The organism is Mesorhizobium sp. 01N446 (assembly GCF_056399285.1).
On the sequence record NZ_JBFTRA010000010.1, the window covers coordinates 119,519 to 232,633 of the forward strand.

The following is a 113,115-nucleotide window of genomic DNA, read 5'->3' on the forward strand; positions in this document are numbered from 1 at the left end:
AACGCCATGCCGATATTGCCGAAGATTTCGGCATTCTCGGCCCAGGTGATGACGGTACGCGGGCTCATCACGGTCGACAGGTCGCCATTTATGAAGGCCGAACGCGTCATGTCGGCGACGCGCACCATCTTGTTGACGATGTCCTTGCCCTTGTTGTCGCGGTAGTGCTTGGCCTTGGCCAGCACGATGTTCACTTCATTGTCGTGCGGCAGATAGTTCAGTGTGGTGACGATCGACCACCGGTCCATCTGCGCCTGATTGATCTGCTGCGTGCCGTGATAGAGGCCGGTCGTGTCGCCGAGGCCGACCGTGTTGGCGGTCGAAAACAGCCGGAACGCCGGATGCGGACGGATGACGCGGCTCTGGTCGAGCAGCGTCAGCCGGCCCGACGATTCCAGCACGCGCTGGATGACGAACATCACGTCCGGACGGCCGGCGTCATATTCGTCGAAGCAGAGCGCGACATTGTGCTGATAGGCCCAGGGCAGGATGCCGTCGCGGAATTCAGTGATCTGCAAGCCGTCCTTGACGACGATCGCGTCCTTGCCGACGAGATCGATACGGCTGACATGGCTGTCGAGATTGACACGCACGCAGGGCCAGTTGAGGCGGGCGGCGACCTGTTCGATATGGGTCGACTTGCCGGTGCCGTGATAGCCCGACACCATGACGCGGCGGTTGTAGGCAAAGCCGGCAAGGATCGCCAGCGTCGTCGCCTTGTCGAACAGATAGTCCGGATCGACGTCAGGCACGTGTTCGCTGGTTACCGAATAGGCCGGCACCACCATCTTGGAGTCGAAGCCGAATTTCTCCTTCACCGACACCGTCGTGTCGGGCAGGTTGGCGATGTCGCGATCGACCTTGTTCATATCTCTCAACGTCTCCACGGGCGAAACGTCCCGTTTCGCCGGCAATCGATTTTGTTCGGGGGCGGTCTTAGAGCCTTTTCCAACCTTATGAAAGTTGGAAAACGACACAAACCGTAGGGTCGCTCAGCACAGGCCCGCCTGTTTGAGCACGCGATAGGCCTGCAGCACATCGCGGAACCGGTCTTCCGAACCTCTGTCGCCACCATTCGCATCCGGATGGTGACGTTTCACCAGTWCCTTATAGCGCGCCTTGATATCCTTGCCAGTCGCCTTTGTATCAAGGCCAAGCGTTTCCAGCGCCTTGGCCTCAAGCGGCTTGGCCTTGCGCTCGCGCGCCTCGCGCGGATCCTTCGGCCCCTTGAACAGGTCGAACGGGTCGCGCATGCGGTTGTAATAGCCGGCGCGGCCGGAGCGCATCTGCGCCATATCGGGTGACGCCATACCGGGAGAGGAGCGCGTCGAGGCGCCGTTGACGCCCATCTTCCAGGTCGGCCGATGGCCGGTCATGGCTTCCTTCTGGAAGCGCGCAACCTCGGTGTCCGGCACGCCGGAAAAATAGTTGAAGCCCTTGTTGTACTCGCGCACGTGGTCGAAGCAGAAGCGGAAATACTCGCCCTCCTTCATGCGCCCGACCGGCGCGCGATGGGTGCCCGGCTCCTTGCAGCCATCCCACTGGCAGATCGGCGAGTGCGACTTCAGCTCCGCATCCTTCTCCGGGCGGATGCGAATCTTCTCGAAATATTTGGGATACGGCTTCATCTCACCCATTTATGGGGCGTTCGCAGATGCGAAACAAGAATTGACATTTTCGCGATCATCGCCCTAACCGCTGAATCGCGGCATAAAGCAGGCGAATGGCGGATTTAGTTGCGCGCTGACGCGGCCCCAGGCTGGCGCGCCAGCCATATGTGGTGAATGGAGACGGCAATGTCCATACAGGCGACCATGGAAGACAAGCTCAACAAGGCATTTTCGCCCGAGCGGCTGGTCATCATCAACGAAAGCCATCTCCACGCCGGCCACCACCACCACGGCTCGGACCATCACGGCGCTTATGACGGCACCGGCGAGACGCATTTTCGCGTCCGCGTCGTCTCGTCCGCCTTTGCCGGCATGAGCCGCATCGACCGCCACCGCGCCGTCAACGACCTGCTCGCCGACGAATTGAAGGCTGGCGTGCATGCGCTGGCGATCGAACCGGCGGCGCCCGGCGAAAAGACGCGCTGGTAGGTCGGATCCGCCCGCCTCGGCTGGGCCGTCAGATCACCGCTTCGATCAGGAACGGCCCGCGCCGCGACAAGGCGCTGTCCAGCAGCGCGTCGAACCGCTGGCAGGTGTCGGCCCGTGCGGCCTCCACACCCATGCCCTTGGCCAGCGACACCCAGTCCAGCGCCGGATGGTCGAGGTCGAGCATGCGCCTGGCATTCTCGCCGATCGCATTGACGCCGACATTCTTCATCTCGCCATGCAGGATCGCGTAGGTTCGATTGGAAAAGACGACCGTCACCACGTCGAGATTTTCCCGCGCCTGCGTCCACAGGCCCTGCACCGTGTACATGCCGCTGCCATCGGCCTCCAGATTGATCACCTTGCGGTCGGGACAGGCGATTGCCGCTCCTGTCGCCATCGGGATGCCGCCGCCGATCGATCCGCCGGTGCCCATCATGTAGTCATGCGGCGCGGCAAAAGCCGACAGGGCGAAGAAACGCCTGGCCGAGGTGACCGCTTCGTCGCAGACGATCGCATTGTCCGGCAGCTTGCGCGCCACCGACAGCGCGATGGCATCCTCCGTCAGCCCGCCGCTCGGCGCAGCCTCGTCAGGAAAAGCGGTTGCGAAGTCAGCCTGTTGCGATGGTTTGACGCCGAGTTCGTCGCGCAGCGCCTCCAGCGCCGCATGGAGGTCCTGCCCATGGGCGGCCAGCGTCAGCACCCGGCAGTCGTCGCGGACGAGCCGTCCCGGTTTTCCCGGATAGGCGAAGAAGGCGACCGGCTCCTTGCCGCCGACCAGTACAAGCACGTCGATATCCGCGAGCAGCGCCGTCGCCGCATCGATCGGATAGGGGACGCGTGTCGGCGCAACGCGCCCGCGCCCGCGTTGCATGCGCGCGATCAGGACCTCGCCGAACAGGCGAACGTCGCAGGCCGTCGAGATCTGGCCGGCGATCTCGAGCGCATCCGCACGTGCCGCCCGGCCACGCACGATCATGCCGACACGGCCCTGAGCGGCACGGATCGCCGCGGCGGTCTCGCGTACCGCATCCATGTCGACCTCGGGCGGCGGTGAAAGCACGACCTTGCCGGGCGACGCCGGGGCAGCATCGCCCCAGGCGGCATCCGCCGGCAGGATCAGCGTGGTGACGCCCGGCGGCGTCAGCGAGGCGCGAAAGGCCGCCTCCGTGGCCGGCTGGACGTCTTCTGGCCCGGCGATGCGGCGAACCCAGTTGCACATCGGCGCCGCCAAACCTTCGATGTCGCTGGTCAGCGGCGCGTCGAGCGGCAAGTGATAGGAGGCGTGGTCGCCGACGATGTTGATCATCGGGCTGAGCGCACGCCGGGCATTGTGCATGTTGGCCAGCCCATTGGCCAGGCCAGGGCCGGTGTGCAGCAGCGTCGCGGCCGGGCGGTCGGTCATGCGCGCATAGCCGTCGGCCGCACCCGTCACCACGCCCTCGAACAGACCGAGCACGCAACGCATCTCGGGCTTGCGGTCGAGCGCGGCGACGAAGTGCATTTCGGAGGTGCCAGGATTGGCAAAGCAGACCTTCACGTCATTGGCCAGCAGCACGTCGCACAGCACATCGGCGCCATTCATGCATTTCTCTCCCATCCGGCGATCAGCGGAATTGCGTCAAAAACCGGCAGATGAAGCAATTGCACTCACGGATGTCCGCACGGCAATATCCCGCCGCTGCTTTTGGCATGAGCCAGTGACAGCGATGGGCGAGTGGAAATCGGCCGCGATCAACCGGCCGTCGATTTCAGGAATGCCAGCGCGGCGGCGGTCAGCGCGTCGCCATCCCTGCCGAAATCGTGATTGATCGACATGTGCGTGTACGCGCTGCCGTCGAACAGGGTGACTTTGGTCCCGGTGGCGCGCAGGCGCTCGGCAAAGGCCTTCGACTCCTCGCCACGGCCTGACGCTCCCGAATAAGCGATGAAGGTCGGCGGATGCTTGCGGCCATCGACATAGCTCGCCGGCGACAGTGCCGCCCATTGCGAGGGGTCGGAAAAGACGCGCGCATAGGCTCGCACCATGCCGCCGTTCTTCTGAAGCGCTACGAGATTATAGGCCCTGGTGTCGTCGAGCAGCAGCCCGGCGACGCCAGGCAGTCCGCCGCGCATACCGGTCAGCGCGATCAGGTGGCAGCCGGCCGAATGGCCCATACCGACAATGCGGTTGGGGTCGCCGCCATGCGCCGCGATGTTGGCCCTGACATAGGCATAGGCCTTTTCCACGTCATTGGCCTGGGTGGCGACATCGGCCTCAGGCAGCATGCGATAGTCGATCGAGACGAAGCAGAAGCCGTTGGCGAGCAGGAAGGCCGGCTTTGCGCCAACCTGGCTGCGTTTGCCGAATTCCCAGGCCCCGCCATGGACGAAGAAGACGACCGGCAGGCCGCTGGCGCCATCGGGCGCATAGATGTCGAGCTTGGCCGGACCGTAGTCGAAAGTTTTGGGTGATGGCGAGGATTGGCGCGCGAACGTCGCGACCGGCAGAAAGGCCGCCATCGAAGCCAGAAGCAGGGTTCGCCGATCGATCATCATCTTCTCCTGACCGCCCGGCGCAAAATGCACCATGGCGCGGCGGAGTTCCAATGAAGGATCGGTAACGTGGCCTGTGACGGCGCTATGCGACCGGCCTGATCCTCAACCGGGCGATGCGGTTCTTGTCGCGCTTCATGACGATGAAGCGCTTGCCGTGGAAGGTAAAGGCCTGCTTTTCCTCGGGGATCGACTGCGCCTCGTGGATGACGAGGCCGGCAATCGTCGTCGCTTCCTCGTCCGGCAGGTTCCAGTCGAGCGCCCGGTTCAGGTCGCGGATCGGCACATTGCCGTCGACCACGACGGAGCCGTCGGCCTCCTGCTTGACGCCCTGGATGTCGACATCGTGCTCGTCGGCGATCTCGCCGACGATCTCCTCGATGATGTCCTCCAGCGTCACCAGACCCTCGACCTCGCCATATTCGTCGACGACGACGGCAAAATGCGCCTTGCGGCGCAGGAAGGCATTGAGCTGTTCCTGCAGCGTCGTGGTGTCGGGCACGAACCAGGGCTTCGAGGCGATCTTCATCACGTCGATCTTGGAAAAGTCGTTGCCGACTTCGTTCAGCGCACGCAGCAGATCCTTGGCGTGCAGTACGCCGACAATGTTGTCGAGCGAGCCCTTCCACAGCGGCATGCGTGTGTGCGGGCTCTGCAGGATCTCGCGCACCACCGCCTCCGGCGCATTGTCGGCATTGACCGAGCGCATATTGGTGCGGTGGACCATGATGTCGGAGACTTCGAGCTCTTCGAGATCGAACAGGCCGCCGATACGGTCGCGGTCCTCGCGCACCACCTGGCCGTCGCGGCGAAAATCGTCGACCGCGCCGCGCAACTCGTCCTGGCTGGAGCGCTGCGGCTCGATGCGCGAAAGCTCGTAGCCGAACATGGCGAGAAGGCGCGTGCGCACGGCAACAACCAGGAGGATGAGGATGGCAAGGACGGCGACGACGACCCAACCCGTCTCGTTGCCCATCTCAGTCGGCTTTCCGGTTGGCTGGATGGTTTTCCCTGAGGAACGACAGCACTTCCGAAGCCGGCACGTCCTTGGCAATGAAAGCCTGGCCGATGCCGCGCGTCAGGATGAAGGTCAGCGCCCCGCGCGACACCTTCTTGTCCTGCGTGATGAATGAAAGCAGCGCTTCGGCATCGGGCAATTCGCCTGGAATATCGGACATCCGCCAGGGCAGGCCGACGGCGCGCAGATGCGCCTCGACGCGCGCCGCGTCGTCGGGGCTGGCCAGATTGAGCCGCGAGGAAAACCGATGCGCCAGCGCCATGCCGATGGCGACCCCTTCGCCATGGACGAGCCGGGCGCCGTCATACTGCGTAGCGGCTTCGAGCGCATGGCCGAATGTGTGGCCGAGATTGAGCAGTGCCCGATCGCCGGTCTCGAACTCGTCGCGTGCGACGACATCGGCCTTGGCGCGGCAGGCTTCGGCAATCGCCTGCGCCCGCTCCGGTCCGCCGGCGAACACCTTTTCCCAGTTCGCCTCCAGCCAGGCGAAGAATTCCGGCCGGTCGATCAGCCCGTATTTGGCAAGTTCAGCATAGCCGGCGCGGAATTCGCGGATCGGCAGCGTGTCGAGCACTTCCGTGTCGGCCAGCACCAGCCTGGGCTGCAGGAAGACACCGACAAGGTTCTTGCCGCGCGGGCTGTTGATGCCGGTCTTGCCGCCGACCGAGGAATCGACCTGCGCCAGCAGCGAGGTCGGGATCTGCACGAAATTCATGCCGCGCCGCACGATGCCGGCGGCAAAGCCGGTGAGATCGCCGATGACGCCGCCGCCCAGCGCGATGACGACATCGCCGCGCTCCAGCCTGGCGGCCAGAATGCCGTCGACGACCTCTTCGAGATGGGCAAAGCTCTTGGTCTTCTCGCCAGGCGGCAACGTGATGACGGTTGGCTGGATCCCGCCCTTCTCGAGCCCTGTCTTCAGCGTATCGAGATGCGCGGCGGCGACATTCTCGTCGGTGACCACAGCGGCGCGCGTACCCGGCAGCCGGCGCGAAATCTCCTCGCCCGCGCGTGACAAAAGGCCTGAACCGATCAATATGTCGTAGGCCCGGTCGCCAAGCCCGACTTCGACGGTGACTGGCTGATCCGCTCTCACGATTCGACCTCTCCCGTCGCTGCAATCTCATCGATGCCGAAATGCCGGCACAGTGCGTCCAGCACCTCCGCCGCGATAACTTCCTTGCGGTCGTCGCGGGTCGGCACGGTAACATCCGATGTCGCGTAGACCGGGTAGCGCTCGCCCATCAGCCGCTCCAGCACGGCGCGGGGGTCAGCACTTTTCAACAGCGGCCGGTTTTGCTTCTTCGAAACCCGCTCCATCAGAAGATCGAGCTCCGCCTTCAGCCACACCGACACGCCATGCGCGGCGATCGCCTCGCGCGTCTGCGCGTTCATGAAGGCGCCGCCGCCGGTCGAAAGCACCTGCGGGCCATTTTCCAGCACGCGCAGGATCACGCGCTGTTCCAGGGCCCTGAACTCGGTCTCACCATAGCGTTCGAACAGCTCCGGCACGGTCATGCGCGAGACGCTTTCGATCTCCTGGTCGCTGTCGATGAAAGGCAGCGAAAGCATCGTCGCCAGCTTGCGCCCGATCGCCGTCTTGCCTGCGCCCATCAGGCCGACAAAGACGATCGACCGGCTGCCCAGTCGGCCAAGCAGCGCTGAGTGGCTCTCGCCTGGAGGATTTGCCTGGGTCATCAGCTGTTTCTTGGGCCCTCTTTGCCGGCGTATCGACATGAAAAGCCGGTTTGCGTCAAGCGTGCCGAGCACGGGCAAGCCTATATCTGCCGGGGGAAACCCGCATCAGAAGTTGCTAACAGGCCTCCGCTTCTTCCTTGAATTGGCCGGATTGGCGTCCCATAAGGGCACAGGGTTTGGAAACGCAGAACAAGAAGACGGGCGAAAATTGATGCCGACACTGTTTCGCTTTGTCGTGACCCTCGCGATTCTGGCCGGCATTGCCTATGGTACGATGTTCGCGCTGGTGATGTTCGTCGAGCCGAAAAAAGCGGAGATGAGCGTGCGCATCCCGCCGGAAAAGCTGAACCCCAAGAAAAACTGACCTGAAGAAAACCGATCCCCAAGGATGAACAGCGCCGCCCGCATCGAGGCCTTCCTGGAAATGATGAGCGCCGAGCGCGGCGCCGCCGAAAACACGCTGTCCTCATACCGACGCGACCTCGAAGACGCTTCCACCGAGATCGATGGCGGACTTGCCGGTGCAGGTGCCGCCGATATCCGCGCCTATCTCGACGACATCGCCGCGCGCGGCTTCGCGCCGACCTCGCAGGCGCGCAAACTGTCGGCGATCCGCCAGTTCTTCAAATTCCTCTACGCCGAAGGCCTGCGCACCGATGACCCGACCGGCACACTGGACAGCCCGAAAAAGGGCCGACCGCTGCCCAAGACGATGAGCGAGGCCGACACCGGCCGGCTGATCGACCGCGCCGCTGTGGAAGCCGGCGATGCCGGGCTCGGCTACAGCGACAGGCTGGCAGCGCTTCGCCTTCACGCGCTGGTCGAGGTGCTTTACGCCACCGGCCTGCGCGTTTCCGAACTGGTCGGTCTGCCGGTGACGGTTGCGCAGCGCGACGACCGTTTCTTCATGGTGCGCGGCAAGGGTGACAAGGAGCGCATGGTGCCGCTGTCGGCCAAGGCGCGCACGGCAATGCGCGCCTGGCTTGCCGCCCGGACCGCAGTGCCCGCTTTCGCCGAAAGCCCGTTTTTGTTTCCGGCTGCCTCCGACAGCGGCTATCTCTCGCGCCAGGTCTTTGCCCGCGACCTGAAAGGGCTGGCGGCACGAGCCGGCATCGCCTCGGCCAAGATATCGCCGCATGTGCTGCGCCATGCTTTCGCCAGCCATCTCCTGCAGAACGGCGCCGATCTCAGGGCGGTGCAGCAGCTGCTTGGCCATGCCGACATATCGACGACACAGATTTACACCCATGTGCTGGAGGAGCGGCTGGTGCGGCTGGTCAACGATCATCATCCGCTTGCCGACTAGGCCTCATATCGCTATGTGAGGACGACATTTCACCGCCGGGAGCCTTGGTTTCAAGGGTTCCGCAGTCCTTGCCTTCCGAAATATCGGTCCGCCCAAGCATGTATAATTACCTCGATTTCGAAAAGCCGGTGCAGGATCTGGAGCTCAAGATCCTCGAGCTCAAGAAGCTTGCCGAGAATGGCGAGGCGGTCGATGTCGCCGATGAGATCGCCAGGCTGGAGAAGCGTTCCCACGACGCGCTGCGCGAACTCTACAAGGCCCTGACACCATGGCAGAAGGTGCAGGTGGCACGCCATTCCGACAGGCCGCACTGCGTCGACTACATCAAGGGCCTGTTCAGCGATTTCACGCCGCTGGCCGGCGACCGCAATTTCGGCGATGACCAGGCGATCGTCGGTGGCTTTGCCCGCTTTCGCGGCGAGCCGATTGCGATCATCGGCCAGGAAAAGGGTTCGGACACGACGAGCCGCCTGAAACACAATTTCGGTTCCGTGCGCCCCGAAGGCTACCGCAAGGCGGTGCGTTTGATGGAGCTTGCCGATCGTTTCAAGATCCCGCTTCTGACGTTGGTCGACACCGCTGGCGCCTATCCCGGCGTCAGTGCGGAGGAACGTGGCCAGGCCGAAGCCATCGCGCGCTCGACCTCAGCCTGCCTTGGCCTGAAAGTGCCGTCGATCTCGGTGGTCATCGGCGAAGGCGGTTCGGGCGGCGCCATCGCCATCGCCACCGCCAACCGCGTCTACATGCTCGAACATGCCATCTATTCGGTGATTTCGCCTGAAGGGGCAGCCTCGATCCTGTGGCGCGACACCACCCGCTTGAAGGATGCGGCGACCAATATGAAGATCACCGCGCAGGATCTTCTGCAATTGAAGATCATCGACGGCATCATTCCCGAGCCGATGGGCGGCGCCCAGCGCGCGCCCGAAACGGTGATTGCCGCGACCGGCGACCTCATCGCCAAGACAATGAAGGAATTTGCCGGCGCCAACACCGACTTCCGCGAACAGCGCCGCGAGAAATATCTGGCGATGGGCCGCAGCCTCTGACGGTCCTCTGACGGCGGAACAAGGCCGTCGGAACCCCTCCCTCGCGGCAATATGGCGGCAATGAGCAATTTCGCCACAAAAATGCCGCCGGATTCGCGTCAATGAAATTGCCGTGAGGGGTTGGTCGAAGCTTGCGGTAAGGAATTTTCAAGGTTAACGGGCTTACGGTCCGTCGGTGTTCAGCATACGGGCTCGGCAGTTTCGAAGCCATTGGCCCGAGGGAAAAGACATAGCCGTATCCATGTTTGCCAAGCTCGCCCGCACCGGAGTCCTCGTCGCCTCGATAGCCGTCGCCGGCTGCAATGATTCGTCGATGAAGGACTTTGCCCCTGAAGCCAACAAGCCGCTGCCGGACAAGATCCTGGCCGACATGAAGGCCAAGGGCATGGTGCGCACCTCCTCGGTGATGGCACGCATCTTCAAGGAAGAGGGCAAGCTCGAGATCTGGAAGGCCAAGACCAATGGCCGCTACGACATGGTCGCGAGCTACGACATCTGCAAATGGTCGGGCAAGCTGGGTCCCAAATACACCGAAGGCGACCGCCAGGCGCCGGAAGGCTTCTACACGGTCCGCCCGTCGCAGATGAATCCGCGCTCCAACTACCACCTGTCCTTCAACATCGGTTTTCCAAACGCCTATGACCGCGCCAATGGCCGCACCGGCCAGAATTTGATGGTGCACGGCGCCTGTTCGTCCTCGGGCTGCTATTCGATGACCGACGCGCAGATCGAGCAGATCTATGCCTTCGGCCGCGACGCCTTCCAGGGTGGGCAGACGGAATTCCAGGTCCAGGCCTTTCCGTTCCGCATGACCGCCGCCAACATGGCGCGCTACCGCAACGACCCGAACTACGAGTTCTGGAAGATGCTGAAGGTCGGCTACGACAATTTCGAGGTCACCAAGGTTCCGCCGAAGGTCGACGTCTGCGAGAAGCGCTACGTCTTCAACCAGGTCGCCGCCGATGGCCAGACCTTCGATCCGACCGGACCGTGCCCGGCAACCACCCAGCCGGATTCGCTGAAGAGCGCCTACAACGCCTATCAGAGCAGCTACGACGCGGCCTTCAACAGCGCGCTCAAGGCAAGTGTGCCGCCGCCGAAGCCGACCATCGCCGGCGTCAAGGAAGCCAGCATCGTCTCCGACTGGTCGAAGCGCCGGGCGCGCGGCGAGCGCGTGCCGATCGATCCGCCTTCGCTCAATTCCGACGGCTCGGTGACCGAGACGGCGCGCATGGGCCGCATCGATTCGCCCGCCGGCCGCAAGATGGCGGCACTGGAGGCCGAAAAAGCCGCCAAGCAGAAGGCCGAGGAACAGAGGCTGGCCACCATAGAGGCCGCCAAGCAGGCCAAGGCGGCCGCAAAGGCACAGGCGCTGGCCGAAAAGGAAGCGGCCAAGGCGCAAGCCGTGGCGGCAAAGGAAGCAGCCAAGGCCGCCAAGGAAGCCCCGGTCGCCACCGCCACCATCGCCGCCCCGGCGGCGGCCGCGCCGGAAGCCGAAACGCAGGCAGCGAGCGCCGATGAGAGCCGGGTGACAAAGCTGAAGAACAAGCTGCTCGGCATGTTCGGCGGCTGAGCTTGGTCTTGGCCAGGGATACCGCTATCTACGACCTGAAAGGGCTGAATTGCCCTTTGCCGGTACTGAAGGCAAAGAAGCGCCTGGCCGGGATGGAGCCGGGCAGCCGGCTCTGGCTCGAGACCACCGATCCGCTCGCCGTCATCGATATTCCCGCCTTCTGCGCGGACGCCGGTCACCAGCTGGTTGAAACGGCCGCGATGTCAGGCGGCCACCGATTCCTGGTCGAGCGCGGCGAGACCGCCTGAATTCGATGTAAACGCTATCTTCCGGCGATCGCCAGCGGATTGTTTTCCAGTGCCGCACGGTCGGGTGTGTCGATCGACGGCCGGTTGGTGAAGGCGGCGAACAGCCGGCGCACATAGTCTTCCGGCATGTCAAGCGTGATCAGCACCAGCCGCGTGCCGCGCTGGCCGTCCGGCCAGGCGGGCAGCCTTGCCGGCGGATGCAGGATCTTCTGCACGCCGTGGATGACCAGCGGGCGTGACGGATCTTCGCTGAGTTCGATCACACCCTTCATGCGCAGCAGTTTCTCGCCATGCGTCGAACGCAACAGGTCGAGGAACATCTCTATTGCCGAAAACGGCACCGGACCGTCATGGACCAGCGAATAGGAACGCACGCGCTGATCGTGGCGATGGCCATGGTCATGACTGTGATCATGACTATGCCCGTGGTCATGACCGTCATGGTGATGGTCGTGATCATGTGCCGCTTCCTCGCCGAGCCAGCGGCGCACGTCTGCGGATTTGGTGGCGGGATTGTAGAGGCCGCAGTCAAACAGCGCCGCCACACCCGTTGTTGAATTGCCGGCACCGAGCAGTTCGGCGCCCGGATTGATCTGCCGCAGGCGCGAGCGCAGCGTATCGAGGTCGCCGGCATCGGTCGCCAGGTCGGCCTTGCTGAGCACGATACGGTCGGCGACGGCGACCTGCTTGACCGCCTCGACATGGCCGTCGAGCGTGGCGTTCCCGTTGACCGCGTCGACCAACGTGATGACGCCGTCGAGCCGAAAAGCCTGGACGAGCGCCGGATGCGCCATGATCGACTGCAGCACCGGCGCCGGGTCGGCCAGTCCCGTGGTCTCGACGATGACGCGGGCAAGCCGGGCGATGCGGCCGGTCTGCAGCCGGTCGACCAGGTCGGCCAGCGTGTCGACCAGTTCGCCGCGCACGGTGCAGCACAGGCAGCCGTCGGAAAGCTGGATGATGCCGTCGGAAGCCTGCTCCACCAGCAGATGGTCGATCGCCACCTCGCCATATTCGTTGATGATGACCGCCGTGTCGGCGAGCGCCGGGTCTTTCAGCAGCCGGTTGAGCAGCGTCGTCTTGCCCGCTCCAAGGAAGCCGGTCAGCACCGAGACGGGGATCGGGAATCCGCTCATCAGGTCAGTTCGCGACCTTGACCGGCTGGTCGCCTTGCGCTGCGGTACCCACCACTTTCGGGCCGGTGCCAGCCGGTACCGGCTTGTCGGGCCGCCAGCTCGGGATCGGCACGTCGGCATATTCCTGGCCGCCCTGGTCGAGCATCGCCTTGGGTGCCGGGCCCGTCGCGCCGCCGAGGCCGACGGCAACCAGCGTCGGCACATGGTCGAGCTTTTCCTGATAGGGCGATTTCGGCGCGTCCTTGACGGCAGCCGCAGGCGGCGCCTCGGACTGCTCCTCCGGCGTCTTCTTCTTGCAAACCTCGTCATGCATGTCGTTGGGCGAGACCGTGTCGCCATAAGGCGCCAGCGTCGCAACGGTGGCCGAGCCGGCGGCTTGCGTGTCGAACCCCTGGTCGAGCAGTTTTGCCGCGGCCTCGGCACGGCTGACCGCCGACTTCTCGCCAAGCACGACCGCGACCAGCGTACGGCCGTTGCGCGTCGCCGAACCGATCATGTTGAAGCCGGAAGGGCAGACGAAGCCCGTCTTCATGCCATCGGCGCCGGGATAGCGGCCGATCAGGAGATTGTAGTTCGGAATGGCCTTCTTGCCGACGGCGAGACCTTCGATCGAGAACCACGACGCATATTGCGGAAACTCGCGGCGGATCGCCATCACCAGGACCGAAAGGTCGCGCGCCGTCGTGTACTGGTCGGGCGAATAAAGGCCGTTCGGGTTGACGAAATGGGTGCCGTTCATGCCGAGCCGGGCCGCCTCGGCATTCATCCTTTCGGCGAAGGCGGCCTGTGAGCCGCCGACATTCTCACCGACCGCCATGGCGATGTCGTTGGCCGATTTGACCAGCATCATCTTCAGCGCATTGTCGAGCCGCATCACCGAGCCCGGCTTGAAACCCATCTTGCTTGGCGGCTCGCCGGCGGAATGCTTGGTCACCTTGATCGGCGAATCGAGCTGGACCTCGCCGGCCGCGATCGCACGGAAGGTCACATAGGCGGTCATCAGCTTGCTGAGCGAGGCCGGATACCAGCGTTTGAAGGCATCCTGATGCTGCAGGATCTGGCCGTTCTTCAGGTCGAAGACAACCACCGGATTGGCCAGCGCCGATCCAGCCAGGACCGACAGCATGATTGCGCCAGCCGAGAATAGTTTGAGGAAATGCCTGTGCCGCATGATCTAATCCGAAATCGCCTCTTGCCCTGATTGCCCCTGGCTCCGTAAGATTTCGTTACGCGACCGCCAGCAGAATAGGTCCGACCCTCAAAAAACGGACCGCATCGGTGCGGTGCTATTTAGCCTATGTGACGCCAACATGGCAAAGTGCCTGACAATCACAATTCCAAAACCCCGGGCACAATTGTAAAACCCGGGCACAATTGCAAAACACCAGGCTGAAGCCGGCTGCTCCAACAACGAATGGAACCATCATGCCAATCCTGAACCGCGCCGCTGAAATGCAGGACGAAGTCGCCGGCTGGCGCCGGCATCTGCACCAGACACCGGAGCTGAATTTCGATGTCTTCAAGACGGCGGCTTTCGTCACCGAAAAGCTGAAGGAGTTCGGTTGCGACGATGTGGTCACCGGCCTCGGCAAGACCGGCGTCGTCGGCATCATTCGCGGCCGCCAGGGTGAAGGCGCCACCATCGGCCTGCGCGCCGACATGGATGCGCTGCCGCTCAACGAGATCACTGGCAAGCCCTATGCCTCGACCGTTCCCGGCAAGATGCACGCCTGCGGCCATGACGGCCACACGGCGATGCTTTTGGGTGCGGCCAAATACCTCGCCGAGACGCGCAATTTCGCTGGCTCCGTGGCGGTCATCTTCCAGCCGGCGGAGGAAGGCGGCGGCGGCGGCAACGAAATGGTCAAGGACGGCATGATGGAGCGATTCGACATCGCAAAAGTGTTCGGCATGCACAACATGCCGGGCCTGCCGGTCGGCCAGTTCGCCATCCGCCCGGGCCCGATCATGGCCGCGACGGCCGAATTCACCATCACCGTGAAAGGCCGGGGCGGCCATGCCGCCATGCCGCACGGCACGATCGATCCGATCGTCATCACCAGCCAACTGGTCGGCGCGCTGCAGACGATCGCCTCGCGCAGCACCGATCCGGTCGAGGCCGTGGTGGTCTCTGTGACCAAGTTCCATGCCGGCGACGCCTACAACATCATTCCGGAATCGGCCGAGATCGCCGGCACCGTGCGCACCTTGCGCAAGGAAATCGCCAAGAAATCGGAAGAGCGCATCCGCACCATCTGCGACGGGCTGGCGACCGCTTTCGGCGCCAAGATCGAGGTCGACTACCAGGCGAACTACCCCGTGACCTTCAACCATGCCGAAGAGACGGTGTTTGCAAGCGATATCGCGGCCAACGTCGCCGGTGACGCCCATGTCCACCGCGGCATCCAGCCGGTGATGGGCGGCGAGGATTTCTCCTACATGCTGGAAGCCCGCCCCGGCGCCTTCATCTTCATCGGCAATGGCGACACCGCCGGTCTTCACAACCCGGCCTACGATTTCAACGACGAGGCCATTCCGCACGGCATGAGCTACTGGGTGAAACTGGCGGAAACCGCGCTGGCCGCCTGAAGTTTATTGCCAGAAGGCCGGCCGATTGCATGCGGTCGGCCTCTTGGCGAAACGGTCCGAAGCGGTTATGTGTCGGACCGCGTGGTCCCGTAGCTCAGTAGGATAGAGCGGCAGATTCCTAATCTGTAGGTCACAGGTTCGATTCCTGTCGGGATCACCACGCATTATCAATAGCTTAGCGAAATTTCTGCCGTACTTTTTTGCTACATTTTCCTCGAAACTAGTACGGCGAATTTGGCAGACCTTTAAACTTTGAGCACGCTGCTTGAGGAAGAAACGATCGCTTCTCCCGGAAAGCGGAACGCTGCAATGCCCGATTGATAGCGGCCAATCGAGTGTTCCCGATCGGCCGTAACCAGCGTGTTTTCGCGAACAGGATCCGTGGCCGCGAACGCCGGCTGCACGGGTTTTGCGACACCAACAAGCACAGCCCAGAGATCATGCGGCAGCCATCATCGCCCGACGCCTGTCCGTCGAACATCGCGGCAAACGCGCGATCCTCGTTGACGGCGCCCGCCACGGCAGGAGCTTGAAATTGCTCAAGGACTTGTCGGACGACGAGATCGACTGCCGCATGCCGGCAGCCCGACGCGAACCCGGCGCAAGCAGCCGCCCGCAGTTGAGACGCTGAGCGCATCGCCTTCGACGAGCGAAGGCGATCGAGGGGCATCTTCGATGCCTGGATGAGGCTCTTGGCCTCAGTCTGAATAACTCTACCTCATGCCGCAGATATCGCCGCAGCAACGAACTGCGGCGGCAGCGGCAGCCTCATCAGTATTCACGTGATTCTTCGCCCTAGAACATTGGATTGTTGTTTGCGCGCGTCTCGGGCATTGGCATCATCGCATCCCAGTGCTCGGCCAGCTTGCCGTTCTCGACGCGATAGATGTCGATAAATCTCCATTCCTTTCCCGCCATCTCGTAGCGAGAATGAATAATGACGATGTCGCCGTCGGCAACCACATGCTTGAACTCGATTTTCTGTTTCTGGACTCCTTGCGAAGCAAGCATTTGTGCAAGTAGCTTTACGCCTTCGGGGCCATCAGCAATTGTCGGGTTGTGCTGGACGAAGTCCTTGCTCAGGCAGTCGTCAACTGCTGAGACGTCCAAATCACCGAAAATTCGCTGGTAGGCGGTAGTGACGATCTGCTTGTTGTTCGCACTCATTGCGACTCCAGGGACCAATGTGGCAGGAGCGGGAACACTTTCCTCCCAGCTGCGGTAGATGCGGTGACTTTACTTGCCCCAGAAGGCGTCTTCCTGTTCTGGGTCCGAGGAGAACAGCCACACTTCGACGATCTTGCCGTCTGCAATGCGCAGCAGATCGATACCGGGCTGGTCGACCTTGGCGCCTTCGCGCTGGCCGGCGAACTCGATCTCGATGGCAACCAGGTTGCCGTTGGCGAGATAGCGATGGGCATGGGTGATCGCGAAACTGCCGCCGGACTTGGTCATCATAGCGGCCATCATGGCGCCAAATTCGGCAATGCCGTTCTTGGTGCCCGAGAACTGGTTGGCGCCGGGCTGATGCCAAATCACCTGCGGGGAAAGCAAACCGCCAAGCGCGGCCTGGTCGCCGGTCTGGACGGCTTTGATGTAGCTCTTTGCGATATTTATATTGGTCATTTTCTGTCTCTCATTGTGGATCTTGGGGCTGCCGCGATATGAACCGCGCCGTTCATAAAGTGATAATAACGAGTACTACACCTTGCTGTCGTGGTTGATGCGAGCCGAAATCTGATACTTAATGGACTTCGGTGCTGACGGGCGAAGACGGTCATGGCGAAGAACAGGACAAAGGTAGATCAACTCGCCTACCGCCCGCGCGCCCGCGACCTCGACGTCGAGATCTTCCGTTTTTCCGACTTGCGCGGTCGGGTCACCCGGGCCGAAATCCTCGCGCTGTACCACTATTCCTTCCACACGCTGATCTGCCTCACAGAAGGTGAAGTGACCCAGTTGGTGGACTTCCAGCCGGTCACCTGCTCGGCCGGCTCGCTCCTCGTGCTCAGGCCGGGCCAGGTTCACAGCTTTGGCAGCGATGAGGGATGGGACGGATGGATGGTGCTGTTCCGGGCGGAGTTCCTGCCGTCGGAGACGCAGACGACCGCCGATCTGCTGCCGGCTCTCGGTCTCGACCGGCTACCAGATCATCTATCGCTGTCGGCTGCGGATTTTCATGCTGTCAGCGAGGTCATCACCAGGATGCAGCTCGATGCGGCGATCGATGCCGTGGCCAAGGATGTGCACGCTCTGCTGCGCTACCAGCTTTGCGCGCTGCTTCTACGCCTCACTATCCTACAGGATCGGGAGGTGGATACTGCCGAGGCACGGAGCCTGGCAGTGCAGCGATTTGCCAAATTTCGCAAGCTGGTCGAACAGAACTATGCCGGCTGGCATCAGGTATCCGCCTATGCAGCGGCCCTGGGTTGCACGCAGAAGAGCCTGACCCGGGCGGCGCTGGAAGCCACCGGCCGGAGCGCCAAGAGTGTCATCACGGCTCGTATCGCCCTCGAGGCAAAACGGCTGCTGGTCCATACCGACAGACCCATTTACCTCATCGCAGAGGGCCTGGGGTTCGAGGAGGCAACCAACTTCGCCAAGTTCTTCAAGCGTGAGACGGACTGCAGCCCGCTCGGTTTTCGTCGGCAATACAAGACCTGATTGCGCTTGAGGGTGGTGGCCTGCGGGACGTAGCGGCCGGTTACGCAGGCAGCTTCGATGCGCTCGGCCACCAGCGCTTGCATCGCCAAAGCCAGGGATCGTGGATACCGATATCTTCCAGATGTCTGACTATTCCCAGCAGGTACTCGGCCATCGACCCGGAATAGCCATTGCGACGATGCTTGGGTTAGCGGCCCAGAGAGTTCGCCAGCCATGTCTGGACACTAACCGGTTCGATCCCCAACAGGGTTTTCGAACTGGTCCTTGTATCGATCGTGTTCGCAGGAGCCTGCCAATGCGTCTGGTAGAACTGAACGACGCCGGCAAATGCCGGGCCAAAGAAAGGCTCGATCAAATCCCCAAACGCTTCGGGCGTTTGCGCTTCAAAAGTCACGTTGCGGCCAAAATGCTTGCTGAAGCCGGCCGCCAGATCCGCACCAAGCAGCCCGGGCAAGTGACCGATGCCGACAACGCCCGTCAATGTCCTGTCCAGCAGCAGGCGTTCTGCCACCTTGGCCACGTCCGCATGGGAGCTCCACGAAACGGCATAGTCAGGCCGAATTGGGTAGCGCAGAACGCCCGCTGAGGTGACTGTCGCAGAGACCATCGGGAGCAGCAGGTTTTCAAGGTACAGCCGGGGCGCAACGATAGCATTTGAAACGCCACTGCCCTTGACGCCGTTGATCAGTGTCATGATGGCGGAATCGGCGGGCGCCTGCAGCGGGCTGTCTGGCGTATCCACAACCGCACCGCTGGTCGAAATTACCACACGCGACGGTCGCCCAGCGCGGACGGCCGCAACGATGTTGTCGGCATAGCTTTGGCGCAGGGCCTCCGGAGCCTGGGGCAGGTGCACGAAAATGCCTTCGGCCTGGTCGTATGCGCTGATCAGAGAGTCCGTGGACGCGGCATCGGCAGTCACCGCATGGTCGCCATTCTCGGCATTGCGCGATGCTGCCTTGACCGATTTTCCTGTCGTTTTGAGGCGCTCGAACAGGGGCGCACCTTGTGCGCCGGTGGCACCGTGGATGATGAAAGACATGGGCATTATCTCGGCAAGCTGTTAGAAAGCGGCATCAGTGCATTCTGTGCATCGGTTACGTCAAATGCACTAATGGACACCACGCAGAATTATTTAGAGCGGAAAGCGAGCATGGCTGATCATTGTCTTCCAGAGTGTGGTGTTGAACGCTGCCTGCTGTTGCTGGACGGACCTTGGGCAACGCTGATCGTTCGAGAACTGCTCGTGGGTCCACGACGGTTCAATGAACTAAAAACAGCATTGGACGGCGTAAGCGCGCACACGCTCACCCATCGGCTCAAACGTTTTGAGCAACATGGCATTGTCACCCGGACCGCTTTTGCCGAGACACCGCCAAGAGTTGTCTATGAATTGACACCTGTGGGCATGACGCTCAGTGGCGTGCTGAATGCCATGAACGCCTGGGGTGTTTCGGTCGCCGACGAGCGGCTTGCGGGCTAGGTGATCTGCTTCGGCACTCCAGGAGGAGCGCTTCGCACGCGAACGGCAACGGCGCTCGGGCGCCATCTCGGATGGAGGCAGATTTCTGGTTCTCCCTGTCTGCACAGAGGTCAACGTGAATCTATTTTCGGCGTCAGGAAGCTCTTCTTGATTTCGCCAAACACGAAATTGGTCTCCCAGGACCCGATGCCCGGCAGCTCTGAGAGTTTGTTGCGCACGAATTCTTCATAACTATCCAATGAGGCGGTGAACACCTGAAGTAGATAATCCTGCCGTCCTGACATGAGATAACAGGCGGTGATCTCGGATGTTCGGCGGATACCCACCTCGAATTCTGCCATGGCGCTTTTGCTCTGCGCCGCGAGCCGGACCAGAATGAAGGCGATGATCGGCATTCCGAGGGCCCTATGGCTGAGCCGCGCACCATAACCTTCTATGAGGCCGGCTTCTTCCAAAAGCCGGACGCGCCTGTGGCATGGAGAGGGTGACAGATTCACGCGCTCGCTTAACTCTTGATTGGTGAGCCGACCGTCTTTTTGCAACTCTATAAGGATCTTGGAATCAATCTCATCCATTTCGTCGTTCCTTAGTGGAATCTGCCAGTGATTGGCTACAGAGGCAAAAACATTAGCAAGAATTATGTCAATTCGCGCAATAAGCTGCTTCAGCGTTACGATGTCAGCGCAATCCACCCACGCTTTCTGGTTAGTGTCCAATGCACCACGATTTCGACCGCCTGATTTCTCGTCTCGATAGCAATGCGTCGGCGGCTGAAGGGTATGAGAAATATCTCTTCCCGCAGAGGACCGCGCCCGTCGTGCTCGATCGGCCGAAAGAGGACATCATCCAGATGTGGGTCGCCGATATGCAGTTCGCCGCCCCACAAGCCGCGCTGGATGCCATGTTGAATCGGCTGAAGCATCCGATATTCGGCTATACGATGAACTACGACGACCAACTCTATGACGTCTTCCACGCCTGGTGCCAGCGCCGGCACGGTTGGAGCTTTCCGCGCGAGCAGCTGGTCTTGTCGCTCGGTGTCATTCCTGCACTGTTCGGCCTTGTCAATTATCTCTGCGGACCGCACGACAAAGTGCTGACTCTCAGCCCTTCCTACGGTTACTTCAAGCACGCTGCGGTGAAGAGCGGCCGAACATTGGTCACATCACCGCTCATCAACAATGATGGCCGCTACGAGGTCGATTTCAAAGATTTCGAAGAGAAGGCGGCGGACATCTCGGTCAAGGTCTTCTTCCTGTGTCACCCACACAATCCAACCGGGCGGCTGTGGAGCGAAGCCGAGTTGCGGCGCCTCGCGGAAATCTGCTTCAAGCACGGCTTGAAGATCATTTCCGACGAAATCCATTGCGACCTGCTTCGCTGCGGGCTCAAACACACGCCCCTCGCCAAGCTTTTCCCGGAAAGCCGCGAGATCGTCACATGCATGGCGGTGAGTAAGACCTTCAATCTCGCCGGCATGATGATTGCTACAATCGTCATCCCCGATGAGGCGCTAAGAGCGGTATGGAACGAACTGCACTATCCGTTCATCAACCCGATTAGCCTTGCGGCCGCGATCGGTTCCTATCGCGGCGGCGAGGCATGGTTGGACGAACTGCGGATCTACCTGGATGGGAACTTTGCACTTGCAGACGAGTTTGTGCGGGGGCATCTCCCGAATGCAAGGTTGCGTATTCCCGAGGCGACCTATCTCGCCTGGATCGACATGCGCGGGTATTTCTCAGGTTCGGTCGACCTGACGCGCTTCTTCCTCGAACGGGCCGGTGTTGTCATCGAGGGTGGCGAAATGTTCGTGGACAGCGGCGAGGGCCACGTCCGGCTGAACCTTGCTTGCCCCCGTTCCGTCTTGCAGGACGGGCTCGACCGGTTCCGAAACGCAATTTTGGCGAATCAATAGTTTGGGGTCAGCTTGGTAGCCGGCTATGCACAGCGGGCAGGTCCTAGCCTTGCGCATCATCCCGTCAGATGCTGCGCGAGCAGGAAGCCGGAACCGCCGCCCACCCCGGATCCTGGATGGGTCGAGGCTCCGATCAAATAAAGCCCTTCGACATCGGTCTTGTGGTTGACACTGCGCTTGAACGGCCGCCACAGCAACGCTTGATCGATGGTGGAAGAGCCGCCGTAAGGATCGCCGCCAACCAGATTGATATTCATGGCTTCGATATCAGCGGGCGAATAGGCTCGACGTGCTACTACGGATTCCTGGAATCCGTCGATATGCGCCGCAAGCATAGCCTCCACCCGATCGGCATAGGCCTCGCGCAGGCTCTCGGTCCACCGTCCGTCTTCTGGCGAGCTCAGCTGGCCAGCCGCATCGCCCTTGACGAAGCGGGGCGCCTCCGGCATTTGCAGCCACAAGATGGCCTTGCCGGGCGGGCAGCGCGACGGGTCAAGCACATGCGGTTGCTGAACGCAGATCGTCGGCAGTTCCGGGAGCATACCGCGTAAGGCTTCGTTGCAAGCCTTGGAAACCCCATCGATGCCGGCGGTGAGATGCACCACCGCGGCCTGGGCCAGTTCAGCGTTCTTCCAGGCCGGCATGCGGTCGAGTGCGTAGTGCATCTGGAAATTGCCCTTGCCGTGGCGATAGTTCGCGACCGCATCTGGCTCGTTCATGACTTGGGCACCGCCAAGCAGCCTTTCATACAGCTGGGTCGGCGTCATCGAGCAGATGACCCCTTTCGCGGCGGAAAATTCCGCGCCCGAGGCAATGCGAACTCCCGTAGCGCGACCTTCCGTCCTGATCACGCTCACCACGTCGGCCTGCGTCTTGATCGTTCCTCTGCGCTCCGCGATCAACGTCGAGAAGGCGGAAAGCAGCTTGCCAGCCCCGCCCTTGACAACCGGCGAGCCACCAGCCTCCAGCGAGAATCCGATAACTTTGCCTATCTGGCCAGAAAAGGCATCCTCAGGACCAAGGCCTGCATGAAGCGACCAAGGGGCCCACAGAGCCCTGGCGACATCGGAGCGGTAGCTCGACTCGAGCCAGGAACGGGCCGGCGTCAGTGCATTGCCAACCACGGCTTTGAGCCCGAGTGGCCCGCGCCGCCAGGCTTCCGTCAGCAGCAGCTTAAGTGTCGCGAAGCTCCACAGGCGCCCGCCCAGCAGGCCGAACAGCAAAGCCGCATCCCTCTCGATTCCTTCCACGTCCCGACGATAATTCGCGCCATCGCCCGAGGCGAGCATGTCCAGCGCCTGGACATTATCATCCCGGTCGCGCCTGATGACCAGATGTCGGCCGTCGGGCAGTACCACCGCATGCGGCACATCAGTATTGCAGAATTCCACGCCAAGGCGCTCGAGATCGGATCCTAGCGCAGAATATGCGGGCCCGGTCACAAACAGGATGAAGGTCGTTGCCATCACGTCGTGGACGAAGCCCGGCGCGGTAATCTCCCCGCTGCGCATGCAGCCGCCGATGCGGTCATTGCGTTCCAAGACCAGTACGCGCTGTCCCTTGCCGCCCAGCATGGCGGCACAGACCAGCGCGTTGATACCGCTACCCACGACGATGTAATCAAAGTTGGTGTTCATGGTCGAACGCTCCCAATGGTGTCGCTTGACCTGCCGCCACTGCGAAAAGCGCATATCAGGCGAGCGACACGTCGCTTTGTCCGCGAAGGTCCAGGTGGACGAGCGTATTGTCCAAGCTTCCGATGCCATCCACCGAAACTACCACGTGGTCGCCCTCGCCCATGAAGATCGGAGGTTCGCGCGCGTTTCCGATGCCGGCCGGCGTACCCGTTAGCAGCACATCGCCGGGATACAGCGTCATGCCGAATGAGAGTTCGGCGATGAGTTCGTCGATAGGGAAGGCCATTTGCTTGGTTGACGCATGTTGAACGCGTTGGCCGTTGAGATAGCACTCGATCCAGAGGTCTTCGAAGCGAATTTCGTCCAGCGTGACGAGGGTCGGCCCGAGCGGCATCGTGCCGTCGACGCTTTTGCCCTTGAACCACTGTCCGCCATGCCGGCGCTGCAAATCACGCTGGCTGACGTCGTTGGCCAAGGTGATGCCGAAGATGTGGTCGAGCGCCTGCGCACGCGCGATGCTGCGCCCGCCCTTGCCTATGACAATGGCTATTTCGGCTTCATAGTCCCATTTGGCGGAGATCCCGGAGTCATAAGCGATTGGATCGTAGGGGCCGATGACCGTCGAAGGGCTCTTGGTGAAGAAGGTCGGCGCTTTGGGACGGTCCACGTCCTGGCCCTCGCGCTTGCCCTTGCTTTCCTCGAAATGGTCCCAGTAGTTCCAGCCGCAGCACAACACGTCACGGCGGAAGCGCGTAATCGGCGCGGCGAAGGTAAAGTCATCAACGCGCGCGCGCGACGCATCGGCCAGCGCCGCCTTCGCGGCCGCCAGCCCTTGCGCGCCCATTTCAATGATGCCAACGACGTCCGGAGCGACATCCTCCAGAAGCACAGCCTTGCCGTGATCGATCAGCGCCGGCAGGACGCGCTCCTTGTGCCGAATGGAAGCAAACCGCATTGAGGATCAACTCCGATTAGTAAAGTACAGCGATGGCGCTGATCTCGATCAGATATTCGGGCTTTACCATCTTGCTGACCTCAACCATTGTCGACGCAGGGGCCTCATTCGGAAAATATTCGCGGCGGACCTTATGGATCGCGTCAAAATGCTCGATGTTGCGGACATAGACGTCTACCCGGCAGATGTCCTCCAGAGTGCCGCCGGCCTCCTCCACGGCCGCCTTGACGTTATCGAGAACCTGGCGCGTCTGGAYCGAAACGTCGCCAATGCCGGCGATTGTGCCGTCTGCCTTGCGGGCGGTCATACCGGAGATGAACAGCAGCTTGCCCTTGGCTTCCGTGATGCTGGCCTGCGAAAAGTGGCCGTTCGGAACGGCCAGTTTACTGGATGTGATGGATTTCTTGGGCATGTCGGCCTCGCTAGGTTGGATTGGAAAACGGAAATGGCACGTTGGCTCGCTGAGCCGCCTGTTCAAGGCTACGCAGCGTCGCCGGATCAACCGGACAGTCCTTTTTGGCGAGCCGCCGCGCATTGCTGGCGGGATCGCCCGGCGCCATGACTGGAGAAGCAGGGTCAACCGGGCGCGAGGTCCGGATGCGCTCTATCACCTCGCCGACCAGTCCCTCGAAAGACGCAGGCGACCGGAACGCATCGACCTGGATTGCAAGGAAGAAATGCGCGCAGTCATAGGGTTGGCCTGGATCGCCATACAAAGGCTTGATCGCGGAGCCGACGCCGCCAGACGAAAGGCCACCAGCAAGCAGATCAATCATCACCGCCAGCCCAAAGCCTTTCGGGCCAGCCGCGGGCAGCAGCATTCCCTCGATGGCGGCGGCGGGATCGGTGGTGGGAACGCCGTTCTTGTCGGTTGCCCAGTCCCCGGGAATGGCGCGGCCGGCAGCGGCGGCGATTCTGATTTTGCCCATCGCGGCGGCACTCAGCGCCATGTCGAGGACCACCGGCTCATCCGGGGCAGGCACCGCGATTGCCAGCGGGTTGTTACCTACGAGTGGCTCGGCCCCGCCAACACCCGGCATCAACGGACGCGTGTTGGAAAGGACGATGCCGACGCAGCCTGCCCGAGCAAGTTCGCTCGCCCAATGCCCGGCTGTGCCGAAGTGGAAGCCACGCCTGACCGCGACCGCACCGAGGCCATGCTCCCGGGCGCCGTCCAGCGCCAGGGCGATAGCCGTTCGAGAAGTCAGTTGCCCTAGCCCGTTTTCCGCGTCGACGACGGCAACACCGCCCTTGCGTGAGACCACCTGGCCTTGTGACCTGGCATCAACCGAGCCCGCCTCTAGCCGCGACAGGTACATCGGCACGAGCATGACGCCATGGGACGGGACACCCTCCTGATCCGCCAACACAAGGCATTGCGATACGTAGCGGGCATCGTCGGGCCGCACGCCCTTCGTGACGAAGAGCGACGCCGCGAACGCGACGAGATCGGCGACAGGCACACGGTGCTTCGTCATCGTGCGTCCTGCTCGTCCGTATACCAGTCCGGCATCTTCGGATAATGAGGGCCGTCATAGATCTCCACGACGACCGTCTCTTCATGAGCGAGCGTCGGGCCGTGAACATTGCCCTTGGGGTTGAGATAGAAGGAGCCGGCCCTCAGCGTCACGCCGGTCGACGTGTATTCGTAATGCCCAGATAGGCAGAACATCATCTGGTTCGAAGCGTGCATATGCGGCGAAGGGATGCTGGCGCCTTTGGCGAATTTGATGAGGGCAACAGAGGCGCCGGTTGCCTCATCGCGCCAGAGCATCTTCTCAAAAACGCCAGGCAACGACTTCGCCCGCCATTCCATCGCGTTGGTGTCCACGAGCAGTTCTTCGAGTGAAGGCATGCCGTTTGGCGTGCCTGGAATGGTTGCGTCAGAACTCGCCATTTGCTGTTTCCGTTATTCGTTTGTTTTGCGGGATCACCTAGATGGCGGCCTTCGGCTGATCGAGCAGCTCGACCAAGACATTTCGATAGTGGAAGGTGCTCGTATTGCGCAGTTGGTGCGGTTCGCCCGGCTGCCTGTAGAGCGCCTGCCCCGGCTGCTCGTGTGTATTCACGATGCGGCCGCTGACGAATTCCATCACGTTCTCGCCTGCGGTGATCGGAATGACGAGATAGGTATGGTGATGTTCGTGCCAGCGCTGTAGTTGGCCCGGCGCCAGTTCCAGGCTCCATACCCGGACTTGGCTGTTTTCAAAAATGATCTTATCTCCGATCGGACCAAGCTCGAGGCCATCCGGCGCTAACGTCATTACAAAAGTCCCAGCGTTGTTACAGGTTGAATGCCACGGCATCGTCGTGTCTTGAATTGGATATACGACAGGCCTGAGCGGCCATTCGATGCCGGCGTCCGGACAATTTGTTGCGCAATGCGCATTCATTCGCATTGCGGCCGGCGCAACCAACAAGACACGTGGCTGCATTGATACCCGGCCTGTTCGATGGCTAAATCGGCCCAAACAAGTGGCAGAGGTCGCGCATGTATCCAAGCCGTTTCGACTACATCAAAGTGGCAAGCTTCTCGGAAGCATCCGCTGCGCTGGTAGACGGAGGGTCCGACGCCAAGTTGATGGCTGGCGGCCAGACTCTGATTCCGATGATGAAGCTCCGGCTTCTCGCGCCGAAACTCCTTATCGATCTCACCGGTATCCAGGGCGCGGACGAGGTGACGCTCGGCGACGACCTGATCGAGATCGGCGCGCTCACGCGGCATGGGGTTGCGGGCAAGTCAGAGGCGGCCAAGACCTATCCCATCATTCAGGACTGCGCGCTTGGCATCGCCGATGCCCAGGTCCGCAACATGGGCACCATCGGCGGAAGCATCGCCGAGGCTGATCCCTGCGCTTGCTGGCCGGCCTTGCTGACGACCCTCGATGCCGTAGCCCTCTGCGAGGGCTCGGAGGGCACCCGTGTGCAGCCGATCCGCACTCTGCTGGCGGACGCCTATACGCCCGCGCTCGCCATGGGCGAGATCATCACGCGCATCGCTATCCCGCGTGAATCGCTCGACGGGATCGGGACCTTCGTTGCCTTCAAGCGCTCGGCGCCGGCCTATCCGACCGCTAGCTGCGCCCTGCAGGTCAATCTGGATGGCGACATCGTCCGTTCACTGAGAATCGGATTCGGCTGCCTGGGCCTCACCGCCCTGCCGTTCGACGCGGCCAACGAGATCGCCGCCGGCAAGGTGTTCAATGAGGCACTTGCAAAGCTGATCGGCGACGCGGCGTCACAATTCGTTGAGCCGCTTTCCGACAACAAGGGCTCGGAAGCCTACAAGCGCAATTTGGCACGCGGTCTTGTCATTCGCGCGTTCGATGTCATCGCTCGCCGGCGAGCCGGCATCGAGGTCAGGGATACTCACCACTATTATGGATAGTCCGCACGCCATGAACACGCACAAGAAGACAATCCGGCTCACGGTGAATGGCAAGGCCATAGAAGCGCAAGTCGAGCCCCGGATGCTGCTGGTCGAATTCCTCCGGCATTCACTCGAACTGACCGGCACCCACATTGGCTGTGACACCAGCTATTGCGGAGCATGCACGATTCTCCTGGACGGGCGCGCGGCCAAATCCTGCACGTTGTTGGCTGTCCAGGCCGACGGTAAGACGATTCGCACCGTGGAGGGACTTGCGGCCAAGGACGGCACACTCAGCGTCCTCCAGAAATGCTTTTCTGAAAATCATGCGCTGCAATGCGGCTTTTGTACGCCCGGCTTCCTGATCTCGGCAACCTCGCTGCTTGCTGAGAATCCCAACCCTGATGAAACGGCGGTTCGCAAGGGTCTCGCCGGCAACACATGCCGCTGCACGGGCTACACGCCAATAGTCGATGCAGTACTCGCTGCATCCCAGATGGGAAAGAACTAGTAATGAACGTCAATCTCAACGGGCAGTTCGAGGCCGCAGCCGAGCCCGAAGCAGTCTATGATTTCATAACCGACCCGGACAAGTTCGCGCCGATCCTCCCCTACTTCAAGGGGCTCACCAAGACGTCCGAAACCGAATTCACAGTGACACTGGAAGTCGGCGTGCCACAAATCCGCGGAAAATCAGATGTCCAGACCAAGCGGATCAGCGCCGAGCGCCCGACATTCGTCAAATATCAATTGAGTGGGCGTCATGCGCTGGGCATAATGGACGCTAAGATGACATTTGAGATCGAGCCGCTGGGGGTCGGCAGTCGCGTCGACTGGACGGTCGAAGCGATCGTTAGCGGCAAACTCGCATCGTTGGCGCAGGGCATCCTCATCCCCCTGGCAAATCGGCAAATCAAATCGCTCGCGCAGGCTGCCCAAAACGCACTCGGCGGACCTCCAGGAGGCGCGGTCGCTGTCCAGCCTGGTTTGGTCGCGAGGGGCGCGGCGTCATTCAAGGATTTCTTCGGCGGCAAAACTGCTAAGTAACAAGGGCACGCCAGCCGGATTGCAGAGTTAGGAGAAAGCACTGAAATCGACGAGGAGAATTGGCGCAACGTCCGACATCTCCCTTGAGAGCAACACGTCGCGGGAGTTCAAGGATGAACGCATCGATTATCTGTATCGAGCCTACAGGCTCGGCACGATGCGCGCGGCAAGCGAATCGTTGGACATTGCCCCTTCCTCGATCAGCCGGCACATAGCCAGCCTCGAGGAAGAGCTCGGCATCGACCTTATCGAGCGAGGGCGTCACGTCGTGCGCCTCACGGCGGCCGGGGCGCGTGTTCTGGAATACTACCGCGATCGAGCTTCACAGCGAGAGACCCTACTCACGGAACTTGACGACCTGAAGGGCTTGCGCAGCGGCCATCTCGACGTGGCGATCGGGACTGGACTGTTGCGGACGATCTTCGCTGAGGCACTGGCAAGTTTTTCGAAACGCTACTCCCAGATCTCGATTTCGGTTCGCAGCCTGTCTTCGCGGGAAATCATCCCGCTGGTGGCCGAGGATGAATGCTATTTTGGTGTCGTCATGGGGCCGACCGGCGATCCAAGGATACGCGTCATCAACTCTTTCTCACAGCCCACCTGCCTGATCTGCCGGCCCGAACACGCACTGGCGGGACGCGCCAGCATTTCGCTGGATGAGCTCGCCGGCCACAGGATTATCCTTCCCGACATTGGGTTCCGCGTTCGTCAACAACTAGCCGAAATTCAGGAACAGACGGGCCGCCGGATACCCGTTGTGATGACAAGCAATTCGATCCAGACGATCCTTGACTGCGTGGTTGCCAATCTCGGCGCGACTGTGCTGTCGGTAACGTCGGTGCCGGAGCATCTGACTAAAAGCGACCTTGTCGCCGTGCCCATCGATGACCCCCTCTTGCAAGCGAGCCGTGTGCAGATCATCAAACGCAACGGTCGCCGTCTGCCGGCGAGCGCGCTCGCCCTGATCGAAACACTCGAACACCTGCTACGCAATGCCACCCCTTGACCTGCAATCCACCCCTGCGTCACATTCTGAGCAAGAGGCTTATGACGATGCGGTCGGTCGTGGCACCGATAGCCCTTCCCTGAGAGTTCAAAGAAGCGTCGCATACGTGGTTTGCGCGCCTCCTTGGCGAAAGTCGAAGTCACTGGATCGGCACGGCCGAAATCCACTGCATCAGTGCATCGAGCACCACGCTCCTACCGAAACCAGCCGTCGCCCCAACGGATCACTAATGCATGTCGCCCAGAAGCAGCGGTTCTGGGACAACGACATGCATAAAAACAAAGACTTAAAGCGTGTCGCCAGAATCCGTTTCAGCGCGACACGCCTTAGTTGCCGCCACTGCCTATGTTTAGCGAAGCTTTTTAGGGCGCTTTTCGAGCAGGTTCTCTTCCCAGATTGGTGGCTTTCCAGGTAGGCCGAGCTTTATGCGCTGGAACTCAGCATAGCCCTCGGCACCGACTTGAGTTTTGAATGAATGCCTAGTTACTTTTCCATTTTCGACGATTTGGACAATCCATTCACCGTCGACATTTTTCAACCGCACGTCATTCGGTTCTCCGGCAACCATACCCGTCACCCGTTTCAGCGATTGTGGCCTGGCTGCTGACCCATCATCTGGACCGCAGATCATTTGATTCCGAAGTGACTGGCCGGTCAGAGGTCCTGATTTCGCGGTAGAGGGCCAGAGCGGATGTTGCGTCCGCGGGCGCGTTTTTCGCGAGTATCAAGAGCTCAGCTCAAGGGGCAAACCTCAAGCCGGACCATATCAACCCATCACTTTGCTGGCTCTTTCGGGCTCCACAGCACAGTCTCGGCGCCTTTTTCATACGCCATGCCGTCGGGATAGCTGATCGCTTCCAACTGCAATCCCCAAGGTGCCTGGAAATAGATAATGGTCTGCCCGGCCGCAGGGCCTTCCTTGACAGGCAGCGGCCCGAGCCGTGTTGCTACGCCTTTGGCCTGCAGATAGGCCTTCACGGCCGCGACGTCGTCGACGTAGAAAGCGATGTGGAAGCCCCCGATATCACTGTTCTTGGCATGAAGGTCCTTCTGGTCGGGTGCGGTGTATTTGAACAGCTCGATGTTCGATCCATAGCCGCAGCGCAGTTGCGTGATCTGTTCGATAACCGCTTTCGGGTCAACGCCGGCCAGATCTTGCATGAAGGTGCCCTTGTCATCGGAAAACGGGCCAAACGACATCGCCTTCTTGCAGCCGACCACTTCGGTGAAGAAGTCGACCGCCTGCTTCATGTCAGGAACCGTGATGCCGGTGTGGTCGTGCCCGCGCATGCCGGGCATTGAACCAGCCGAAGCGGCTGCCATCGAGCCAAACAAGCCGATGGCAAACATCGTGCTGGCGATTGCGATCTTCATATCACCCTCCGTTAGCAGGCTTGCAAGTCATGGCGCACTTCCGAAGCCCGCTGTTCGGCGTGCGGTTGGATTTATTCCAGGGCCTTCGCCGGCGACTGCAGCCAGTCGGGATCGATTTCAGGCAGCGGAATGGCGCCGAGCAGGACGCGCGTGTAGGCTTCCTTCGGGCTTTCGAACAAGGCTTCGGTGGCGCTGGCCTCGACGATCACGCCCTCGCGCATGACGATGACTTGCCGGCACAGCCGCCGAATGACAGACAAATCGTGGCTGATGAAGGCCACGGTCAGGCCCATCTCGGCGGCAAGCTTTTCCAGCAAGGTCAGGATCTGTGCCTGCGTCGACACATCGAGCCCGGAGACGATCTCGTCGGCCAGCACGAATTTCGGCGACAGCGCCAGCGCGCGTGCAATGCCGACGCGCTGCCGCTGGCCGCCCGACAGTTCGTGGCGGTAGCGGCTGGCAAAGCTCTGCGGCAGCCCGACACGTTGCAGCGCCTCAGCGACGCGCCCTTTCAGATTGTCGCCAAGACCGTTCTGCTTGAGCGGTGCTGCGATGATGCTGGCGATGGTGCGGCGCGGGTTGAGCGACGACATCGGATCTTGAAAAATCATCTGCAGATTGCGGCGCAGAGGTCTCAACTCCGCTTCCGGCAGATGGGTGATATCCAGGCCCTCGAAGCTGATGCTGCCGGCGCTGGGCTCCAGCAGACGCACCAAGGCACGGCCGAGCGTCGACTTGCCCGACCCGGATTCGCCGACGATGCCGGTTACCGAGCCCCTGGGCAGGTCGAAATCCAGGCCTTTCAGGATCTGGGCCAATGGCGCGCGGCCAAACAGCGGCTTGCGCGTCATGTCGGGGAGCGCGACCTTCAGCCCACGCACGGAAAACAGCGGCTCAGCCATGCGGGCGCCTCCAGGCCTGGTCCGCGGCTGTGATCTCGGCGGCAAGCCCGGCCAGCACCGCCTCGTCCACGGGTTTTAGCGAAGCATATGGATCGGTGTAGCGTGGCGTCGCCGCCATCAACGCTCGCGTATAGGGGTGTTGCGGGGCGGCGAAGAGAGCTGCCGTCTCGGCCTCTTCCACCACCTTGCCGGCATAGAGCACCGACACCTTCTGGCTGATCTTGGCGACGACGCCGAGATCATGGGTGACGAACAGGATCGCGGTGCCGTGCTCGCGCTGCAATTGTGCGATCAGCCGCAGGATCTGCTTCTGCACGGTGACGTCGAGCGCCGTGGTCGGCTCGTCGGCGACGATCAGCCGTGGCTCGGCGGCGAAGGCGGCGGCGATCAGCACGCGCTGGCGCATGCCGCCGGACAGTTCGTGCGGATAGCTTTTGAGCACGCGGTCGGGGTCGCGGATCTGCACCTCGTCGAGCAACTGGCGAATGCGGGTATCGGCCTTCTCGCCACTCCAGCCGAGGATGCGCACCAGCCGGTCGGTCATCTGCGAGCCGATGCGGCGCGACGGGTTGAGCGCGGTCAGCGGGTCCTGCGGGATTAGCGCCGTGCGTGCCCCAATCAGCGTGCGCCGCGCCTTGGGCGGCAACTTGCCGAGGTCTTCGCCCTCGAGCAACATATCGCCTTCGACGATGCGCACGCTCGACGGCAGCACACCGAGCACAGCCTTGCCGATCATTGTCTTGCCGGCGCCGCTTTCGCCGACCAACGCGCGGACCTCGCCGGGTTGGACGGAGAGCGACACAGAACGCAGCACGCGCTGGCCGTTGGGCAGCACGGCGCTCAGATTGGCGATGTCAAGGCAGACCGCGCTCATCGCAGCACCGGGTCGAAGCGCGTCTTCAACGCCTCGCCGAACTGGCTGAACGACAGCACGGTGAGAATGAGCGTGATCAGCGGGAACACCAGCACCCACCAGGCCTGATGGATCGACAGCCGGCCCTCGGCGATGATGCCGCCCCAGGTCGGGTCGTCGGTCGAGATCGACAGATTGACGAAGGACAGGATCGCCTCGACGATGACGGCTATGCCCATTTCCAGCGACAGCAGCGCCACGATTGACGGCACCACATTGGGCAGCACTTCGCGCAGCATGATGCCGATGCGGCCATAGCCGGCGATGCGGGCATTCTCGACATAGTCCATGCGCGACTGGCCCATCGTCTCGGCACGGATCACCCGGCAGAAGCGCGTCCAGTCGATGATGGCGATGGCGAGGATGACGGAGCTCAAGCCCGTGCCGAGCACCGCAACCAAAAGGATGGCGAACAGCACCGGCGGAAACGCCATCCAGACATCGACGATGCGCGAGATGATGCGGTCGGCCCAGCCGCCGAAATAGCCGGCTATGAGCCCCAGCATCGAGCCGACCAGGCAGGCGGCGATGGCCGCGGCAAAAGCGACGATGAAGGCGATGCGGCCGCCGAAGATCAGTCGCGACAACAGATCGCGGCCGAGGCTGTCGGTGCCGAGCCAATAGCCAGGTTCGGCGCCGGCCATCCAGAACGGCGGCAACCGTTCCAGCATCAAATCCTGCGCCAGCGGATCCTGCGGCGCGACCAGCGGCGCGAAGATTGCCGCCAGAAGCGCCAGCAGCAGCCAACCGCCGGCAAGCCACAGACGCGGCGACACAGCTCGTCTTTGAGCGCGGCCCTCATCCATGGCGCAGCCTTGGATTGAGCAGCGCGTACATCATGTCGACGCTGAGGTTGATCAGCACGAACAGCAGCGCGAAGACCAGCACGATGCCCTGAATCAGCGGCAGGTCGCGGTTGATGACGGCGTCGATCGCCATGTTGCCGAGGCCCTCATAGGAAAACAGCCGCTCGACGATGACGGTGCCGCCGATGAGGAAGGTGAACTGCACGCCGACAAGCGTCAGCGTCGGCAAAGCGGCATTCTTCAGCGCCTCGCGCAGAATGACCTGCGTCTCCGAAAACCCCTTGACCCGGGCGAGCGTCACGTAGTCGAGCGTGACCACCTCCTTGAGCGACATCTTCAGCAGCCGCGAAATGACTGCCGCCAGCGGCAGCGCCAGCGCCAGCGCCGGCAGGACCATGTGGCCCATCAGATCCCGCGTCACGTCGAAGCGCAGCCGCACGATGCTCTCGAGCAGATAGAATTGCGTCGAAAACTGCAGATTGAGATCCGGCGAGACCCGACCGGATATGTAGAAGATGGGGGCCAGAACGCCGAACAGCAGGATCAGCACCAGGCCCCACAGGAAATCGGGAATGGACATAACCGCGCCGTTGGCAACATCGATCGCCCCCTCCGCAGCGGTGCCCTGCTCGCGCGTGCCAAGAACAGCGAGAGGCACGCCGATCAGCAGCGCGATCAGTAGTGCAAACGTCGACAGTTCAAGCGTCGCCGGGAGCCTGGAGAGCACCAGCGTCATGACATCCTGGCGCAAGGAGATCGACGTGCCGAAGTTGCCGTGCAAAACGCCGGACAGCCAGATGAAGAACTGTTGCACAATGGTCTTATCGAGCCCGTAGAGCGCGCGCAGCCGGGCAATGTCGGCATCGGTCGCACCGGGCGGAAGCATCATCGAGATTGGGTCGCCGGGCGCCACGCGGATAATGACGAAGACCACGACGGCGACGCCCAAAAGTGTGGCTGCGATCGTTAGCAGCCGAAGAACCAGTCGGTTCAGGATCATATTGGAAAGTCCAGAGAGGTAATAGGGATATGGCTGCTTCAGAAGCGCCATGCATGGCCGAGCAGGTTGCCCCCCCGATCAGGGAGGGGCTTCAAGCCAGCCGACACGCAAAGCTCATGACACCGGCGGCCTAAGCCGCCGGTGTCATGAGCGCCGGGAGGAGCGCGCCGGAAACATGCGGTACGACATTCACCTTTTTCGAATGCAGGATCGGCTGGGCGTATTGAACAAGCGGCAGCACATAGGCCTGTTCGGCGATGTATTTGTCGACCGCCTTCCAGCCGGCGATGCGTTTGGCCTCGTCCATCTCGCCCCAGAGCGGCCCGATCTTCGCATCGAGATCTGCCGTTTTCCATGACGAGCCCGGGCTCGGGCCGAACATGGCAAAGCCGGTCGAGCTTGATGGATCGCCCATCGAATTGCCCCAGTTATAGAAGGCGGCAGTCGCCAGCTTGTGCGCCTCGCGCAGTTCGAAATGCTTGGCGACTTCGTAGACTTCGATCGTGGCCTCGATGCCGACCTTGCGCCACATGCCAACGATCGCCTGGATCATTTCATAGTCCTTGGGCTTGAAGCCCTTGGTCGTCTGGATGGTGAACTTGACCGGCTTTTCCGGCGAATAGCCTGAAGCGGCGAGCAACTCCTTCGCCTTCTGCGGATTGTGTTCCATCTTGATGGACGGATCGAAGCCCACGTATTCCGGTGTCTGCAACGTATCGATCGGCCGTCCGTAGCCGCGCAGCAGGCGGTCGACCAGTAGCTTCTTGTCAACGGCCATCACGGCTGCCTGACGGACGTTCTTGTCCAGCATGGCGTCCTTGTTGTTGAAGAAAACCATCCCGATGTCGGAGATATTTGTACACGAGCCGGCAAGATTGCCCGCGGCCATTAGCCGGTCATACTCCTCATAGGGAACTTCGAGGGTCACCTGGGACGATCCGGATTCGATCTCAGCTACCCGGCTTGCCGTGTCGGTCACGAATCGAATTGTGACATCCTGGAAAGCCGGCTTGCCGCCCCAGTAATGAGGGTTAGCCTTCAGCCGCATGAAAGCGTTGCGCTCGAATTTGTCGACCATATAGGGTCCGGTTCCGATCGGCTTTGCCTCGAAGCCTTCCGGTCCGACCTTCTGATAGTAAGCCTTCGGCAGCACATAGCCGGTGAGGAACGACATCCATTTGAAGTAGGTTGGGTCAAACGTCACCACGTCGCCAGTGACCTTGTTGCCGTCGGTCTTGAAGTTGGTGGCCGTCTTCCAGATCGACTGAATCGGGTTGCCTGTCTCGGGCTTACCCGCGCGGTCGAGCGACCATGCAAGGTCTTCGGCGGTAAACGGCGACCCGTCGTGCCAGGTCACACCATCGCGGATGTTCATTATGACCTTCTTGCGGTCATCGCTCCAGCCCCATTGCGTGATCAGCCCCTTGTCAAGCGACAGGTCGGGCTTCTGCAGGATGATCTGGTCGAACACAGACTGGTAGAGACCCTGGATGGTCGGGTTGACAGACGACGGGCCGGCTGTCGGATCCCAGGAGGGAAGGTTCACATTATACGCGATCGTGAGATCGCTTGACTGGGCTCGAACAAGGTTCGGCATACCGAGCGTTGCCGCACCGAGCGCACCTGCGCCGTAGCCGAGCACTTTTCGTCTGTTGATTAGCATCTTGGTTCCCCTGTCGCTGTTGCGTACCGAAGCAGCCGTCCGATAACGCGCCCTGTCTGATGAGACCTTGGCCAAAGCCATGCCACACGCTGCTTTTTCGGCAATCTTAGTTGTTCCAAGGGGTCGGACAATGCGGCTGGAAAACTTGGTCTTTGCGTTCAATGCAACAACCGTTGGCCTCGTCGGGAGCGCTCCCGCTCACTTTCCAGCGAGGTTCTGGGCCAGCAGGAAGCCGGATCCGGCGCCAACGCCTGCTCCCGGCCAGACGGACGCGCCGACCAGATGAAGATTGCGAACGGGGGTGCTGCCGTTGGCGCGGCCCGCCGCCGGACGAAAAAGGAAGTTCTGCGCCAGATGGTGGCTGCCGCCCAGTCCATCGCCTCCAACCAGGTTGGCGTTCATTGACTGCAGGTCGAGCGGCGAAAAGACCTCCCGCGCCATTATGCTTTCCGTAAACCCAGGTGCGTGCTTTTCAATGATCGCAACGACGCGGTCCGCGTAGGCCTCCTTGGCCAAACCCCAGTCGGGTGAATCGATAGTGCCGGCTTCGTCGCCTTCGATGATCCTCGGAAGCATGCGCACCTGGATCCAAAGGATGTGATTGCCTTCGGGAGCCCGGCCGGGGTCGATCGCGGTCGTCTGGCCGACCACGAGCACCGGCTCCGCCGGCATGATGCCTGCGACCGCCTGCTGGTAGACGCGCGCCATTTGGTCAAGCGAGGGTGCGATGTGCACGTAGGCAAAACGGCGAAGCTCCTCGCTGGCGCGCCAATTCGGGAGGTCCTTCGTCGCGAGATGGACCATCAGGGTGCCTGGCGCATGTCTGAACTTGCCCATGGCCTGGTCGAAGCCGGCATTGCCCGAACTGCCGCCGAGCAATCCAAGCAGCGCGGAAGGCGTGACGCCGGCGATGACGGCCTTGGAGGCGGTCACCTGCTCGCCTGACGCAAGCACAACGCCGGTCGCACGATTGCCGTTGACGCTAATCGTCGCGACATCTGCATTGGTGCGGATGACGCCTCCCGCCGAGGTGATCAGCGTTTCCATCGCCTTGATCATGGTGTCGGCGCCGCCTTTGCCCAACACCAATCCAAAAGCCTGGCTGGCCATGGATTCCAGATAGGGGAAAATCGCTCCGCCTGGAATGTCTGGAGCAAAATCCAGATGCATGCCCCAGGCGGCCATGGTCGCGCGCACTTCCGGACTTTCGAAGTTTTGATCCAGCCATTCGCGAGAGGAGGAGAGCAGGAACCGCAACATCTCGAGCGAACCTCGCCCCCCCTTGGCACGCCAAATTGCCCACGCCGTTGCCATCAGCCCCCAGGCCGTCATTGGCGATCCAAGCAGACGCAGGAGCGGCCCAGAGTCCTTCGGGAACCGCTCGGCGAGGCGGCGCCATTGTTCGGCATCGCGGTGCGAGAGATTTACGAGCCGTGACAGATTGCGGTTTAGGTCGCTGCTGACGCCGAACCATTTGTCGTTCGGGAAGACACTGGCGAAGCAATCCGATGCCGGCGCGAAGGCAAGACCTGCCGCAACGAGCTTCTCCTGATAGGCGCGGTAGAAGGCAGAACCGGCGAAAAGGTTCAGGTTCATCGCGCCGAGATCGTGCCGATAGCCCGGAAGGGTGAGTTCCTCGGTGCGTACGGCGCCGCCGCAGACTGCGTTGCGCTCGAACACCCCAACCTTCCAGCCGCGTTGCGCGAGATGCGACGCACAGGCCAGCGCGTTGTGGCCGCCGCCTACGAGGATTGCGTCAAAGCTCGTCATTCCTGTCCTCCTTACGGCAAACTCACATTGCCCATACCGCGCTCACGGCCAGCTTTGGCTCGATCCCGTTTTTCCCGCCTTGACTGGAACGCCTGCCGCAAAGGCGTCCATCGACGCAAAATCTTTGGAAGGTCCCGTTCAGGACAGCCGAGATGCGGAGCTGCCAGGCACACGCGAATGCGTTGCTAGCGGTCCAGTCGGTGATCATGACGACAAGGCCCGCAGAAACGCATACGGCCATCGGCTGATTGCGGCGGCCTTCACTGCCCTTCACTCGATATCGGACCGTCCGGTACTAGCCGGTGATTCCGGTCGGCGGCGTCATGAACGCCGAGGCGCGACTGATGCCCGAGCCAGCGTTGTCCCGAAGTTCACCGGCATCTTGTCCGTTTGCGCCACGATCATTCTCCACCGTTTTCGAGGAGATATGCGTTCACCGTGTCTTCGGTGCGTCGGTTGTGGGCGTGAAGAAGATCCAGCGTTTTCGCGAGGTCTCGGTCCAAGGCTGCCTTCATGATGGCTTCATGCTCCATCATGCCGTCGCGGATCGTTCCCTCCAGGGTTACCGAAAGCGCGATGTAGCGTTCGATATGGTCGAACACAGAAGCCGTAAGCTGCAGCAACGTTGGCGATTCGCATCCGGAAACGAGCGCGCTGTGGAATGACCGGTGTGCCGCGCTCCACTCACCCTCCATGGTCGTTTCGGAGGACTTGCGCAGGCTGGCGAGGCGATGAAACGCGCCCACCAGCCTGACCTCCCATTCGATCGAGCCGTGTTCGAGCGCCCAAGTTACTGCGGTCACGTCGAGCGCCGTACGGACGCGCGCGACATCGTCAAAATGACCCTTTGAAAGGGGCGCCACGCGAAATCCCCGGTTGGCCTCGAATACCACCAAACCGTCAGCAACGAGCTGCATCAGGGCTTCCCGAAGCGGGCTCGCTCCGAAGCCAAAGCGTGCCTTTAGTTCATCGAGTACCAGCCGCGAACCAGGCTTCAACACACAGCGCAAAATGTTGCCGCGCAGCAAATCGACCAGTTGGTCGGAGCCAAGATCGTCTCTAAACGCCATCGGCACCGACTTCATTGTAGCTGGTTTTCGTGCTGTTCAACCGCGCAGACCGCGGATGCGCTGCTGCCAACAGCAGCCGTATGCTTGCGCACAACAGCGCTCCCAACGTGGGACGAGATGAGGTCGTAGAGTTCGCTCGGCGAATAATGAGAGCGCTGGACGATGATCCCATTGCCTACAAGGGCATCCTGAAGGGCGGACGACAGTGCATGCAGCGCACAGCCGCCGCCCTCCCCCATGCCCTTGGCGCCGTTGTACGTGAAGGGCGAAGGCGATTCCATATTGCCCAGCTTGACCCGCGGCATGTTCATGATGGTGATAGGCGTGTAATCGCTGAAAGTAGCGGTAAGCAGGTTGCCGTTTTCGTCGTAGCGCAAGCTTTCCATCAGCGCCGCGCCAATGCCGTGGGCTATGGCGCCGTTGACCTGCCCCCTCACGATCGTGTGGTTTATCACTCGTCCGCAATCGTCCATCGCCGCATAGTCCAGGATACGCACGGCCGACGTCAACTCATCGATCTCGACGACCACGACATGCAGTTGTGCGGCATAAGTCAGCGTCAGGTTGCCATATTTTCGATCCAGGTCCGGAATCTCGAAGGGCGGACGGTAGACGTGCTTGCAGGCGAGCGTGAGGTGCCCCGCTTCCTTCGGCAGCGTACCGCCTTCCAGGTAGAGACGCGCCCACAATTGCCCGAAGGTGAGCGCGGTCGACCCGTCTTCGGTCATCACCACCGGCTGGCCATTGACTGTCCCAACCTTGAGTCCGGCGACATCATTGCCCGTCACGATCGAAGCAAGCTCGACCAATTCGGCCCTCAGCTTGTCCACCGCGCCATGCACAGCCGACAGCGAGCTGACCACGAACTGGCTCGCATAGGTGCCCGAAAAAGGCGTGTGAACGTCACGCTGCGTGTCAAATCCGCTTTCGACATGAATGAATTCGAGTGGGATGCCCAGTTCGGCAGCGACCACCTGGGCCGCCACCGTTTCGTGGCTCTGGCCTTGCGGCACCGACCCCATCGCCACGTTTACCATGCCCCCGCCGTCAATACGGACCCCTGCCCCTTCTGAATTGCCAGAGAAGGGAGAATAGGGCGTGATGATCTTGGACTGGCCGAAATTATTGGTGCCGGAATCGAGCGTCGTCCCGATGCCGATGCCGATCAGCTTACCCTCGGCGCGCATCGTCTTCTGCTTCGCACGCCATTCGTCCCATCCGACAAGCGCCTTGGCGGATTCCAGCATTTTCGCATAGTCGCCGCTGTCGTAGACGCAGCCGTTGGGCGTCGTCCAAGGCATTTCAGGAACGTAATTGCGCCGACGAATCTCATCGGCAGGGATACCGAGCTGATGACCGCAGATGTCCACCACGCGCTCAAGGAACCAGATATGCTGCATGCGCGAGTAACCGCGATTGGAGCCGGTGGGACATTTGTTGGTGGACACCTGGCTGAAATCGATACGCAGGTTCTGCAGTCGATAGTTGCCTGGCGCAACCTGGGACCAGATCACGCCGCCCAACGGCTCGTAGCGCGGATAGGCACCACCGTCGTCTATATGCGTCGAGTCGATAGCAAGGATGACGCCGTTTTCGTCGAGCGCAACGCGTGTGTTCAGAAAAGTACGGTCGCTGCCATGAGAGCTGCTGACCAGATGCTCGCTGCGTGTCTCCGCCCACTTCACCGACCGACCGCCAACCTTGCGCGAGGCGATCGCCGCTAAGGTCATGTAAGTGAAGATGCCCTGCCTGACACCGAAGGCCCCGCCGATATCGCGTGTCCTGATGCGGATCTTCTCCGGCGGCAGCCCGAGGACAGGCGCAATGTATTGCTGCGTGATTCCGGGCTGCATCAGGCCGGTCAGAAAATCGACGCCGTCATCCCGATCCCAGCGGGCAATCACGCCGCAGCATTCGAGCGGCGTGCTTGAGAAACGATGAAAATAAAGCTTCTCGATCTCGATGACATGGGCCGCGGAAGCGAAGGCTCCATCGACGTCACCCCAGTCGAATTTGCCGCCCCACACCAGATTCGTACCGGACTCCTGATGTATCACCACTTTGTCAGTAATCGCATCTTCGACGTCGATGACCACTGGCAGCGGCTCGTATTCGATACGCACCAACTCGCCTGCATCGACCCCGATTTCGGGTGAGCGCGCGACAATACAAACCACGGGCTCGCCTTGGAATTTCACCGTTTCGACAGCAATGCCATAGTCGATGATCGGCCCAAGCGGACCTTGAGAAAACTCCTGATACGGAACTGTCAGCGCCTTGACGTCTTCACCCGTGAAGGCGGTGACGACACCTTCCATTGCTAGCGCAGTCGAAAGGTCAATCGAAATAATATTCGCGTGTGCGTAAGGTGATCTTACAAAAACAAGGTGCAGATGGCTTACCGAATGGTCATCGTCAACGAAACGTCCTGTGCCCCTGACCAGCCGTGCATCTTCGCGCCGCTCAAAACTATTCATCAACTACACCATTGCCTTGCGAATTCGGACCATGCCGAAGCCATTTGGGGATCGAGGCCAAGGCCGACGATAGCGTGTCATAGCAAATTATGCGAGTCAACCACGATCTGCGATGTTTTCTCTAATTTTGCAAATCATCGATGATTTTTCATATTGACGTTAAAATGAGGAAATGATCCTGTGCGCGAAAGTGCAAGCTGGAGTATCGGCATGACCGAGTCAGAATTACCTGTCATCGTTGTCGGGGGCGGGCCGGTCGGGCTGCTGACGGCGCTTGGGCTGCGCCATTACGGCGTTCCCGTGCGCGTCTTCGAAGCTAATGCAGGTCCTTCGATCATGACGAAGGCTGGAACGATCCTGCCTCGGACACTCGAAATCATGCGACGCTATGGGGCCGTGAACAATATCGTCGGCGCAGCCATCCGCGTCGAGGAGATAGGCGAGCTCAAGCGCAGCACCGGCGAGTTGACCTTGTCCCTGCGAACGGGGCTAGTCGATGCCGAAACCCGCTTTCCATTCTTCGCAAACCTGCCACAGCACCAATTGGAACCGCTGCTGACAAAGACGCTGACCGAGCGGGCAGGCCCGCAGGTTATCTCATACGACCACAAGCTGATCGAGTATCGCCAGGATGCTGACGGCGTGGTTGCGACCTTCCAAACCGAAGCGGGTTTGATCGAGGTCAGGGGCGCTTACCTCTTGGCCTGCGACGGTGGGCGCAGCTCGGCACGGGCACAAATGGGCGTGGAGGTCGAAGGCACGTCCCTCGACCTGCGATATACGCTCATCGACCTCGACCTGGACCTCGATGTCGCCAATCCACGGGACTACCCCTACCTCACCTATTTCTCCGATCCGAAGGAATGGATGATCCTTGTGCGTCAGCCGCATGGTTGGCGCTTCGTCTTTCCGGCCGTGCAGGACGCCCCCCAGCCAACGCCCGAGGACCTGAAGGCCCGCGTCTTCAAGTTCATCGGCGATGTCGACGGAGCGGTCATTCTGGAAAGCGCGAATTACCGTGTGCATCATCGGGTTGCGACGAACTGGCGTGACGGCCGGGTCTTCCTGATGGGTGATGCTGCCCACCTGCTGACGCCGATGTGGGCACTCGGCCTCAACACTGGCGCCACCGACGCGCACAACCTGCCTTGGCGCCTAGCCTGGGTACACAAGGGTCTTGCGTACGAGTCGCTGCTCGACGGCTACGAGCAGGAGCAGAAGACTATCGCCGTCAAGGGCGCCGGCGAAATGGCGGAAGCGGCGCGGCATCTCATGGATGCCAGGGGCGATGCCACTGACGTGATGTCCGGCTCGGACTGGGCCAATGTATATACGCGTTCATTGCTTGGCATGCGTCTCGACGTCAACGGCACCGGCTCATGGTCGATGGCCTGCACCGAGCTCGCCCCCGCATGCGTCGGCGAGCGGCTCCCCGACTTCCGCCTGCAGGGTCCGGACGGCCAACCGATGCGGGCTCATGACCTGATCGATGGGAACTTCCTCGCGCTTCATTTCTGCGATGCCCGCCGCCGGCTGGACATGCCCGCCGATGACCGTGATCGCCTTCGCCATTTCGCGGTTTCGCGTTGGGACATCCCGGCGTCGGATCCTCTGCGCGCCCGCATGCTGCTTGATATCGGCGACGCATTCCGCGTGCGGCTGGGGGTCGGAGACGGGTCCGTGGTGCTGGTCCGGCCGGACGACCATATCGTCCTGATCTGCAGCGAGGGCACCTTTCGCGACGAAGCTGCGAAGGCCATGCCCGCCCGCCCGCTGCAGAAGGACTAGGACAGCATGGCTATCGTACTGGACACGCATACCCATCTCGTACCGGTGCAATCGCGCCATCTGTCGGGCGTGCGAGGCATCGAATGGGATGCGGCAACCGAAAAACTTCTGATCGACGGCAAGACGATCGGCATGAAGCAGCTTTTCCGACCCTCGGCGCTCATCGACTGGATGGACCGGTTCTCCATCGGTCGCGCTTGGGTCTCGCCGCCGCCGCCGTTGTTCAGGCCGCATCTTGAGGCTGGAGCGGCCGGCGAATGGGCGCGCGCTCTGACGGCAGGCCTTGACGAAATCGTCGAACCCTTGCGGGACCGGCTGTCATCGGTCTGTTTCCTGCCGATCGAGCATCCGCGCGAGGCCGAGCGCATCGCAGCCGAGCGGCTGGCGGCTGGCAACAAGCTCTTCACCGCCTCGACGGGCTCGGGCGTCTTCCTCTCCCGAGCCGAGTATGACGGTTTGTGGCGCGTCCTGTCAGACGGCGGCGCGCTGCTGTTCCTGCATCCGGGCGAGAGCCACGACCAGCGGCTGGAACCCTTCTACCTCACCAACCTGCTCGGCAACCCGCAGGAAACCGGCATCGCGGTCGCCCACATGGTCTTTTCCGATGTGCTTGCACGCTTCGATGGCTTGACGGTGCTCCTGTCACATGGCGGCGGCACGGTGCCAGCGCTTGCAGGACGATGGGAGCAAGGCTTCCGCACCGACCGCCCTGGCGTCAACACGAGCATCGCGCCGCCGAGCGCTCAGTTGAAACGCTTCCACGCCGATTGCGTTACCCACTCCAACGCCACACTGACAGCTGCCAGGGACGTGTTTGGAGGCGGCAACATTGTCTTCGGTTCAGACTGGCCCTTTCCGATGGGCCTGCTCGAACCGGACACGCAACTTGCTGGCAGCGATCCCGCCGATATCTTCGGCGCGAACACCCAGAGATTGCTCGACGCTTTCCACTAGGCAAGCGGCGGCCTCCCACGGCCGCCTTCCGCCATGTTCCGCCAGCCGGAGCAGCACCGGCCAAATGAACAGCTGGAAACCCGAACGGCGCATCGAAATTGATCCGTTCGACGCGGATGCCTTTGATCCAGGCTGCAATGATGCAAGTCGCGCCTTCCCGTTACCCGCCCGCACCGCTGCGAGCGACTGCTACGAAAGATCCAGCGTGGTGGACCGGCCCCTGCCGGCGCTTTTGACCGTAGGCTTCCCGCGGGCGCCCTTCTGGGCAGCCGGTCCGAACAGCTGGGTCACGAGCTTCTCGAGCGTGCGCATGTGATGCTGGCGTAGCAACTCGACCGCTTCCTCGGTCTGCCGGTCGAGCGCGGCCTGCACCAAACCCTCATGCTCGGAGATGTCGTCGCGCGGCTGGTCGGTGATACCAACCGAAATGGCAATATAGCGCTCGACCTGGTCGAACAGCCCCGAGTGAAACGATTTTAGAAGTTCTGAGCCGCACGCCGAGATCAGCGCGGAATGGAAGGCCCGGTGCGCAGTGCGCCAGTCGTCGGACGAACTTGCCGAAGGGACCGCCGTCTTCGAGAAGCGCTTGAGCCGATGCAAGGCGCCAACGAGTGAGGACTCCCACTCCACGCCGCCCTGGTCGATTGACCATCCCAAACAGAGGACCTCGATCTCGGTTCGAACGTGCATCACGTCCATCAGATGATCCTTGGAGATAGGCACGACTCGGAAACCCTTGTTGGGCTCCAGGAGGACGAGCCCTTCGGACTCCAGGCGCATCAGCGCCTCCCGCAGGGGACTAGGCCCCACGCCGTAGCGAAGACGCAATTCATCCAGACGCAATCGAGCGTTGGGCTCAAACTGGGAGGTAACGATATCCTTGCGCAGGCTCTCGTAAGCTTGGAATGCGAGGGAGACATCACTCGATCCTTTTTTTGGCGGCATCTTGCGGTTCTCCATCAGCGCGATCGAATGGCGCTCACCTGCGATCGCTTAGGTCCGCTTTAGCATCACAATTAGGTAAAATGCGAGCAGGCAACGGCGGCGTTGGATTTTGTCCATGATTGCAACATCCCGACGAAAGCAGCCCCGAAGACAGTCCCACTTCTGCCAAAGGCAGCGTCGCGTGGAGCAACATCTACGTGTGCGATGCGCCTGCCTGGCATTTGTGACTGCTGTACGGCTCGCAGCGAAGCCGCCCAGCTCCGCGTGGCGGATGACAGGACGGAGTTCTGGCACGTTTGCTGAGCCTAGGCGGTGGGGCGTGCCGGTCGGCTGCGGTTCTTCATCTGCCGTTCCAGCAGATCCAGCAATGCGACGGCGGCCGATGATAGGCGGCGGCCGACGCGTGTGACGATGTTCACTCGTCCAGTGTTCAATTCCGGATTCGAGATCGGCAGCGCAAGCAGTCGGCCCGCCTCCACATAGTCGGAAACGCAGCCAAGCGGCATGATGGTTGCGACCGTGCCCGCCGAGGTCACATCTGCTATGAACTGGACGGATGATGCGGTGATCCGCGTGTCCAGAAACAAACCATGATTAGCCTCGAATTCGGACAGCACATCGCGAATGCGGAACCCACCTTCAGGCAGGATCAGGGGCTGATTGACGAGATCGCGAATGTCGATTTTGGACGCAGACGCCAGCGAATGGTGCGGCGCGACAATCAGATAGTTTGGCTCGGGGAAATTCGACCGCGACCAGACGCGCGGATCGATCGGTGCATCCATGACCACGCCGAAATGCGCCATGTCGTCGCGGACCATCGATATGACGGCGCGCGAGGGGGCCGAGACGACATCGATCCGAACGCCGGGCAGCTTTGCCGTGTACTCAGCCACCGCCCGTGCGATAACCACACGCATCAGCCCGGTGCCTACGGCAATCCTCAAATGACCGGTGCGAAGTCCCTTGAGGTCGTCCAGGTCTGTGACCAAGGCTTCCTGCTGCGCCAGGCGGTCGCGGTAGTATTCGATCAGGCGCTCGCCGGCTGGGGTCAGGAGCACGCGATGCCGGTTCTTCTCGATCAGTTCGATGCCGATTTCTTTCTCCAGCGCGGTGATCTGCCGGCTGATGGAGGACGGTGCCATGTCGAGGAAATCGCTTGCCGCCCGCATCGTGCCGAGGCGCACGGATTCGTAGAGATATCTCAGCCTTTCGGCCGGAAAGTCGCGGTAGGTGCCCGATGGCGTCATCTAGGTTCCGTTCGCACGGCCGCACATCGGCCAACGTAGTCGCCCTCCCTCACGCCGGCAACGGCTCGCGTGATGGCGTACGCACCGTCATTGACACCTTAGCACCCCGTCTTTCGGCAAGGCCTGAGAGCAACGCGTGGATATCGCTGGGCGAGTAGTGCGACTGGTCGAGCCGCATCCCGGTGGTCGCCACAGCATCCTGTAGAGCAGACGAGATCGCGAAGATCGGACCGCCTCCGCCTTCGCCCATGCCTTTGGCGCCATTATAGGTGAAGGGCGACGGCGATTCACGGTTGCCGTAGTGCAGGTTGGGCATGTTCATGATCGTCAAGGGACAGTAGTCGCTGAAGGTGGCGGTCAGAAGGTTGCCGGCCTCGTCATATTTCAAGCACTCCATCAGCGCGGCGCCAAAGCCATGAGCGGCCGCGCCGATAACCTGGCCCTTGACGATCTGATGGTTGATGACCTTGCCGCAGTCGTCAACGATCGAATAGTCGTGGACATGAATGTTATAGGTGAGCGGATCCAGTTCGATAACGGCGACATGCACCTGCGCAGCATAGGTGAGCGTCAGGTTACCGAACTTCTTCTCGATGTCCGGCACCTGGAACGGTGCGCGATAGACATGGCGGCAATTCAGCGAGACATCCATAAGCTCAGGTGGGAGCTCGGCGCTCTGGGCGTTGACGAGGTTCGAGATCCGCGCCAGCGAAACCGACCGCCCATCGGGCGCGGCCACCGAGGCGACGCCATCGAAGGTGCCTACCCTCAGCGTTTCGACAGGCTGGCCTAGGAAATAGCTGCCAACGCGCAGCAGTTCCTGCCTCAACTTCTCCACGGCGCCATGGATGGCGCCGAGGCTCGTCACCGCGAATTGCGAGGCATAGGTACCCGAATGGTTGTTGTGCGACATGCGCTCTGAATCGAAGCCGATGGCGACCAGAACCAGATCGGAGGATATGCCCAACTCCTGACCGACAACCTGCGCGGCGATCGTTTCGTGGCTCTGCCCCTGCGGCACTGAGCCGACGGAAACGGTGACTGTGCCGTCCACGCCCAGGCGCACATTGGCCACCTCCGAATTGCCGGAGAGTGGCGAGTTCGGATTGACGATGCGCGACTGGCCGAAATTGTTGGTGCCGGAATCCAGCGCCGTGCCGATCCCGATGCCAACGATCCGGCCCTCGGCGCGCCAGGCGTCGCGCTTGGCGATCCAATCGTCCCAGCCGATCAGATCCTTCGCCATGTCCAGCATGGCGCCGTAGTCGCCGGAATCGTAGACGCAGCCGTTGGGCGTGGTCCATGGCATTTCGGAGACATAGTTGCGCTTGCGCATGACATCGGGTGCGATGCCCATCTCATGGGCGCAGATGTCGATCACCCGCTCCAGGAACCAGACATTCTGCATTCGCGAAAAGCCGCGGTTGGGCCCCACGGGGCATTTGTTGGTCATTGCCTGACGGAAATCGATACGCAGGTTCTGCAACCGGTAAGAGGCCGGAGCGACCTGGCTCCAGATGACCGCGCCGAGTGGCTCGTAGCGCGGATAGGCGCCGCAATCGTCGACGTGCCGCGCGTCCACTGCGGTGATCTCGCCATCGGCCGTCAGCGCTACACGGATGTCCAGGAAGGTGCGCTCGTTGCCATGTGCGCTGCCTTGTAGATGCTCGCGTCGCTCCTCGATCCACTTCACCGGGCGATAACCCACCTTGCGCGAGCACAGCGCCGCGATCATCAGATAAGGATAGAGGTTCTGCTTGATGCCGAAGCCGCCGCCTATGTCTTGCGTGCGGATGCGCAGCTGCTCGGGCGAGATTCGCAGCGCGGGTGCGATAAACTTCATCGCCACGCCCGGCTGGATCAGGTTGCACAGCATGTCCACCCGCCCGGTCGGCTCCCAGGTGACGAGACCGGCAAATCCTTCGAGGGGCGTGCTCGAGAAACGATGGAACTTCAGCCGGTCGATCTCGACGACGACATCGGCGCTGTCAAAAGCGCCGTCCACGTCTCCCCAGTCGAACAGCGAGCCCCAGGTTTGATTGGTCCCCGATTCATCGTGCAGGATTGGCGCATCGACCCCCAGCGAGGCAACTGCATCAACGACGACCGGCAAGGGGTCGTAGTCGACGCGCACGAGTTCAACGCCGTCACTGGCGATGGCGGCCCTCGTCGCGACGACAGCCGCGACGGGCTCTCCTTGAAAGCGCACTCGTTCGGTTGCCATGCAATAGTCGCTGATGCGGCTGGTCGGCTCCGGTGCCATCTGTGGGAAGCGGTTGGTTAGCTCGCGTACTTCAGCGCCGGTTAGGACGCAGACCACCCCCGGCAGCGACTCGGCGCGGCGGGTGTCCACCCCCAGTATACGCGCATGCGCATAGGGCGAGCGCACCAGCTTGCAATGAAGTGCGCGTGATCCTTCGTCGTCGACGAAGCGGCCATGCCCGCGGATTAGGCGGCCGTCCTCGCGCCGCACGATGGGCTTGTCGTTGCTCATGATGACAGATCCTCGTTCGGGCTTTTCGCCCTTGCGGCGCCGAACAGCCCCTTCATCGAGGCGACCGAGCGCTTCATCAGGCCGGTGGAGGCAGCCGGCTCGGGCTGCACGACGCCGAGCTCCTTTTGCACCGCCACGACCAGTGATTTCACCTGACGTCGCGCCAACGGCAGCAGGATGCCCTGTGCCAGGGAAGCAAGCGTACCGCTGACGGTGCCCACGCTGGTCCAGTTCACGCGCGAGCCAGCCTCGATTGGCTCGATGACGAAGGTCATGCGCGCATCGATCATGCCCAGCGCATGGCGGCCATTGATTGTGTAGACCACGCGCTCGTTCGGCAATGACTCGACACGGCGCGCTGCGACGTCGGCACGCCCCCGGACCTGCGGGACGCCCACTTCGAGGAGCACGACGAAGCCGTCGCTTTCGACTGAATGCAGTTCCTTGAAATAGGGAAGGATCGGAGCAAAGGTCCGCGGCTCGGTGATGAAGACGAAGGTTTCGGCAGGCGACGCAGTCACCTCGAAATTGCCGTCCATGTCAACTTTCATTGTACGGTTTCCTTGAGCTTGACGGCGGCGGCCTTAACCGCCGCGATGATCGGGAGATAGCCGGTGCAGCGACAGGTATTGCCGCTAAAGGCTTTGCGGATGGCGGCCTCGTCGGGATCGGCATTGACGCTGAGCAGCGCCAGCGCCGACATCAGGAAGCCGGGTGTGCAGAAGCCGCACTGCAACGCATGATTTTCCGCAAAGGACTGCTGCAGGACATGCAGGCCTTCAGGCGTTTCAAGTCCCTCCACCGTGGTGACTTCTGCGCCATCGGCCTGCAGCGCGAGCACCGTGCAGGACTTGGCCGAGCGGCCGTCGACGACCACCGTACAGGCGCCGCAATAGCTGGTATCGCAGCCCACATGCGTGCCGGTCAGACCGGCGTTCTCGCGGATTAGCTCCACCAGGAGAGTCCGCGGCTCGACTTCAAATTGCAGTTGGTGGCCGTTCAGCTTCAGGGCCATGCGCACAGTCGGATACTCAGCCATAATATTGATGTGTCTCCATTGCCGGGCGCCCGAGACGGCGTGCCTCGATGATGCCAAATGCGCGTTTGACCAGGCCGCGCGCGAGTTCCCGCTTGTATTCCTCCGTACCCTTAGCGTCGGCGAAGGGCTCGACGAAGATCGATGCGGCTTCGGCTACATCTTCGACCAGGTTCTCAGTCACCTGTCTGCCGCCGGCGATGTCGTTTCCCTCGTCGAAGGCGAACGCGGTCAGGCCGAGGCAACCGAAGCCCATACGCAGGCTGGCGATCCGATCTCCGTCATAGGCGATCTGCATGGCACAGCTCGCCGTCGGATAGGCAGGCGCGCAACGCTTGAAGGCGACGAATGTGCCGTAGCCCTCCAACGCCGGGCGGGCTATGGCGACGCGCGTGATCAGTTCGCCCGGCTCCAGGGCCGGTGTGTAAGCGTCCTCCAACAGTTCGCGCACGCCTTGGACACGCTGGCTGTCGGGGCCTTCGCACAGAACCTGTGCATCGAGCGCAACCAGCAGCGCCGGCCAGCAGCTGCACGGATCCGCCTCGGCTAATGATCCGCCGATCGTGCCCATGTTGCGAACCTGCGTGTCGGCGATGCCCTGTCCGCAGTCGCGCAGAATGCTGAAGCGTTCAGCGACGTCCGAACCTGCAATGTCCACATGCGTCGCCAGGGCACCGATCTCGACGGCGTCGTCGCCGAGTGCGATGTCGCGCGCCCCGGAAATTCCGCGCAGGTCGACGAGCAGAGCCGGCTTCAGCAGACGCAGCTTCATCATTGGGATCAGGGTTTGCCCACCAGCAATCGCCTTGGCGTTCGGGTCGGCCGCCAGAACCGCGGAAGCTTCCGAGAAGCTCCCCACCCTGATGAAATTGAATGGCGCGGGATACATGGATTTCCTTTCGGAGAAAGCCTCTGGAAAGCTAGAGCGCGTGAAGTACAGGATCCTGGAGGTGCCTGAGACGAAGGCGTTATATCCGCCGTCTTCGCCGTCAGGATCAAACCGACACCTCGGTTGTGTCTCGGGAGGCCGCCATCCCCGGGCCGGGAATAAGCGATGGGTCATCTGGCAATTCCAGCGTCGAAATCTCCTCGTCGCGGTAAGCGAGCAGGGACGCGAAATGCCTGTCCTGATCTTCCCTGAACAAATCTCCGACGACGCCCCGCACCAAGCGCGGGATGCCGTAGCGCATGCCGCTGATGGAGGCCGCCGACAACCCCATGCTGAGTGTCGCGCCATAGCTGAAATTATGAATGCGACGCAGATAAGGTGCCGCCCCGGGCTCGCGCTCCTGAAACTCAAAGCCCGCGCCCAGATAAGGCGCCCGGCCCAGGTAGGTGTCCGCCTCGTCTGCCGGCGGCGTGAAGACGTCGTTCCAGGTGGCGATGTCATTGGCAATGCCGGCAAGCTCAGGACGTAGATGCAACGCATGGGATATTCCGGTGCCAACGATCAGAAAATCGAAGCCCATCCGCCCTTTGGGCGTGTCGACGACGATCTCATCACCATCCAAAGCCACACCAGTCCAGGCTGCGCCGGTATGCAGCGAGAAGTTCGCATGGCGCTTGCAGCGCCAGAACGTGTCCTGTGGTGGCGGCTGACTCACCGAAGTGACCTGACGCAGGAAGCGCCAGCGGGCCAGGTCGGGCAGAGACGCGAAGTGACCGAGAAAACCCGGAGTCTCCATCCATTTATGGACATTGACGCGTGGAAAACTCTCCTTGCGAAGGCAGAGCGATACCTGTGCAGCCCCCTGCTCAAGCGCCATCGCCGCATTGTCGAACGCCGACGCCCCGTTTCCCAGGACCCCGACTCGGCGCCTGGCAAGAGCGCCGAAATCGATCGTGTCAGCGGTGTGGGCGTAGCGATCACGTGGCAGCGCTTCGCTCACCACCGATGGAACTTCCCATCGGCCGCTGCCGTCGAGACCCGTACAAAGGATGAGCTTGCGCGCCAGATATTCGTTGCCGTCCGCGGTGCGCAGAGAGAGCCCCGCCGCAGGCGCGGGCACGATGTCGATTATGCGGCTGTCGTTGCGCACCGGAATGCCCAGCAGGCGCCGGTACCAGATCAGATAATCCTGCCACATACCTCGCGGAATCTTTGTGAGTTCGTCCCAAGCTGACCTGCCCCACTGCGCTTCGAACCAGGCGCGCGGCGACAGCGACGGATTGCCGAAGTCCAACCCACTAAGCATCTTCGGCGTTCGCAGGGTGATCATCCGCGCGAACGTCGTCCACGGACCCTCCTCCCCCTCGCGAGCCGCATCAAGCACGATGATGTTCGTCACCTGCTCGCGCATGAGCCCATAGGCGGCCGCAAGCCCGCTCTGCCCGGCCCCGACGATCACGACATCATAGACATGCCCCCTCGGGGACGTCGTCTCGGGCATCCACGGCCGGTTCGGGAAGTCTATGAAGGCATTCTGGCGCTTGACCAGGCTTTCGAGCTCCGCCAGACTCATGAGCTGCGCCCCCAGACCAAGCTGCCCCTCGCGCCATTTGCCGAAAAGACGGTCAGCGCTATCGTGTCGAGATCAAAGGCGGATGGCTGTCTCATCGGCTCTCCAGGTGACCCGCGGTCGCCTCAGCGCGCCGCGATCACTCTTCAGAAGCCGAAATTAACGTGGCCGCCATGCGCTCGGCGATAGCATCGCGCGCACGACTTGTTGCGTCTCGGGGCTCGATGGATGCAGCCATCCAGCATGCTCGAATCGAGTTTTTCAAGGCTGGATCGCCATAAGCGCTGGGCATTCTAATCTGGCATCTGAGATCCAAAATGTGCGCGATGCTGGCCGGGGCTGGTGCCAAACGATTTGCCAAATCGCCGCAAGAACGTTGCCTCATTCCCAAAACCACATCGGGCGGCGATATCTTTCATGGGGTGATCGGTATTGAGAAGCAAATGCCGCGCCGCCTCCAGGCGCAGCGCTTCAACCACCTTGCTCGGTGTGCGTCTCGTATGACTGCGATAGTGCCGCAGGAAACTGCGCTCGCTCATGTTCATACGTGTTGCGAGCACAGGGATCGACAAGTCTTCAGCAAGATTGGCACTCATCCAGGCATGAAGGTCGGAGAAACGACCGCTCTCGGATTGCAATGTGAGGGGAACACTGAATTGCGCCTGGTCGCCCGGCCGCTTCAAAAACATCACAAGGTTGCGGGCAATTTCGAGCGCCACGGCTTGTCCAAGATCCTGTTCGACCATCGCAAGCGCGAGGTCTATTCCCGCGGTCACGCCGGCAGATGTCCAGATATGACCGTCATTGACAAAGATGGGGCCCCGTTTGACGAGCACCTTGGGAAAACGGCTTTCAAGGTCGTCATAGGACTGCCAGTGTGTCGTTGCCCGGCGCCCATCAAGCAGCCCAGCAGCAGCCAATGCAAAGGCTCCGGTGCATACCGACGCTAGCCTGCTCGCCTTTTTGGCATGCACCTCGAAAATGGACTTGAACCGGTCCCCCTCGCAAAAGGCATGAATGCCCGGTCCACCCGGCACAATCAATGTATGCGGCGGCGCCGTATCCTCGCTTAACGCGTCGGTATGAATGGAGATACTTGCGGGCATCTCCACAGACCCAGCAGGCGACAGGACAGAAATATCATAAGGCTGATGAGGTCCATCGACGACGAGATTTGCAGTGAGGAACACATCGAGCGGCCCGGATATATCCAGAAAACTCATCCTAGAGAAAGCAATGAGTTGCACCGACTTCGTTGGTGGCATGTGTGGACCTTTGTTCCGCGACGGCATCCTGAGCAACATGGGGCGATTGGTTGCTCAGTACCGATTTTGGCGGAAATCGTCAATTTATTGTCGTTTACGCCAAGCAACGGGTCACTAAGCTGCGGACTGCAAGAGGATGTTTGCGGATTGGAGTCCAAAGTGAACGAGATTGCAGATCGCCCCATCAAGGTGGGCGTGCTTATCGAACCTGGGGTTTTGTTGATGGACGTCGTTGGGGTCCAATCGGTTTTAGGATTCTCATCAGGCGTGGAGCTTTACCACGTAGGAAAGACCAAGGAGTTGATCCGCGGATGGGGTGACCTACCGCTGGCCGCAACGACAACATATTCGGAATGCCCGCAGTTGGACGTTCTTGTGGCGGGAGCCATGGCGCCGCAGGTATATTCAGATCCGCAAACCATCGCCTTCGTTCAAGAGCAGGCCATGCACGAGCCCTACTTTATCGGGATTTGCGCTGGCGCCCTGCTATTTGGCGCGGCTGGTTTGCTGCAAGGCAAGCGCGCAACAACCAATCTTCAATGTATCGATCGCCTGTCTGAGTTCGGCTGCGACGTCGTCGAAGGCGGTTCCGTGGTTGAAGACGGCAAGCTGTTTACAGCTGGTCCCGCGACTGGCGGCTTTGAGGCAGCTCTTCTCGTTTTGTCTCGCCTTCGTGGTGAGCATGCCGCCAAGTTGCAGGAACTGAACGTCGAATACCACCCTAAGGCAATCTTCGGCGTCGGCACGGCAGAATTGGCGGGGCCGGAGCTTACGGAAGAAGTCAAAGCTTTCGGTAAGGGCTTCTTCTCGCAATGCGTGAATGAGGCCGTTTCCAAATATCAGCCACGGCCAGGCGCCGGTCAATCTGTTGCGATGTAACTACGCGAGGATTTTCGTCGAGCTGTAGCGCAATACGGCAGCAGCTCGACGGGGTCACTTATCGCTTGCGTAGCGGTTACGACTGGATCGACCACAAACCCAGCAAAAGATAGAGAGAGAAAGCATTGGCTAATGCAAAAACGGCGCAGACTCGAGCATTCGAGTTCATCAATCCTGCCAGCCTCTATGACCCGTCCGCTTACGGCTATTCGCATGTTGCCCGGCTCGGCACGGGAACCCGCATCGCATTTATAGCTGGGCAAGGCGGTGAAACGCCGGACGGGTCACTTTCACCTGACTTCCGTCTTCAGGTACGGCAAGCCCTCGAGAACCTTGCGGTCGCTGCGGCCGCTGTCAACGCCAATCTGCAGAGCGTCATCAAACAAACGATGCTGGTCGTCGATCACGATGAGAAGAAGCTTCACATTCTCGGCGAGGAGTTCGCACGTGCTTATGGTCCTGGCATGATGCCGACGGCCACGCTAGTTCCGGTTCCGCGCTTGGCCCTCGAAGGTATGCTTTTCGAGGTGGAGGCGATCGTGGCGATCTCAGCAGACTAGCTGTGGACGGCCGAGCGGCTGATCGGTGGTTTTGAGCCACGTGGAGGTAGGCTTCGTGGGGCGCAAGCATCCAACGAATGCGCATGAAGCAATGGTCAATCTGCTATCGGCACCCGCCCGAGCTGGCGGGCGCGAAATTTCAAGCATTGGAAAGGACGGACCATGGCGACGCTTCTGGTGTTTGAATTCGGGTTCCCTGGGCCGTGGGGCGAAGAGATGGCCCGTGTGCTAGATGGATTGGCCTTGGATATCGCAAAGGAGCCGGGGCTGATCTGGAAAGTGTGGACCGAGGCGGCTGATCGAGGTGTCGCGGGCGGAGTCTATCTGTTCGACAGCGTCGCGCGCGCGCAAACGTATACAGAGAAACATTCCGCGCGCTTGAAGGATTTCGGCATCACCGACATCGACGTCCGCTCGTACGGCGTCAACGAATCGCTGTCCATGGCCACCCGGGGGCGATGAGCGATATGCAGATGATTGCGTGGTGCGAGACAACACGAAGCGGCGCCGCGCTGACTGCCTGCGTCATCGAGAACGAGGATCTTTGGCTGACGATAAAGCACAGGCGTGAACGGCCGCTGCCTTTGGCTGCCGAGTAGTACTGATCTCACGGGTTATTGAGGATGATCCGGCGGTGCCATTTCGAGAGCATCTATCGATCCGAGGCGGTCGCCTCCGGCACCGCGCTTGCTGCCCAGGCGCCTTTCGAACAATGGCGATTCGGCGCGGCATGTCGTGGAGGCCGCGCGGACGGGTGATGCGGCGGCTCGCCAACTGGTCGAGGCCGAAGCCAAGTGGCTCCGCATCGGCTTCACCAACCTCTTGCATCTCTATTCGCCCCGACCTGATCGTGATGGGCGGCGGCCTTTCCTACGGCTTCGACCTCCTGGCGCCGACGATCCGGGCGACCGTCGAGGAGCGCGCCATGCAAGCCTATCGCGACGTGCCGATCGTGCGGGCCGATCTCGCCGCCCGGCTCGCCAAATGGTCGCCTCGCTATCCGCGCCTGACAGGCTGGGCCGACGATGCCATCCCTGACCTTCTTCGGCTGCCAAGACAACACAATATGCCTTTGATGCAGCCAGGATCGCTTGTTACACAGCAGAACCTGAGCCGTCTCGAAATCGATGACCGGGCGACGAAGGCTGTGGCGTCCAAAGCGAGTTTCGGCAGGCGGCCGGATGGTTGTCGTCTTGCGCGACTGACGAGAACGGGACAGGCGTGATGCGTGCCCCGAGCGGTGGGAACACCATCTCCCCTGGCCGTTCGGCGGGAACGTTGGTGTTTGGGAATGATATTTCCGTTGGTTCAATGATGAGCGGATCGGAGGGCGGCGAGTGAGTCCGGGATGGCTTGCCAGTCGGGTTTGCCGGGTGCGAAACGCGCCCTTAGATAACCCACGAGGTCGACCAGATCGGCATCATGCAGCACGCCGCCGAAGGCCGGCATCGCCATGACACCGAAATCGCCCGCGTCTGTCCTCAGCGGCGAGGCAGCTGGCGCGGACACGCCTTCCAGGACGGCGTGGAGCAGATTGTCCGGCGCATCGGCATGTAGATTGGTATTGAGGGCCAGCGACGTGATCGACGACGCCTCCGAATGACAGGCCTCGCAAGCCCCAGCGAACAGGCGTGCACCGCGAGGATATGCGACCGCCGCAGTGGGGGCGGCAAGATTTGCAGCTGCGATTGCGCTCCCGGCCGACGCGTCGGCTGGAGACGTTTCGCCGCTGACGTTGAAACTCGCGAGATAGACCGCCATCGCTCTGATGTCCGCGTCCGGAAGTGGCGCCAGCGAGTCTACCACATGGGCCATCGGCCCGGCCGCCGCGCCGTGCTCAGTAGAATGGCCGGTGCGCAGATAATCGTAGAAAGCCTTCTCGCTCCAGGCGATCGGAGCGAAGGATTTCGCCGTCAGCGCATGTGCGTGCCAGCCGTCGGCAACGCCGCCGGCAAGATGCATCGAGCCCTTGATCTCCCCGCCGATGGCATTGCGCGGCGAATGGCAGGCGCTGCAGTGGCCAAGCCCTTCCACCAGTTCCGCGCCCCGGTTCCACGCGGTATCGCGGGTGGGATCAGCCGGTGCCGGCGACGACGACAGGAAAAGCGCGTTCCACCCGGCCATTAATGGCCGCATGCCAAAGGGAAAACGCAGCTGTGTTTGCGGTGCTTTCGCCGCTGTCGCCGGCTGGGCCATCAGATAGGCATAGAGCGCCTCGAGATCGGCTTCGCTTGTTTTGGCAAAGGATGTGTAAGGATGTGCCGGATAGAGGTGATGTCCGTCGCGGGCGACGCCCTGGCGCATCGCCCGGGCGAAAGCCGGATAGGACCAACTGCCAATGCCGGCCGCTTCATCCGGGGTGATGTTGGTGGCGTAGACGATGCCGAAAGGGGTTTCGAGAGCCCTACCCCCCGCGAACGGCCTGCCGCCGGCGCCGACATGGCAGACGTTGCAGGCTCCCACCGCAGCCGCCAGTCGGCCACGCTCGATCGTCGCAGGCGAAAAGACGTCGGGTAGCGGACGCGCCACCGGGGCTATGGCCGCATTGAATGGAAAAATCCCCGCGCCGAGGGCGACAGCGCCGGAAAGGGCGCCGGCGAGTGGCCAGGCGAACCTCAGGCTCGAACGTTTGGCCGTTCGCCTGTTTTCGTTCGATGGCGGCGGGGTCGTCAGCGGATTCAAGGCAGCGCGCACGCGTTCCGGCGTCAGCGGCAGCTCGCGAAAGCGCACGCCTGTGGCGTCGAAAACCGCGTTGGCAATGGCGGCGGCACTCGGCACCGATGCGGACTCGCCGGCACCCAAGGGCGGCTCGTCGGGGCGCGGGATCATCAGCACGTCAATGTCCGGCACCTCGGGAAAGCCGATGATCGGATAGGCACCCCATTCCAGGCTGGTGACCGCGCTGGATGAGAAGTTCACCTCTTCCTTGAGAACCCGGCTGGTCGACTGGATGACGTTGCCATGGATCTGGTGACGCACGCCGTCAGGGTTGATGACCGCGCCTGTGTCCTGCCCGCAGACAACTTTGGTCACGGCGATCTCGCCCGTCACCTTGTTCACCGCCACGTCGGCGACCCAAGCTGCCCAAGCCGCCGCCTTTCCGGGGAAAGGACCATGGACATAGACAGCATAAGCAAAGCCGCGCCCGTACAGAATGTCGCCCTCGTGGCCATGCGTGCCCGGCTTGATGTGGGGCTTCCATCCGGAGCGCTCGGCCACGGCTCGGACCAGATCGATCGCGCGCGGATCGGTGAGATAGCGCAGGCGGTATTCCACGGGATCGACTTGAGCCGCCGTAGCCAACTCGTCGATGAAGGATTCATGCGCAAAGCTGTTTGGCAGCGCCGAAACGCCACGAAACCACGAGGCGCGAGCCAGCGGCGGCATATCGTGGACAGTGACGCGCAGATTGCCGAATGCGTAGGGAGGAACAGCTGTGCGATCTCCCATCAGCGCGACTTCGGGGACCGGCGAGACCTTTCCGGTCAGGATCAGCGGAAGGGTTGGTGCCAGATTGGACGGATAGCGGGTTTCGAAGTCATAGGCAGCCGGACCACCCTCCTCGTCCAGGCCGCCGCGCACGTCGATGATCTGCGCGGCACCCTTTGGCTCCCACGCGTGTTCCTGCTCGCGGGTAAGTTGGACGCGCACCGGCCGCCCGACTGCCCTGGACATTAGAGCGGCGTCAGCAGTTACGTCGTCAGCGCAGTTGCGTCCGTAGCATCCAGCGGCTTCCAGCCGTTCGACGACGATCCGCTCTTCCGATATGTCGAGAAGTTTTGCCAGGTCGGTGCGCATCGGAAATGGGTTCTGCGTGCCCGACCAGACGGTCAGACCGTCGTCGCGCCAGTCGGCGACCGCACAGGACGGTCCGATCGAACCATGCATCTGGTAAGGCCAGACATAAGTGCGCTGCATCGGCTCGGCTGTCGCGCCGAGGCCGCGTTCAACATCTCCTCGATCGGCAAGCTTTCGGGCCGATGAAGGATTGCCGCGCAACGCCGCCTCGGGCGCATTGAGGTCGGGCATATCCGGAGCGTCGCGCCATCGCACGTCGAGACGTTGCATGGCCTCGACGGCCTGTTCCTCGCGTTCCGCAACCACGCCGACGAAGTCGCTTATCACCACCACCGCCAAGAGGCCCGGCACATCGGCAACCGAGTTCTCGTCAACGGAAGTCAGGCTGGCACCGACATGCAAACCGGAGTCGAAGCCGGCATAGGGCGGTCGGACAACACGACCGTGCAGCATGCCGGGCAGACGCACGTCGTGGACGTAGGTGAATGTGCCGGTGACCTTGGCCGGTATGTCGGGGCGTGGCTGCGGCCGGCCGACGATGCGATACTGCGCAGCCTGCTTGACGGGAGCGTGCGGATCGATGAACAGGCGCGTGTTGGCGCCTGCGATGAGATGACCAAAGGTGACCACGCGGTTTGTTGCCGGATCTCTCGCGCGGACCACGCCGTCCTCGACGACCAGATCTTCCGTCTTCAAGGCGAAGCGCGCGGCAGCCAATTCCAAAAGATGGGCGCGGGCCGTCGCAGCCGCAGCACGCAACGGCTTTGCACTGATCTGGATGGTTTCGCTGGCGATGGTCGCACCCTGATCCGGCGTAGCCGAGGTCGACCCTAGCACCATGCGGACGCGGTTGAATGGGACATCCAACTCCTCGGCCACGATCTGGGCCAATGCGGTGCGAATTCCGGTGCCGAGATCGACATGGCCATTAAACGCTGTGACGTTGCCCTTTGCGTCGAGCGCAAGGAACAGCTCATCGTCCCTGCCCACTAAAGGATTTGGACGTAGAACCAGAAGCGTATCGGGATCTGTCATATAGGCTGCTGCAGACCGGTCGCGCGGGCCAGTCATGAAGCGGTCTCCGCGACGTTCGCGACCGCGACCTGCGAGGTGGCGAGCGCCGCTTCGCGAACTGCGGCAAGGATTTCAAGATGCGTGCCGCAGCGGCATAGATGGTGGCGCAGCGCGGTTCGAATCTCGCTCTCGTCCGGCCTGGAATTGCTCCGTAGCAACGCCACGGTGGCGATAATCATCCCATTGATGCAATAGCCGCACTGGGCAGCGTTATTTGCGATGAACGCGGCCTGAACCGGATGAGGGTGCTCAGGCGTGCCTAGCCCTTCCAATGTGGTGATCATACGGCCGGTGATCGCGCCGACCGGCACCGTACACGAGCGAACCGCGGTATCACCGACGAGGACCGCACAGGCCCCGCACTCAGCAAGGCCGCAACCGTATTTTGGGCCATTCAGGCCGAGGTCGTTTCGCAACACGAGGAGGAGCGGCGTCGACGGTCCGACGGAGACCTGGACTGCCAATCCGTTGACCTTCAGCGCAATCAAGGCCGCCATCCTGACTTGCTGAAACCTGCAATCACTATGGCGTACTTCAGTCGTTCGGGTCTGTATTGTCGCCGAGCAGGCGAAGCGTGTGGAGAAGTGCCATACGCTCGGCAGGATTGAGGGGCTTCAAGGTCAGTTCGGTGACATCTCTCGCATGAGGCACGACAGCTTCCAGCAATTGCAGACCGGCGGCCGTGATGGAGACGATTACCTTGCGCGCATCCGCGCCGTCCTTCGAAAACGCGATCAAGCCGCGATTCTTCAGCCTGTCGATGATCCCGCGAATCGTGCCCTGATCGACGCTTGTTGCCTTCACGAGTTCGCCTTGCGACTGAGGGCCGCTGTCCTTTAGCGCACACAACGTCGAAAATTGAACTGCCGTCAGCTGCGGATCGCCGGCATTCGCCTGAAAGATTGCGAGATGTCGCTGATAGGCCCGCCGAAGCAGGTAGCCGACCTGGTCCGTGAAAACATAGCGATCCGCATCCTCGATGCGATCCGCTTGGTTTGGCCTGTGATCCGGCACCGCGTGTCCCACTCCAAAGTCGTAGCATCCGACGCATGCATAAAACGCCGTCGTCGCGCAATGCAAGACAGCTTCCGCTGCTTTCATATTCGATTTCCGAGACACATTGCCCGACAGTCTGTTGGAAGCCGGACCTGCGGGGATCAAGGCGCGGTTGCCCGCGTCCCGTCCTTTTTATCGGACCCCAAGCCGCACCAGAGCCCCATCGTGAACGTGCCAAAAAAAAGCGCATACACTATAATACCCGGTTTGCAGATTGTGTCAAAGGCGCCGTACACAGCGAAACTCTTCCTCTGATTCCTCATTTTACGATTGACATTTACAGTGTGTACTCTTTAAATGCGCAGATTGTCGCAGCTGTGATCTCATACGGGAGGGTCGACAAGCCCATGCCAATCCAAACGCAAATTGCCGTCATTGGCGCTGGCCTCGGAGGCGCCGCCGCCGGCGCCCTTCTTCAGCAAGCCGGCTTTCAGGTCGATGTATTCGAACAAGCGCCCGCATTCTCACGCATCGGCGCCGGCATCCATATGGGTCCCAATGTCATGCGGGTGTTTCGTCAACTCGGGATGGACGACGCTGTTGTCGCCATGGGATCGAAGCCCGATTTCTGGTTCAGCCGTGACGGGCGCTCCGGCGAGTATCATTCCCGAATTCGGCTCGGCGCGTTCGCCGAAAAAGAGTATGGCGCTCCCTATGTGACCGTCCATCGCGGCGATCTGCACGCGCTCCAGGTGTCGCTGTTGCGGCCGGAAAACCTGCACTTCGGCAGGCGGCTGGACGCGGTCGCGGACAATGGCGCCGGCGTCGAACTCAGCTTCGCCGACGGCACTCGGGTCACGGCCGACATCGTTATCGGCGCCGACGGCATCAACTCGAAGGTCCGCGAAGCTCTGCTCGGCGAGGAAAAGCCGAACTACAGCGGCTGGGTCGCCCACAGGGCGGTGATTTCGTCCGACAAGCTGAGACGCTACGGCCTGGACTTCGAAGATTGCGTGAAATGGTGGTTCGAGGACCGCCACATGATGGTTTATCACACCACCGCGGACCGCAGTGAGTACTACTACGTCACCGGCGTTCCCCACCCGGCCTGGGATTTCGACGGGGCGTTCGTACTGTCGAGCCGCGAGGAGATGCGGCAATCCTTTGCCGGTTGCCATCCGGTCGTCGAAGCGCTGATCGACGCCAGCGACGAGGTCACCAAATGGCCGCTGCTCAACCGCAAACCATTGCCGGTCTGGAGCGAGGGGCGGATGGTGCTGCTCGGCGATGCCTGCCACCCGATGAAGCCGCATATGGCGCAGGGTGCGGCCATGGCGATCGAGGACGCGGCCATGCTGGCGCGGTGTCTCGGCGAGACCGGGACCGGCAACCACGCATCGGCCTTCGCCCTCTACGAAGCAAACCGCAGAGATCGCGCCTCGCGCGTGCAGGCGGTTTCCAACGCCAATACCTGGCTGCGCAGCCAGGAAGACCCGGCCTGGGTGTTCGGCTACGACGTCTATGAGACGCCGCTGCAGAGCAGCGAGGCGGCGCAGTGAGCGCGGCAACGGTCACAGGCGCCAATGTCGCAGCCAACGGCATCCGCCAGCACTACCTGCATTATCTCGGCGCGGGAGCGCCGCTGGTGCTGGTGCCGGGCATTACCAGCCCGGCAGTGACCTGGGGTTTCGTCGCCGAAACGCTCGCCCGTGAATTCGACGTTTACGTCCTCGATGTGCGCGGCCGGGGCTTGTCGCAATCAGGCCCTGACCTCGACTACCGCCTCGACAGCCTGGCCGACGACCTCTCGCGTTTCATCGCAGCACTCGGTCTTTCCGGCGTGACGGTGCTCGGTCATTCGATGGGCGCGCGCATCGCAATCCGCGCCGCGACGCGAAACCCGGCCGGTGTGGCGCGGCTGCTGCTCGTCGACCCGCCCGTCTCGGGCCCGGGTCGACGCCCCTACCCGTCGAAGCTGGCCTGGTACGTGGATTCGATCCGGCAGGCAGAAATGGGCATGGATGCCGAGGCGATGCGTGCGTTCTGTCCGACATGGAGCCACGAGCAGCGCGCGCTACGCGCCGAGTGGCTGCACACTTGCTACGAACACGCTATCGTTACCGCCTTCGAGGGCTTCCACACCGACGACATCCATCAGGATCTGTCCGGTCTTCCCGTCCCTGCTGGCCTGATGGTGGCGACGCGCGGCGGCGTCATCGAACCTGCCGACGAAGCGGAAATTCAGTCGCTCAACCCCGGCATTCGCATCGAGCACGTGCCCGATGCCGGACACATGATCCCCTGGGACAATCTCGAAGGATTTCTGGCCGCGGCTGACCGGCTGCTCGGAACCGCACTGGCAGCGAGGAAAGCGGCATGACCACGAGACCGTTCCGGATCGGCCAGATCGTGCCGAGTTCCAACACGACAATGGAGACCGAGATTCCGGCGATGCTTTTGGCTCGCCAAGGCATCCGGCCCGAGCGCTTCACCTTCCATTCGAGCCGCATGCGCATGAAAACGGTCAGCAAGGACGAGCTCGCCGCGATGGACGGCGAGTCCGACCGTTGCGCCGCCGAGCTTTCGGATGCCCGCGTCGATGTGCTGGGCTATGCCTGCCTGGTCGCCATCATGGCGACGGGGCTCGGCTATCATCGCCAGTCCGAGGCACGGCTACGCGGCCGCACGCAGGAGAATGGTGCCGACATCCCGGTCGTCACCAGCGCCGGCGCCCTGATCGATGGCCTCAAGGTTCTGAAACCCAGGCGCATTGCCGTCGTGGCACCCTATATGCGGCCGCTGACCGAACTCGTCGTCAACTATATCCGCGAGGAAGGTTTCGATGTCGCCGACTGGCGCGCGCTGGAAATCCCCGACAATCTCGACGTGGCGCGCCACGATCCCGAAAACCTGCCCGGCATCGTTGCCGGCATGAACCTTGAAGGCGTTGACGTGGTCGTGCTGTCGGCTTGCGTGCAGATGCCGTCGCTGCCCGTCGTCGCCAAGGTCGAAGCCCTTACCGGAAAACCCGTGGTGACGGCGGCGGTCGCCACCACCTACGGCCTGCTGAAGGCGCTCGGCCTGGAGCCGGTCGTTCCCGGCGCCGGAGCGCTGCTTTCCGGCGCGTACTGAGGGAGGTGGCGTTGACTCAACGGGCAATTCCCATCGAGGCGGAAACGCAGGCGGCAGCCGACAACTACAGCGGCGTCTGGGGCCATCGCATCGGCTTCGGGCGCAAGCCCGCGCTGCTGGTGATCGATTTCATGAAGGCCTACACGACCCCCGGCGCGCCTCTCTTCGCGCAGGGCGTGGTTGAAGCCGTCGCACGCACGCCCGAGCTGCTGGCGGCGGCGCGCCAAGCCGGCATGCCGGTGATCCACACCAACATCCTCTACCGCGCGCCGAACTGCGCCGACGGCGGGATCTGGGTGAAGAAGGCGCCGGTTATGGCGGCCCTGGTCCCCGGCAGCCCGCTGGCGGAGTTCTGCGACCGCGTCGAACCGCTCCCAGGCGAACTGGTGGTCACCAAGCAGTATGCCAGCGCCTTCTTTGGCACCAGCATCGCGCCGATGCTGCATGCCGATGGCATCGACACGGTCATACTCGCCGGCTGCTCGACCAGCGGCTGCATCCGGGCAAGCGCCGTCGATGCCGTCCAGCACGGCTTCCGAACCATCGTGGTCAGAGATTGCGTTGGCGACCGGCACGCCGGGCCGCATGAAGCCAACCTGTTCGACATCGATGCCAAATATGGCGACGTCGTCGGCCTGAAAGAGGCGCTGGACGAAATCGGGTGCGCCGGTCAGCGAAGAGCGCCCATCCAGAAAGCATAACCGAATCCCATGGGCCGCGACGCCGCCCACATTGCAAAGGAGATCGCTGAATGGACCGCAACGTTCTGACTGAAATCTGCCTGCACCAGCTCACGCTCAGCGGCGTGCATGAAGGAGAGAAGGTCATCGTGCTGTCGCAAGGCGGCGAGCGGCTCGACTATGCCGACGCCTTCCTCGCCGCCGGCCAGCGCCTCGGCGCACGCATGTATCACATGCGCCTGCCCGCGCCGTTGCCCGGCAATGGCACCTGGGCGGTCGGCGAGACCGGCCTGGCGGCCAATCCTGAGGCGGTCGAAGCCCTGAAGCAGGCCGACATGGTCGTCGACCTCATCTTTCTTTTGTTCAGCCCGCAGCAGATGGCGATCCAGGCGGCGGGCGCGCGCGTCTTGACGGCGGTTGAACCCGCGCCGCTGCTTGCCCGGCTGCTACCGACCAGGGAATTGCGCGAGCGCGTAGAGGTCGGTGAGGCGCTTCTGTCAAAGGCCAAGACCATGCGCATCACCTCCCGCCATGGCACTGACGTGGTCTACAAGCTCGGCGTCTATCCGACAGTCGGTGAATACGGCTACACCGACCAGCCCGGGCGCTGGGACCACTGGCCGGCGGCCTTTGTCTTCACTGGCGGCGCCGACGACGGCGTTGACGGCAAGATCGTGCTGGCGCCTGGCGACGTGCTTTTGCCATTCAACACCTACGTGCGCGAACCGGTCGTCTACACGATCGAGAAAGGCTTCGTTCAGGACATCCGCGGCGGCCTGGAGGCCGAGCTGATCAAATCCTATATGGGCGAGTTCAAGGATCCGCGCGGCATGGGCATGAGCCATGTCGGCTGGGGGCTCGACCATCGGGCGCAGTGGCACGGCCTGACCCAATTTCCAGGCGGCATGGGCATGGAGCTGCGCTCATTCTACGGCAATGTGATGTTCTCGACCGGCCCCAACAACGAACTCGGCGGTCCCAACGACACCGCCTGCCACCTCGACATTCCGATGCGTGGCTGCAGTCTTTTCCTCGATGACGAGCCGATCGTTGTGGACGGAGGCATCGTCATCAAGGAAATGCAGCACCGCCATTAGACGAGACTGCCGGCACCCGATCGACCCCAAGGCCTGAGGCTTATCTATATGCGATATGAAGCATGACTCGTAGTCTGAATTGGGGACGGAAGCGGACCGCACGCTGCGAGCAAGGGCGTCCAAATGCGAACTCTCAGTTCGATGCGAGCTGCGTCGTGGGTGACTAATCCAGACCACGCTGCTTCAGAACCGAGTAGAACGCTCTGCCGGTTGAGGCGACTTCAAGCTCTGGCAAGAGCATTCAGGGTCAGCTGGAAGTCGTGCCGCAGTCTCCAGCGCAATCCGCGAGGCTGTCATGGAGAGGCTCGGCAACACGTCCTCTTGCAGCAATTTCTGGCGATTGCGGTCCATATAGTCGTTGAAGCCGGCCGTGACGAACGCAAGAGGCACGAAACACGCGCCAATCTCACGCGACAAGGTCGCCTCTGGGGCGATCGAGTGGTTGAGCACGTCCGCTCCCATGTTTCGATACGCCAGAGCTTCGGCGGGAGTTGTCAGTCGCGGCCCGTAGCAATGGGCAGCGACCAACTGCTGTTCGATGCCATGGACGCGGCATTCGGCTGGCCAATGGCGCCGGGCGGTCTCGGCCAACAATGCCGCACATCTTGGACATACGATCTGCTTGCCCGAGCAGTCGAAACTCTGGCGGCCAGGAAGCAATGAAAACGGGGTCTGCGACAGTTCGATGATATCGGCGTTTACCACCATGTCGCCGGGTTGGATCGCTTTGTTGATGGCGCCAACGGTCGAGCAGGCCAGGACTTGCCTTACCCCAGCTTTCATCAACACCCAGAACGCCCGGCGATGGCAGGAATGGTCGATATGGTCGCGCGGATTGCCGTGCGAATACATGCACAACGCACGTTTCGTTTTGCCCTCGACGGTAATCGACGCATCGAATTCGAGAAGCTTCCAGTTGTCAGAACGACCGAAGGGCGTTTCAAAACTCATGTCGCGCTGCAAGGCGCGCACACCCTCGAATTCGACATCTTCCGGGAAGGCCAGCCCCCAGTTTGCCGAGCCAGTGATGATGGCCAACCCGACCTGAGGGATTTCCGTTGATTGATCCGCCGGAGCACCGGCTGCTTGATGATCTGTAGGCATGTTTCCAGTCTCGGTCAGGATTTTTGGCGAAGGGTCACGATCAGGACAACGACCATGACGATGGCGGTCCACAAGGTCGAAATCGCCGCAATGGTCGGGTCGATCTGATCGCGCAGAGATATGAACATGAGTTTCGGCAGCGTGCTGTTTTGACCGCTGGCGACGAAGATCGAAATCACGGACTCGTCCAGCGAAGTCAGGAAGGCCATCAGCGTGGCCGACAACAGACTGATCTGAAGTTGCGGGACAATTATGCCACCAATGGCTCTCGCCCAGTTTGCGCCGAGGCTGCGCGCCGCCTGAACCTGGTTCCAGTCGAAGCGGGCCAGGGCGGGCAACAACACAATGCAGGCGACCGGAATGGCCAGCACCACATGTCCGATCAGCACACCGAACAGCGTTCCGACCAGACGTTGCGCCGCCAGCACAAAGAAGAGGCCGATCGCAAGCAGGATACCCGGCACGATGGACGGGGTAAGCAGAACGCCCTGAATGATTACGGCGGCTTTTCCGCCGAGCCTGTTTATCGAGATGGAGGCCAGCAGCCCGAGGGGCACTGCGATCATCGCCGTCAATGTCCCGAGGATCAGGCTCGTCCTGAGTGCGGCCATCCATGTCGCCGAACCGAAGAAATTCTCGTACCAGCGCAACGAGTATGCGCGTGGTGGGAACTCCAGAAGATTGGACGACGAAAAGGACAGCGGCACGACCACCAGCGTCGGTAGTATCAGGAACGCCATTACGAGCGCGCAAAAGCTCCACAGGAGGATGCGGGCCAGCCTGTTGTCCGGATAGGCTTCAAGCATGGGCTGTGCCCACTCTGCTTCCTGCAATCAGCCGCCGCGCAGCCAGGAACATCACCCCCACCAACGCCATAAGAACGAGGAGCAGAATGCCCAGGACGCTCGCCGAGCCCCAATCCTGGAAGGTCGACAGCGTCCGCTCGATCCGGGTGGAAAGAGGATTTACCTTGCCGCCGCCAAGCACAGCCGGCGTGATGAAAAACCCTATGGTGTAAATGAAGACGATGATCGAACCCGAGAAGATGCCGCCGGCCGAAAGCGGCAGAATGACCGTGCGGATCGTTTGACCGAGCGTAGCGCCCATGCTCGCCGATGCGCGGACAAGGTTGGCGTCGATATCGCGCATAGCGGCATAGACGGGCAGCAGGAAGAGCGGCAGCATGTAGTGAACCATGCCGATGAGCGTTCCCGTGAAGTTGTAGACCAGCGGCAATGGCTCGGCTGTCAGGCCTGAGCCGGTCAAAGCCGCGTTGATCAGGCCATCGCGCCGCAACAGCACGAGCCAGCCATAGGTGCGCACCAGAATGGAGGTCCACAATGGCAGCATGACGAAGGCCATCAGCAAATTGGCCACCCTCGGTCTGGCGCTGGCCAGGGCGAGCCCCAGGGGGGTGCCGAGAAGAATGCAGATCGCCAGCGTGCCGAGGGACAGTTCAAGGGTCGTGACGAGCGCCGACCATGTCAGTCCGCTCGACAGCACCTTCTCGTAATTGCCGACGGTGTATTCGCCCCCTGTGGTCAGGAAGGATTGCCGGATGATCCAGACGATGGGCAGTATCGCCGCCAGTCCGACGATGAAAAGCGCAGGCAGTGACAGCGAGAGGAAGAACCGCCGCTCGCGTCGAGCGTCTGCCGCGAGTACAGGATCGGCAAGGACGGTCACACTACCGCTCCCGGTATCGCGTGAACTTTCGCGGCTGGTGCATAGGCGGTCACCCGCTGACCGGTGGCAAGTTCGGCGCAGCCACTGGCCAGCGCCGCCGGAATGCAGACAAGGATCTCTTGCCCACCGTCAAGCGCCAGCGTCAAAAGCCAGTTCTCGCCGCGAAACGCCTTGGCGCGCAGCATTCCCTCAAGCGCCACCCCGTCTCGCCCGACGAGCTTCGCATCAAGATGGAAGCTTTCCGCGCGGATCATCAGAGCTTCGCGTGATGAATCGGCGCCGTCTATTCTAATCACCGCGCCTGGGGCCACAATGTTGGCCTCGCCCATGAACTCCGCGACGAAGCGGCTCGATGGACGATCATAGATCTGCTGTGGCGTGTCGATCTGCTGAATGCGGCCGGAATTCATCACCGCAATCCGATCTGACATGATCAGTGCTTCGCGCTGGTCATGCGTCACATAGATGGTGGTGATCCCCAGATCGTCGTGCAGACGCCGGATCTCGTACTGCATGGTTTCGCGCAGATTCTTGTCGAGCGCCGACAGCGGCTCGTCCATCAGCATCACGCGTGGCTCGAAGACGATCGCCCGCGCCAACGCTACCCGCTGGCGCTGGCCGCCGGACAATGCGGCAATGTCGCGCTCCGCCAGACCGTCCAGCTTCACGCGGGCTAGGGCGTCAAGCGCCCGCTGGCGGGCCTCGGCTTTCGGCACCTTGCGCAGCACCAGCGGATACTCGACATTTGCCAGAACGTTCATGTGGGGAAACAGTGCATAGTTCTGGAACACTATGCCGATGTCGCGCTTGTTGGGGGCCAGGCGGGTGATGTCCCGATCGTCCAACAAAAGTTTACCGGAATCGGGCCGGACAAAACCGGCCAAAGCCATGAGCAGCGTGGTCTTGCCCGATCCGGACGGCCCCAAGAGCGTGAGGAATTCGCCAGCCTGAATGTCGAGCGAGACATCGTCCAGCGCGACGTAAGATCCGTAGGTCTTGCGCACGCTGTCGATGGTGATCGGGAGCGACTTCATCATGTGCTTCAGCCTTAAAGCTGAGACTCAGCGGGCCATCATCTCATCGAAGGCTTTTTGGGCGGCCTCGCCGTTCTTGACCCACCAATCCGCATTCGAAAACACTGAAGTGCCGGCATTTTCAGGCGCGGTCGCAAGGGTCTTCAGACGGTCCTCGGGAATAAGGCCACCCTTATAGCCGGCAGGATTTACAGGGCCATAGGCGATGAAATCGGTCAGCTTCGCCACGCGCGCGGGCTGTGTCATCGCTGCTATCAGCTTCATGGCCGCTTCCTTGTTCGGCGCCCCCTTCGGTACTCCGAGACAGTCGGTGCCAATCACGGAACCCTTGAACGTGTAGTCGGCGGCGCCGCCATCTTTTTTCACAGTCTCTGCCCGTCCGTTCCAGGTGATGACCAGATCCGCCTCACCGTCTTTCAGCAACTGCGCCGACTGAGCGCCCGAGGTCCACCACACGGCGACATTTGGTTTGATCGCTTCAAGCCGCTTGATGGCGCGATCCAGACCCTCCGGCGTGCTAAGCACGGAATAGATATCCGCCGGCGCCACGCCATCTGAGAGCAGCGCGATCTCGATCGAGTCCTGCGCATTGGCGCGCAGCGCGCGACGGCCCGGGAATTTGGCGACATCCCAGAACTCCGCCCAGGTCTTCGGCGGATTCTCGCCATAGGTCTTGGTGTTCCACGACAAGACGGTGCCATAGGAGTCGAACGGATAGCAGTAGTCGGACTTTGCACCGGCCGGCACGGAGTTGGGATCGATGATCTTGTAGTCGAGCGGCTCCAGCAGCGACTGTGCGGCGGCCTGCGCGCCCTCCGGTGAGCCGAGGTGAATGACGTCGGTGGTGACCGCACCCGAGGTGACCTGCATCTTCAGGGCGGCCAGGCCGTCGCTTAGGGTCTCCTCGCGGACATCATAGCCAAGCTCCTTTGCAGCGGGAGCCCACATGGCTTCCTTAATGGCGTTACCATAGTCGCCGCCAGCGGTCGTGATGGTGACCGTCTGGGCATGGACAGGCAAGGCAGCCGAGATTGCGAATGCTGTTAAGGAAATGCGTAGCCAGGACATAGGTTCTCCTCCCTTTAAATGGCGCTCAAAAGAGCCATTTATTTCTAATCGTAACGTTACGATTGCACTTAATCGAAACTAGAGTCAAGATGCTTGCGTGAAGGAGTTTGAATTGACCGGGACATCGAATCCGGTAACGTCACGAACGCTCCAGCAAATTTCAGCCGACGCTTTTCGCAGACAAAAGTCAGGACAGAATGGCCAATCTAAAACAGATCGCGGCGGAACTGTCCCTCTCGGTTACCACGGTATCCCGCGCACTGAAGGATGGGCCGGAAGTTCATCCCTCGACCATCGCTCGCGTCAAGGAGGTGGCGAAGCGGGTCGGCTATGTGCCAAATCATCATGGCTTCGCGCTCAAAACTGGCCGCACGCTGACGATGACGGCAATATACCCGATGGAGACACAAGACCATCTGTCCGATCTGTTGAAGATCCCCTTGATCGAAGGCATGACGCTGGCGGCGCGGCAAGCGGGTTATAGTATGTCCATCTATTCCACGACTCCCGACGACGATCCCGTTGAGAGTGTGCAGCGGCAGCTTCAGGCGCGCAGCACTGATGGACTGATCATTACGCGCATGGTGTCAAGCGATCCGCGCGTCAAGCTGCTGCTGGATCAAGGCATGCCATTTGTCGCGTTCGGAAGAACCGACCTGGACGTCGCCTATCCTTATGTCGATATCGACAACGAACAGATTGCCTACGAGGCGACCCGACAGCTCATGGACAAGGGCTGTCGACGCATTGCGCTGCAACTTCTCGTTCCGGGGGACCAGGCGAGTGCCATGCGTCTTTCTGGGTACGAACGGGCAATGGCCGAGGCTGGTATTCCGATCGACCAGTCGCTGATCGGCCACGGCATGTTCACCATGGAATCGAGCGCCGCCTGGTTCGATCGTTTACTGGTGTCGCCAGACCCGCCGACTGGCCTGGCGTGCGCCAACGAGCTGGGACTTCTAGGGGCGTTACACGTTCTTGGCAAAAGAGGACTTGCGCCGGGCAAGGACGTCCACATTGTCACTCGTGACAGCACGCGGCTGGCACGCTTCCTACCCGCCAAAATTGGCGTTCATTCTGTCGACATGGCAGGGGTCGGGCGTACACTCGTCGAAGTACTCGAGAGGCGGATCGCTAATCCGCTTGGACCCGTGGAAACAATCTTGTTCAAAGGTGAGTTCGAGCCGGGCGAGTAGTCGGACCAGAAGAAGACGGACTGAGATAGGACACAGGCAAGCTCGCCGTCACCGTTAAGTAGCCTCCGGCGTAGGGCTCGTGCTGACGTTCACGACCTAGGACGCACGCGCCAGAGGCGCGACCCAGAATTCGAAAGCTTCTAGGAATCCCGGCCACTCCTTGATAGCGGCCATTAAGTCTAAGCCTGTTCGAATCCCATGCGCGCCACACCGGTGACGATGACAACTATGTCTAGTCTATTGGCCTCTAAAGCCCTCCCACCGTAAGACACCGCCGGGTTAAGCTCCTCTCGCTTCAATCCCGTTGGCGTAGCGCTTCGATAATGACCTTTTAATGCGGGAAGATTCTGCCGGCGGCTTGGATAGTAGAGAAAATAGCCGCCGAAGAAGAGCGACCAATCATCTAGAACCTGAACTAGCAGGCCCGACGCGATCTGCCGCTCCACGATGTTCTCGGGCACATAGGCGACGCCATAGCCGTCCAGCGCGGCGTCGATCATGGCGTAGGTGTTGTTGAAGGTAAGTTGACCGTCCACACGGACACGCAGCGCCTGTCCATCCTTTTCGAACTCCCAGGCGTAGAGGCCGCCGGCGGTCTCTTGGCGCATGTTGATGCGACGTGCCGGGCCAAATCCTGCGGATGCGCAGGCACACCATGCGCGGCAAAACAGTCGGGAGAAGCCACTGCCACCAACCGCCAGTCAAGCCAAAGGAGCCATTCAATCGCAAGGATCAAAATGATTGCTTGTGGCGCGACCGCGACCTCCAGAGCGGTCGCCTGCAACGTGGGCTTTCAGAACAGGCAGGTGATCTCTAGGTCCTACTTGAGGCGCAGGCGACCGTGCAGCCACTAGTTCTTGCCGCTCGTCAACCCATCTAGGATGCGCCTCGCCGGGAGCTTGGGCCAGGCAGAAGTGCGGCGCTGCGAATCGTTTTGCCGTGAACGCCCGGCCTCAAGCATCCGTCGTGAGACGGCCTCCTGCTGCTGGCGCAGGTGGTCGCTCAGCAGCTTGTTCCGCGTGATGTAGCCTGCGTTGACACCCGGGATCGAGTGATTCATCAAAAGGTGAACATCCAGCTCCGCAACGCCTGCGGCCTGCGCGATTGTGCGGAAAGTCTGCCGCAGGTCATTGCCCCATTTCGACAGATCGTCGCGCTTCTCCTTGTGCTCGACCATGTGACCGCTTCCACTGTCGGCCGGGAAGAGCCAGTCACGCGATTGATCTGCATAGAGGGCCCGACCAATGCGCATCACTCGGACCAGACAGCGGATCATCGCGTTCGACAGCGGTATGTCGAAAGCCTTGATCTCACCGCCCTTAGGCCTGGGTATGTGCAGGAGACGGGCGCGAAAATTAACATGCTCTACCCGTGCCTTCCTGATTGCCTCAGGACGATGGCCTGAAAGCAGCATGAACAGATGGAACTCCCGCCGAACGGGGTTCTTCAAGGCCGCAAGCTGATTGAACCATCCTTCCAGATCCGACAGACCAAGCGCGGAGTTGCGCCGATGCTCGGCATTCCAGTCGATGGCTGATACCGGGTTGTCCGCAGGCAACGAGCGGGCGGCTTTGCGAGCATGGTTGTAAACAGCCCGCAGCGTTCGCATGCAGCCATTGGCGATGTAGGCGCCGTTTTCCTTGGTCAGTTTCTCGTGCCGCGCCGTTACCAAGGCAGGATCATTGCCGAACTTGGACAGAGGTTCGTCAAGCCAGTCAGCCAACAGCCGCTCGACATGATCGCGGTAGTTGTTGATCGTCCCTTCGCTCCTGCCCTTCTTATTCATGTGCCCGTCACGGTAGCGCTCCCAGGCAATGCGCAGAGTGGGGTTCCCTATCGACGGCAAATCCACGGCGGCGGAATCAGCCTCCGGCTTTTGCCTCGATGGGCGGGGATCCACGCCGTTGGCGATCTTCCCGAGAATGTCCTTTGCCTTCGCCCGCGCCGCTCGTGTCGTGAGCTCTCCAACTTCAGCAACCTTCATGCGGACGGAAAGGCGCTTTCCCGCCTTCCTCCGCTCACCCTGGACGACGAATGTTTTTCGCCGTTTGCCAACAAGAACCATGAACCCCGGCAGGTCGATATCGCGGGCAAAATATTGCCCTGAAGTCGCGGCCTGAAGGTTCGCGACGGCGCGGTCGGTGAGGGAGAGACGAAGGTCTGTCATTGCGATTAGTACGGCATTAATACGGCGATTGCGATGCATTCGATCTGTTGGTATCTCTACGCTACGATAGCCGCGCAGCACGAAAAAAGCAACCACCTCAAGCAATTATGGGAAGTCAGATCGTACTGCGACGTGCAACGGGCAACAACAGGAAAGGCCGTCTGTCAAATTCCTAATCTGTAGGTCACAGGTTCGATTCCTGTCGGGATCACCAATGTTTTCAAAGGGTCCGTCAGAAATTCTTCGTTGCGACAGCTGTGGTCGAGCGTAACCCATGATCAAACAGGAGTTGATCGGACGTTCAAATAAGCCGTGGCCGCAAGGACTATGGATCGAGCCCTTGCTTGACCCAGCTCAAATTGGCGAACTGACTACACTCCTCCATTGGGTATTCGACCTGTTTTGGTTTAGCGACAGCTACCAAATTGCAAGAGAGACGCACTCACAGCACCGATGCTTCCGAGATGATTTTTCTCTCTCGTAGATTTATCTCGCTGGGCATTTTCCTGCGGATGGGCAACACGTCGAACTTGAACCCAGTCCTTAGCAAGCCCCACGCACCAGCCGGCGCAAAGAGCGTCACGCCGATGGCGAGAATTCCCAGAACGATGAAGTAGAGTGACCCGATATTGCCCATTGTCTCACGCAGCACGAAGTAGATGACGACGCCGACAATGGGCCCTTCCAGGGTGCCGATGCCACCAAGGATGACCGAAAACAGTATCAGCGCCATCCAGTTCACCGAAAAGGCGGCAGTCGGGCTAACCTGGAGGGCTATCATGTAGTAGCAGGCGCCGGCCGCTCCGGAAATCGCGGCCGTAATCAGAAGGATGTATGTCTGTGTCCTGCGGATCGGAACGCCCATGGCTTCTGCGGCTACCGGGCTATCCTTCATGGCACGCAAAGCCAATCCGAAACGGCCCCGCATCAGAAAGACACAGAGCACAAGCGCGGTCATGAGAACTATTGCGGACGTACTGTAGGTCGCCAGAATGCGGACGGAGCGATTCACTCCGCGCATTGCGGTAAGGGAAATCCCGCCACCGGCTCCGAGAGAATTGGTGTGATACACCACAAGGCGCACGACTTCTGAAACAACCCAGGAACCAATTGCAAGCTGTGCGCCCCCTAACCTGAACAGGACCGGCGTGATGGCGAGTCCGAACGTCGCGCAAACCAGCGCCGACAGGATGACGAGGGGGAAAGGTGTCAGTTCAAGGCTGTTTGCTGCAACGAACAAGGTGTAGCCGCCGATACCGATAAAAACCTGAAACCCCATGAACACAATGCCGCCGAACCCCGCCAACAAGTTCCACATCAGGGCAATCGACAACACCGCCGCGACTTCCGTGATTAGAACGACAGCTTGCCGCGACGCCACCAGCGGAACGGCAACCAGAATGGCGGCGGTGATCGCCAGGGCGAACAATGAACGAGCAAGAGGTGAAACCGAGTTCATGTGCGCGCCCTCTTTGCGAAGAGACCGTTGGGCACGGCGAGGAGCCCGACAAGAAACACGAGGTGTCCGACCAGGGGACCGAGGCTCGGGATAATCAGCGTTCCCGCGGACTGCGACAGGCCGAGAATAATGCCTCCGAAAAGTGTGCCCCAAACGGAACCCAGACCTCCCAGGATGACGGCTTCGAAAGCAAAGAGCATACGTTCGGGGCCGGTCGAGGGGTCGAATGTTCCCCGCATTCCGTAGAAGATTGCCGCGACAGCCGATATTGCCAATGCCAGCCCCATTGCGTTCGCGAATACCTTCTTGGTGGCGATCCCCATCAACTGCGCCGTTTGCTCGTTGTCGGAGGTTGCACGAACTGCGCGGCCAAAGCGTGTGGCGCCAAAGATCTTGGCCGTGACGGCGAAAATGCCGACTGATACGACAAGCGTCAGGAGAGGCAGAATACCGACGGTCACCGGACCAAGCTTAACCGCCGCAGCCCCGAGCGCACCCGGATCAAGACTTCTCGTATCGGCGCTGAAAAGCTCCAGCATCACGTTTTGGAGAATGATCGACAAGCCGAAAGTCACGAGAATTGGCGGCATATCGCCACGACCAAGGGTACGTTCGATGAAAAGGCGCTGCACCGCCCAACCCACCGCAAACATAATCAACGCGATGAGGGGCATTGCCAAAAGAGGATGAATGCCGAGGAAGCCGGTTACCTGCAACGCCAAGAAGGCAGAGAATACGATAAAGTCCCCATGCGCCATGTTGATCTGTCGCATGAGTCCCAAGCACAGTGACAAACCGAGACCGTAAAGACCGTACAGTGCTCCGACCAGTGCTCCATTGATGAGCGTTTCCAACATTTCAGTGCATCCCGAAATAGGCGTGCGAAATTTCGGCGCGGTCTGCGTTAGCGGAAGCGCCGGTAAGCACGATCTGACCGTGCCGCATGCAGGCAAAGCGGTTGGAGACCGAAAGCGCTCTGGCAATGTCCTGCTCGACAAGGATCGTGGTCAGCCCTTCGGACCTTAACCTGTCGAACGCAACATAGACCGTGTCGACCGCGACGGGAGAAAGGCCAAGCGAAAGCTCGTCGCATAGCAGAACGTCCGGGTTGGACATCAAGGCGCGACCGATTGCGACCAGTTGCTGCTGTCCGCCCGAAAGCGCCGTGGATGGTCGCTTGCGAAATTCCGCAACCGTTGGGAATATCTCGTAGACCCGCTCCAGGGTCCATCGACCGGAACGCCGGCAATGAGCACCGACAAGAAGATTGTCTTCGACCGTCAGGCTTGGAAAGAGCTGACGGCCTTCCGGCACCATTGCCAACCCCGCGCCAACGATCTGCATTGGCGACATCGAAGAGATGTCGCCTCCCCGGAGGGTTACATGCCCGGATTGCGGCTTAATGCGTCCCGTGAGCACGGCAAATGTGGTTGTTTTGCCTGCGCCATTGGCGCCGATTAGAGCCAGCGTCTCGCCCCGGCTCATTTCGAGGCTAATCCCAAATAGCACCGGCAGGGGCCCGTAGCCGGCCCTCAAATCAGTTACTGTTATCATGGCTATCCGGCTCCATGCCGAGGTAGATCTGCCTGACTTTCGGCATCTGCATGGTCTGTTGCGGATCGCCGTGGGCAATAATTTGCCCATCACCCAGAACGGCCAATTGATCAGCCGTATTGGTCAATACATGCACGAGGTGCTCGATCCAGATGATTGCAACGCCGCTACGTGCAAATGTCTGAACGAGCTTGGCCACTCCCGCGGCCTCGTCATCGGTAAGCCCCCCCGCAATCTCGTCGAGCAGAAGCACCGAAGGTCTCGTCGCCAGTGCTCGAGCCAGTTCCAGGCGCTTGCGATCCAGAAGAGGTAGCGTCCCTGCGATCGTATCGCCGCGATCATGAAGACCACACGTTTGGAGCACCTCAAACGCGGTGGTTTCAGCTTCGTGGTTCGGGAGGGCCGCACCGAATCTGGCGGCGACCAGAACATTCTCGAAAACCGTCATGTGCGCAAAGGTTTGGGGTATCTGGAACGTGCGGCCGATACCGGCCACCGCTCGAGCCGATGCACGAAGTGGCGTTACGTCGATCCCGTTCAGAAACACTTCGCCTGAGGACGGCGCAAAGGCGCCGGAAATGACGCCGAAAAGAGTAGTCTTTCCCGAACCGTTGGGGCCGATGATCCCGAGAATTGTCCCGGGATCGACTTTGATGCTCACCCCATTCAGCACGACCGGCCCGCCATAGGATTTTATGACATTTTGGACAACGAGGGCCGGAGACGTGCCAGTCGCCTCCATGACTTAAGCTTTCGCGCCAAGGGTCATGGTGAAATCCGCCTGGACAGGGACCTCAGGCGCGTTCTTGTTGTAGGTCACCTTCAGATCGTATTTGCCATCTGGCTGGAGACGCCACTGACCGCCAGCAATCTTAAGTTTCGCGACGTTCTTGATCGGGCTTCCAGCCCAGTCGATGTCCCCGACCACCGTCGTCAACTTCGTGTTCTTGATGATGCTCTGAACGGCATCGGGATCTGTCGGATCGGCCGCGTTCTTCAGCGCATTGATGCCGACCTCCCAAAGTGCGTGAATGACGCCAATTGGCTGCGTCCATCGCTTGCTTGTGGTTTTCTGGTAGTCGTCTGCAAGCTCCTTGCATGATTGACCGGTCAGCGTGGACTTGAACGGGTAGCTTGGCGCCCACCAGATTTCGGTAGACATGCCGTCGCCATTCTGGCCGAGGGCTTCGACGCCAGATGGAAACAGAAGCGCCTTGGCCGGGGTCGCAATCTTCGGCTTGAAACCGAGTTGCTGCGCCTGGCGCCAAAAAACAGCCCATTCGGGCGGAGCAAACAGACCGGTGACAATGTCACATCCGGCATCGCGGAAAGCGACGATCTGACGGGAGAAGTCATCCGCGCCAGGCTGGAAGGTCCCGACATCGACAACCTTGTAGCCGCCTTTGCCAAGCGATGCCGGGAAACCGATTTCCGGGTTGGCGAAAACCTTGCCGGGGGGATCATTTGACCAAACGGTGCCAACCATCTTGTTGGTTTGCTGGCCATCCCACATGCCGATGAATGTCTGGATGATGTCCTCGATGCCCCAGAAGAAGTGATTTACGTAACTGAAGCCCTTGTCGGGTTTGCCATTGAGCGGAAACATCCAGCCCTGCCAGGGATCCATCGTGGTGATGCACGGAACACCGGCGACTTCGCATTGCGAAGCGACCGGTACATTGGTCAGCGCGCCCTGAGCGAGCATCAAATTGACGCCGTTGCCATTGATGAGCTGGCTTGCGGATGTTGCCGAGCGGTCGGAGTTCGATTGGTCGTCGATGGCGGTGATTTCCACCTTGTAGTTTGTGCCGTTGACCTTGAGTCCATCTTTCAGGACTTCACGAACCTTGCCGAGCATGAAGGGATCGGCTTCGGCAAATGGTGCGAGAGCTCCTGTCTGCGGGCTGATGTACCCAATACGCAGTGTGGGCGCCGACGCGATGGCAGGTGCAGGCAGAATGGATGAAACGGCACCCGCGACTGCGCCAGTCCCCACCACCTCAAGGAGCTTGCGGCGGGTCAGTCCCCGCGTGTTCTTTGAAAGAGTCATGTCCTATCCCTCTGAAGCATTCGCCGTTCGTTCGGCTTGTTGGCTGCCGACAATTTGGTGCATGCCGGTAAGGTGATAGTAAGAGGTTCCTCCAAGCGTCGGCATCAACAGAATTGCGGATAACTGTGGTGGTATGGAAGGCTGGCGAGAAATGACGCCATCAACAAAAACGGAGCCGAAGCTCCGCTTTTGTGCCTATCCGGGAGGATGCTTCAGGCTGGCGGTTGTTACGGTCGAGCCAGTGCAGGGCTGATCGCCACCGGACCGACATGGTGATCATGTTCGTGATCCTCGGAGTGATCGTGATCAAGCTCCTCAAGGGCACCGTCCGGGATGGGCTCGAGATCCTTGCGGAAATCTATCGGCTGGCCATGCGCAGTATGGTAATAGGATCGGCGCCAGTGTTCGCTATATTCGCGGATCTCCTTGATTGTGAGAAAACCTGCGTTCGTCGCGATCTTCTCCAGGGCCAGCATCCATTGGCGGTAGTAGGCGGCATTGACTGCCTCACCTTCCCGTTGAGGTGATGACCTTATCTCTTCGGAGAAGACGTTCACCCATTCGTTCCAACCGAAATGGCCTTCTCGTGACAGCTGCACCGCGACCGCAAAGGCTTCCGCCTGCCACGGCTCGGAAAAGGCGGGACCGTTTTCGAGCCATTCGGGGCCAATTTCGCGTTCATCTGCAACCATGAACTCACTCCTCAGCCTGCAGGTAACTTTCCCAAAGGCTCAGATAGACGGCGCCGGGGCCATCATTGCTGCTCCCCCAAAGTGCGGCGCTGTCAAAACGCACGCGATAAAGATGCTCCGGGCACTCCCCTCGCCCATGACCATGTTTATCGGGAAAGACATGCGCCCCTTCACAGGCGACGATCGTTCCATTCTTGCCGGCTGCGTAGCGTGGCAAACGCGTGTGTGTAGCCGGGCTGTCGTTGACTGTCCGGACCTCGTCACCCGGCTTGAAACAAGGCTTGGTGTCTACTTCCCGCAATGTCGAGGCGCCAGTAGCGATTGCAGTGGCGACCATCTCTTTCGGCAGCATCAGAGATCGCTCCCTTTTACAGCGAGTTGGGCCAGCCGGGCATCATACTCTTCCCTGGTGACGATGCCTTTCGCTATCAGAAGATCCTCAAGTGAGTGTAGCCAGTGTTCGAAGTAGGATGTCTTGAGATATTCGAGCGGCGCCATGCGTTCCATGGAATGGCGGCTTTCGTCGATATTGAAGCAGCCGGCGGCAAGTAAAAGAAGGTTCACCGCGAAAGTCGTCTCTTCCCATTCGGCCTTGAAAAGCGGCTCGTCGTCATTCCTCACAACAGGGCCAAACCCCTGCATCCCACCCATGTCTGCTATGGAGTGCATCGTTGCTCTCCCTTCAAGACCGATGTGGGGAAAGGGGGATGCCGGTTCCGATCATGGAATCTCGCGTCACGAGCTCGACTAGTCTCTCCTCACTCCAGTCCTCGGTTGCGTCAGGTCGCATGGGCAGGACCATGTAGCGGATCTCCGCATTGCTGTCGTACACCCTTACTTCGCAGTCGCTCGATATCTTCAAGCCGAACTCGGCAAGCACCGCGCGCGGCTCGATGACGATGCGGCTGCGATATGGCGCGGATTTGTACCAAGTAGGCGGCAGACCAAGTACCGTCCATGGATAACAGGAGCAGAGCGTGCAGACGATAACGTTGTGAACTTCCGGCGTGGTCTCCAGGACCACCATGGCTTCACCCTGAAGACCGCTCACATTCAGCTCTTTCAGAGCCTCCGTGCCATCTGCCAAAAGTCGCTGTTTAAAATCCGGGTCGGTCCAGGCACGAGCGACCACCTTTGCACCGACACGCGGGCCGAGTTTGTTCTGAAAAATGTCCACAATCTCTGCAACGGCGCCGGGGTCGATCTTCCCCTTTTCAACCATCAAGGTTTCAATCGCCTTGATCCTAAGCGCCGGATCGGACGGTGGTACGGTATGATCTTGGTGGCTCATCTCGCCCGCCATTCAACAAATCGATTGGTCACCAATATGCTCTAGAGCGGCCGCTCATCGTATCATCAATTTTGTGGAGGGTCACATCGCGAGCGATGAATGCAGACAATCCGCGCATAGCGCGTCTGCGGCATCTCAATCCGTAACAGCAAGCGTTGTGTTCATTTCAGAGGTCGGCAGATCGAGCACCGTGCGAACGCCCACCTCACCGGCTGCCGCCAATCCATGAAAGATGGCGCGACCAACAGCGCCATGCATTCCCCCACCGCCAACGCCTTACGCTCAGCTCTTACTATTTGTGCTCGACGTCAGTCCTCTTAGTTCATCCAGCAGTTTCAAAGACGGAACCGGAAGCAGGCCGCGGCGCCGACGAAATGCCACAAGGGTACGACGTCCATCCACCCCCGCAATCGAGAGGGGTGCGACCAATCCCGCACGTCGTTCGGGCTCGAACATTGGCTCCGCCATCCAGCTCAGGAAGCCGGAGTCGACGACAAGGCTCTTGAGCACGGTGATCGAGCGCGTTCTGACGACGATATCAGGCAGCCCGAGACCCTGCTCGGCGAAAACGCGTTCGAGATGCTGGTGAGGACCGGTACCGGCCGGCGGGATAGTCCATCTCTCCTGGAGAGTATCACCGAGAGCCAGCTTGCGCCGGCGCCTGAGCGGATGCTCCGCAGCAACGATGATATGACTAGTGTCCTGCCACCGGCAATCACGAATCGCCACAATTTCATCCGTGTCAGGCGATTCCGCGCCAAGGGCGAGATCGATCTCGTGTTTCGCAAGACCCGCGGCCAACAAATCCCAAACGCCTTCCACGACATCGAAGTGCAGCCCGGGCCATTTTCGTAGCGTGCGCTCGATGGCGGGCGGCAGGATCGAACTGGCAATGCTTGCGACCGCGCCAACGCGAACGGTACCCTTTCCCCCGCCACGCAAGGCTTGAATCTCCTCCAGGGCCTGTGCGGCCCCGGCATGCAGCGAAGTGGCGTGCGGCAGAAAGGCCTTCCCGATCTCGGTCAGCTGCATGCCTTTTGAGTGGCGCTCGAAGAGTTCGGTCCCAAGCTGCTCCTCAAGGCGCTTGATGGCTCGGCTGAGTGCGGGCTGCGTCATGTTGAGCACGATGGCCGCCCGGCCAAGGCTTCCCGCCTTGACGATCGCCGTGAAAGTCGCCAGTTGCTCGACGCTCAATGCCATAACCAAGTGTAATGACTTCTCCCTTCTTATGCAATTCCTTGCAAGGGCTCGCGGTTCTAGTCTGGGATGAGGATCGATAGAAATCCGAGACAGGAGGAACCATGGGTATTGTCGACGCGCCGGAGTTGCGACGCGTGAGCGCGCCGACCGTGCGGGATGCCGTCATCGATCTGCTGCGTCGTCTCAACATGACGTCGATCTTCGCCAACCCCGGATCGACGGAATTGCCGTTGTTCCGGAACTTCCCCGAAGACTTCCGCTACATTCTCGGGCTCCAGGAGGCCGTCGTCGTCGGTATGGCCGACGGGTTCGCGCAAGCGACCCGCAACGCGTCTTTTGTCAACCTGCATTCGGCGGCAGGTGTAGGCAATGCGATGGGAAACATCTTCACCGCGTTCAAGAACCGAACGCCCCTCGTGATCACGGCCGGACAGCAGGCCCGCTCCATCCTCCCTTTCGATCCGTTTCTCGCCTCCCGGGAAGCAACCGAGCTTCCCAAGCCCTATGTGAAATGGAGCGTCGAGCCCGCTCGCGCAGAGGACGTGCCCCTCGCCATCGCGCGCGCTTACTACGTGGCGATGACGCAGCCCTGCGGTCCAGTTTTGGTCTCGGTGCCCGTCGACGACTGGGATCGCGCCGCGGAGTACGTGCCATCGCGGATCGTCAGCCAGCGGGTCCGCCCCGATGCCGCCATCCTCGAAAAGATCGGAAACGCGCTAGACGATGCGAAACGACCCGTGTTCGTCGTCGGGGCGGCTGTCGATCGCGACGAGGCATTCGACGAAACGCGCCTGCTCGCCGAGGCACACAACGCCAGAGTCTTCGCTGCGCCCATGTCCGGGCGTTGCAGCTTCCCGGAGGATCATCCTCTGTTCGCCGGATTCCTGCCTGCGATCCGCGACAAGATCGTCGGCCTGCTTCAGGGCCACGACCTCGTCTTCGCTATCGGCGCGCCGGCTTTCTCTTATCATGTCGAGGGGTTCGGGCCGCATCTGCCGGCCGGAGCCGAACTCTGCCAGTTGACCGACGATCCCCAGACCGCCGCCTGGACGCCGCAGGGAATGGCCGCGATCGGCAGCGTGCGACTCGGGCTGCTGGATCTTCTTGCTCGCGCGACACCGACGAAGCGCGGGGCGCCGCCGGCGCGCGCTATCGCGCCGAGGGTAATGCCGACGGTGCCGCTCTCAACTGCGTATGTCATGCAAACCATTGCAGACACAAAACCTGCGGACGGCATTATCGTCGAGGAGGCGCCAGGCGCCCGATCCGTAATGCAGACGCATTTGCCCATCACGCAGAGCGGAGCCTTCTACACGATGGACAGCGGCGGACTCGGCTACGGCATGCCGGCGGCCGTGGGCGTAGCGCTCGGCAAGCCCGGCCACCGCGTGGTCGCACTGGTGGGCGATGGCTCGAGCCTCTACTCGATCCAGGCAATCTGGAGCGCGGTGCAACTCGGTCTGCCCGTCACGTTCGTCATTCTCAAGAACGGGCGCTACGCGGCGCTACAGGATTTCGCACCCGTGTTCGGCTTTAGTTCGCAAGAGCATGTCCAGGGCACCGACCTTCCCGGGCTCGATTTCGTCTCGATTGCGAGGGGCCTGGGTTGCTCCTCAGTTCATGTCAGGAATGCCACAGGCCTGCATGACGCTTTTGCCGAGGCATTTTCATCCGAGCGACCAACTCTGATTGAAGTCGAGGTCGAGGACAGAGACGTGCACCAATAAACAAGAACCAGGGGAGGAAGACATGAACACAATTTCGATGCTGATCGACGGCGAACCAGAAGCGGCCACCGGTAAGGCCACGTTTGAGCGCGCAAATCCACTCGATGGCCAGATCGCAACGCGAGCGCCTGCAGCAACGGCGGGCGATGCGGTTGCGGCCGTGGAAGCAGCCGCCACAGCCTTCCCGAACTGGGCTGCCACAGGGCCCTCGGAGCGTCGCGCTCCTCGCGTCCCGCATCCAGTCCGGGATCTGCCATATCAATGGCCCGACCGTGCATGACGAAGCCCAGATGCCGTTCGGAGGAGTCAAGGATAGCGGATACGGGCGGATCGGAGGCAAGGCAGGAATCGCTGAGTTCACCGACCTCCGCTGGATCACTATCCAGACAAGCGAACGACATTACCCGTTCTGATCAGGCGCGAGCCCGATCTCATTCTCCAATGAATTGACGTTGCTCTCTCAGCATTGCTGGAGAGGCGCGGGGAGAGTTCGCGCAAAGGGAGGAGCAGGGTGTCAGATCACCAGCTACAGCGCCATGGGATCGACTTTCTCGGCTCCGGCGCGAAGCCGCCCTTGTTCCGCGCTCGTCTTTTCAAAGGCCGATCGGACATCACCCTGATCCGGCACAGCGAGGCAAAGATCGCCGGAATTGCTGAACGCGGAGAGCATCTTACGCAGCTGATGAGGCACACGAATGATCGTGCTGGCATGTCGACCACACGACGCAAAGCAACAGGAGGAAAGTTGTGACAGGATCGTACCCAAAGGGCCCTACGTCCGCTCCGACCATCCCGGCTACCGGCAACGGCGCAGTTCGCCTTCCCGGTGAGGTGGGCGGTAGCGGCGGCAGCGCAAATCCCTCCTTGGACATCGGGCAGCTTCTCGATAATGGCCCTTGGACCGTCGTCCAGAAGCTCGTCGTCCTCATGGCCGCCATGTCGATCATCATGGACGGGTTCGATGGGCAACTGATTGGCTTCGCCGTCCCGGTTCTGATCAAGGAGTGGGGCGTTACCCGCGGCGACTTTGCTCCCGCACTTGCGGCCGGGCTGGTCGGAATGGGAATAGGAAGCGCCTTCGCCGGTCTACTCGCTGACCGGTTTGGACGACGCGGGGCCGTGATCGTCAGCGTGATGGTCTTCGGGCTGGCGACCTTCTGCATCGGCTTCGCAGCAAACCTCTGGCAGATCGGCGCCTTGCGATTTATCGCGGGGCTAGGCATCGGCGGCGCCTTGCCAAGCGCCACCACCGTCGCGGCGGAATTCACACCCGCGCGGCGTCGGACGCTCGCCATTACCGCGACCATCGTCTGCGTCCCGCTTGGAGGCATGCTCGCCGGCCTGTTCGCCGGTGTAGTCCTGCCAAATCTCGGTTGGAGGGCCCTGTTCTTTCTTGGCGGTGCTCTGGCCGTGCTCCTAGGCTTCATTCTGCTGTTCATTCTCCCAGAAACGCCCCGCTTTCTGGTGCGCCGGCCGGCACGCTGGGAAGAGCTGCGCCGGCTCGTCGGACGCATGTCGCGACCGGTTCCGGCCGATATTGTCTTCACAGATTTGGGCGAGCAGCAGATCGGGAAGCGCGAGGGCCTGCTTGCATTGTTCGAGAACGGCCGGGCGCGCGACACGATTGCGCTCTGGTGCGCCTTCTTTCTCAATTTGCTTGCCGTGTACAGCGCCTTCACCTGGCTGCCGACGATGTTGACTTCCGAAGGGCTCGACGTCGCGATCGCCGGATCCGGTCTAACGGCTTACAACTTGGGGGGCGTGTTCGGCGCACTGATATGCGCCATGACCATCACGCGGTATGGTTCGCGCTGGCCGCTCCTGCTGTGCAGCCTTCTGGGTGCCGCCACCGCGCTTTACCTGACCGGCGTGAACACCAAGCTGGAGACGGGCATCCTGATAGCCGGGTTCGGCGTGCAAGGCTTTTTCGCCAATGCCGTGCAGTCGACCATGTATGCCGTCTGCGCGTACGTCTACCCGACGACCGTCCGGGCCACAGGCACGGCCTCCGCCCTCGCCTTTGGTCGGCTTGGGGCCATCCTCAGTGCCTTTGCCGGTGCAACGGTGATCACGATCGGCGGGAAGGATGGCTATCTCCTGATGCTGGCGCTCGCCATGATCGGTCTCGCCCTCTCGCTTGCTTTCGTTGGCCACCACATCCCCGCGCGCAAACCATGACGAGGATCTCACCCGTTTCCATATGGGATTTGAGGCGGCTCGCCCAGCGCCGCCTCCCGAGAATGTTGTTCGATTACGTTGAAGGCGGCGCAGAGGACGAGCGAACCATCTCGGAAAACGTAGAGGCTTTCAGTAAGATCAAGCTGCTGCCGCAACGCCTGCGGGACGTCAGCAAGAGAACAACTGGCGTCGATCTGCTGGGCACCAGGATCGCCGCACCGCTCGTTGTCGGACCGACGGGCCTGAACGGAGCCATCTGGCCGAACGGAGACACAGCGCTCGCAACGGCCGCCAAGCGGGCCGGCGTTCCATTCGCCCTCTCGACGGCCTCCAACGAGCGGCTGGAGACAGTCGCAAAGGTCGGAGGCGAACTCTGGTTCCAACTCTACGTCGTCCATCGGCAGCTCGCTGAAAGTCTCGTTGATCGCGCAGCGAACGCGGGTTACGGCGCGTTGGTCTTGACTGTCGACGTGCCCGTCAACGGAAAGCGCGAGCGAGATCTCCGCAACGGGTTTCAGATACCGTTTCGCTATTCGGCCCGCACGGTCTTTGACGCTCTTACGCATCCGCGATGGACAGCCAGGCTACTCATGAATGGTTCGCCAACGCTCGCAAATCTGGCCAGCGACAACGCAAATACGCTTGAGGCGCAGAATGCTCTTTTGCGGCGCGAGATGGACGCGAGCTTCGATTGGGACGATCTTGCCCGCCTTCGCGATCGCTGGCCGCGACGCCTTCTAGTCAAGGGCGTTTGCAATCCGGAAGACATCGCGCGTTGCTTCGCGATCGGCGCCGATGCGGTGGTGATATCGAACCATGGTGGGCGACAGCTCGACGATGCCGCTCCCCCCATGGAGATCCTGTCCCAGGTCCGCCATCTCGGACCCGTCCTGGTCGACGGTGGCGTGCGTCGTGGCTCCGATATCGTCAAAGGCGTTGCTCTAGGCGCGAAAGCGGTGCTGCTCGGTCGATCCGTCCTTTACGGATTGGCCGTGGGCGGCGAGGCCGGAGCATCCAAGGCACTGAGTATTCTCTTCGACGAGATCGACCGAACGCTGGCGCTCATCGGCTGTGCCGCGGCCTCTCGCCTGAACGACTCATTCATTCATCGCGACGACCACTCGCGAGCAAGCGAACGCGCCGGACCCGTCGACGACCCAATGGACTGAGAGAGGAACCGTCAATGCGAACACAAGTGGGGATTATCGGAGCAGGTCCCGCTGGATTGCTCCTTGCTCAAATATTGCATTTGAACGGCATCGAATCGGTCATCGTCGAAAGCCGGTCGCGAGACGAAATTGAAAGGACGATTCGGGCCGGCGTGCTCGAGCAGTCGACGGTGGATCTCATGACGGAGATCGGCGCCGGCGATCGTTTGAAGCGCGAGGGTTTTGTGCATGGCGGCTTCGAGTTACGTTTTGCCGGCATGGGGCATCGCATCGACCTTCAAGACTTGACGAATGGCCGCAGGATCACCGTTTATCCTCAGCATGAAGTTCTGAAAGACCTCATTGCGCTTCGGTTGGGTACCGGCGACCCTATTCATTTCGAAGCCAAGGCAACCGGCATCGAAGGCCTGACCGCCGAGCAACCCGTCGTCCGTTTCACCACCAAGGACGGCGAGACACGAGAGCTGTTCTGCGACTTCGTCGCCGGATGTGACGGCGGCTACGGCGGAAGCCGCGCCGCGATTCCGGAGCAGTTGGTCCGCCACGACTACTTCCGAGCCTATCCGTTCGGCTGGTTCGGCATCTTGGCCAAGGCGCCTCCATCATCCGAAGAACTGATCTATGCCCATCATGAACGCGGCTTTGCGCTGATCTCGACGAGGTCCCCGGAAGTGCAGCGCATGTATTTCCAGTGTGATCCCACCGACAGTGTCGATAGCTGGTCCGATGACCGGATATGGAACGAGTTGCAGACGCGGGTGGGCGGCGACGGGTTCGAACTCAAGACGGGCCCGATATTTCAAAAAGGAATCATTCCACTCCGCTCCTTCGTCTGCGAGCCGATGCGGCATGGCCGACTATTTCTTGCAGGCGACGCCGCACACTCCGTCCCTCCGACCGGTGCCAAGGGCCTGAATCTGGCTGCCGCGGACGTGCACGTCCTCGCCCAGGCCCTGGCCTCGTACTATTCCAATCGATCAACCGCGCTTCTGGACGCTTATTCGCCCACGGCGCTTCGGCGGGTGTGGCGAGCCCAGCACTTCTCGTGGTGGATGACGTCGATGCTTCACCGATTCCATGAGGGCCCCGAATTCGACGTGAAGCGCCAGATCGCAGAGCTCGAGTTCGTGACTTCGTCCCGGGCCGCCGCGACAGCTCTCGCCGAGAACTATGTAGGGCTGCCATTGGCGTGAAACGCCGAATTGGCCCTGATCGGCAAGGGTCTGGTCCTCAACTGTCACGGAGCCCGTGGGCAAGCGGATCATCATTCATGGCGCCTGCGCTCCGAACGCGCCCCCGGCCGCCTGCAATACCTTGATCGAAATCCGGCAGGCAGAGGCCGCCGGGTGGTATCGGCGCGAGAAAGGCACCGTTTGGCTTGACCGCGGTGGCGAAGCGATGGTGGGCCGCCGTCCGCGTGCCTAGAGACCCTGATCTCGTCTGGTCCACAATAATGTGGATAGCGAATACTACGCGGCCCGGTCGATAGTTCCCGAAACCAAACCGGGCATCAGCATGTCTGCAGCGAGACTTCGGAACAACTACCCCGGCGCCAGCCGAAACAGTCCCGTGCCTTGAGGAACTTCCAGCACCACGGGGCCACCAGTGCCTGACGCTCATGAGTGCGCAAGGGGATTGCAACGTTTCCTCGCGCCATCAAAGGTCGGGCCAGCGGCAAGCACAAGCTGAGTTTGCGATTGAGTTCAGGCAACAAGGCATCCCAGCGCCTTTCGACCCCAATCGCCATCGAACCGAAAGCGCAAGATGATTGCTTCAGACTTGAATTGCACCGATATCGCGAGACTTGTTTCTTCCAAGCAGGTTACAGCTGTCGAGATCGTGGGAGCCTTGATCGACAGAGCAGAAACGCTCCAGGGCTACAATGCCTTCGCGTCGCTGAATGCCGAGGCGGCGCTGTCGGCGGCCGCCGAAGCCGACCGCATCACCGCCTCGGGAGAGGCAGTCGGTCCCCTTCATGGCGTCCCATTATCGTTCAAGGACAACATCAACGTACGCGGCTATCCGACGACAGCTGGCACACCAGCCATGCGTGACTTTCGCCCCGAGGAGGATGCGCCAGTCGCCAAGGCGTTCAAGCTTGCCGGCGCAATCGTTTTCGGCAAGAACAACATGCACGAGCTGGCTTATGGCGCGACAACAAACAACGCTCTCTTCGGGCCCTCGCTCAATCCTTTCGACACCAGACACGTCTGCGGTGGATCGAGCGGAGGAAGCGCCTGCGCCGTCGCCGCCCGGATGGTGCCGGCAAGCATAGGCACGGACACCGGCGGTTCGGTCAGAGTACCCGCCTCCTTCTGCGGGCTGTGGGGTTTCCGGCCGACGCCGGGTCGCTGGCCGCGAACGGGCATCGTTCCAATATCCATCACACGCGATACGCCCGGCCCTATCACCCGCTCACCCAGCGATCTCGCTCTCCTCGACAGCGTTGTGGTCGGTGTACCGCAGGTTCCCAGGCCGCAGGTACTCAGCGGACTGAGAATTGGGATTGCCAACGATCTGTTCTGGAGCATGGCCGATCTTGAGGTTTCCGCTATCTGCGAGCGAGCGTTGCGGCTCCTGGAGCAGCTTGGGGCCGAACTGGTGCCTGTCAAGGCAAGTCAGTTGCTGCAGCACCATCTCGCATCGACAACGACGATCGCGGTTTTCGAAGGAAAGGTGACCTTGCAGGAGTTCCTTGATGCCCATGCGGTGGGGCAATCGCTCGAGGCCGTCGCCAAAGGCATAGCTGCAAGCGATGTTCGCGCGATACTGATGAGCCAATTGGGTGCCGAAACGGCGATACCCGACGCAACCTATGCCGAGGCGCTCAGCGTTCATCGCCCCGCGATACAGGAAATCTACCGTCGCCTCTTTCGTGACAATTCTCTGGACGTGCTTGCATTTCCCACCTCGCTGATCGCCGCGCCGCTCATAGGCGAGGATGAGACGGTGATGTTGAACGGCAAGCCGGAGCCGCTGTTCCAGACCGCAATTCACAACACCGATATCGGCAGCAACGCGGGCATTCCCGGTATAACCATCCCTGTTGGATTGACCAGGCGAGGCTTGCCCGTCGGGCTGGGGCTCGACGCCGCGGCAGGAGCGGACCGGCTTCTGCTCGACATCGCGATCGAACTGGAGACCCATTTCCCTGCGCTGACACCGTCCTTGCCGAACTGATCGAAAGGCGATGTCGCCTGCGATGGTGTCGGTTCCGCTGGAAAAACGATGCCAAATGTCTGTTGGAAGCCCCTCGATCTCCACTTCCTGAAAAATTGCATTGATCGGCACGTCCGCATGCGGCAGGGTATGCGTTTATTGCTTCATTAGCGACGGCTTGCGGTAACTGCGAGGCGGGAGTGGTTGGTCCTATATACGACATGACGTCGGACGAAGTGCGCATCTTTGCCAACATCGTCGGTTCTCTTTCTGCTCAAAATTTAAAGGACGCTGTCCGCGAGGTCGTGTTTCCTGACATCCTGACCTTGCTTCGAGCAGATGTGCTGGCGTCCTTCGAATGGGACAAGCACAGCAAATCCTATTGCAAGCCGTTCATGATAAATCAGGCCCCCGAGAACGTCGCACGGTACCAGAAGTGGTTTCAGTACCGCGATCCGATGACGGACAAGCTGCGCGATCTCCGGCGCCCGGCGCATGTGGCGGAAGTCATCTCAAAACGCGAACTGAACAAGACCGAATTCTACAACGATTTCCTCGCGCGCGATGGAATGCAGCACGGCGTCAACCTGTTCATGCATCGCGACGGTCGGGAACTCGCTGATTTGAGGGTTTGGCGGACCAAGTCCCGCCCCGATTTCGGCAACCGGGAGCTCGATCTTCTCGCGGCCCTTGCGCCCTTCGTGCGGCGTGCCCTGTCGATAGCGCCAGGAGTTAGCCTGGAACAGCTGACGGACAGGGAGCGCGACGTCGCATTGCTTGTCGCGCGCGGCTGCTCCGACAAGGATATTGCTCGCGTGCTGAACATCGGCTTCGCTACGGTCCGCACGCATCTGGGCAATTGCCTGTCGAAGCTCGAATGCTCCAACCGCGCCGAGATCGCGGCTCAGGTGGCAAGACTTTCGAATTGACAACGCCCACGGCGATCACTCGCCGCCGCCCGGCATCGTTATTCGACCAGCGCTATCACGTCCATGGTTTGTCGCAGCAGTGTTTTCGTGTAGTCTCCGCCTGCGGCTCGGTGAAAATTCGCTCGACAGTCTCGGCTTCCGCGATCCTGCCTCTGTCCAAGACAACCACACGATCTGCAAGGCTGCGCACCACAGCCAGGTCATGGGTCACGAAAAGCAACCCTAGGCCCTCGGACATCAACTGCCTGAGCAGTTCGACGATTGTCGCCTGGACGGAGACGTCCAGCGCCGAGGTTGCCTCGTCGCATACAAGCACGTCCGGTTTGCAGATCAGCGCCCGGGCGCTCATAGCGAGAACATCTTTCCCGCCGATGGAAACGCGGCCGCCGGTGATCCTGGATCCCCTTGCTTGCAAAAGCCAGAAGGGCACGTGCAATGGTGCTCTCGCCCGAACCGCTTTCACCGACCAGTCCCATCACCTGGCCGGGAGCAATGGAAAAGCCGATGTCCTTGACGATGAGCGTTCCATCGTCGAGTGCGACGTTCAAACCGCTAACAGAAACACCAGTCATTGTTCGGTCTTTTCCGTCCGTCCGATAGCCCGCGCCATCCCCTCGGCGAAGAAGTTGCCGCCGATGGACAGGACGGCGATCGCGCTGATTGGGGCAAGAACAGCCCGGGGCTGGATTGTGAGCGAGTTGCGGCTCTCGTTGACCATGAGTCCCCAGTCGGCGTTTGCCGACGGCCGCCGAAAAGCATTTAGGCTTTATTATCGCGCCAAATAAAGCGTGGTAATTGACATCAGGCGTGCATCGTATGTATCAATATGCTTATACAACTACAAATATGAATTCCCGTGCATAACGTCGATCCTTATCTGTCATCTGTTGATGGATGCGTCGACGCTCGACAATTCTTTGTAGAGAAGTTGACCGTCCTCTCGGGTGCGAAAAACTCCTCTAACTCTTTGTTCTCACGCAATTCTTGGCGAGAAGCCATTTCACGCTCTTCCCGGAATTGCTCTCGACCACGCCTTTGGACAACGGAGCAGGAAACACTTTCAACATAGCCGGGGGGCAAAACATGTCGAAATCTATAGGGGCCTATCGAAGGACAATCCTGGCGGCCGGCGCGATGGCGTTTGCCGCGATACTGAGCTTTACCTCGCCGGCAGTGGTCGCCGACGCGCCCGCGCCGCTTCATCCCCTCGACGTGTCGATCCTGTTCCCGGCGCCGAAAGACGCGGCCGACCTTGCCAATTTCATTTCCGTCGCGGACTTGGCCGACGCCAGCGGCACGCCACTGGTTTCTGTCCCGCGGTTCCAGGAGTTTCTGACGATCGCGGCCGGTGATGCCAGCAAAATCGCTGTCCCTGGCGGACCACCGGCGCAGATCGGTCTCCCGGACGGAGTCGAGAACATCAAGAACTGGTTCGTCGCCGGCATCCGTGTCGATGTCGGCGCGCCAGGCCTGTCGAAAAACATTATGACAGCGTTCGGCCAGATTCCGCAGGTCCGCCTGATCCTGCAGCCTGTGACTGTTGAGAGCGGCAAGCTCAAAATCCACGACCGCGCCGCTCATATGATCTTCAGTTTTATCGGAGGAATACCGAAACCACAGGAGATTTGCATAAAGCAGCCGCTGCCTAAGGTCGATCCCGACTTCATTCATTTTCGAGCGACGCTCGCCGCCTTCGTGTCGCTGCGCGACGATCTGGCCAAAGGGACCTTTGGAGCCACGCCGATCACCACGCAGGGTCTTCTCGATATCCATCCCGCGCTCGCGGACCCCAAGGCGAGGAAACCATTCCGTGATCGTCTGGTGGAAATCCTGGACAAGAACCTTTCGGCTGGACAACTCGGCTCCATGGCAGCCATGGGATTGCCGAAATCCGACCCCGAGCCATGGATTTTCATCGCCATGCAGAGGCAACCCGGCACGGGGAAATTGGTGGCGGTTCCAAGCCCGGCGCTCGATGGCAACGGAATTGCCGAATTGGTACGGTTTTTCGGAGACAAAGTGATCCCGGCCCCCATCTCCGACAATTTGAATGAGACCATGACGATTTGCTCTCGACCGCCAAGCGATCGCAAAGGCGTTTCCACGGCGACGTTGCTCAAGGCGTCGCCGTCCGAGCAGGACACGATAACCCTGACGAATATCATCGCCGATCCGTCGAAGAGCCATTTCTTCAACACCGATTGTGTCAGTTGCCATACGGAGACCCGGCTGCTGAGAAGCAAGTCTCCGACGACCAAGATCGAAGGCGTAGCGGACACGGTGCTCCCGAAAGACAGATGGAACGTGCGCAACTTCGGCTGGGGGCGTGAGGCCGGCGGCGACATGAGGCCGACGATCACCCGGCGCACCGCGACCGAAACCGCTGAGGTGGTGAAGGCTGCGAACGCGTTGCTGCAAGCGCAGTAATCGGCGAGCCGGGAGATTGCGTTCGAGAGGCGACGATGAAACTCCGGTCGGCATTGCGAAAACTCGGACGGGGCGTCCTCAAACTGGGGCTGATCGCTATCGTGGCGATCGCCGCAGCGGTTCTGGTCCTGAGTTATGCCCCGGACCGTGCCCGGTCCTTCCTGGCCTTCAGGGGCAGGATCGTGGAATTCGCTTCAGCGCTGCTTCCACCGCCGCTTGTGGCCGAGCGGCCGCGGAAGGGTTGCGCCTGGCTCGACCAGAACTGGTCGGCCGAGGACCGGGCCTGGTTCCACAACGTCTCGCAGGGCACCGCGACCTTCCCGGTGCCCTACCCCTGGTTCCAGCAGCTCGAACGCCCGGAAATCAGTCCGTTCGACCTGGTGGCGCGCCGCGGCCTGATCAGCGACCCCGACTATCTGGGCCGGCTCGGCTTCATGGCGCCGCGCGATTGCGATCCAAAAGCGGGCAGCGACAAGCCGCAGGGTTATGGCACGCTTCCGGTCGGTTTCGCCGTGCTCAAGGCCGGTACCGATCCAACAACCGGCGAAGGATTCGAAGCCGGGCTGGGGCTGACCTGCGCGGCATGTCACACTGGCCACATCTTCTACAAGGGATTCGAGCTGCGCATCGATGGGGCGCAGGCGATGATCGACCTGCAGAACCTGGAGCGGATCATCGGTCTGTCGATCTGCTACACGGCCAAAGCCCCCTGGCGCAAAGACCGCTTCGTCGATGCTGTCGTTGCTTCTGCGGGCAGTGGGCAGGATTATCCGGCAAGGGATAAGGTCGCGACGGAGATCAAAAGAATCTGCGACAACGAGGTCTTCGGCAAGGTCACCGCCGAAAGGAACATCCTTGCCCGCCAGCATATGGTCCATACGGAGGAAGGTTTCGGCCGGCTCGACGCGCTCAACCGCATCGGCAACCAGGTGTTCCACGACAACCTCGTCAACCCGCTGAAGCCGGAAGAGCCGGCTGTACCGGAGAGTGAAGGCGGCCTGTCGCAGGCCGCGTTGGACGCCAATTTTTCCGCCCATACCGCGCCCGTCAGCTTCCCGCCGATCTGGGACGTCCCCAATTTCTCCTGGGCGCAGTACGACGCCTCGATCCTCAATCCCAACATCCGCAACATCGGCGAAGCCATGGGTGTCACCGCCAAGATCAATATGACCAACCCGGAACGCCCGCTGTTTGCGTCGACGGTCCATGTCGCCGAGATCGCGAGGATCGAGAGCATGCTGCAGGGCCGCAAGCACACGGACAAGACGCCAACCAGCTTCGATAGCCCCCCCGAGCCGCTGGCAGCGCCGCGATGGGACGATGCGGCGAATAAGCTGAAAGCCATGAAGGGCTGGGATGCCGGAGACGATGAAAAGTGGCGTACCCACCCCGAAGTGGTGGCCGAAGGCCGCAAGCTCATCGCCAATTCTGCTTCGAATGCCATCGCGCGCCGTTGCGCGACCCCGGGATTTCGGCCGGCGATCCGGACGCGTTCTGGCGGGAGAAAAACAGCGACCAGGCCAACAGCCAGCCGAACGACAACAACTGGATTTTTATCCGCGGCGAGTGGCTATTCAACGTGGTGCAGAAGCCGGTCGCCCATATGGGCACCGACCCCGAACAGGGCCGCGTACTCACCGAGCGGCGGGTGAACGTACCGAAATATCTTGGCCTGAACCCCAAAGCGGAGGTTCTCGACCGCTGCGGTTTGGAAGACAATGCGGGTTTGAAAAAATCCTATGCCGTCAATCTGATGGCGGCGGTCTCCAGGGCCGAGAAGCAATGGGACAAGGACCCCAGGCGCGCCGACGGCAGCGCGATGCCTGGGCAAGAAGCCGCTGCGCTCCGCAGCGAAAGACCGAATTGCCCAAATCCAAAGGTCTTCAAGCCCATGCGGCCGGCGAGCGACAAGGATACGGCAGCAAGCGATTCGACCGACGTCACCTATCTTGCCACGCCCCATTATCGCGCCCGGCCGCTCGACGGCGTCTGGGCGACGGCGCCCTATCTGCACAATGGTTCGGTTCCAACTCTTGACGATTTGCTCAGGCCGCAGGCCGACCGGCCACAGGTCTTCTGTGTCGGCCCGGTGGAATTCGACCCGGAAAGAGTGGGCCTGCCCGTCCCTGTCGCCACCAAACTGACGACCACTGAATGTGAGGCTGGGTTGACCCGGTTCGACGTGCGGCAACGGGGCAACTCCAATCTCGGCCATTCCTTCGAAGGTCTGCCGAATCGCTCACCACCACCTGGTATTCTTGGCCGCCAACTGCTCAACCGCGAACGTTCCGCATTGATCGAGTATTTGAAAACCCTGTAAAGACGGCTTGTTCGATTCCTGTCGGGACCACCAGGTTTTCAAGAGCCTGGAAGTGCCGTACCTCTGGACGAAATCAGCCCGTTGAAGGGGACGAAGACATCACGCCCTCATGCACACCCTTGATAAACGTCGGGCCGCGAGAGTGAGCGGGAAACCTCGCTTGCATTGGCATTTCGGCATTCGTCTGCTGCATTGGCTGACCGTGGCCGCGCTCGCGGCGCAAATCGCCATTGCCTTCGGGCCGATGCGGGGGCCCGGCATGACGATGATGAACTGGCTGCCGCTTCACATGTCGATCGGTGTGACGATCCTGGCCATCACCGTCCTAAGGCTTTGCTGGCGCGGTTTCACCCAGGCCCCCGTCAGGCCGACTTCACGGTTCGTGCGGCTGGCGACGGCTTTCTTCCAAATGGTTCTCTACGTCACGATCCTCGCCGTCGTGATAACGGGATGGCTGGGCTACCGGCCTATGCCCTTCATGCCCCCCGCACGACTTTTTGGAACCTTGCCTGTGCCGCTGGCGCCATACGTTGGCGCGCTGTCGGCAAGGGGTTTCGCGTTCGTGCATCAGAAGCTGGTCTGGATGATGCTTGGGCTTGTCGGCATTCACGTCCTGGCTGCCATGGTGCATCTGGTGCTGCTGCGCGATGGTGTCATGCGAAGCATGGTCTTCGGCCGGCCGAACACGGCCTCGCGCGAATGAAAATGCTGGTGCGGTCGACGATGCGGACGATGGCTCACGCCGTCGCCCACAACCCTCCCGCGACGATCGCCGCATAGCGTGCAGCCTTGCCTGTTGCGACAAGAGCGACGAACACGCCAAGGTTCACCCGTGCAGCGCCCGCGGCGAGGGTGAAAGCATCGCCGACGACCGGCAGCCAGGCAAACAACAGCGTCCATTGGCCAAAGCGCCGGAAGGTCCTGCATGCCTGTTCATAGCGATCCGCGGTGACAGGAAAACAGCGCCTGTTGCGCAGTGTCTCGATGCCACGCCCCAGACCCCAGTTCACCACGGAGCCGAGCGTGTTGCCGGTGGTCGCCACCACAAGGAGCAGCCAAGGGTCACCGCGGCCGGAGACGATCAGGCCGGCGAGCACAGCCTCCGACGAAACCGGCAGGATGGTTGCGGCGAGGAAGGCACTGAGGAACAGTGCGCCATAGAGCGCCACCACGCCGGACTAGGCCTGCACGTCGACGACGCCCATCATGCCGAGCTGCTCATGCTCGAGGATGTGGCAGTGATACATCCTCGGCCCCGGCCGATCCTGCCGCAGCAGCAGCCGCACCGTCTCACCGCGCGCGACATTGACGGTGTCTTTCCAGGCGCGATAGGCCGGCTTTGACACGTTGCCGCCGCGTTCGTGCTCGATCACCTGGAACTGCGTCCCATGCACATGGAATGGATGATCCATGTCCGCCTCGTTGACGATCTCCCAGAGTTCGACCTGCCCAGCCCTGGCGATGACATCGATGCGCTGCATGTCGAAAGCAGCGCCGTTGATCAGGAACCCCATCTCCATGCCGCTGGCGTTCATGGCCATGGTTTCGGTGAAGACAAAGCGGCGGCTGACCGCCGGAGCGCCGAGCTGCGCCATCGGCCGCAGCCTGTCGGGCAGCGGCGGGACCGACTCGGCAGGCGTCTCCGAAACATTGACCGTCAGCAGCGTCAGCCCGGCATCGGCAGGGCGTCCGGGACCCATCCAGCCACGGTCATAGTCGAGCGTGGTAAGCGTCGCCGCGCCGGGCTTGTCGAAAGAGACCACCAGTTCAAGCCGTTCCGCCGGGCTGAGCAGGATGTCGCCGGCGGCGACCGGGGCCTCCAGCAGACCGCCGTCCGTTCCGATGATCGTCATCGCCGCGCCGTCGAAGGAGAGCCGCAGAAAGCGCGCGTTGGTGGCATTGTAGAGCCGGAAGCGCCGCTTCGCGCCAGAAGGCACCGTCAGTGTGGGATTCTTCTGCCCGTTGACCAGCACATGGTCGCCGACGCGCCCGTTCATCAGGTCTGTCATCGTGTTGCCGGGCAAGGTGCCATCGGCCGCAAGGCGCAGGTCGGTGAACACCAGCACCGTATCGCCATAGGCGGCCGGGACCGGATCGGCCTTCGACTTGACCACGAACGCGCCGGCAAGGCCGCGATAGACCTGCTCGGCGGTCTTGCCGTGCGGATGCGGGTGATACCAATAAGAGCCGGCACTGCCTTCCGGCAGATCGAAACTATAGGTTCGATCGGTACCGGTGGCGACCGGGTTCATCGGGTTGCCGTCCTGATCGGCCGGCACCGGCATACCGTGCCAGTGGATGGTGCTTGCCTCGTCCGCGATCCGGTTGGCGAAGGTGATCTCGACGCGATCGCGCTCGACTGCCTCGATCAGCGGCCCGGGGCTGGTGCCATTGTAGGCGAGGATCGGCGTGTCCAGTCCCTGCGCAAAACGCGCCGTGGCGGATCCCGCCGTCAGCGTCGCCTTGAACAGGCCGGGCGCGCTTGCCTCGTTCGCCAGCAGGGGCAATTCGCGCAACGCCTCGCCCTCGGGCAGAACGACCGTACCTTGCGGCGCGGTGCCCATATCGTGGCCCGCGTGACCGCCCATCTCCATGCCGGGCATGTCGTCCATCTTCATCTGGGCAACGGCGCGCTCGCTCACAAGAACCGCCGCGAGACCTGCCGCCAGAAAACCGCGCCGATGCATCTTTCATTTCCTCGATCAGACGTTGAACACCGAAGGGCGCCCCTAGGAGACTGCCGACGCCCCGCCAGGTCAATGCGACGTTTGGGCCGCCTGATCGGTTCGCCGCCCATAGTTCCTTGACATCGGGTATTTATCCGAAATTATGTAGGAAAGAAGGATCGCAGGCATGACGGGAATCACGCTTTCGGGTGTATCGAAGCACTTCGGCGCAGTCGAAGTGATCCGCGACGTGAGCCTGGACATCGAGCCGGGAGAACTGGTCGTGTTTCTCGGTCCGTCCGGTTCCGGCAAGACGACGCTGCTGCGGATGATCGCCGGCCTCGAAAGCATTGACGCGGGCACGCTGACGATCGACGGGGTGCGCTCTGAGAACCTCGCGCCGGGCAAGCGCAACGTCGCGATGGTCTTCCAGAACTACGCGCTTTACCCGCATATGACGGTCGCGGAGAACATGGCCTTTGGGCTGAAGAACATTCGGGTCGCGCCGGATGTCATACGCCAGCGGATCGCCGAGGCTGCGCGTGTCCTGGAGATCGAAGCGCTGCTCGACCGGCGGCCGTCGCAGCTCTCCGGCGGGCAACGCCAGCGCGTGGCCATCGGGCGCGCGATCGTCAAAGAGCCCAAGGCATTCCTGTTCGACGAGCCGCTCTCCAATCTGGACGCGGCACTCCGAGCCCGTACACGCGTCGAGCTTGCCGAGCTGCATCAGCGTTTGAAGTCGACGATGATCTACGTCACCCACGACCAGGTGGAAGCGATGACGCTCGCCGACCGCATCGTGATCCTCAACAATTGCCGGATCGAGCAGATGGGAAGGCCCGTCGATGTCTATGCACGTCCGGCGTCGCGATTCGTCGCGACCTTCGTCGGGTCTCCGGCGATGAACATCCTGCCTGTGACGGTTTCGGGCTCGGGCGACAGGCTCAATGCGCGCTTGACGGACGGATCGCTCGTCGGACTTCCTGGCGCGCCGCTCAACATGGATTGGCGCGAACTCGGCGTGCGGCCGGAATCGCTGACTGTCGTCTCCGATGGCAATGAAACATCCGCCACGGCCACTGTCGTCGAGCGCCTTGGTGAGCGAACGCTCGTCTATGCGCGGCTCGCGGATGGGACGCAGGTGACGGCACAGGATCGCGGGCTTTCGAGCGTCAAACCGGGCGACGCCGTTCGGCTGAAGTTCGACACCACGGCCCTGCATCTCTTCGCCGCGGACGGATCGGCCCGGCACGCAGGCGCCGACGGGGCCTGAACCCGTGACCTCCGGCATTGCGGTGCACTTGCCGGCGCCTTAGCCCTTGATACCTGCCGAGAGCGTTATCGCTTCGGTTACCCGGCGCTGGAAGAAGAGGTAGGCCAGTGCCACCGGCAGGCCGGCCAGTACGGCTGCCGACAGCTGGCGCGCGTAGTAGACGCCGAAGGCGTCGTTGACCTGCGTGATGCCGACAGTGATCGTCATCATCTCGGTGCGGGTCACCGAGAGGAACGGCCACAAGAACGCGTTCCATGTCCAGATGAAGCAGACGATCGACAGCGCCGTCGTCACCCCCCAGTTCATCGGCATGTAGATCTTGAAGAGGATCCCGAATTCGGACGCATTGTCCATGACCGCAGCCTCGCGAAAATCCTTCGGGACCTGATCGAAGAACTGCTTGTACACGATGATGATGACGGGGTGGATGAGCTGCGGCAACATGATTCCGGCCCAGCTGTTGAGCAGGCCAAGGTTGGCGACCAGCACGAAGTGATTGATGATCAGCGCTGAGATCGGCACCATGAAGGAGGCGAGGATCAGCCACCACAGCGCGATCCGCCCCGGGAACCGCAATTGCGAGATTGCATAGCCGCAAAGCATCGAGATGAAGATGGTGATGACCGTTACGCCCACCGCGACCGCCACCGAGTTGACGTACCAGATGCCGATCTGCGTGGTGGTCAGGGCGCTAACGTAGTTCTCCAGCGTCGGCGTCTCGGGCCAGAGTTCGATGTAGGGCCGAATGACCTCGTCGTCCGGTTTGAGCGATGAGATCACCCCCCAATAGAGCGGGAATGCCCACAGGAGGGCCCAGACGACCGTCAGTGCCGTGATTATCCCGCCCCAGAAGTTCCAGCGTCGCGCGGTCATGGCGTTCATCGGCGCCGCCTTTCGGCGAACCGGAGCAGTTGGAATTGCAGGACCGAGACGACGACCACAAGCACGAAGAGGGTGACGGCGACGGCCGCCGCCCTGCCTCCCTGGTTCTGCTGGAAGGCCTTCTGGAAGACGTAGTAGACGAGCACCATGTTGTCGTTCGGCCGGCCGCCGATCGAGAACAGATAGACCTGGTCGAAGATCTTCAGCTGCAGGATGAGCTGGATGGTGAACACCAGCGAGGTGATCGGCCACAGCAGCGGCCAGGTGATACGCCGGAACGTGGTCCATCGCGTCGCGTTGTCGAGCGCCGCGGCTTCGTAGATTTCCGCTGGTATGGACCGCAGCCCGGCGAGGAAGAGGAGGATCGAGAAGCCCGCGGTCCACCAGATCGTCACCCCGGCCACAGCCGGCAGGAACCAGACGCGCGACTTGAAGACCGGCACGCGCGGGATTCCCAGCCAGTCCAGCACATGCATCGCGATCCCGAACTGGAAATTCAGCGTCCAGTCCCAGATCAGATAGACGACGGATACCGGCAGGATGTAGGGCAGGAAGAACAGCGCCAGCACGATCGACTGGAACCTTCCCTTGAGCCGCGACACGCCAAGCGCGATCAGCAGGGCGATGAATGTCCCGGGGACGACCGTCATCAGCACGAAGTAGGCGGTGTTCCAGAGCGCGCGCCGGAACATCGGGTCGTTGTCGAGCCGTAAATAGTTGTCGAGACCAACCCACCGGCCCGCGCCGATCAGCGGCGCATCGGTGAAGGAGATGCGGAACATCTGGACCGTCGGATAGACGAACGCCAACAGGTAGATCGCCAGGAAGGGAGCGACCAGCACCAGCGCGACAAGACGTTCAGTGCGGGAGTTGCGAAGCATGGCTCTTCCTCAAGGATGGCTGGGACCGTTCTGGGCAGGGCGGTCCCAGCCTTTGAGCTCTACATGCCGTTGAGCTCTTCCTTGATGGATTTCACCGCCTCGGCCGGATCCATCTCTCCGTTGAGGGTCGGCACGAAATAGTTGGACATGATGTCGAAGATCGGCCCGGCGACACCGGCTTTGGGCGACTTCGGATCGAAGATCATGTTGGCCGTCAGCGTCGAGTAGGTCGCATTGGGCTCCATTGCCTTGTATTCGGCCGACTCGGTGACCGGCTTGTATGCCGGGATGTGGCCTGCCGTGGCCCAGAACAGCGAGTGCTTGTCCATCCATGAGATCACCTCGAGGACGGCGGCACGCTTTTGCGGGCTGATCTCCTTGCCCTTGTTCTTCGGGATCGCGAAAGAATGGCTGTCCGCATAGGTGCATGGCTTGTCGAAGATCACCGGGATCTCGACGGCGCCCCAGTCGAACAGCTTGCCCTGCTTGGCGAGGTCGGTCATCGTGGGAACTTCCCAGACGCCGTTGATCATCATCGCTGCCTTGCCCGAGGTGAACAGGGCGACGGTCGCGGGATAGTCCGTATAGGTCGACTGCAGCCCGGCCTTCGTCCAACCTTGCAGAACCGTCAAGGCTTTCGCCAGCTTTTCAGGATTGTCGCCCGCGAGGAACTCCTTGCCCGTCAGAAGTTCGCCGCCCTGCTGGCACACCAGCGAATAAATGGTGCGGTACATGAAGTTGCCGTCGGCGGTGACGCTCCCCAACGGGAACTCGACGCCGGCATCCTTCAACTTCTGCAGTGTCGCGGTGAATTCCTCCTTGTTTTTCATGCCCACGGGACGGCCGTCGTCGCCGAGCACGCCTGCCTTCTTCAGGAGGACGCGATTGTAGTACAGGACGATCGGATGGGTATCGAGCGGCACTGCGTATTGCTTGCCGTCGACCGTCACGGCGCCCATCGTCGTCTGGGCGAAGTCCGCGGCCGAGAGACCCATCTTGCTCATGTCGTCGGCGGTGATTTCTTCGAGAATGTCCTGGCTCACCGCCAAGGGGATGCGGCTGGCGTGATAGGTCATGACGTCAGGCGCCTCACCGACCGCGGCCGAGGTCTGCACCTTGGCGTAGAAGGGCGTGCCCCACTCCAGCGTCGTGGCGTCGATCTTGATCTTGCCGGCATGGGCGGCGTTGAAGTCGGAGATCATCTGCTTCATGCGCACACCGTCACCGCCGCCGAGGAAATCCCACCATGCGACGGTTTCTTCGGCCTGGGCCGCGACGGCCCAAAATCCTCCGGCCGCTACCACCGCTATAGCCATCATCCTGCGAAAGTTCATCTCAGCTTCCTCCCGAGTACGGCGGTTAGATCCGCCTTGAACATTTCAATGCTACACCAAACCGAACCACCTGCAACGGATTTTGCGATACATATCCGATGTCAGGATATTAACTCAGAGCGTCACGCGCACCATCGAGTAGGAGTGCGGCGGCAAGTTCAGCGTCATTCCCTTGCTGCTGAGCGCCGCCCCGTTGCCTTTGACCGGCGATACGTTGTCCGGCGCATCCTTCGTGTTGCAGGCCTCGAGATCGTCATGACGGATGATCGTGTGCTCGATGGACTTGGCGGCGAACCGCTCGAGGGCGATTTCGGCCTCTATCGTCTCGGACCCGTGCCGGTTGATTGCAAAGAAGGTCAGCGTGCCGGCGTTCGAATCGTGCACGCCTGCAATGTCGAGCCACGGCACCTTGTCGGCCGCGGACGCGTCATAGGTGGGTACCTCGACCGCGAGCTGCAGCGCGGTGCCACGGCCGTGCCTGGAGGCCAGCATGAAGGGCCAGTAGATCGTCTGCCGCCAGGCGCTGCCGCCGGGATCGGTCATGATCGGCGCGATCACGTTCACCAGCTGTGCAATGCAGGCGATGCGAACAACATCCGACCGGCGGATGAAGGTGTTGATGATGCAGCCGACCTGCAGCACGTCCTCGAAATTGTAGATGTCTTCCAGGAGCCTGGGCGCTTCCGGCCAGTCCCAGCCGCGCATGCGCTCGGCGTCCTGCTTGCGCTGGTGGTACCAGACGTTCCACTCGTCGAAGGAGATCTTCACGTCCCGCTTCGAGCGGGTCTTGGCCTTAACGTAGTCGATAATGCCGGCGACCGTGCCGATGTAGCGGTCGAGCTTGGCCGGAAGAGCCAGATACTCGGCCGTATTCTTCTCGTAATTCTCGAAATACATGTGGAGGGAGATGTAGTCGACCTGCTCGTAGGTCGCTTCCAGCACGGTTGCTTCCCACTGCGGATAGGTCGGCATGTTGGAATGCGACGAGCCGCAGACGACCAGTTCCACCGTCGGGTCGAGGCCGCGCAGCGCCTTGGCGGTCTCGTTGGCGAGATGGCCGTATTCGCTCGCCGACTTGTGGCCGACCTGCCAGGGGCCGTCCATTTCATTGCCGAGACACCAGAGGCGGCAGTTCCAGGGTTGCGCGCGTCCGTTCTTGGCCCTGAGGTCGGACCAGTAGCTGCCGCCCGGGTGGTTGACATACTCGACGAAGGCCCGTGCCTCGTCGAGGCCGCGGGAGCCGAGATTGACGGCAAGCATCATCTCGGTGCCGGCTTTTTCGGCCCAGTCGGCGAATTCGTGGATGCCAACCAGGTTCGGCTCGGTGGTACGCCAGGCAAGATCGAGCCGCCGCGGGCGGTTCTCCTTCGGACCGATGCCGTCTTCCCAATTGTAGGCGGACACGAAGTTGCCACCGGGGTAACGGCAGATCGGCGTGTCGAGCGCACGCACCAGCTCGATCACGTCCTTGCGCATCCCCTGTGCGTCGGCTTGCGGATGTCCGGGCTCGTAGATGCCCGTATAGACCGCCCGGCCGAGATGTTCGAGAAACGAGCCGTAGAGGCGTTTGTCGATATCCGCGACGGCATAAGCCGCGTTCGCCGTGACTCTGGCCTTCATGATCCCTCCCACTGCGGATTATCAATCCGACTTTCCGATTTATATCCGGGTCATGGGTCAGTTAAGGGCGGAGTTCGTCCGCCCGTCAAGGGCCTGACGCGATTCCAGGAAAGGTGTGTGCGGTTTTCCCGGGAAGAGCGCGGTGCGCTTTCCTTTGGGAATTGCGTCAAAACAAAGAGTTAGAGCAGTTCGCCGTTTCCGTGAGATCGTAAACCGATCCAGTATGCCCTCAAGCCTTCAGTAGGCGCAGAACGATGTCGTTGCTGTAATTGCCGAAGCCGTTGCCGAAGATGTTTATGCCGCCAGGGTGACGCGCATCTTCCTTCACGCCGATTCGTATCCGGATCGAGCGGTGCCGCTCAAGCTCCAGGTCAGCCAGCGAGCATTTGGAAACCTTGTCGTTACCGCGATAGGTACCGTTGTTCGTGACGCGCCAGTGCACGAGATCGCCATACTGCGATCCAGCCAGCTTCCACCAGCCGGGCGTATGCTTGCCCCGCTTGTCGCCATAATCGGCCGGCGCCGTCCAGGTATCGATCTCGTGTCCGTTGATCGCGACCGTGATGTCCGATGGCCAATCCTTCGATGTGCCAGGCACCTCGGACGAAAGCTCCATCGCCAGTTCCAACCCGCCGACTTTGGCATTGGCAAGCGTCGCATTGTTGGGAAACTGGTATTCGACGAAGCCGCGCGTGAACCACAGCAGCCCGGCCCGCATACGGTCAGGATCGAGGAAGGTATCGGGCACATCGAGAAGTCCGATAACGCCGTCCTTTGAACACAGGCCGCAGGGAGCGGAAACCTCGCATCTTGTGTAGAGTCCAAGCGGCATCGCCACTTCTATGACGCCGAGGTCTTGCGCGGGGGTGCGGTCCTTGAAGACGACAACCAGTTCGGAGAAGGTCGAATAGCAGACCTTCTGGCTTCCCTTGCGCGCCTTCTGTGATTTCGTCTCGATCAAACCGACATCGACAAGAACCTGGATGTTTGCCGAAATTGTCGATTGCGGAAGACCCAGTTCCTCGGCCACTTGATTGACGTTTTTCGGCCCCTTGCGGTGCAGCAGGTCGAGAATCCGGACCCGGACCTCGCTCGCGAGGCTCTTCAACAGGTCGAGCCGCTCAAGCGGATCGACAACCATGATTTCATTCGACATATGGCCCGCGCTCGTCACACGGGTTATGTATCAGCAGATCAGATACAAATAAAGCGGGGGCGTTACAAATCGAACCGCGTGGTCCCCGCTACGTGCAGGTCGGCACATTGCCGACCTGCCTGCTTCTACGGTCGGGGTGATCAGGCCACCCTGACCACGAAATGCTTGGTCACCGGCTCGACGATCTTCCACGTGCCCTTGAAATCGGCTTCCACCACGAAAGCGTCACCGGGGCCGACTTCGACAGGCGTGCCGCCGTCGGGCGTGATGATGATGCGGCCGGCGATCATGTGCACGAACTCATAATCGGTGTAGGTCGCGTGATAGGTGCCGGGCGACGCCCGCCAGGTCCCCGACATCACCTTGCCGTCCTCCGTGGTGTGCTGGACGGCGGTCTGCATGGTCGGGTGACCCTCGACCACGATCCAGCCGGGCAGGTCGCCGGCTTCCGCGTGCTCGACGGGGCCGAATTTGAGGATCGTCTTGTTCGTCATGCCGGGTTCCTTCCGCTTCATGTGTCGCAGAGGTCGGATAGCCGATGCATGGCACGGGAGCAATGCACGCGCCATGAGGCCAGAAGCTTTTGCGCACAGCCTAGGACGTCCTGCCGCCCGCGGCTGTCCTACGGCTTCTGACGGGCCGAAACCAGTTCCGCCTTGCGCCGCGCCGTCTCCAGCCCGAGGCCGATGAAGGCGCGCGCGTGCTTGGCGAGCGCCATATTGTCGGTCCACAGATTGCGCCAGATCGCGGTCTTCTTCGACAGGTTCTCGTCGACGATCTCCGACGAGAAGGACTCGAAGCTGAGATCGTCGGCATAGCCGATGGCGGTCAGCGCGTCGAAAATCGCCGCGAAGTCGATATTGCCGGTGCCGAGGAAGCCGCGATGGCTCTCGCCGATATGGACATAGCCGATCTTGCCCGCGGCGTGGCGGATGGCCAGCCCGACATCGGCCTCCTCGATGTTCATGTGGAACGTGTCGAGATGCAGGAAGATGTTGTCCGAGCCGGTGTCTTCGATGAAGGCAAGACCTTGCGCGGCGGTGTTGAGCAGGTTGCTTTCGAAGCGGTTCACGATTTCGAGATTGAGCGTGACGCCGGCAGCCTTTGCCGTCTCGGCGACCTTGGCCAGCGCAGCAGTGCTGCGGTTCCATTGATCGCGCGTCGGCGCTTCTACCTGCAGGCCGTGGCTGGCCGACAGGATGCCGGCGACCTTGCTGCCGCCGAGATCGCGCGTCAGCGCAATGGTCTGGTTGAGGATCTCGACGCCGCGCGCCGCAACCGCCTTGTCGGCGCTCGATATGTCGCCATCACCAGGCAGGCCGATGCTGATCGCCACGCCGAGGCCGAGATCGGCGATGCGTTTGGCAAGCGCGGCAATGTCGACATCGGCCGGGTCGAGATAGGAGAATTCGATCAGGTCGAAACCGGCCTCCCTGGTGTTGGCCAGCGTGCGTTCGAGCGCGCCTTGCGCCGAACTCGCCGACCAGACGAAAGAATGGATTCCGATGCGCGCCATGATCGTCTCCGGTGTGTCGCGATGAGGAAAGGCGCGGCCGGATCGATCCGGCCGCGCGTGTTGGAGGGATCAGCGGGCCGCGGTCCAGCCCTTGTAGTCCTTCAGGTTCTCGGCGGTGATCAGCTTGGGATCGAGCAGCACGGTGGCCTCCGCCGGCTTCTTGCCGGCGAGCAGCTCGGCGGCCATCGTCAGCGACTGGCCGGCCATCACATAGGGATCCTGCGAGGCCGAGGCCTTGATCATCGAGGTGCCGGAAGAGAGCTCCTTCTCGATATCCGGCGCGCCGTCGACCGCGGTGAAGATGAACTCCGAGCGGTTGAGCTGCTTGGCGGCAAGCTGGGCGCCGATCGCCGTCGGATCGTTGATGGCGAACACCGCATCGATCTTGTCGAAGCGGGTGAGCAGCGACTGGAACACTTTCAGGCCGCCGTCGCGCGAGCCTTCGGCGTTCTGGTCGTCGGAGAGGATCTTGATGTCGGGATGCTGCGAAAGCACGTTCTTGCAGCCCTTGACCCGCTCAAGGATCGACGACGATGCCGGACCGTTGAGGATGACGTAGTCGCCCTTGCCGCCGGTGTGGTCGACCAGGTACTGGCACGCCTCTTCGCCGGCCTTGACGTTGTTGGTCATCACGGTGACGTCGGCGCCCGGCGCCGAGACGTCGAAGGCGGCAACGATGATGCCGGCAGCCTGTGCCTTCTTCACCGCCGGCGCGATCGCCTTGGCGTCGACCGCATTGAGCATGATCACGTCGACGCCCGCGGCGATGAAGGAATCGACCTGCGAAACCTGCTTGTTGAGGTCATAGTCGGCGGACACCGACGTCACCTCGACCTTCGGATTGATCTTCTTGGCCGCGTCCTCGATGCCCTTGATGGTGGCGACGAAGAAGGGGTTGCCGAGCAGGCCGACCGAGATGCCGACCTTGTTGAGGTCCTTGGCCGATGCCGGCGCGATGGCGACGGCCGCGAAAGCGGCGCCGCAGAGCAGTTTGGCGATGGTCTTCATTACGCTTACTTCCTCCTGATGCACCGAGCCTCTCACGGTGCGTTACACAAGCCGGTCTTTGATGCCGGCGACCAGGTCACTCACGTTCTCGCCCCTGCCTGGAGCCGGTAGCGGTCGAGGGCGACCGCCACGATGATGACCAATCCCTTGATGATGTACTGCCAGATGTCCGAAACGCCGGCCAAGATGAGCCCGTTGGACAGAACCGCTATGATCAGGCCGCCGATCAGCGTGCCCCAGATCGAGCCRACGCCGCCGACGAAGCTGGTGCCGCCGAGGATGACGGCGGCGATGGCGTCGAGCTCGTAGGACTGGCCAAGCTGCAGGCCGTTGGCGGCGTATAGCCTTGCCGCCGACATGGCGCCGCCGAGGCCCGCGAGCAGGCCGGACACGCCATAGACGAAGAGCAGCACCAGCGGCACCTTGATGCCGGTCAGCCGCGCCGCCTCGGCATTGCCGCCGACGGCGTAGATCCAGGTGCCGAGCACGGTGCGCTTGAGCACCAGCCAGGACAACACGACGACCGACAGCGCGATGACGACCAGCCAGGGAATGCCGAACAACGAGCCATTGCCGATGAAGTCGAACGGCAGGTCCGAATTGAACACCGTCGTGTCCTGCCCGAGCAGGCGGGCGATGCCGCGCACGGCCGTCAGCGACCCCAGGGTGACGATGAAGGGCGGCAACCTGATATAGGCGACGAGGAGCCCGTTCACGAGGCCGAAGCCGAGGCCGACGAGGATGGCCGCCGGCACGCCGAGCAGGCCCCAGTCCGGCACGAGAGACACCATTACCGCCACCATCGCCGAGGCGGCGAGGATGGAGCCGACCGACAGGTCGATGCCGCCCGTCAGGATGACGAAGGTCATGCCCGCGGCGAGCACGATGTTGATCGACGATTGCTGCGTGACGATGAGCAGGTTGGTCTCGGTGAGGAAGCGGGGATTGATGAACTGGAAGCCCGCCGCCAGCAGCACCAGCACCGGCAGCATGCCAAGTGCGGCGAAGGCTGTGCGCAGCCGCCGGCTCCGGACCGTCGCCTGATCCACGCTCGTCGTCGTTCTGTCGGTCATCCCTGGGCCGCTCCCGTCGCAAGTTCCATGATCGCTTCCTGACGAAGTGGCTCGCCTCCGGATGCCGTCACCTCGCCCGCGATAGTGCCGTCGCGCATGACCAGCACGCGGTCGGCGACGCCGATCACCTCGGGCAATTCGCTGGAGATCATCAGGATGGCGATGCCCCGGTTGGCGAGGTTGTCGATCAGCCGGTAGATTTCCGACTTGGCGCCGACATCGACGCCGCGTGTCGGCTCGTCGAGGATGACGACCTTCGGCTCGGTCTCCAGCAGCCGGGCGAGCAGCACCTTCTGCTGGTTGCCGCCCGACAGCGAGCCGGCATTGGCCTGCGCCGAGCGGATAGACAGGTCCGCGATCGCCTTTGCCGCACGCCTTTCGGCGGCGCTGAAGTCGCGCAATCCACCGGTCCGCGCGTCCCTGGCCAGCACGCCCATGCTGATGTTGTCGGAAATCGACATGTCGAGGAACAGGCCGAGTTCCTTGCGATCCTCGGTCAGGTAGGCGATGCCGGCATCGAGCGCCTCGCGCGGCGAGCCAATGGAAATCGGTTTGCCGTCGAGTTCCAGCGTGCCGGCGCTGCGCCTGTCAGCGCCGAAGATCAGTCGGGCAAGCTCGGTGCGGCCTGAACCGACGAGACCAGAGAGGGCCAGCACCTCGCCCTTGTGCAGGTCGAACGAGCAGTTTTTCAGCAGGCGTCCGTCGGACATGCCGCGCACCGAGAGTGCGATGGCGCGCTTGGCGTCCGGCGGACGATGATCCTTCTTGTAGAAGGCGGAGAGATCGCGGCCAACCATCATCGACACCAGCCGCGAGGCGTTGAGGTCGGCGCGCTCCAGCGTGCCGACATAGCCGCTGTCGCGCAGCACGCTGACCCGGTCGGCGAGCTGGTAGACCTCTTCCATACGATGGCTGATATAGATGATGGCGATGCCTTGCGCCTTCAGCGTCGCGATCACCTCGAACAGGCTGTCGGTCTCGCGCGACGTCAGCGACGTCGTCGGCTCGTCCATGACGATGATGCGCGCATTGGTCGACAGCGCGCGCGCAATCTCGACCAGCTGGCGCTCGCCGAGCGACAGGCTGGAGACCAGCGCACGTGCCGAGAAGGAGACACCGAGCCTCGCAATGATTTCGTTCGCCCGCCGATTGCACTGATCGCGGTCGACAATACCGAAGCGGCGCGGTTCGTTGCCGAGGAAGATGTTCTGCGCCACCGTCAGATTGGGCGCCAGCGACAGCTCCTGATAGATAACCGCGATGCCTGCGGCGCGCGCCTTGATCGGATCACCGGTCGCGGCGGGCACGCCGTCGATCAGGATTTCGCCGCCGGTATCCGGCCGATAGGCGCCCGACAGGACCTTCATCAGCGTCGACTTGCCGGCGCCGTTCTCGCCCATCAGCGCGTGCAGCTCGCCGGCATGGACGGTGAGTGAGACATCCTGCAACGCGCGGATCGCCCCGAACGTCTTGGAGATGTGACGCATCTCCAGCACCGGCTGGCCCGCCCTCTGCGTCTCAGCGGTCGCGGTCATCGCGCACCTCTTGCCGTTTTGACGGCGGCGTCCTGCCCGGCAACGCGATCGCGCCAGACGTTGCGATAGCCGGCGAGACCCGTGAAGCGCGTCGCCTGTACCGGCTCCGGCGTCTCGGCGGCGAAGTCGCGCCCGACGCTCTCGAAGGCGAGCGCCGCCGCCCCCGTGGCGCTGCCCTCCAGCGTGGCGCCTTGCAGGAAGGCCTGGCCCGGACGCAGCTCAGCCAGCAGCCCGGCAAGCAGGCCGCCAGTGTTCAGCCCGCCATCGACGATGACGGTGTCTTGCGAATGGATGAGGTCAAGGCAGAGATCGACCATCAGCGCCACATAGAGCAGCGCTGCCGCGGCGCGTTCTGCGGCATCTGGCGTGCGCCCGACCAGCTGGCCGGGACGGTCCGGCATCGGTCCGCCCGGCGCGAAGCTCGGCAGCGCCATGATGCCGGCGTCGATCGCTTGCTGGACCGCGCCATGCGGGATCGCGCCTTGCCAGCCGCCGCTGATGGCGGCGAATTCGCGCCCGCCCATGAAGCGGATGGTCGGCACCGGGCCGCCATCGACATCGACATTGATCAGCATGTCGCGGTCACGGTCGAGCACGTCCAGCGGGCAATCGGGATTGAGCACGACGACCCACGTGCCGGTCGACACCACGGTCAGCGGGCCAAGCTCCTGGCGGCGATAGGCATGGAGCGCCGCATTGGAGTCGTGGACGCCATTGTGGATGGCGATCGGCCGCGCCGCGCCGCCAAGTTGCCGCTCGCCGATCACGGTGCCGGCGCGCGCGAAGGCCGGCATCTGGCCGCGCCACCCCTCGGCATCGACCAACGAGGAAAAGTCGCGTTTGCGCGGCGCCCACAAATGCGAATGGCAGCCGAGGTAGGATACTTCCGAGACGGGTCGGCCACCGAGGCGCCAGCTCCAGTACTGGGGATAGCCGAGGATCGATTTCGCCGCCGCGAACGCGTCGGGATCGACTTCCTGCAGCCACAGCATGTGACGCCCATAGTTGAAGCCGAGCGGCAGGCGCGGCGAGAACGTCTCGGCAAAATCCGGAATGCGGCGATCGATCCGGGCGGCGATTTCGGCCGGCGGCTCCTGCTCGTAATCGAGGATCGGATGCGTCAGCGCCGCGTCGTCCACCAGGGCGAAGGTGCAGCCATGGCCCGACACCATCACCCCTTCCACGCCATGGCTTTCGACCACCTCGGTGACGGCACCGAGCGCCCAGCCATGCAGTGCGGCCTCGTCGAGCACGCTGAAGCCGCCCTGGCGCGTCCATCTCGGCTGGGTGCGGCGCTCGTCGAGGATGCGTCCGTCCTGGCCGAAGACGAACAGCTTCGAATTGGTCTTGCCGAAATCGAGGACCGCCACTTTCACGGGACGGCTCCCGAAGTGGACGCGATCCGCACCATGACGCCGGCATCCTCGAGCATGCGTGCATCGGCATCCGAAAGGCCGTCATCGGTGATCAGCGTGCCGATGCGCGACAGCGGCAGCGCGACATTGCGAGCGTGGATCGACAGTTTGCGGCTGTCGGCCAGCACCACGATCTGATCCGCGCAGAGGCTGAGATCGACAATGGAGCGCACCAAAAGCGGATGCGATTCCAGCACGCCTTCCTGATTGAGGCCCTGCGCGCCGAGAAAGAATTTCGAGGCGTAGAAGGGCGTCGCCTGGGCCGACGAATGGATGATGCCGGGCTCGCGATGCAGGTCGCCGCCGGCAACGGTCAGGCTGCAATGGCCATGGTCGCTGAGATAGGCCGCGAGCGGCATCGAATTGGTGTAGAGCCGGATGTTGCGCTCGGCGAGCTTGACGCCGAGATGAAAGCAGGTCGAGCCGCCATGCACGATGACCGCATCGCCATCGCGCACCATGGTCGCGGCGATGGTCGCGATCTGCCGCTTGGCTTCGACCGCGAGGTCGCGGTTCTCGTCATAGGGCCGGGCGTAGGCGACACCGGCATGCGAGGCGCCGTCGAGCGCCGAGATGCCGCCATAGACCTTGCGCGCCTCGCCGGCTTCATCGATCCGGTCGATGTCGCGCCTGACC

Annotated in this window: 108 protein-coding genes, 1 tRNA gene and 5 pseudogenes (2 of these 114 only partly in view); 40 read left to right on the forward strand and 74 right to left on the reverse strand. The window is 61.5% G+C overall.

What is annotated here, in order from left to right; translation table 11 throughout:
* Both cobS and AC1DPX_RS29585 read right to left on the reverse strand, forming a co-directional pair.
* On the reverse strand, positions 1-869 hold the 5' portion of the coding sequence (cobS, locus tag AC1DPX_RS29580; RefSeq protein WP_095204006.1) for a cobaltochelatase subunit CobS. The gene continues 118 nt to the left of window position 1, outside the view; the window shows 869 of its 987 coding nt (coding positions 1-869); the start codon lies at positions 867-869; the stop codon falls past the left edge of the window.
* A gap of 123 nt (positions 870-992) precedes the next feature.
* Positions 993-1,637 carry a J domain-containing protein gene (locus AC1DPX_RS29585; RefSeq protein ID WP_477241119.1) on the reverse strand — a complete coding sequence of 215 codons (645 nt, stop codon included), beginning with the start codon at positions 1,635-1,637 and terminating at the stop codon, positions 993-995.
* Between the two features lie 159 nt (positions 1,638-1,796).
* On the opposite strand from AC1DPX_RS29585, the gene AC1DPX_RS29590 reads away from it, so the two are divergent.
* Entirely contained in the window at positions 1,797-2,099 is a 303-nt protein-coding gene (locus tag AC1DPX_RS29590; RefSeq protein ID WP_477241121.1) for a BolA family protein, read from the forward strand.
* A gap of 28 nt (positions 2,100-2,127) precedes the next feature.
* On the opposite strand, the gene AC1DPX_RS29595 is transcribed toward AC1DPX_RS29590, so the two are convergent.
* The 5 genes from AC1DPX_RS29595 to AC1DPX_RS29615 form a co-directional block, all read right to left on the reverse strand.
* Positions 2,128-3,681: an acetolactate synthase large subunit gene (locus AC1DPX_RS29595; protein ID WP_477241123.1), complete on the reverse strand. Its 1,554-nt coding sequence runs from the start codon at positions 3,679-3,681 to the stop codon at positions 2,128-2,130.
* Positions 3,682-3,830: 149 nt separating this feature from the next.
* Positions 3,831-4,631 (reverse strand): alpha/beta hydrolase, encoded by an 801-nt coding sequence (locus tag AC1DPX_RS29600; protein WP_477241124.1) that lies wholly within the window; start codon positions 4,629-4,631, stop codon positions 3,831-3,833.
* 85 nt (positions 4,632-4,716) lie between these two features.
* Positions 4,717-5,607 carry an HlyC/CorC family transporter gene (locus AC1DPX_RS29605; RefSeq protein WP_202357671.1) on the reverse strand — a complete coding sequence of 297 codons (891 nt, stop codon included), beginning with the start codon at positions 5,605-5,607 and terminating at the stop codon, positions 4,717-4,719.
* A 1-nt stretch (position 5,608) separates the two neighbouring features.
* Positions 5,609-6,745 (reverse strand): 3-dehydroquinate synthase, encoded by a 1,137-nt coding sequence (gene aroB, locus AC1DPX_RS29610; RefSeq protein ID WP_477241126.1) that lies wholly within the window; start codon positions 6,743-6,745, stop codon positions 5,609-5,611.
* Positions 6,742-7,347 (reverse strand): shikimate kinase, encoded by a 606-nt coding sequence (locus AC1DPX_RS29615; RefSeq protein ID WP_477241128.1) that lies wholly within the window; start codon positions 7,345-7,347, stop codon positions 6,742-6,744. Before AC1DPX_RS29615 ends, aroB begins: the two co-directional genes overlap by 4 nt.
* A 211-nt stretch (positions 7,348-7,558) precedes the next feature.
* Here AC1DPX_RS29615 and AC1DPX_RS29620 point away from each other — a divergent pair, with 211 nt between their 5' ends.
* The 5 genes from AC1DPX_RS29620 to AC1DPX_RS29640 all read left to right on the forward strand — a co-directional run bounded on the left by AC1DPX_RS29620 (position 7,559) and on the right by AC1DPX_RS29640 (position 11,523).
* Complete coding sequence (locus AC1DPX_RS29620; RefSeq protein ID WP_015315495.1) at positions 7,559-7,711, forward strand: hypothetical protein; 153 nt, start codon at positions 7,559-7,561, stop codon at positions 7,709-7,711.
* Between the two features lie 24 nt (positions 7,712-7,735).
* Entirely contained in the window at positions 7,736-8,653 is a 918-nt protein-coding gene (locus tag AC1DPX_RS29625) for a site-specific tyrosine recombinase XerD (protein ID WP_202357668.1), read from the forward strand.
* 98 nt (positions 8,654-8,751) lie between these two features.
* Entirely contained in the window at positions 8,752-9,702 is a 951-nt protein-coding gene (locus AC1DPX_RS29630; protein WP_202357667.1) for an acetyl-CoA carboxylase carboxyltransferase subunit alpha, read from the forward strand.
* 241 nt (positions 9,703-9,943) lie between these two features.
* Positions 9,944-11,275 (forward strand): L,D-transpeptidase family protein, encoded by a 1,332-nt coding sequence (locus AC1DPX_RS29635; RefSeq protein WP_477241130.1) that lies wholly within the window; start codon positions 9,944-9,946, stop codon positions 11,273-11,275.
* Positions 11,276-11,283: 8 nt separating this feature from the next.
* Positions 11,284-11,523 (forward strand): sulfurtransferase TusA family protein, encoded by a 240-nt coding sequence (locus AC1DPX_RS29640; protein ID WP_202357665.1) that lies wholly within the window; start codon positions 11,284-11,286, stop codon positions 11,521-11,523.
* A 14-nt stretch (positions 11,524-11,537) separates the two neighbouring features.
* On the opposite strand, the gene AC1DPX_RS29645 is transcribed toward AC1DPX_RS29640, so the two are convergent.
* Complete coding sequence (locus AC1DPX_RS29645) at positions 11,538-12,659, reverse strand: CobW family GTP-binding protein (protein WP_477241131.1); 1,122 nt, start codon at positions 12,657-12,659, stop codon at positions 11,538-11,540.
* Between the two features lie 4 nt (positions 12,660-12,663).
* Positions 12,664-13,830, reverse strand: a complete 1,167-nt coding sequence (locus tag AC1DPX_RS29650) for a D-alanyl-D-alanine carboxypeptidase family protein (protein ID WP_202357663.1) — start codon at positions 13,828-13,830, stop codon at positions 12,664-12,666.
* 254 nt (positions 13,831-14,084) lie between these two features.
* Here AC1DPX_RS29650 and AC1DPX_RS29655 point away from each other — a divergent pair, with 254 nt between their 5' ends.
* Entirely contained in the window at positions 14,085-15,248 is a 1,164-nt protein-coding gene (locus tag AC1DPX_RS29655) for a M20 aminoacylase family protein (protein ID WP_202357662.1), read from the forward strand.
* A gap of 83 nt (positions 15,249-15,331) precedes the next feature.
* Positions 15,332-15,408 (forward strand) — tRNA-Arg (locus AC1DPX_RS29660).
* 635 nt (positions 15,409-16,043) lie between these two features.
* On the opposite strand, the gene AC1DPX_RS29665 is transcribed toward AC1DPX_RS29660, so the two are convergent.
* Positions 16,044-16,415 (reverse strand): nuclear transport factor 2 family protein, encoded by a 372-nt coding sequence (locus AC1DPX_RS29665; RefSeq protein ID WP_477241133.1) that lies wholly within the window; start codon positions 16,413-16,415, stop codon positions 16,044-16,046.
* A gap of 69 nt (positions 16,416-16,484) precedes the next feature.
* Positions 16,485-16,874 (reverse strand): nuclear transport factor 2 family protein, encoded by a 390-nt coding sequence (locus tag AC1DPX_RS29670; RefSeq protein WP_477241135.1) that lies wholly within the window; start codon positions 16,872-16,874, stop codon positions 16,485-16,487.
* A gap of 153 nt (positions 16,875-17,027) precedes the next feature.
* Between AC1DPX_RS29670 and AC1DPX_RS29675 the strand changes: the two genes are divergently transcribed.
* The gene (locus tag AC1DPX_RS29675; protein ID WP_477241137.1) at positions 17,028-17,912 is read left to right on the forward strand and encodes an AraC family transcriptional regulator; all 885 of its coding nucleotides are present in this window, start codon (positions 17,028-17,030) and stop codon (positions 17,910-17,912) included.
* Positions 17,913-18,099: 187 nt separating this feature from the next.
* On the opposite strand, the gene AC1DPX_RS29680 is transcribed toward AC1DPX_RS29675, so the two are convergent.
* On the reverse strand, positions 18,100-18,954 hold the full coding sequence (locus AC1DPX_RS29680) for an NmrA family NAD(P)-binding protein (RefSeq protein ID WP_477241139.1): 855 nt from the start codon (positions 18,952-18,954) through the stop codon (positions 18,100-18,102).
* On the opposite strand from AC1DPX_RS29680, the gene AC1DPX_RS29685 reads away from it, so the two are divergent.
* Positions 18,937-19,395, forward strand: a complete 459-nt coding sequence (locus AC1DPX_RS29685; RefSeq protein WP_477241141.1) for a winged helix-turn-helix transcriptional regulator — start codon at positions 18,937-18,939, stop codon at positions 19,393-19,395. The two genes, AC1DPX_RS29680 and AC1DPX_RS29685, sit on opposite strands and share 18 nt — an antisense overlap.
* Positions 19,396-19,505: 110 nt before the next feature.
* On the opposite strand, the gene AC1DPX_RS29690 is transcribed toward AC1DPX_RS29685, so the two are convergent.
* Complete coding sequence (locus AC1DPX_RS29690) at positions 19,506-19,970, reverse strand: Lrp/AsnC family transcriptional regulator (protein WP_477241143.1); 465 nt, start codon at positions 19,968-19,970, stop codon at positions 19,506-19,508.
* 140 nt (positions 19,971-20,110) lie between these two features.
* Here AC1DPX_RS29690 and AC1DPX_RS29695 point away from each other — a divergent pair, with 140 nt between their 5' ends.
* Positions 20,111-21,313, forward strand: coding sequence for a MalY/PatB family protein (locus AC1DPX_RS29695; RefSeq protein ID WP_477241145.1), 1,203 nt, complete (start codon positions 20,111-20,113; stop codon positions 21,311-21,313).
* A 56-nt stretch (positions 21,314-21,369) separates the two neighbouring features.
* Here the strand turns inward: AC1DPX_RS29695 and AC1DPX_RS29700 are convergent, their stop codons facing one another.
* Genes AC1DPX_RS29700 through AC1DPX_RS29725 form a run of 6 tightly spaced genes read right to left on the reverse strand, consistent with a single transcriptional unit; the run spans position 21,370 to position 26,169 of the window.
* Complete coding sequence (locus tag AC1DPX_RS29700) at positions 21,370-22,950, reverse strand: phytoene desaturase family protein (RefSeq protein ID WP_477241147.1); 1,581 nt, start codon at positions 22,948-22,950, stop codon at positions 21,370-21,372.
* 55 nt (positions 22,951-23,005) lie between these two features.
* Positions 23,006-23,905, reverse strand: a complete 900-nt coding sequence (locus AC1DPX_RS29705; protein ID WP_477241149.1) for a fumarylacetoacetate hydrolase family protein — start codon at positions 23,903-23,905, stop codon at positions 23,006-23,008.
* Between the two features lie 16 nt (positions 23,906-23,921).
* Entirely contained in the window at positions 23,922-24,317 is a 396-nt protein-coding gene (locus AC1DPX_RS29710; protein ID WP_477241151.1) for a RidA family protein, read from the reverse strand.
* A gap of 10 nt (positions 24,318-24,327) precedes the next feature.
* Positions 24,328-25,383 carry an Ldh family oxidoreductase gene (locus AC1DPX_RS29715; RefSeq protein WP_477241153.1) on the reverse strand — a complete coding sequence of 352 codons (1,056 nt, stop codon included), beginning with the start codon at positions 25,381-25,383 and terminating at the stop codon, positions 24,328-24,330.
* The gene (locus tag AC1DPX_RS29720; protein ID WP_477241155.1) at positions 25,380-25,802 is read right to left on the reverse strand and encodes a cupin domain-containing protein; all 423 of its coding nucleotides are present in this window, start codon (positions 25,800-25,802) and stop codon (positions 25,380-25,382) included. Before AC1DPX_RS29720 ends, AC1DPX_RS29715 begins: the two co-directional genes overlap by 4 nt.
* A gap of 37 nt (positions 25,803-25,839) precedes the next feature.
* Entirely contained in the window at positions 25,840-26,169 is a 330-nt protein-coding gene (locus AC1DPX_RS29725; protein ID WP_477241157.1) for a cupin domain-containing protein, read from the reverse strand.
* Positions 26,170-26,396: 227 nt separating this feature from the next.
* Between AC1DPX_RS29725 and AC1DPX_RS29730 the strand changes: the two genes are divergently transcribed.
* The 4 genes from AC1DPX_RS29730 (at position 26,397) to AC1DPX_RS29745 (ending at position 29,328) form a co-directional block, all read left to right on the forward strand.
* Positions 26,397-27,293 carry an FAD binding domain-containing protein gene (locus tag AC1DPX_RS29730; RefSeq protein WP_477241159.1) on the forward strand — a complete coding sequence of 299 codons (897 nt, stop codon included), beginning with the start codon at positions 26,397-26,399 and terminating at the stop codon, positions 27,291-27,293.
* 10 nt (positions 27,294-27,303) lie between these two features.
* Positions 27,304-27,786, forward strand: a complete 483-nt coding sequence (locus AC1DPX_RS29735; RefSeq protein ID WP_477241161.1) for a (2Fe-2S)-binding protein — start codon at positions 27,304-27,306, stop codon at positions 27,784-27,786.
* 2 nt (positions 27,787-27,788) lie between these two features.
* Positions 27,789-28,322, forward strand: coding sequence for a CoxG family protein (locus AC1DPX_RS29740; RefSeq protein WP_477241163.1), 534 nt, complete (start codon positions 27,789-27,791; stop codon positions 28,320-28,322).
* A gap of 130 nt (positions 28,323-28,452) precedes the next feature.
* Complete coding sequence (locus AC1DPX_RS29745; RefSeq protein WP_477228708.1) at positions 28,453-29,328, forward strand: LysR family transcriptional regulator; 876 nt, start codon at positions 28,453-28,455, stop codon at positions 29,326-29,328.
* A 349-nt stretch (positions 29,329-29,677) separates the two neighbouring features.
* Here the strand turns inward: AC1DPX_RS29745 and AC1DPX_RS29750 are convergent, their stop codons facing one another.
* The 10 genes from AC1DPX_RS29750 to AC1DPX_RS29795 form a co-directional block, all read right to left on the reverse strand.
* Positions 29,678-29,896, reverse strand: a complete 219-nt coding sequence (locus AC1DPX_RS29750) for a hypothetical protein (RefSeq protein WP_477241165.1) — start codon at positions 29,894-29,896, stop codon at positions 29,678-29,680.
* 206 nt (positions 29,897-30,102) lie between these two features.
* Entirely contained in the window at positions 30,103-30,702 is a 600-nt protein-coding gene (locus AC1DPX_RS29755) for a VOC family protein (protein ID WP_477241167.1), read from the reverse strand.
* Positions 30,703-30,773: 71 nt separating this feature from the next.
* Positions 30,774-31,604, reverse strand: coding sequence for an ATP-binding cassette domain-containing protein (locus AC1DPX_RS29760; RefSeq protein ID WP_477241169.1), 831 nt, complete (start codon positions 31,602-31,604; stop codon positions 30,774-30,776).
* The gene (locus AC1DPX_RS29765; protein ID WP_477241171.1) at positions 31,597-32,478 is read right to left on the reverse strand and encodes an ABC transporter ATP-binding protein; all 882 of its coding nucleotides are present in this window, start codon (positions 32,476-32,478) and stop codon (positions 31,597-31,599) included. The genes AC1DPX_RS29760 and AC1DPX_RS29765 overlap by 8 nt, the downstream gene beginning before the upstream one ends.
* Positions 32,475-33,323 (reverse strand): ABC transporter permease, encoded by an 849-nt coding sequence (locus AC1DPX_RS29770; protein WP_013527973.1) that lies wholly within the window; start codon positions 33,321-33,323, stop codon positions 32,475-32,477. Before AC1DPX_RS29770 ends, AC1DPX_RS29765 begins: the two co-directional genes overlap by 4 nt.
* Complete coding sequence (locus AC1DPX_RS29775) at positions 33,316-34,323, reverse strand: ABC transporter permease (protein ID WP_477241173.1); 1,008 nt, start codon at positions 34,321-34,323, stop codon at positions 33,316-33,318. The genes AC1DPX_RS29770 and AC1DPX_RS29775 overlap by 8 nt, the downstream gene beginning before the upstream one ends.
* Before the next feature lie 130 nt (positions 34,324-34,453).
* A complete protein-coding gene (locus tag AC1DPX_RS29780) occupies positions 34,454-35,986 on the reverse strand; it encodes an ABC transporter substrate-binding protein (protein ID WP_477241175.1) in 1,533 nt (510 codons plus the stop codon).
* 198 nt (positions 35,987-36,184) lie between these two features.
* Complete coding sequence (locus AC1DPX_RS29785; RefSeq protein WP_477241177.1) at positions 36,185-37,756, reverse strand: phytoene desaturase family protein; 1,572 nt, start codon at positions 37,754-37,756, stop codon at positions 36,185-36,187.
* A gap of 401 nt (positions 37,757-38,157) precedes the next feature.
* On the reverse strand, positions 38,158-38,841 hold the full coding sequence (locus AC1DPX_RS29790) for a GntR family transcriptional regulator (RefSeq protein ID WP_477241179.1): 684 nt from the start codon (positions 38,839-38,841) through the stop codon (positions 38,158-38,160).
* On the reverse strand, positions 38,838-41,303 hold the full coding sequence (locus AC1DPX_RS29795; protein ID WP_477241181.1) for a xanthine dehydrogenase family protein molybdopterin-binding subunit: 2,466 nt from the start codon (positions 41,301-41,303) through the stop codon (positions 38,838-38,840). Before AC1DPX_RS29795 ends, AC1DPX_RS29790 begins: the two co-directional genes overlap by 4 nt.
* Before the next feature lie 210 nt (positions 41,304-41,513).
* Between AC1DPX_RS29795 and AC1DPX_RS29800 the strand changes: the two genes are divergently transcribed.
* Both AC1DPX_RS29800 and AC1DPX_RS29805 read left to right on the forward strand, forming a co-directional pair.
* A complete protein-coding gene (locus AC1DPX_RS29800) occupies positions 41,514-43,091 on the forward strand; it encodes an FAD-dependent monooxygenase (protein WP_477241183.1) in 1,578 nt (525 codons plus the stop codon).
* Between the two features lie 6 nt (positions 43,092-43,097).
* The gene (locus AC1DPX_RS29805; protein WP_477241185.1) at positions 43,098-44,045 is read left to right on the forward strand and encodes an amidohydrolase family protein; all 948 of its coding nucleotides are present in this window, start codon (positions 43,098-43,100) and stop codon (positions 44,043-44,045) included.
* Positions 44,046-44,234: 189 nt separating this feature from the next.
* On the opposite strand, the gene AC1DPX_RS29810 is transcribed toward AC1DPX_RS29805, so the two are convergent.
* The 8 genes from AC1DPX_RS29810 to AC1DPX_RS29845 form a co-directional block, all read right to left on the reverse strand.
* On the reverse strand, positions 44,235-45,005 hold the full coding sequence (locus tag AC1DPX_RS29810) for a GntR family transcriptional regulator (protein WP_477241187.1): 771 nt from the start codon (positions 45,003-45,005) through the stop codon (positions 44,235-44,237).
* A gap of 290 nt (positions 45,006-45,295) precedes the next feature.
* Positions 45,296-46,240, reverse strand: coding sequence for a LysR family transcriptional regulator (locus AC1DPX_RS29815; RefSeq protein ID WP_477241189.1), 945 nt, complete (start codon positions 46,238-46,240; stop codon positions 45,296-45,298).
* 49 nt (positions 46,241-46,289) lie between these two features.
* On the reverse strand, positions 46,290-48,734 hold the full coding sequence (locus tag AC1DPX_RS29820; RefSeq protein WP_477241191.1) for a xanthine dehydrogenase family protein molybdopterin-binding subunit: 2,445 nt from the start codon (positions 48,732-48,734) through the stop codon (positions 46,290-46,292).
* Positions 48,731-49,285 carry a CoxG family protein gene (locus AC1DPX_RS29825; protein WP_477241193.1) on the reverse strand — a complete coding sequence of 185 codons (555 nt, stop codon included), beginning with the start codon at positions 49,283-49,285 and terminating at the stop codon, positions 48,731-48,733. Before AC1DPX_RS29825 ends, AC1DPX_RS29820 begins: the two co-directional genes overlap by 4 nt.
* Complete coding sequence (locus tag AC1DPX_RS29830; RefSeq protein WP_477241195.1) at positions 49,282-49,773, reverse strand: (2Fe-2S)-binding protein; 492 nt, start codon at positions 49,771-49,773, stop codon at positions 49,282-49,284. Before AC1DPX_RS29830 ends, AC1DPX_RS29825 begins: the two co-directional genes overlap by 4 nt.
* The gene (locus tag AC1DPX_RS29835; RefSeq protein WP_477241197.1) at positions 49,766-50,833 is read right to left on the reverse strand and encodes an FAD binding domain-containing protein; all 1,068 of its coding nucleotides are present in this window, start codon (positions 50,831-50,833) and stop codon (positions 49,766-49,768) included. Before AC1DPX_RS29835 ends, AC1DPX_RS29830 begins: the two co-directional genes overlap by 8 nt.
* Positions 50,766-52,232: an FAD/NAD(P)-binding protein gene (locus AC1DPX_RS29840; protein ID WP_477241199.1), complete on the reverse strand. Its 1,467-nt coding sequence runs from the start codon at positions 52,230-52,232 to the stop codon at positions 50,766-50,768. Before AC1DPX_RS29840 ends, AC1DPX_RS29835 begins: the two co-directional genes overlap by 68 nt.
* Before the next feature lie 290 nt (positions 52,233-52,522).
* The gene (locus AC1DPX_RS29845) at positions 52,523-53,494 is read right to left on the reverse strand and encodes a GlxA family transcriptional regulator (RefSeq protein ID WP_477241201.1); all 972 of its coding nucleotides are present in this window, start codon (positions 53,492-53,494) and stop codon (positions 52,523-52,525) included.
* Positions 53,495-53,653: 159 nt separating this feature from the next.
* On the opposite strand from AC1DPX_RS29845, the gene AC1DPX_RS29850 reads away from it, so the two are divergent.
* The 4 genes and pseudogenes from AC1DPX_RS29850 to AC1DPX_RS29865 form a co-directional block, all read left to right on the forward strand.
* Positions 53,654-54,373: a DJ-1/PfpI family protein gene (locus AC1DPX_RS29850; protein ID WP_477241203.1), complete on the forward strand. Its 720-nt coding sequence runs from the start codon at positions 53,654-53,656 to the stop codon at positions 54,371-54,373.
* A 125-nt stretch (positions 54,374-54,498) separates the two neighbouring features.
* On the forward strand, positions 54,499-54,933 hold the full coding sequence (locus AC1DPX_RS29855; RefSeq protein WP_477241205.1) for a RidA family protein: 435 nt from the start codon (positions 54,499-54,501) through the stop codon (positions 54,931-54,933).
* 162 nt (positions 54,934-55,095) lie between these two features.
* Positions 55,096-55,395, forward strand: a complete 300-nt coding sequence (locus AC1DPX_RS29860) for a monooxygenase (RefSeq protein WP_477241207.1) — start codon at positions 55,096-55,098, stop codon at positions 55,393-55,395.
* Positions 55,396-55,629: 234 nt separating this feature from the next.
* Positions 55,630-55,909 (forward strand): annotated as a pseudogene (locus AC1DPX_RS29865) (ROK family protein); the annotation flags it as partial.
* Positions 55,910-56,241: 332 nt separating this feature from the next.
* Here the strand turns inward: AC1DPX_RS29865 and AC1DPX_RS29870 are convergent.
* Genes AC1DPX_RS29870 through AC1DPX_RS29880 form a run of 3 tightly spaced genes read right to left on the reverse strand, consistent with a single transcriptional unit; the run spans position 56,242 to position 60,819 of the window.
* Positions 56,242-59,802, reverse strand: a complete 3,561-nt coding sequence (locus tag AC1DPX_RS29870; RefSeq protein ID WP_477241209.1) for a molybdopterin cofactor-binding domain-containing protein — start codon at positions 59,800-59,802, stop codon at positions 56,242-56,244.
* Complete coding sequence (locus AC1DPX_RS29875; RefSeq protein WP_477241211.1) at positions 59,799-60,302, reverse strand: (2Fe-2S)-binding protein; 504 nt, start codon at positions 60,300-60,302, stop codon at positions 59,799-59,801. The genes AC1DPX_RS29870 and AC1DPX_RS29875 overlap by 4 nt, the downstream gene beginning before the upstream one ends.
* Positions 60,303-60,339: 37 nt before the next feature.
* A complete protein-coding gene (locus AC1DPX_RS29880) occupies positions 60,340-60,819 on the reverse strand; it encodes a MarR family winged helix-turn-helix transcriptional regulator (RefSeq protein WP_477241309.1) in 480 nt (159 codons plus the stop codon).
* A 389-nt stretch (positions 60,820-61,208) separates the two neighbouring features.
* Between AC1DPX_RS29880 and AC1DPX_RS29885 the strand changes: the two genes are divergently transcribed.
* Genes AC1DPX_RS29885 through AC1DPX_RS29905 form a run of 5 tightly spaced genes read left to right on the forward strand, consistent with a single transcriptional unit; the run spans position 61,209 to position 65,710 of the window.
* Positions 61,209-62,360: an FAD-dependent monooxygenase gene (locus AC1DPX_RS29885; RefSeq protein ID WP_477241213.1), complete on the forward strand. Its 1,152-nt coding sequence runs from the start codon at positions 61,209-61,211 to the stop codon at positions 62,358-62,360.
* A complete protein-coding gene (locus AC1DPX_RS29890) occupies positions 62,357-63,181 on the forward strand; it encodes an alpha/beta fold hydrolase (protein ID WP_477241215.1) in 825 nt (274 codons plus the stop codon). Before AC1DPX_RS29885 ends, AC1DPX_RS29890 begins: the two co-directional genes overlap by 4 nt.
* Positions 63,178-63,933, forward strand: coding sequence for a maleate cis-trans isomerase family protein (locus AC1DPX_RS29895; protein ID WP_477241217.1), 756 nt, complete (start codon positions 63,178-63,180; stop codon positions 63,931-63,933). The genes AC1DPX_RS29890 and AC1DPX_RS29895 overlap by 4 nt, the downstream gene beginning before the upstream one ends.
* Before the next feature lie 11 nt (positions 63,934-63,944).
* On the forward strand, positions 63,945-64,634 hold the full coding sequence (locus AC1DPX_RS29900; RefSeq protein WP_477241219.1) for an N-carbamoylsarcosine amidohydrolase: 690 nt from the start codon (positions 63,945-63,947) through the stop codon (positions 64,632-64,634).
* 50 nt (positions 64,635-64,684) lie between these two features.
* The gene (locus tag AC1DPX_RS29905; protein ID WP_477241221.1) at positions 64,685-65,710 is read left to right on the forward strand and encodes a 2,5-dihydroxypyridine 5,6-dioxygenase NicX family protein; all 1,026 of its coding nucleotides are present in this window, start codon (positions 64,685-64,687) and stop codon (positions 65,708-65,710) included.
* A 183-nt stretch (positions 65,711-65,893) separates the two neighbouring features.
* Here the strand turns inward: AC1DPX_RS29905 and AC1DPX_RS29910 are convergent, their stop codons facing one another.
* From AC1DPX_RS29910 to AC1DPX_RS29930, 5 genes are read right to left on the reverse strand one after another with little or no spacing between them, the layout of a single operon-like run.
* Complete coding sequence (locus AC1DPX_RS29910; protein WP_127263665.1) at positions 65,894-66,814, reverse strand: phosphorylase family protein; 921 nt, start codon at positions 66,812-66,814, stop codon at positions 65,894-65,896.
* A 14-nt stretch (positions 66,815-66,828) separates the two neighbouring features.
* Entirely contained in the window at positions 66,829-67,620 is a 792-nt protein-coding gene (locus tag AC1DPX_RS29915; protein WP_477241223.1) for an ABC transporter permease, read from the reverse strand.
* Positions 67,613-68,500: an ABC transporter permease gene (locus AC1DPX_RS29920; RefSeq protein WP_477241226.1), complete on the reverse strand. Its 888-nt coding sequence runs from the start codon at positions 68,498-68,500 to the stop codon at positions 67,613-67,615. The genes AC1DPX_RS29915 and AC1DPX_RS29920 overlap by 8 nt, the downstream gene beginning before the upstream one ends.
* A complete protein-coding gene (locus tag AC1DPX_RS29925) occupies positions 68,497-69,534 on the reverse strand; it encodes an ABC transporter ATP-binding protein (RefSeq protein WP_477241311.1) in 1,038 nt (345 codons plus the stop codon). The genes AC1DPX_RS29920 and AC1DPX_RS29925 overlap by 4 nt, the downstream gene beginning before the upstream one ends.
* Before the next feature lie 27 nt (positions 69,535-69,561).
* On the reverse strand, positions 69,562-70,602 hold the full coding sequence (locus AC1DPX_RS29930) for an ABC transporter substrate-binding protein (protein ID WP_140780160.1): 1,041 nt from the start codon (positions 70,600-70,602) through the stop codon (positions 69,562-69,564).
* 197 nt (positions 70,603-70,799) lie between these two features.
* Here AC1DPX_RS29930 and AC1DPX_RS29935 point away from each other — a divergent pair, with 197 nt between their 5' ends.
* Complete coding sequence (locus tag AC1DPX_RS29935; protein ID WP_127263673.1) at positions 70,800-71,798, forward strand: LacI family DNA-binding transcriptional regulator; 999 nt, start codon at positions 70,800-70,802, stop codon at positions 71,796-71,798.
* Between the two features lie 295 nt (positions 71,799-72,093).
* On the opposite strand, the pseudogene AC1DPX_RS29940 reads toward AC1DPX_RS29935, so the two are convergent.
* From AC1DPX_RS29940 to AC1DPX_RS29995, 12 genes and pseudogenes are all read right to left on the reverse strand, one after another.
* Positions 72,094-72,501: pseudogene (locus tag AC1DPX_RS29940) on the reverse strand (LysR substrate-binding domain-containing protein); the annotation flags it as partial.
* Positions 72,502-72,648: 147 nt separating this feature from the next.
* Complete coding sequence (locus AC1DPX_RS29945; protein WP_477241313.1) at positions 72,649-74,061, reverse strand: tyrosine-type recombinase/integrase; 1,413 nt, start codon at positions 74,059-74,061, stop codon at positions 72,649-72,651.
* 346 nt (positions 74,062-74,407) lie between these two features.
* Positions 74,408-75,424, reverse strand: a complete 1,017-nt coding sequence (locus AC1DPX_RS29950) for a branched-chain amino acid ABC transporter permease (protein ID WP_477241228.1) — start codon at positions 75,422-75,424, stop codon at positions 74,408-74,410.
* Entirely contained in the window at positions 75,421-76,281 is an 861-nt protein-coding gene (locus AC1DPX_RS29955) for a branched-chain amino acid ABC transporter permease (RefSeq protein ID WP_477241230.1), read from the reverse strand. Before AC1DPX_RS29955 ends, AC1DPX_RS29950 begins: the two co-directional genes overlap by 4 nt.
* A 1-nt stretch (position 76,282) precedes the next feature.
* A complete protein-coding gene (locus AC1DPX_RS29960) occupies positions 76,283-76,978 on the reverse strand; it encodes an ABC transporter ATP-binding protein (RefSeq protein WP_477241232.1) in 696 nt (231 codons plus the stop codon).
* On the reverse strand, positions 76,962-77,720 hold the full coding sequence (locus AC1DPX_RS29965; protein WP_202357658.1) for an ABC transporter ATP-binding protein: 759 nt from the start codon (positions 77,718-77,720) through the stop codon (positions 76,962-76,964). Before AC1DPX_RS29965 ends, AC1DPX_RS29960 begins: the two co-directional genes overlap by 17 nt.
* Positions 77,721-77,723: 3 nt before the next feature.
* Complete coding sequence (locus AC1DPX_RS29970) at positions 77,724-79,028, reverse strand: ABC transporter substrate-binding protein (RefSeq protein WP_477241234.1); 1,305 nt, start codon at positions 79,026-79,028, stop codon at positions 77,724-77,726.
* A gap of 227 nt (positions 79,029-79,255) precedes the next feature.
* The gene (locus tag AC1DPX_RS29975; protein WP_202357656.1) at positions 79,256-79,720 is read right to left on the reverse strand and encodes a nitrile hydratase accessory protein; all 465 of its coding nucleotides are present in this window, start codon (positions 79,718-79,720) and stop codon (positions 79,256-79,258) included.
* Between the two features lie 4 nt (positions 79,721-79,724).
* Positions 79,725-80,072: an SH3-like domain-containing protein gene (locus AC1DPX_RS29980; RefSeq protein WP_202357655.1), complete on the reverse strand. Its 348-nt coding sequence runs from the start codon at positions 80,070-80,072 to the stop codon at positions 79,725-79,727.
* A complete protein-coding gene (locus AC1DPX_RS29985; protein ID WP_202357654.1) occupies positions 80,072-80,389 on the reverse strand; it encodes an SH3-like domain-containing protein in 318 nt (105 codons plus the stop codon). Before AC1DPX_RS29985 ends, AC1DPX_RS29980 begins: the two co-directional genes overlap by 1 nt.
* A 13-nt stretch (positions 80,390-80,402) precedes the next feature.
* Positions 80,403-81,023 carry a nitrile hydratase subunit alpha gene (gene nthA / locus AC1DPX_RS29990; RefSeq protein ID WP_202357653.1) on the reverse strand — a complete coding sequence of 207 codons (621 nt, stop codon included), beginning with the start codon at positions 81,021-81,023 and terminating at the stop codon, positions 80,403-80,405.
* Positions 81,024-81,293: 270 nt separating this feature from the next.
* On the reverse strand, positions 81,294-82,211 hold the full coding sequence (locus AC1DPX_RS29995) for a LysR family transcriptional regulator (RefSeq protein ID WP_477241315.1): 918 nt from the start codon (positions 82,209-82,211) through the stop codon (positions 81,294-81,296).
* A 101-nt stretch (positions 82,212-82,312) separates the two neighbouring features.
* Between AC1DPX_RS29995 and mdlC the strand changes: the two genes are divergently transcribed.
* The 8 genes and pseudogenes from mdlC (at position 82,313) to AC1DPX_RS30035 (ending at position 91,373) form a co-directional block, all read left to right on the forward strand.
* Entirely contained in the window at positions 82,313-83,938 is a 1,626-nt protein-coding gene (mdlC, locus tag AC1DPX_RS30000) for a benzoylformate decarboxylase (protein WP_477241237.1), read from the forward strand.
* A 37-nt stretch (positions 83,939-83,975) separates the two neighbouring features.
* On the forward strand, positions 83,976-84,218 hold the full coding sequence (locus AC1DPX_RS30005) for an aldehyde dehydrogenase family protein (protein WP_477241317.1): 243 nt from the start codon (positions 83,976-83,978) through the stop codon (positions 84,216-84,218).
* Positions 84,163-84,351, forward strand: a pseudogene (locus AC1DPX_RS30010) (aldehyde dehydrogenase family protein); the annotation flags it as partial. The gene AC1DPX_RS30005 and the pseudogene AC1DPX_RS30010, both read left to right, overlap by 56 nt.
* Before the next feature lie 451 nt (positions 84,352-84,802).
* On the forward strand, positions 84,803-86,116 hold the full coding sequence (locus tag AC1DPX_RS30015) for an MFS transporter (RefSeq protein ID WP_477241239.1): 1,314 nt from the start codon (positions 84,803-84,805) through the stop codon (positions 86,114-86,116).
* Positions 86,113-87,285, forward strand: a complete 1,173-nt coding sequence (locus AC1DPX_RS30020) for an alpha-hydroxy-acid oxidizing protein (protein WP_477241241.1) — start codon at positions 86,113-86,115, stop codon at positions 87,283-87,285. The genes AC1DPX_RS30015 and AC1DPX_RS30020 overlap by 4 nt, the downstream gene beginning before the upstream one ends.
* Positions 87,286-87,299: 14 nt before the next feature.
* Positions 87,300-88,478: a 4-hydroxybenzoate 3-monooxygenase gene (locus tag AC1DPX_RS30025; RefSeq protein ID WP_477241243.1), complete on the forward strand. Its 1,179-nt coding sequence runs from the start codon at positions 87,300-87,302 to the stop codon at positions 88,476-88,478.
* A 571-nt stretch (positions 88,479-89,049) separates the two neighbouring features.
* On the forward strand, positions 89,050-90,465 hold the full coding sequence (gene iaaH, locus AC1DPX_RS30030) for an indoleacetamide hydrolase (protein WP_202357647.1): 1,416 nt from the start codon (positions 89,050-89,052) through the stop codon (positions 90,463-90,465).
* A 200-nt stretch (positions 90,466-90,665) separates the two neighbouring features.
* Positions 90,666-91,373 (forward strand): response regulator transcription factor, encoded by a 708-nt coding sequence (locus AC1DPX_RS30035; RefSeq protein WP_477241245.1) that lies wholly within the window; start codon positions 90,666-90,668, stop codon positions 91,371-91,373.
* A gap of 55 nt (positions 91,374-91,428) precedes the next feature.
* Here AC1DPX_RS30035 and AC1DPX_RS30040 read toward each other — a convergent pair whose 3' ends face one another.
* From AC1DPX_RS30040 to AC1DPX_RS30050, 3 genes and pseudogenes are all read right to left on the reverse strand, one after another.
* On the reverse strand, positions 91,429-91,809 hold the full coding sequence (locus AC1DPX_RS30040) for a hypothetical protein (protein WP_477241319.1): 381 nt from the start codon (positions 91,807-91,809) through the stop codon (positions 91,429-91,431).
* A 22-nt stretch (positions 91,810-91,831) separates the two neighbouring features.
* Positions 91,832-91,945, reverse strand: a pseudogene (locus AC1DPX_RS30045) (hypothetical protein); the annotation flags it as partial.
* Positions 91,942-92,091, reverse strand: coding sequence for a hypothetical protein (locus AC1DPX_RS30050; RefSeq protein WP_202357643.1), 150 nt, complete (start codon positions 92,089-92,091; stop codon positions 91,942-91,944). The pseudogene AC1DPX_RS30045 and the gene AC1DPX_RS30050, both read right to left, overlap by 4 nt.
* A gap of 365 nt (positions 92,092-92,456) precedes the next feature.
* Between AC1DPX_RS30050 and AC1DPX_RS30055 the strand changes: the two genes are divergently transcribed.
* From AC1DPX_RS30055 to AC1DPX_RS30070, 4 genes and pseudogenes are all read left to right on the forward strand, one after another.
* Positions 92,457-93,800, forward strand: a complete 1,344-nt coding sequence (locus AC1DPX_RS30055) for a hypothetical protein (protein WP_477241247.1) — start codon at positions 92,457-92,459, stop codon at positions 93,798-93,800.
* A gap of 35 nt (positions 93,801-93,835) precedes the next feature.
* Positions 93,836-95,116 (forward strand): annotated as a pseudogene (locus AC1DPX_RS30060) (di-heme-cytochrome C peroxidase); the annotation flags it as partial.
* Positions 95,117-95,175: 59 nt separating this feature from the next.
* Positions 95,176-96,120, forward strand: coding sequence for a di-heme-cytochrome C peroxidase (locus AC1DPX_RS30065; protein WP_477241249.1), 945 nt, complete (start codon positions 95,176-95,178; stop codon positions 96,118-96,120).
* Between the two features lie 109 nt (positions 96,121-96,229).
* Positions 96,230-96,823 carry a cytochrome b gene (locus AC1DPX_RS30070; protein ID WP_477241251.1) on the forward strand — a complete coding sequence of 198 codons (594 nt, stop codon included), beginning with the start codon at positions 96,230-96,232 and terminating at the stop codon, positions 96,821-96,823.
* A 34-nt stretch (positions 96,824-96,857) separates the two neighbouring features.
* Here the strand turns inward: AC1DPX_RS30070 and AC1DPX_RS30075 are convergent, their stop codons facing one another.
* Positions 96,858-97,292: a YqaA family protein gene (locus AC1DPX_RS30075; RefSeq protein WP_477241253.1), complete on the reverse strand. Its 435-nt coding sequence runs from the start codon at positions 97,290-97,292 to the stop codon at positions 96,858-96,860.
* Positions 97,293-97,298: 6 nt separating this feature from the next.
* Complete coding sequence (locus tag AC1DPX_RS30080; protein WP_477241255.1) at positions 97,299-98,807, reverse strand: multicopper oxidase family protein; 1,509 nt, start codon at positions 98,805-98,807, stop codon at positions 97,299-97,301.
* Between the two features lie 166 nt (positions 98,808-98,973).
* Here AC1DPX_RS30080 and AC1DPX_RS30085 point away from each other — a divergent pair, with 166 nt between their 5' ends.
* The gene (locus AC1DPX_RS30085; RefSeq protein WP_477241257.1) at positions 98,974-100,059 is read left to right on the forward strand and encodes an ABC transporter ATP-binding protein; all 1,086 of its coding nucleotides are present in this window, start codon (positions 98,974-98,976) and stop codon (positions 100,057-100,059) included.
* 39 nt (positions 100,060-100,098) lie between these two features.
* Here AC1DPX_RS30085 and AC1DPX_RS30090 read toward each other — a convergent pair whose 3' ends face one another.
* From AC1DPX_RS30090 to AC1DPX_RS30145, 12 genes are all read right to left on the reverse strand, one after another.
* On the reverse strand, positions 100,099-100,941 hold the full coding sequence (locus AC1DPX_RS30090; protein ID WP_477241259.1) for a carbohydrate ABC transporter permease: 843 nt from the start codon (positions 100,939-100,941) through the stop codon (positions 100,099-100,101).
* Positions 100,938-101,822, reverse strand: a complete 885-nt coding sequence (locus AC1DPX_RS30095; protein WP_477241262.1) for a carbohydrate ABC transporter permease — start codon at positions 101,820-101,822, stop codon at positions 100,938-100,940. Before AC1DPX_RS30095 ends, AC1DPX_RS30090 begins: the two co-directional genes overlap by 4 nt.
* A 59-nt stretch (positions 101,823-101,881) precedes the next feature.
* Positions 101,882-103,156: an extracellular solute-binding protein gene (locus AC1DPX_RS30100; protein ID WP_477241263.1), complete on the reverse strand. Its 1,275-nt coding sequence runs from the start codon at positions 103,154-103,156 to the stop codon at positions 101,882-101,884.
* 114 nt (positions 103,157-103,270) lie between these two features.
* A complete protein-coding gene (gene arfA / locus AC1DPX_RS30105) occupies positions 103,271-104,776 on the reverse strand; it encodes an arabinosylfuranosidase ArfA (protein ID WP_477241264.1) in 1,506 nt (501 codons plus the stop codon).
* 229 nt (positions 104,777-105,005) lie between these two features.
* Positions 105,006-105,932, reverse strand: coding sequence for an ArsR/SmtB family transcription factor (locus tag AC1DPX_RS30110; protein ID WP_202357633.1), 927 nt, complete (start codon positions 105,930-105,932; stop codon positions 105,006-105,008).
* Positions 105,933-106,072: 140 nt separating this feature from the next.
* Positions 106,073-106,426: a cupin domain-containing protein gene (locus AC1DPX_RS30115; protein WP_123169981.1), complete on the reverse strand. Its 354-nt coding sequence runs from the start codon at positions 106,424-106,426 to the stop codon at positions 106,073-106,075.
* 128 nt (positions 106,427-106,554) lie between these two features.
* A complete protein-coding gene (locus AC1DPX_RS30120) occupies positions 106,555-107,448 on the reverse strand; it encodes a sugar phosphate isomerase/epimerase family protein (RefSeq protein WP_477241266.1) in 894 nt (297 codons plus the stop codon).
* A 69-nt stretch (positions 107,449-107,517) separates the two neighbouring features.
* Positions 107,518-108,456 (reverse strand): ABC transporter substrate-binding protein, encoded by a 939-nt coding sequence (locus AC1DPX_RS30125; protein WP_202357630.1) that lies wholly within the window; start codon positions 108,454-108,456, stop codon positions 107,518-107,520.
* 80 nt (positions 108,457-108,536) lie between these two features.
* Positions 108,537-109,529, reverse strand: coding sequence for an ABC transporter permease subunit (locus AC1DPX_RS30130; RefSeq protein ID WP_202357629.1), 993 nt, complete (start codon positions 109,527-109,529; stop codon positions 108,537-108,539).
* Positions 109,526-111,064 carry a sugar ABC transporter ATP-binding protein gene (locus AC1DPX_RS30135; protein WP_477241268.1) on the reverse strand — a complete coding sequence of 513 codons (1,539 nt, stop codon included), beginning with the start codon at positions 111,062-111,064 and terminating at the stop codon, positions 109,526-109,528. Before AC1DPX_RS30135 ends, AC1DPX_RS30130 begins: the two co-directional genes overlap by 4 nt.
* A complete protein-coding gene (locus AC1DPX_RS30140; protein ID WP_477241270.1) occupies positions 111,061-112,440 on the reverse strand; it encodes a carbohydrate kinase in 1,380 nt (459 codons plus the stop codon). Before AC1DPX_RS30140 ends, AC1DPX_RS30135 begins: the two co-directional genes overlap by 4 nt.
* On the reverse strand, positions 112,437-113,115 hold the 3' portion of the coding sequence (locus AC1DPX_RS30145; protein WP_202357626.1) for a DeoR/GlpR family DNA-binding transcription regulator. The gene runs 104 nt beyond the window's last position; the window shows 679 of its 783 coding nt (coding positions 105-783); its start codon lies beyond the right edge, outside the window — the gene reads right to left on this strand; its stop codon occupies positions 112,437-112,439. Before AC1DPX_RS30145 ends, AC1DPX_RS30140 begins: the two co-directional genes overlap by 4 nt.

What these genes read in the sequence shown, in the direction of transcription:
- AC1DPX_RS30110 (WP_202357633.1), bottom strand. Translation starts at nt 105,932, where the DNA reads ATGTCGAATGAAATCATGGTTGTCGATCCGCTTGAGCGGCTCGACCTG.
- AC1DPX_RS30085 (WP_477241257.1), top strand. Translation starts at nt 98,974, where the DNA reads ATGACGGGAATCACGCTTTCGGGTGTATCGAAGCACTTCGGCGCAGTC.
- AC1DPX_RS29645 (WP_477241131.1), bottom strand. Translation starts at nt 12,659, where the DNA reads ATGAGCGGATTCCCGATCCCCGTCTCGGTGCTGACCGGCTTCCTTGGA.
- AC1DPX_RS30035 (WP_477241245.1), top strand. Translation starts at nt 90,666, where the DNA reads ATGACGTCGGACGAAGTGCGCATCTTTGCCAACATCGTCGGTTCTCTT.
- AC1DPX_RS30090 (WP_477241259.1), bottom strand. Translation starts at nt 100,941, where the DNA reads ATGAACGCCATGACCGCGCGACGCTGGAACTTCTGGGGCGGGATAATC.
- AC1DPX_RS30135 (WP_477241268.1), bottom strand. Translation starts at nt 111,064, where the DNA reads ATGACCGCGACCGCTGAGACGCAGAGGGCGGGCCAGCCGGTGCTGGAG.
- AC1DPX_RS29875 (WP_477241211.1), bottom strand. Translation starts at nt 60,302, where the DNA reads ATGGCGGCCTTGATTGCGCTGAAGGTCAACGGATTGGCAGTCCAGGTC.
- AC1DPX_RS30095 (WP_477241262.1), bottom strand. Translation starts at nt 101,822, where the DNA reads ATGCTTCGCAACTCCCGCACTGAACGTCTTGTCGCGCTGGTGCTGGTC.
- AC1DPX_RS29750 (WP_477241165.1), bottom strand. Translation starts at nt 29,896, where the DNA reads ATGGTTGCCGGAGAACCGAATGACGTGCGGTTGAAAAATGTCGACGGT.
- AC1DPX_RS29760 (WP_477241169.1), bottom strand. Translation starts at nt 31,604, where the DNA reads ATGGCTGAGCCGCTGTTTTCCGTGCGTGGGCTGAAGGTCGCGCTCCCC.
- AC1DPX_RS29670 (WP_477241135.1), bottom strand. Translation starts at nt 16,874, where the DNA reads ATGACCAATATAAATATCGCAAAGAGCTACATCAAAGCCGTCCAGACC.
- AC1DPX_RS29960 (WP_477241232.1), bottom strand. Translation starts at nt 76,978, where the DNA reads ATGATAACAGTAACTGATTTGAGGGCCGGCTACGGGCCCCTGCCGGTG.
- AC1DPX_RS29605 (WP_202357671.1), bottom strand. Translation starts at nt 5,607, where the DNA reads ATGGGCAACGAGACGGGTTGGGTCGTCGTCGCCGTCCTTGCCATCCTC.
- nthA (WP_202357653.1), bottom strand. Translation starts at nt 81,023, where the DNA reads ATGGCGGGCGAGATGAGCCACCAAGATCATACCGTACCACCGTCCGAT.
- AC1DPX_RS29625 (WP_202357668.1), top strand. Translation starts at nt 7,736, where the DNA reads ATGAACAGCGCCGCCCGCATCGAGGCCTTCCTGGAAATGATGAGCGCC.
- AC1DPX_RS29590 (WP_477241121.1), top strand. Translation starts at nt 1,797, where the DNA reads ATGTCCATACAGGCGACCATGGAAGACAAGCTCAACAAGGCATTTTCG.
- iaaH (WP_202357647.1), top strand. Translation starts at nt 89,050, where the DNA reads ATGATTGCTTCAGACTTGAATTGCACCGATATCGCGAGACTTGTTTCT.
- AC1DPX_RS29620 (WP_015315495.1), top strand. Translation starts at nt 7,559, where the DNA reads ATGCCGACACTGTTTCGCTTTGTCGTGACCCTCGCGATTCTGGCCGGC.
- AC1DPX_RS29860 (WP_477241207.1), top strand. Translation starts at nt 55,096, where the DNA reads ATGGCGACGCTTCTGGTGTTTGAATTCGGGTTCCCTGGGCCGTGGGGC.
- AC1DPX_RS30050 (WP_202357643.1), bottom strand. Translation starts at nt 92,091, where the DNA reads ATGGTCAACGAGAGCCGCAACTCGCTCACAATCCAGCCCCGGGCTGTT.
- AC1DPX_RS29675 (WP_477241137.1), top strand. Translation starts at nt 17,028, where the DNA reads ATGGCGAAGAACAGGACAAAGGTAGATCAACTCGCCTACCGCCCGCGC.
- AC1DPX_RS29995 (WP_477241315.1), bottom strand. Translation starts at nt 82,211, where the DNA reads ATGGCATTGAGCGTCGAGCAACTGGCGACTTTCACGGCGATCGTCAAG.
- AC1DPX_RS29705 (WP_477241149.1), bottom strand. Translation starts at nt 23,905, where the DNA reads ATGCGGTTTGCTTCCATTCGGCACAAGGAGCGCGTCCTGCCGGCGCTG.
- AC1DPX_RS29690 (WP_477241143.1), bottom strand. Translation starts at nt 19,970, where the DNA reads ATGGATGAGATTGATTCCAAGATCCTTATAGAGTTGCAAAAAGACGGT.
- AC1DPX_RS29770 (WP_013527973.1), bottom strand. Translation starts at nt 33,323, where the DNA reads ATGGATGAGGGCCGCGCTCAAAGACGAGCTGTGTCGCCGCGTCTGTGG.
- AC1DPX_RS29715 (WP_477241153.1), bottom strand. Translation starts at nt 25,383, where the DNA reads ATGACGAAGCACCGTGTGCCTGTCGCCGATCTCGTCGCGTTCGCGGCG.
- AC1DPX_RS30080 (WP_477241255.1), bottom strand. Translation starts at nt 98,807, where the DNA reads ATGCATCGGCGCGGTTTTCTGGCGGCAGGTCTCGCGGCGGTTCTTGTG.
- AC1DPX_RS29615 (WP_477241128.1), bottom strand. Translation starts at nt 7,347, where the DNA reads ATGACCCAGGCAAATCCTCCAGGCGAGAGCCACTCAGCGCTGCTTGGC.
- AC1DPX_RS30070 (WP_477241251.1), top strand. Translation starts at nt 96,230, where the DNA reads ATGCACACCCTTGATAAACGTCGGGCCGCGAGAGTGAGCGGGAAACCT.
- AC1DPX_RS29830 (WP_477241195.1), bottom strand. Translation starts at nt 49,773, where the DNA reads ATGGCTGAGTATCCGACTGTGCGCATGGCCCTGAAGCTGAACGGCCAC.
- AC1DPX_RS29635 (WP_477241130.1), top strand. Translation starts at nt 9,944, where the DNA reads ATGTTTGCCAAGCTCGCCCGCACCGGAGTCCTCGTCGCCTCGATAGCC.
- mdlC (WP_477241237.1), top strand. Translation starts at nt 82,313, where the DNA reads ATGGGTATTGTCGACGCGCCGGAGTTGCGACGCGTGAGCGCGCCGACC.
- AC1DPX_RS29810 (WP_477241187.1), bottom strand. Translation starts at nt 45,005, where the DNA reads ATGGAGAACCGCAAGATGCCGCCAAAAAAAGGATCGAGTGATGTCTCC.
- AC1DPX_RS29720 (WP_477241155.1), bottom strand. Translation starts at nt 25,802, where the DNA reads ATGGCGAGTTCTGACGCAACCATTCCAGGCACGCCAAACGGCATGCCT.
- AC1DPX_RS29835 (WP_477241197.1), bottom strand. Translation starts at nt 50,833, where the DNA reads ATGACCCATCGCTTATTCCCGGCCCGGGGATGGCGGCCTCCCGAGACA.
- AC1DPX_RS29700 (WP_477241147.1), bottom strand. Translation starts at nt 22,950, where the DNA reads ATGAACACCAACTTTGATTACATCGTCGTGGGTAGCGGTATCAACGCG.
- AC1DPX_RS29925 (WP_477241311.1), bottom strand. Translation starts at nt 69,534, where the DNA reads ATGAAGTCGCTCCCGATCACCATCGACAGCGTGCGCAAGACCTACGGA.
- AC1DPX_RS30005 (WP_477241317.1), top strand. Translation starts at nt 83,976, where the DNA reads ATGCTGATCGACGGCGAACCAGAAGCGGCCACCGGTAAGGCCACGTTT.
- AC1DPX_RS29930 (WP_140780160.1), bottom strand. Translation starts at nt 70,602, where the DNA reads ATGTCCTGGCTACGCATTTCCTTAACAGCATTCGCAATCTCGGCTGCC.
- AC1DPX_RS29870 (WP_477241209.1), bottom strand. Translation starts at nt 59,802, where the DNA reads ATGACTGGCCCGCGCGACCGGTCTGCAGCAGCCTATATGACAGATCCC.
- AC1DPX_RS29805 (WP_477241185.1), top strand. Translation starts at nt 43,098, where the DNA reads ATGGCTATCGTACTGGACACGCATACCCATCTCGTACCGGTGCAATCG.
- AC1DPX_RS29840 (WP_477241199.1), bottom strand. Translation starts at nt 52,232, where the DNA reads ATGAGTCTGGCGGAGCTCGAAAGCCTGGTCAAGCGCCAGAATGCCTTC.
- AC1DPX_RS30020 (WP_477241241.1), top strand. Translation starts at nt 86,113, where the DNA reads ATGACGAGGATCTCACCCGTTTCCATATGGGATTTGAGGCGGCTCGCC.
- AC1DPX_RS30055 (WP_477241247.1), top strand. Translation starts at nt 92,457, where the DNA reads ATGTCGAAATCTATAGGGGCCTATCGAAGGACAATCCTGGCGGCCGGC.
- AC1DPX_RS29725 (WP_477241157.1), bottom strand. Translation starts at nt 26,169, where the DNA reads ATGACGTTAGCGCCGGATGGCCTCGAGCTTGGTCCGATCGGAGATAAG.
- AC1DPX_RS29775 (WP_477241173.1), bottom strand. Translation starts at nt 34,323, where the DNA reads ATGATCCTGAACCGACTGGTTCTTCGGCTGCTAACGATCGCAGCCACA.
- AC1DPX_RS29975 (WP_202357656.1), bottom strand. Translation starts at nt 79,720, where the DNA reads ATGGTTGCAGATGAACGCGAAATTGGCCCCGAATGGCTCGAAAACGGT.
- AC1DPX_RS29785 (WP_477241177.1), bottom strand. Translation starts at nt 37,756, where the DNA reads ATGACGAGCTTTGACGCAATCCTCGTAGGCGGCGGCCACAACGCGCTG.
- AC1DPX_RS30100 (WP_477241263.1), bottom strand. Translation starts at nt 103,156, where the DNA reads ATGAACTTTCGCAGGATGATGGCTATAGCGGTGGTAGCGGCCGGAGGA.
- AC1DPX_RS29595 (WP_477241123.1), bottom strand. Translation starts at nt 3,681, where the DNA reads ATGAATGGCGCCGATGTGCTGTGCGACGTGCTGCTGGCCAATGACGTG.
- AC1DPX_RS29655 (WP_202357662.1), top strand. Translation starts at nt 14,085, where the DNA reads ATGCCAATCCTGAACCGCGCCGCTGAAATGCAGGACGAAGTCGCCGGC.
- AC1DPX_RS29885 (WP_477241213.1), top strand. Translation starts at nt 61,209, where the DNA reads ATGCCAATCCAAACGCAAATTGCCGTCATTGGCGCTGGCCTCGGAGGC.
- AC1DPX_RS29905 (WP_477241221.1), top strand. Translation starts at nt 64,685, where the DNA reads ATGGACCGCAACGTTCTGACTGAAATCTGCCTGCACCAGCTCACGCTC.
- AC1DPX_RS29815 (WP_477241189.1), bottom strand. Translation starts at nt 46,240, where the DNA reads ATGACGCCATCGGGCACCTACCGCGACTTTCCGGCCGAAAGGCTGAGA.
- AC1DPX_RS29950 (WP_477241228.1), bottom strand. Translation starts at nt 75,424, where the DNA reads ATGAACTCGGTTTCACCTCTTGCTCGTTCATTGTTCGCCCTGGCGATC.
- AC1DPX_RS29765 (WP_477241171.1), bottom strand. Translation starts at nt 32,478, where the DNA reads ATGAGCGCGGTCTGCCTTGACATCGCCAATCTGAGCGCCGTGCTGCCC.
- AC1DPX_RS29845 (WP_477241201.1), bottom strand. Translation starts at nt 53,494, where the DNA reads ATGCCACCAACGAAGTCGGTGCAACTCATTGCTTTCTCTAGGATGAGT.
- AC1DPX_RS29985 (WP_202357654.1), bottom strand. Translation starts at nt 80,389, where the DNA reads ATGCACTCCATAGCAGACATGGGTGGGATGCAGGGGTTTGGCCCTGTT.
- AC1DPX_RS29800 (WP_477241183.1), top strand. Translation starts at nt 41,514, where the DNA reads ATGACCGAGTCAGAATTACCTGTCATCGTTGTCGGGGGCGGGCCGGTC.
- arfA (WP_477241264.1), bottom strand. Translation starts at nt 104,776, where the DNA reads ATGAAGGCCAGAGTCACGGCGAACGCGGCTTATGCCGTCGCGGATATC.
- AC1DPX_RS29915 (WP_477241223.1), bottom strand. Translation starts at nt 67,620, where the DNA reads ATGCTTGAAGCCTATCCGGACAACAGGCTGGCCCGCATCCTCCTGTGG.
- AC1DPX_RS30125 (WP_202357630.1), bottom strand. Translation starts at nt 108,456, where the DNA reads ATGAAGACCATCGCCAAACTGCTCTGCGGCGCCGCTTTCGCGGCCGTC.
- AC1DPX_RS29600 (WP_477241124.1), bottom strand. Translation starts at nt 4,631, where the DNA reads ATGATCGATCGGCGAACCCTGCTTCTGGCTTCGATGGCGGCCTTTCTG.
- AC1DPX_RS29740 (WP_477241163.1), top strand. Translation starts at nt 27,789, where the DNA reads ATGAACGTCAATCTCAACGGGCAGTTCGAGGCCGCAGCCGAGCCCGAA.
- AC1DPX_RS29650 (WP_202357663.1), bottom strand. Translation starts at nt 13,830, where the DNA reads ATGCGGCACAGGCATTTCCTCAAACTATTCTCGGCTGGCGCAATCATG.
- AC1DPX_RS29755 (WP_477241167.1), bottom strand. Translation starts at nt 30,702, where the DNA reads ATGAAGATCGCAATCGCCAGCACGATGTTTGCCATCGGCTTGTTTGGC.
- AC1DPX_RS29935 (WP_127263673.1), top strand. Translation starts at nt 70,800, where the DNA reads ATGGCCAATCTAAAACAGATCGCGGCGGAACTGTCCCTCTCGGTTACC.
- AC1DPX_RS30120 (WP_477241266.1), bottom strand. Translation starts at nt 107,448, where the DNA reads ATGGCGCGCATCGGAATCCATTCTTTCGTCTGGTCGGCGAGTTCGGCG.
- AC1DPX_RS29895 (WP_477241217.1), top strand. Translation starts at nt 63,178, where the DNA reads ATGACCACGAGACCGTTCCGGATCGGCCAGATCGTGCCGAGTTCCAAC.
- AC1DPX_RS29735 (WP_477241161.1), top strand. Translation starts at nt 27,304, where the DNA reads ATGAACACGCACAAGAAGACAATCCGGCTCACGGTGAATGGCAAGGCC.
- AC1DPX_RS29980 (WP_202357655.1), bottom strand. Translation starts at nt 80,072, where the DNA reads ATGCTGCCGAAAGAGATGGTCGCCACTGCAATCGCTACTGGCGCCTCG.
- AC1DPX_RS30025 (WP_477241243.1), top strand. Translation starts at nt 87,300, where the DNA reads ATGCGAACACAAGTGGGGATTATCGGAGCAGGTCCCGCTGGATTGCTC.
- AC1DPX_RS29680 (WP_477241139.1), bottom strand. Translation starts at nt 18,954, where the DNA reads ATGTCTTTCATCATCCACGGTGCCACCGGCGCACAAGGTGCGCCCCTG.
- AC1DPX_RS29665 (WP_477241133.1), bottom strand. Translation starts at nt 16,415, where the DNA reads ATGAGTGCGAACAACAAGCAGATCGTCACTACCGCCTACCAGCGAATT.
- AC1DPX_RS29970 (WP_477241234.1), bottom strand. Translation starts at nt 79,028, where the DNA reads ATGACTCTTTCAAAGAACACGCGGGGACTGACCCGCCGCAAGCTCCTT.
- AC1DPX_RS29695 (WP_477241145.1), top strand. Translation starts at nt 20,111, where the DNA reads ATGCACCACGATTTCGACCGCCTGATTTCTCGTCTCGATAGCAATGCG.
- AC1DPX_RS29955 (WP_477241230.1), bottom strand. Translation starts at nt 76,281, where the DNA reads ATGTTGGAAACGCTCATCAATGGAGCACTGGTCGGAGCACTGTACGGT.
- AC1DPX_RS29910 (WP_127263665.1), bottom strand. Translation starts at nt 66,814, where the DNA reads ATGCCTACAGATCATCAAGCAGCCGGTGCTCCGGCGGATCAATCAACG.
- AC1DPX_RS29825 (WP_477241193.1), bottom strand. Translation starts at nt 49,285, where the DNA reads ATGAAAGTTGACATGGACGGCAATTTCGAGGTGACTGCGTCGCCTGCC.
- AC1DPX_RS29795 (WP_477241181.1), bottom strand. Translation starts at nt 41,303, where the DNA reads ATGAATAGTTTTGAGCGGCGCGAAGATGCACGGCTGGTCAGGGGCACA.
- AC1DPX_RS29730 (WP_477241159.1), top strand. Translation starts at nt 26,397, where the DNA reads ATGTATCCAAGCCGTTTCGACTACATCAAAGTGGCAAGCTTCTCGGAA.
- AC1DPX_RS29780 (WP_477241175.1), bottom strand. Translation starts at nt 35,986, where the DNA reads ATGCTAATCAACAGACGAAAAGTGCTCGGCTACGGCGCAGGTGCGCTC.
- AC1DPX_RS29820 (WP_477241191.1), bottom strand. Translation starts at nt 48,734, where the DNA reads ATGAGCAACGACAAGCCCATCGTGCGGCGCGAGGACGGCCGCCTAATC.
- AC1DPX_RS29790 (WP_477241179.1), bottom strand. Translation starts at nt 38,841, where the DNA reads ATGAAGTCGGTGCCGATGGCGTTTAGAGACGATCTTGGCTCCGACCAA.
- AC1DPX_RS30115 (WP_123169981.1), bottom strand. Translation starts at nt 106,426, where the DNA reads ATGACGAACAAGACGATCCTCAAATTCGGCCCCGTCGAGCACGCGGAA.
- AC1DPX_RS29630 (WP_202357667.1), top strand. Translation starts at nt 8,752, where the DNA reads ATGTATAATTACCTCGATTTCGAAAAGCCGGTGCAGGATCTGGAGCTC.
- AC1DPX_RS29965 (WP_202357658.1), bottom strand. Translation starts at nt 77,720, where the DNA reads ATGGAGGCGACTGGCACGTCTCCGGCCCTCGTTGTCCAAAATGTCATA.